At 67.7% G+C, this 96,312-nt stretch carries 94 protein-coding genes, 2 tRNA genes, 1 rRNA gene and 2 pseudogenes; 46 read left to right on the plus strand and 53 right to left on the minus strand.

The genetic code is table 11. The features are described 5' to 3' along the window. The 8 genes from ACOMG5_RS06285 to ACOMG5_RS06320 form a co-directional block, all read right to left on the minus strand. On the minus strand, positions 1-638 hold a 638-nt coding region (locus ACOMG5_RS06285), incomplete at its 3' end, for an ATPase (RefSeq protein WP_420342944.1). 1 nt (position 639) lies between these two features. Then, positions 640-885 (minus strand): F0F1 ATP synthase subunit C, encoded by a 246-nt coding sequence (locus ACOMG5_RS06290; protein WP_420342945.1) that lies wholly within the window; start codon positions 883-885, stop codon positions 640-642. Further along, entirely contained in the window at positions 882-1,571 is a 690-nt protein-coding gene (locus ACOMG5_RS06295; protein ID WP_420343034.1) for a F0F1 ATP synthase subunit A, read from the minus strand. Before ACOMG5_RS06295 ends, ACOMG5_RS06290 begins: the two co-directional genes overlap by 4 nt. Continuing rightward, positions 1,568-1,813 carry an ATP synthase subunit I gene (locus ACOMG5_RS06300; RefSeq protein ID WP_420342946.1) on the minus strand — a complete coding sequence of 82 codons (246 nt, stop codon included), beginning with the start codon at positions 1,811-1,813 and terminating at the stop codon, positions 1,568-1,570. The genes ACOMG5_RS06295 and ACOMG5_RS06300 overlap by 4 nt, the downstream gene beginning before the upstream one ends. Next, positions 1,813-2,085 (minus strand): AtpZ/AtpI family protein, encoded by a 273-nt coding sequence (locus ACOMG5_RS06305; protein ID WP_420342947.1) that lies wholly within the window; start codon positions 2,083-2,085, stop codon positions 1,813-1,815. Before ACOMG5_RS06305 ends, ACOMG5_RS06300 begins: the two co-directional genes overlap by 1 nt. Further along, positions 2,082-2,504, minus strand: coding sequence for a F0F1 ATP synthase subunit epsilon (locus ACOMG5_RS06310; protein ID WP_420342948.1), 423 nt, complete (start codon positions 2,502-2,504; stop codon positions 2,082-2,084). The genes ACOMG5_RS06305 and ACOMG5_RS06310 overlap by 4 nt, the downstream gene beginning before the upstream one ends. 8 nt (positions 2,505-2,512) lie before the next feature. Continuing rightward, positions 2,513-3,925, minus strand: a complete 1,413-nt coding sequence (gene atpD / locus ACOMG5_RS06315) for a F0F1 ATP synthase subunit beta (RefSeq protein ID WP_420342949.1) — start codon at positions 3,923-3,925, stop codon at positions 2,513-2,515. A gap of 95 nt (positions 3,926-4,020) precedes the next feature. After that, on the minus strand, positions 4,021-4,956 hold the full coding sequence (locus ACOMG5_RS06320; RefSeq protein ID WP_420342950.1) for a rhodanese-related sulfurtransferase: 936 nt from the start codon (positions 4,954-4,956) through the stop codon (positions 4,021-4,023). A gap of 96 nt (positions 4,957-5,052) precedes the next feature. Between ACOMG5_RS06320 and pncA the strand changes: the two genes are divergently transcribed. Together pncA and pncB are read left to right on the plus strand one after the other, a co-directional pair. Then, positions 5,053-5,658 (plus strand): bifunctional nicotinamidase/pyrazinamidase, encoded by a 606-nt coding sequence (gene pncA / locus ACOMG5_RS06325; RefSeq protein WP_420342951.1) that lies wholly within the window; start codon positions 5,053-5,055, stop codon positions 5,656-5,658. A 4-nt stretch (positions 5,659-5,662) separates the two neighbouring features. Continuing rightward, positions 5,663-6,970, plus strand: a complete 1,308-nt coding sequence (gene pncB, locus ACOMG5_RS06330) for a nicotinate phosphoribosyltransferase (RefSeq protein WP_420342952.1) — start codon at positions 5,663-5,665, stop codon at positions 6,968-6,970. Here pncB and ACOMG5_RS06335 read toward each other — a convergent pair. The 5 genes from ACOMG5_RS06335 to ACOMG5_RS06355 all read right to left on the minus strand — a co-directional run bounded on the left by ACOMG5_RS06335 (position 6,967) and on the right by ACOMG5_RS06355 (position 11,195). Next, a complete protein-coding gene (locus tag ACOMG5_RS06335) occupies positions 6,967-8,481 on the minus strand; it encodes an inorganic phosphate transporter (RefSeq protein WP_420342953.1) in 1,515 nt (504 codons plus the stop codon). The two genes, pncB and ACOMG5_RS06335, sit on opposite strands and share 4 nt — an antisense overlap. Before the next feature lie 73 nt (positions 8,482-8,554). Further along, entirely contained in the window at positions 8,555-8,764 is a 210-nt protein-coding gene (locus ACOMG5_RS06340; protein ID WP_420342954.1) for a Trm112 family protein, read from the minus strand. Next, positions 8,761-9,399 (minus strand): LON peptidase substrate-binding domain-containing protein, encoded by a 639-nt coding sequence (locus tag ACOMG5_RS06345; RefSeq protein ID WP_420343035.1) that lies wholly within the window; start codon positions 9,397-9,399, stop codon positions 8,761-8,763. The genes ACOMG5_RS06340 and ACOMG5_RS06345 overlap by 4 nt, the downstream gene beginning before the upstream one ends. A 26-nt stretch (positions 9,400-9,425) precedes the next feature. Then, complete coding sequence (gene trxA / locus ACOMG5_RS06350) at positions 9,426-10,325, minus strand: thioredoxin (RefSeq protein WP_420342955.1); 900 nt, start codon at positions 10,323-10,325, stop codon at positions 9,426-9,428. A gap of 81 nt (positions 10,326-10,406) precedes the next feature. Beyond that, on the minus strand, positions 10,407-11,195 hold the full coding sequence (locus tag ACOMG5_RS06355) for an exodeoxyribonuclease III (protein ID WP_420342956.1): 789 nt from the start codon (positions 11,193-11,195) through the stop codon (positions 10,407-10,409). Positions 11,196-11,343: 148 nt separating this feature from the next. On the opposite strand from ACOMG5_RS06355, the gene ACOMG5_RS06360 reads away from it, so the two are divergent. Next, on the plus strand, positions 11,344-11,910 hold the full coding sequence (locus tag ACOMG5_RS06360) for a hypothetical protein (protein ID WP_420342957.1): 567 nt from the start codon (positions 11,344-11,346) through the stop codon (positions 11,908-11,910). Positions 11,911-11,964: 54 nt separating this feature from the next. Here ACOMG5_RS06360 and ACOMG5_RS06365 read toward each other — a convergent pair whose 3' ends face one another. Then, on the minus strand, positions 11,965-13,401 hold the full coding sequence (locus ACOMG5_RS06365) for an aldehyde dehydrogenase family protein (protein ID WP_420342958.1): 1,437 nt from the start codon (positions 13,399-13,401) through the stop codon (positions 11,965-11,967). 189 nt (positions 13,402-13,590) lie between these two features. On the opposite strand from ACOMG5_RS06365, the gene ACOMG5_RS06370 reads away from it, so the two are divergent. Beyond that, entirely contained in the window at positions 13,591-14,247 is a 657-nt protein-coding gene (locus ACOMG5_RS06370) for a redoxin domain-containing protein (RefSeq protein WP_420342959.1), read from the plus strand. A 19-nt stretch (positions 14,248-14,266) separates the two neighbouring features. Here the strand turns inward: ACOMG5_RS06370 and ACOMG5_RS06375 are convergent, their stop codons facing one another. Both ACOMG5_RS06375 and ACOMG5_RS06380 read right to left on the minus strand, forming a co-directional pair. Further along, complete coding sequence (locus ACOMG5_RS06375) at positions 14,267-15,094, minus strand: glycosyltransferase family 2 protein (protein ID WP_420342960.1); 828 nt, start codon at positions 15,092-15,094, stop codon at positions 14,267-14,269. Then, positions 15,087-15,890, minus strand: a complete 804-nt coding sequence (locus tag ACOMG5_RS06380; RefSeq protein WP_420342961.1) for a hypothetical protein — start codon at positions 15,888-15,890, stop codon at positions 15,087-15,089. The genes ACOMG5_RS06375 and ACOMG5_RS06380 overlap by 8 nt, the downstream gene beginning before the upstream one ends. A 137-nt stretch (positions 15,891-16,027) precedes the next feature. Between ACOMG5_RS06380 and ACOMG5_RS06385 the strand changes: the two genes are divergently transcribed. Then, positions 16,028-16,924, plus strand: a complete 897-nt coding sequence (locus tag ACOMG5_RS06385) for a glycosyltransferase family 2 protein (RefSeq protein WP_420342962.1) — start codon at positions 16,028-16,030, stop codon at positions 16,922-16,924. Between the two features lie 53 nt (positions 16,925-16,977). Here ACOMG5_RS06385 and pnp read toward each other — a convergent pair whose 3' ends face one another. The 8 genes from pnp to rbfA all read right to left on the minus strand — a co-directional run bounded on the left by pnp (position 16,978) and on the right by rbfA (position 24,986). Further along, positions 16,978-19,122 (minus strand): polyribonucleotide nucleotidyltransferase, encoded by a 2,145-nt coding sequence (gene pnp, locus ACOMG5_RS06390; protein ID WP_420342963.1) that lies wholly within the window; start codon positions 19,120-19,122, stop codon positions 16,978-16,980. Between the two features lie 177 nt (positions 19,123-19,299). Further along, the gene (locus ACOMG5_RS06395; RefSeq protein WP_420342964.1) at positions 19,300-20,697 is read right to left on the minus strand and encodes a nucleobase:cation symporter-2 family protein; all 1,398 of its coding nucleotides are present in this window, start codon (positions 20,695-20,697) and stop codon (positions 19,300-19,302) included. Between the two features lie 216 nt (positions 20,698-20,913). Next, positions 20,914-21,183 carry a 30S ribosomal protein S15 gene (gene rpsO / locus ACOMG5_RS06400; RefSeq protein ID WP_420342965.1) on the minus strand — a complete coding sequence of 90 codons (270 nt, stop codon included), beginning with the start codon at positions 21,181-21,183 and terminating at the stop codon, positions 20,914-20,916. A 123-nt stretch (positions 21,184-21,306) separates the two neighbouring features. After that, positions 21,307-22,230: a calcium-binding protein gene (locus tag ACOMG5_RS06405; protein WP_420342966.1), complete on the minus strand. Its 924-nt coding sequence runs from the start codon at positions 22,228-22,230 to the stop codon at positions 21,307-21,309. A 137-nt stretch (positions 22,231-22,367) separates the two neighbouring features. Further along, positions 22,368-22,886: a DUF1643 domain-containing protein gene (locus tag ACOMG5_RS06410; protein ID WP_420342967.1), complete on the minus strand. Its 519-nt coding sequence runs from the start codon at positions 22,884-22,886 to the stop codon at positions 22,368-22,370. Next, positions 22,883-23,788, minus strand: coding sequence for a tRNA pseudouridine(55) synthase TruB (truB, locus tag ACOMG5_RS06415; RefSeq protein WP_420342968.1), 906 nt, complete (start codon positions 23,786-23,788; stop codon positions 22,883-22,885). The genes ACOMG5_RS06410 and truB overlap by 4 nt, the downstream gene beginning before the upstream one ends. Positions 23,789-23,839: 51 nt before the next feature. Next, positions 23,840-24,574 carry a phosphodiester glycosidase family protein gene (locus tag ACOMG5_RS06420; protein ID WP_420342969.1) on the minus strand — a complete coding sequence of 245 codons (735 nt, stop codon included), beginning with the start codon at positions 24,572-24,574 and terminating at the stop codon, positions 23,840-23,842. Next, the gene (gene rbfA, locus ACOMG5_RS06425; RefSeq protein ID WP_420342970.1) at positions 24,558-24,986 is read right to left on the minus strand and encodes a 30S ribosome-binding factor RbfA; all 429 of its coding nucleotides are present in this window, start codon (positions 24,984-24,986) and stop codon (positions 24,558-24,560) included. Before rbfA ends, ACOMG5_RS06420 begins: the two co-directional genes overlap by 17 nt. Before the next feature lie 94 nt (positions 24,987-25,080). Here rbfA and dapB point away from each other — a divergent pair, with 94 nt between their 5' ends. After that, positions 25,081-25,890, plus strand: a complete 810-nt coding sequence (gene dapB, locus ACOMG5_RS06430; protein ID WP_420342971.1) for a 4-hydroxy-tetrahydrodipicolinate reductase — start codon at positions 25,081-25,083, stop codon at positions 25,888-25,890. A 67-nt stretch (positions 25,891-25,957) separates the two neighbouring features. Here dapB and ACOMG5_RS06435 read toward each other — a convergent pair whose 3' ends face one another. After that, positions 25,958-26,137 (minus strand): DUF1674 domain-containing protein, encoded by a 180-nt coding sequence (locus ACOMG5_RS06435; RefSeq protein WP_420342972.1) that lies wholly within the window; start codon positions 26,135-26,137, stop codon positions 25,958-25,960. A gap of 72 nt (positions 26,138-26,209) precedes the next feature. Between ACOMG5_RS06435 and ACOMG5_RS06440 the strand changes: the two genes are divergently transcribed. The 12 genes from ACOMG5_RS06440 (at position 26,210) to ACOMG5_RS06495 (ending at position 41,494) form a co-directional block, all read left to right on the plus strand. Further along, the gene (locus ACOMG5_RS06440; protein WP_420342973.1) at positions 26,210-27,463 is read left to right on the plus strand and encodes an RsmB/NOP family class I SAM-dependent RNA methyltransferase; all 1,254 of its coding nucleotides are present in this window, start codon (positions 26,210-26,212) and stop codon (positions 27,461-27,463) included. Between the two features lie 37 nt (positions 27,464-27,500). Continuing rightward, on the plus strand, positions 27,501-29,264 hold the full coding sequence (locus ACOMG5_RS06445) for a heparinase II/III family protein (protein WP_420342974.1): 1,764 nt from the start codon (positions 27,501-27,503) through the stop codon (positions 29,262-29,264). A gap of 18 nt (positions 29,265-29,282) precedes the next feature. After that, positions 29,283-30,869 carry a bifunctional phosphoribosylaminoimidazolecarboxamide formyltransferase/IMP cyclohydrolase gene (purH, locus tag ACOMG5_RS06450; protein WP_420342975.1) on the plus strand — a complete coding sequence of 529 codons (1,587 nt, stop codon included), beginning with the start codon at positions 29,283-29,285 and terminating at the stop codon, positions 30,867-30,869. Positions 30,870-31,074: 205 nt separating this feature from the next. Continuing rightward, on the plus strand, positions 31,075-31,554 hold the full coding sequence (gene lspA, locus ACOMG5_RS06455; RefSeq protein WP_420342976.1) for a signal peptidase II: 480 nt from the start codon (positions 31,075-31,077) through the stop codon (positions 31,552-31,554). A 69-nt stretch (positions 31,555-31,623) separates the two neighbouring features. After that, positions 31,624-32,157, plus strand: a complete 534-nt coding sequence (locus ACOMG5_RS06460; protein WP_420342977.1) for a DUF3035 domain-containing protein — start codon at positions 31,624-31,626, stop codon at positions 32,155-32,157. Positions 32,158-32,247: 90 nt separating this feature from the next. Next, complete coding sequence (locus ACOMG5_RS06465) at positions 32,248-33,624, plus strand: M16 family metallopeptidase (RefSeq protein ID WP_420342978.1); 1,377 nt, start codon at positions 32,248-32,250, stop codon at positions 33,622-33,624. Next, complete coding sequence (locus ACOMG5_RS06470; protein ID WP_420342979.1) at positions 33,621-34,925, plus strand: M16 family metallopeptidase; 1,305 nt, start codon at positions 33,621-33,623, stop codon at positions 34,923-34,925. Before ACOMG5_RS06465 ends, ACOMG5_RS06470 begins: the two co-directional genes overlap by 4 nt. Positions 34,926-34,967: 42 nt before the next feature. After that, a complete protein-coding gene (gene mutL, locus ACOMG5_RS06475) occupies positions 34,968-36,812 on the plus strand; it encodes a DNA mismatch repair endonuclease MutL (protein WP_420342980.1) in 1,845 nt (614 codons plus the stop codon). Beyond that, the gene (locus tag ACOMG5_RS06480; RefSeq protein WP_420342981.1) at positions 36,812-37,948 is read left to right on the plus strand and encodes a DNA recombination protein RmuC; all 1,137 of its coding nucleotides are present in this window, start codon (positions 36,812-36,814) and stop codon (positions 37,946-37,948) included. The genes mutL and ACOMG5_RS06480 overlap by 1 nt, the downstream gene beginning before the upstream one ends. 61 nt (positions 37,949-38,009) lie before the next feature. Further along, positions 38,010-38,357: a DUF3775 domain-containing protein gene (locus ACOMG5_RS06485; protein ID WP_420342982.1), complete on the plus strand. Its 348-nt coding sequence runs from the start codon at positions 38,010-38,012 to the stop codon at positions 38,355-38,357. Between the two features lie 67 nt (positions 38,358-38,424). Continuing rightward, positions 38,425-40,077, plus strand: a complete 1,653-nt coding sequence (locus tag ACOMG5_RS06490) for a putative transporter (RefSeq protein WP_420342983.1) — start codon at positions 38,425-38,427, stop codon at positions 40,075-40,077. Positions 40,078-40,156: 79 nt separating this feature from the next. Beyond that, complete coding sequence (locus ACOMG5_RS06495; RefSeq protein WP_420342984.1) at positions 40,157-41,494, plus strand: esterase-like activity of phytase family protein; 1,338 nt, start codon at positions 40,157-40,159, stop codon at positions 41,492-41,494. 2 nt (positions 41,495-41,496) lie between these two features. Here ACOMG5_RS06495 and ACOMG5_RS06500 read toward each other — a convergent pair whose 3' ends face one another. The 6 genes from ACOMG5_RS06500 to tsaD all read right to left on the minus strand — a co-directional run bounded on the left by ACOMG5_RS06500 (position 41,497) and on the right by tsaD (position 47,023). After that, positions 41,497-43,254, minus strand: coding sequence for a glucan ABC transporter ATP-binding protein/ permease (locus ACOMG5_RS06500; RefSeq protein ID WP_420342985.1), 1,758 nt, complete (start codon positions 43,252-43,254; stop codon positions 41,497-41,499). 44 nt (positions 43,255-43,298) lie between these two features. After that, positions 43,299-43,979, minus strand: a complete 681-nt coding sequence (locus tag ACOMG5_RS06505; protein WP_420342986.1) for a CbiX/SirB N-terminal domain-containing protein — start codon at positions 43,977-43,979, stop codon at positions 43,299-43,301. A 324-nt stretch (positions 43,980-44,303) separates the two neighbouring features. Next, a complete protein-coding gene (locus ACOMG5_RS06510; protein WP_420342987.1) occupies positions 44,304-44,723 on the minus strand; it encodes an EVE domain-containing protein in 420 nt (139 codons plus the stop codon). Continuing rightward, positions 44,723-44,989 carry a YciI family protein gene (locus ACOMG5_RS06515; RefSeq protein WP_420342988.1) on the minus strand — a complete coding sequence of 89 codons (267 nt, stop codon included), beginning with the start codon at positions 44,987-44,989 and terminating at the stop codon, positions 44,723-44,725. The genes ACOMG5_RS06510 and ACOMG5_RS06515 overlap by 1 nt, the downstream gene beginning before the upstream one ends. A 1-nt stretch (position 44,990) precedes the next feature. Further along, positions 44,991-45,935 (minus strand): NAD(P)H-dependent glycerol-3-phosphate dehydrogenase, encoded by a 945-nt coding sequence (locus tag ACOMG5_RS06520; protein WP_420342989.1) that lies wholly within the window; start codon positions 45,933-45,935, stop codon positions 44,991-44,993. Further along, a complete protein-coding gene (gene tsaD, locus ACOMG5_RS06525; protein ID WP_420342990.1) occupies positions 45,932-47,023 on the minus strand; it encodes a tRNA (adenosine(37)-N6)-threonylcarbamoyltransferase complex transferase subunit TsaD in 1,092 nt (363 codons plus the stop codon). Before tsaD ends, ACOMG5_RS06520 begins: the two co-directional genes overlap by 4 nt. A gap of 72 nt (positions 47,024-47,095) precedes the next feature. Between tsaD and ACOMG5_RS06530 the strand changes: the two genes are divergently transcribed. The 6 genes and pseudogenes from ACOMG5_RS06530 (at position 47,096) to ACOMG5_RS06555 (ending at position 53,218) form a co-directional block, all read left to right on the plus strand. Continuing rightward, complete coding sequence (locus ACOMG5_RS06530) at positions 47,096-47,788, plus strand: uroporphyrinogen-III synthase (protein ID WP_420342991.1); 693 nt, start codon at positions 47,096-47,098, stop codon at positions 47,786-47,788. Positions 47,789-47,881: 93 nt separating this feature from the next. Continuing rightward, entirely contained in the window at positions 47,882-49,174 is a 1,293-nt protein-coding gene (locus tag ACOMG5_RS06535; protein ID WP_420342992.1) for a COG4223 family protein, read from the plus strand. Positions 49,175-49,184: 10 nt separating this feature from the next. After that, positions 49,185-50,630, plus strand: coding sequence for a heme biosynthesis protein HemY (locus tag ACOMG5_RS06540; RefSeq protein ID WP_420342993.1), 1,446 nt, complete (start codon positions 49,185-49,187; stop codon positions 50,628-50,630). A gap of 42 nt (positions 50,631-50,672) precedes the next feature. Then, positions 50,673-50,748, plus strand: a tRNA-Thr gene (locus tag ACOMG5_RS06545). A 372-nt stretch (positions 50,749-51,120) separates the two neighbouring features. After that, positions 51,121-51,912, plus strand: coding sequence for a hypothetical protein (locus tag ACOMG5_RS06550; RefSeq protein WP_420342994.1), 792 nt, complete (start codon positions 51,121-51,123; stop codon positions 51,910-51,912). Between the two features lie 167 nt (positions 51,913-52,079). Next, positions 52,080-53,218 (plus strand): annotated as a pseudogene (locus ACOMG5_RS06555) (transposase). Between the two features lie 240 nt (positions 53,219-53,458). Here ACOMG5_RS06555 and ACOMG5_RS06560 read toward each other — a convergent pair. Together ACOMG5_RS06560 and ACOMG5_RS06565 are read right to left on the minus strand one after the other, a co-directional pair. Then, positions 53,459-54,160 (minus strand): response regulator transcription factor, encoded by a 702-nt coding sequence (locus tag ACOMG5_RS06560; RefSeq protein ID WP_420342995.1) that lies wholly within the window; start codon positions 54,158-54,160, stop codon positions 53,459-53,461. Further along, positions 54,157-56,058, minus strand: a complete 1,902-nt coding sequence (locus ACOMG5_RS06565; RefSeq protein WP_420342996.1) for a PAS-domain containing protein — start codon at positions 56,056-56,058, stop codon at positions 54,157-54,159. Before ACOMG5_RS06565 ends, ACOMG5_RS06560 begins: the two co-directional genes overlap by 4 nt. A gap of 201 nt (positions 56,059-56,259) precedes the next feature. Between ACOMG5_RS06565 and ACOMG5_RS06570 the strand changes: the two genes are divergently transcribed. The 8 genes from ACOMG5_RS06570 (at position 56,260) to ACOMG5_RS06605 (ending at position 65,199) form a co-directional block, all read left to right on the plus strand. After that, positions 56,260-58,230: a long-chain fatty acid--CoA ligase gene (locus ACOMG5_RS06570; protein ID WP_420342997.1), complete on the plus strand. Its 1,971-nt coding sequence runs from the start codon at positions 56,260-56,262 to the stop codon at positions 58,228-58,230. Continuing rightward, positions 58,227-59,045: an ABC transporter ATP-binding protein gene (locus tag ACOMG5_RS06575; protein ID WP_420342998.1), complete on the plus strand. Its 819-nt coding sequence runs from the start codon at positions 58,227-58,229 to the stop codon at positions 59,043-59,045. Before ACOMG5_RS06570 ends, ACOMG5_RS06575 begins: the two co-directional genes overlap by 4 nt. A 56-nt stretch (positions 59,046-59,101) precedes the next feature. Further along, complete coding sequence (locus ACOMG5_RS06580) at positions 59,102-60,088, plus strand: branched-chain amino acid ABC transporter permease (RefSeq protein WP_420342999.1); 987 nt, start codon at positions 59,102-59,104, stop codon at positions 60,086-60,088. 1 nt (position 60,089) lies between these two features. Beyond that, positions 60,090-61,166, plus strand: coding sequence for a branched-chain amino acid ABC transporter permease (locus ACOMG5_RS06585; RefSeq protein WP_420343000.1), 1,077 nt, complete (start codon positions 60,090-60,092; stop codon positions 61,164-61,166). 73 nt (positions 61,167-61,239) lie between these two features. Continuing rightward, positions 61,240-62,520, plus strand: coding sequence for an ABC transporter substrate-binding protein (locus ACOMG5_RS06590; protein ID WP_420343001.1), 1,281 nt, complete (start codon positions 61,240-61,242; stop codon positions 62,518-62,520). Positions 62,521-62,569: 49 nt separating this feature from the next. After that, the gene (locus ACOMG5_RS06595) at positions 62,570-63,391 is read left to right on the plus strand and encodes an ABC transporter ATP-binding protein (RefSeq protein ID WP_420343002.1); all 822 of its coding nucleotides are present in this window, start codon (positions 62,570-62,572) and stop codon (positions 63,389-63,391) included. An 11-nt stretch (positions 63,392-63,402) separates the two neighbouring features. Then, entirely contained in the window at positions 63,403-64,620 is a 1,218-nt protein-coding gene (locus ACOMG5_RS06600) for a phenylacetate--CoA ligase family protein (RefSeq protein ID WP_420343003.1), read from the plus strand. 75 nt (positions 64,621-64,695) lie between these two features. After that, complete coding sequence (locus ACOMG5_RS06605) at positions 64,696-65,199, plus strand: DUF4405 domain-containing protein (RefSeq protein ID WP_420343004.1); 504 nt, start codon at positions 64,696-64,698, stop codon at positions 65,197-65,199. Positions 65,200-65,281: 82 nt separating this feature from the next. Here ACOMG5_RS06605 and ykgO read toward each other — a convergent pair whose 3' ends face one another. Together ykgO and ACOMG5_RS06615 are read right to left on the minus strand one after the other, a co-directional pair. Further along, a complete protein-coding gene (ykgO, locus tag ACOMG5_RS06610; RefSeq protein WP_013069105.1) occupies positions 65,282-65,407 on the minus strand; it encodes a type B 50S ribosomal protein L36 in 126 nt (41 codons plus the stop codon). A 68-nt stretch (positions 65,408-65,475) separates the two neighbouring features. Then, positions 65,476-65,550: transfer RNA gene (locus ACOMG5_RS06615), tRNA-Val, on the minus strand. Positions 65,551-65,699: 149 nt separating this feature from the next. Between ACOMG5_RS06615 and ACOMG5_RS06620 the strand changes: the two genes are divergently transcribed. After that, positions 65,700-66,566 carry an N-formylglutamate amidohydrolase gene (locus ACOMG5_RS06620; protein WP_420343005.1) on the plus strand — a complete coding sequence of 289 codons (867 nt, stop codon included), beginning with the start codon at positions 65,700-65,702 and terminating at the stop codon, positions 66,564-66,566. Here the strand turns inward: ACOMG5_RS06620 and ACOMG5_RS06625 are convergent, their stop codons facing one another. Together ACOMG5_RS06625 and ACOMG5_RS06630 are read right to left on the minus strand one after the other, a co-directional pair. Then, on the minus strand, positions 66,567-67,820 hold the full coding sequence (locus tag ACOMG5_RS06625) for a DNA polymerase IV (protein WP_420343006.1): 1,254 nt from the start codon (positions 67,818-67,820) through the stop codon (positions 66,567-66,569). A 24-nt stretch (positions 67,821-67,844) separates the two neighbouring features. Continuing rightward, positions 67,845-68,237 carry an acyl-CoA thioesterase gene (locus tag ACOMG5_RS06630; RefSeq protein WP_420343007.1) on the minus strand — a complete coding sequence of 131 codons (393 nt, stop codon included), beginning with the start codon at positions 68,235-68,237 and terminating at the stop codon, positions 67,845-67,847. Positions 68,238-68,392: 155 nt separating this feature from the next. Between ACOMG5_RS06630 and ACOMG5_RS06635 the strand changes: the two genes are divergently transcribed. Further along, positions 68,393-68,989: a DNA-3-methyladenine glycosylase I gene (locus ACOMG5_RS06635; protein WP_420343008.1), complete on the plus strand. Its 597-nt coding sequence runs from the start codon at positions 68,393-68,395 to the stop codon at positions 68,987-68,989. 31 nt (positions 68,990-69,020) lie between these two features. Here the strand turns inward: ACOMG5_RS06635 and clpB are convergent, their stop codons facing one another. Continuing rightward, a complete protein-coding gene (gene clpB, locus ACOMG5_RS06640) occupies positions 69,021-71,633 on the minus strand; it encodes an ATP-dependent chaperone ClpB (RefSeq protein ID WP_420343009.1) in 2,613 nt (870 codons plus the stop codon). 225 nt (positions 71,634-71,858) lie between these two features. Between clpB and pyrF the strand changes: the two are divergent. Further along, positions 71,859-72,562: pseudogene (gene pyrF, locus ACOMG5_RS06645) on the plus strand (orotidine-5'-phosphate decarboxylase). Between the two features lie 106 nt (positions 72,563-72,668). Here pyrF and ACOMG5_RS06650 read toward each other — a convergent pair. From ACOMG5_RS06650 to def (ACOMG5_RS06680), 7 genes are all read right to left on the minus strand, one after another. Beyond that, positions 72,669-72,935, minus strand: a complete 267-nt coding sequence (locus tag ACOMG5_RS06650; protein ID WP_420343010.1) for an NfeD family protein — start codon at positions 72,933-72,935, stop codon at positions 72,669-72,671. Continuing rightward, positions 72,935-73,816: an SPFH domain-containing protein gene (locus ACOMG5_RS06655; RefSeq protein WP_420343011.1), complete on the minus strand. Its 882-nt coding sequence runs from the start codon at positions 73,814-73,816 to the stop codon at positions 72,935-72,937. The genes ACOMG5_RS06650 and ACOMG5_RS06655 overlap by 1 nt, the downstream gene beginning before the upstream one ends. Positions 73,817-73,868: 52 nt before the next feature. After that, complete coding sequence (locus ACOMG5_RS06660) at positions 73,869-74,015, minus strand: hypothetical protein (RefSeq protein ID WP_420343012.1); 147 nt, start codon at positions 74,013-74,015, stop codon at positions 73,869-73,871. After that, positions 74,012-74,251, minus strand: coding sequence for a GlsB/YeaQ/YmgE family stress response membrane protein (locus tag ACOMG5_RS06665; RefSeq protein ID WP_420343013.1), 240 nt, complete (start codon positions 74,249-74,251; stop codon positions 74,012-74,014). The genes ACOMG5_RS06660 and ACOMG5_RS06665 overlap by 4 nt, the downstream gene beginning before the upstream one ends. A 61-nt stretch (positions 74,252-74,312) precedes the next feature. Next, the gene (gene fmt, locus ACOMG5_RS06670) at positions 74,313-75,206 is read right to left on the minus strand and encodes a methionyl-tRNA formyltransferase (RefSeq protein ID WP_420343014.1); all 894 of its coding nucleotides are present in this window, start codon (positions 75,204-75,206) and stop codon (positions 74,313-74,315) included. A 2-nt stretch (positions 75,207-75,208) separates the two neighbouring features. Continuing rightward, entirely contained in the window at positions 75,209-75,706 is a 498-nt protein-coding gene (gene def / locus ACOMG5_RS06675) for a peptide deformylase (protein ID WP_420343015.1), read from the minus strand. After that, positions 75,706-76,248: a peptide deformylase gene (gene def / locus ACOMG5_RS06680; RefSeq protein ID WP_420343016.1), complete on the minus strand. Its 543-nt coding sequence runs from the start codon at positions 76,246-76,248 to the stop codon at positions 75,706-75,708. The genes def (ACOMG5_RS06675) and def (ACOMG5_RS06680) overlap by 1 nt, the downstream gene beginning before the upstream one ends. A 173-nt stretch (positions 76,249-76,421) precedes the next feature. On the opposite strand from def (ACOMG5_RS06680), the gene ACOMG5_RS06685 reads away from it, so the two are divergent. The 5 genes from ACOMG5_RS06685 (at position 76,422) to bktB (ending at position 82,669) form a co-directional block, all read left to right on the plus strand. Beyond that, positions 76,422-77,597, plus strand: a complete 1,176-nt coding sequence (locus ACOMG5_RS06685) for a MalY/PatB family protein (protein ID WP_420343017.1) — start codon at positions 76,422-76,424, stop codon at positions 77,595-77,597. 183 nt (positions 77,598-77,780) lie between these two features. Then, positions 77,781-78,935 carry a phosphoserine transaminase gene (locus tag ACOMG5_RS06690; RefSeq protein ID WP_420343018.1) on the plus strand — a complete coding sequence of 385 codons (1,155 nt, stop codon included), beginning with the start codon at positions 77,781-77,783 and terminating at the stop codon, positions 78,933-78,935. 70 nt (positions 78,936-79,005) lie between these two features. Then, complete coding sequence (gene serA, locus ACOMG5_RS06695) at positions 79,006-80,601, plus strand: phosphoglycerate dehydrogenase (RefSeq protein ID WP_420343019.1); 1,596 nt, start codon at positions 79,006-79,008, stop codon at positions 80,599-80,601. A 69-nt stretch (positions 80,602-80,670) separates the two neighbouring features. Beyond that, entirely contained in the window at positions 80,671-81,405 is a 735-nt protein-coding gene (locus ACOMG5_RS06700) for a metallophosphoesterase (protein WP_420343020.1), read from the plus strand. Between the two features lie 88 nt (positions 81,406-81,493). Further along, a complete protein-coding gene (gene bktB / locus ACOMG5_RS06705) occupies positions 81,494-82,669 on the plus strand; it encodes a beta-ketothiolase BktB (protein WP_420343021.1) in 1,176 nt (391 codons plus the stop codon). A gap of 10 nt (positions 82,670-82,679) precedes the next feature. On the opposite strand, the gene ACOMG5_RS06710 is transcribed toward bktB, so the two are convergent. The 8 genes from ACOMG5_RS06710 to ACOMG5_RS06745 form a co-directional block, all read right to left on the minus strand. Then, positions 82,680-83,540: a TonB family protein gene (locus ACOMG5_RS06710; protein WP_420343022.1), complete on the minus strand. Its 861-nt coding sequence runs from the start codon at positions 83,538-83,540 to the stop codon at positions 82,680-82,682. Beyond that, positions 83,537-83,977, minus strand: coding sequence for a TonB system transport protein ExbD (gene exbD / locus ACOMG5_RS06715; protein ID WP_420343023.1), 441 nt, complete (start codon positions 83,975-83,977; stop codon positions 83,537-83,539). Before exbD ends, ACOMG5_RS06710 begins: the two co-directional genes overlap by 4 nt. A 6-nt stretch (positions 83,978-83,983) precedes the next feature. Then, positions 83,984-85,108, minus strand: coding sequence for a tonB-system energizer ExbB (exbB, locus tag ACOMG5_RS06720; protein WP_420343024.1), 1,125 nt, complete (start codon positions 85,106-85,108; stop codon positions 83,984-83,986). Between the two features lie 263 nt (positions 85,109-85,371). Further along, positions 85,372-86,463: an AI-2E family transporter gene (locus tag ACOMG5_RS06725; RefSeq protein ID WP_420343036.1), complete on the minus strand. Its 1,092-nt coding sequence runs from the start codon at positions 86,461-86,463 to the stop codon at positions 85,372-85,374. A 199-nt stretch (positions 86,464-86,662) separates the two neighbouring features. Continuing rightward, positions 86,663-86,884 carry a twin-arginine translocase TatA/TatE family subunit gene (locus ACOMG5_RS06730; protein ID WP_420343025.1) on the minus strand — a complete coding sequence of 74 codons (222 nt, stop codon included), beginning with the start codon at positions 86,882-86,884 and terminating at the stop codon, positions 86,663-86,665. A gap of 55 nt (positions 86,885-86,939) precedes the next feature. Continuing rightward, the gene (locus ACOMG5_RS06735) at positions 86,940-87,266 is read right to left on the minus strand and encodes a hypothetical protein (protein ID WP_420343026.1); all 327 of its coding nucleotides are present in this window, start codon (positions 87,264-87,266) and stop codon (positions 86,940-86,942) included. 76 nt (positions 87,267-87,342) lie between these two features. Beyond that, positions 87,343-88,596: an AGE family epimerase/isomerase gene (locus tag ACOMG5_RS06740; RefSeq protein WP_420343027.1), complete on the minus strand. Its 1,254-nt coding sequence runs from the start codon at positions 88,594-88,596 to the stop codon at positions 87,343-87,345. Further along, positions 88,593-89,588, minus strand: a complete 996-nt coding sequence (locus tag ACOMG5_RS06745) for a LacI family transcriptional regulator (RefSeq protein ID WP_420343028.1) — start codon at positions 89,586-89,588, stop codon at positions 88,593-88,595. Before ACOMG5_RS06745 ends, ACOMG5_RS06740 begins: the two co-directional genes overlap by 4 nt. A gap of 189 nt (positions 89,589-89,777) precedes the next feature. Between ACOMG5_RS06745 and ACOMG5_RS06750 the strand changes: the two genes are divergently transcribed. From ACOMG5_RS06750 to ACOMG5_RS06775, 6 genes are all read left to right on the plus strand, one after another. Then, the gene (locus ACOMG5_RS06750; RefSeq protein WP_420343029.1) at positions 89,778-91,025 is read left to right on the plus strand and encodes an ABC transporter substrate-binding protein; all 1,248 of its coding nucleotides are present in this window, start codon (positions 89,778-89,780) and stop codon (positions 91,023-91,025) included. Between the two features lie 66 nt (positions 91,026-91,091). After that, complete coding sequence (locus tag ACOMG5_RS06755; protein WP_420343030.1) at positions 91,092-91,964, plus strand: carbohydrate ABC transporter permease; 873 nt, start codon at positions 91,092-91,094, stop codon at positions 91,962-91,964. After that, entirely contained in the window at positions 91,961-92,833 is an 873-nt protein-coding gene (locus ACOMG5_RS06760) for a carbohydrate ABC transporter permease (RefSeq protein WP_420343031.1), read from the plus strand. Before ACOMG5_RS06755 ends, ACOMG5_RS06760 begins: the two co-directional genes overlap by 4 nt. Before the next feature lie 3 nt (positions 92,834-92,836). Then, the gene (locus ACOMG5_RS06765; protein ID WP_420343032.1) at positions 92,837-93,901 is read left to right on the plus strand and encodes an ABC transporter ATP-binding protein; all 1,065 of its coding nucleotides are present in this window, start codon (positions 92,837-92,839) and stop codon (positions 93,899-93,901) included. Between the two features lie 80 nt (positions 93,902-93,981). Then, a complete protein-coding gene (locus ACOMG5_RS06770; protein WP_420343033.1) occupies positions 93,982-95,295 on the plus strand; it encodes a DUF2793 domain-containing protein in 1,314 nt (437 codons plus the stop codon). 653 nt (positions 95,296-95,948) lie between these two features. Then, a 16S ribosomal RNA gene (locus tag ACOMG5_RS06775) occupies positions 95,949-96,312 on the plus strand; the annotation flags it as partial.

Here is a 96,312-nt window from a genome sequence, read left to right on the forward strand (position 1 = left end):
AGGTCGAGCCCGAGGATCAGCGCCGGATCCTCCTCCACCCCAGCCGCCGCGATCCCGAGCCGCCGCAGTGCCCCTGCCCGTTCCTCCGCCGCCAGCGGATGCGGCGCCGCCAGCCGCAGGTTCCCCCCCGCCAGCAGCACCCGGCGCCGGTCTTCGGGCAGGGCTGCCAGCGCCTGCGCCAGCCGCTCGGCATAGGCCGCGGCGGTGGGCGGATCGGGCAGCTCGGAGAGCGCCTTGCGCGCGATCGCCTGCGCCAGATCGCGGGCGCGCGCCAGCGTTTCCTCCGAAGCCGCGGCGACGGTATGGCGCGCCTGCGCTTCGGCCTGGCTGCGGGCGGCATCGGCGCGGGCCTGCGCCGCAGCTATGATCTGCTGCGCCTGAGCCTCCGCCTGCGCTTGTGCCTCGGCCAGAACGTCGTGCCGGGCGGCCTCGGTCGCTGCGCTGGCGGCGTCGGCCTGCTTGCGCGCGGCTTCCGCCTCCGCTTTTGCGGCTTCGGCCGCGCGCAGGGCGGCATCCGTGGCGGCCTGACGCTTCGCAATGATCTCCGCCACCGGCCGGAACAGGAGGCGCTGCAGCACCGCCAGCAGCACCAGCACATTCACCAGCTGGAACAGGAAGGTGGTCAGCGAGAAGCTCATCTCAGCCTACGAACGGGTTCGCGAAGAGCAGCAGCAGGGCGACAACGAGGCAGTAGATCGCGGTGGTTTCGATCATCGCGAGGCCGACGAACAGCGTGCGCGAAATCGTGCCCGCGGCTTCGGGCTGGCGCGCGATCGCCTCCAGCGCGGCGGCGACGGCGCGGCCCTCCCCGAGCGCCGGCCCGATCGCGCCGAAGGATACGGCGGTCGCGGCGCCGAGAATGCTGACGATTTCGACCCAGTTCATGCGTCTGTCTCCTTGTGGGCATCGCCCTCGCCTTCGACGGCGGAGCCGATGAAGACGAGCGCGAGAATGGCGAAAATATAGGCCTGCACGGCGCCGGTGAGCATGTCGAGCGCCATGATCGGGATCGGCACCAGAAGCCCTGCGAGGCCGAGCAGGATTGCGATGACGAAGCCGCCCGACATCACATTGCCGAACAGGCGCACCATCAGCGACAGGTGCCGGGTCAGCTGTTCGACGAGGTTCATCGGCAGCATCGCCCAGGTGGGCCGGGCGAAACCGGCCAGATAACCGCCGAGCCCGTTCACCCGGATGCCGAACCAGAGCGTGGCCGCAAACACGATGAGCGCCAGCGCCGCATCTGTTTCCAGCCGCGCGGTCGGCGCCTCCACGCCCGGGATCAGGCTGGACCAGTTCGCGCACAGGATGAACACGAGAAGCGTGCCGATCAGCGGCCGGAACCGGGCCGGATCGCCGCGCACCGTATCGGCGATCTGTGCGTCTATCGTGCTGACCAGAAGCTCCAGCACCGATTGCAGGCGCCCCGGCGTCAGGCTCAGCCTCCGCGTGGCCCACCAGGAGCCCAGCCCAAGCCCCGCGATGAGGCCCCATGTCACCACCACCGCCGCATCCACCGGCAGTGGCCCGATGTGAAACAGGATATGCGCGCCGAGCGGGTTCTCCATCAGGCGCCCCGCATCGCGATCTGGCGGCCGACCGCGATCCCGGCGCCGGCCCCGAGGAGCGGCGCAGCCCCGGCCTTGGCGCAGAGGAGCAGGAACGCGCCAAGCGCCGCGAACCGCCCGACCTGCCAGGCCACGGCGCGCAGATCGCCCGCCAGAAGCCGGTCCGACACCGTGCGCAGCGTGCGGAAATGCAGCCAGCCTGCGCCAGTACCCAGAACAAGTGCCGCCATGAACAGAACCGCCATCATTGCCCGTGCATCCATCGCCATCCGAACCAGAACCCCAACGCCGCGCCGAGCATGGTCAGCGCCGCGGCCGCCGTGATGCCGGAGCCGAGCCAGCGATCTACCGCATGGCCGAGCAGCACCCCCCCGAGCGTCGGCAGCACCACGATCCAGCCCAGCACCCCCACCTGCGCGAAGCGCCGCGCGAGCGAGGGCTCCGGGTCACGCTTGCCGGCGGCCTCGCGCGTGCGGGCCTCGCGTACGGCGCGGGCGAGGGGGTCTTCTTCCGTCATTCCAGCGCCTCCGCGATCCCGTCCAGCTCGCGGTGGCCGGGCTCCTGGCCCATGTGCCGCATCAGGTTGCGGATCACCGAGGCCTGCAGCCGCATCTGCTCGCTGCGGGTGGTGCGGGCGCTGTCGGCCTCGGCCTCGGCGCGGGCGCGGATCCCGTCCTCCAGCGCGGCGAGGTCGTCTCCGGGGGCGGCGGCGCGGGTGGCGATGCGCAGATGATCGCGCGAGAGCTGCAGCACCCCGCCATGCAGCGCCACGAACTGCCAGGGCCCCTCCGCCCGGCGCCAGCGCAGCACCGAGGGCCGCAGCACCGTGAGCAGATCGGCATGGCCGGGCAGGATGCCGAAGCCGCCGGTCTCGTCCTCCGCGCGCACCGAGGCCACACCCTCCTCATCCATCACCACGCAAAGCGGGGTTGTCACCGTGAGCCTCATGCGGCCTTCGCGCGGCGGGCATGCTCGCGCGCCCGCGCCTCCTCCAATGTGCCGATCATGTAGAGCGAGCTTTCGTCCCAGTCGTCGCATTCGCCATCGAGGATCGCCTGCACCCCTTTCACCGTATCGGCCACCGGGACCGAGCGCCCCTCCATCCCGGTATAGGCGGCGGCCACGAAGAACGGCTGGGTCAGGAACCGCTGCAGCCGCCGCGCGCGGCCGACCAGCAGCCGCTCCTCGCGCCCGAGCTCCTCCACGCCCAGAAGCGAGATCACGTCGCGCAGCTCCTGATAATGCTCGATCGCCTCGCGCAGCGCGCCCGCGGTGCGGGCATGATCCGCGCCCACCACGGCCGGATCCAGCAGCACCGATGTGGTCGCGATCGGGTCGATCGCGGGATAGATCCCTTCGGAGGCCAGCTGCCGCGAGAGCACCACCGTGCTGTCCACATGCGCCGAGATCGCGGCCACGGCCGGATCGGTGAAATCGTCGGCCGGTACATAAACGGCCTCGATCGCCGTCACCGCAGCCTGCCCGACGGAGGCGATGCGCTCCTGCAGCTCCGCCACCTCGGTCTCCAGCGTGGGCTGATAGCCCACCCGCGAGGGCATCCGCCCCAAGAGCCCCGAAACCTCCGAGCCCGCCTGCACGAAGCGGAACACGTTGTCCATCAGCAGCAGCACGTTCTTGCCCTGCGCATCGCGGAAATGCTCGGCCACGCTCAGCGCGGTGAGCGGCACCCGCCAGCGCGCGCCGGGGGGCTCGTTCATCTGGCCATAGACCAGCACGGTGCGCTCCAGCACGCCGCTGTCGCGCATTTCGTTGAGCATCTCGTGCCCCTCGCGGGAGCGCTCCCCCACCCCGGCGAAAACCGAAATCCCGTCATAGCCCGAGACCATCGCCCGGATCAGCTCCATCACCAGCACGGTCTTGCCCACGCCCGCGCCGCCGAACATGGCCGATTTGCCGCCCTGCGCCAGCGGCGCCAGCAGGTCGAGCACCTTGATCCCGGTGGAGAACACCTGCGTGCGGGCGGATTGGGTGGCCAGCGAGGGCGCGGGGCGGTGGATCGGGCTGCGGGTCACATCGGCGGGCAGCGGCGCGCCATTGTCGCCCATATGGCCCAGTACGTTCATCAGCCGCCCGAGCACCGCAGGCCCCACCGGCACCGCCAGCGGCCCGCCCGTGAGCCGCGCGCCTGCCCCGCGCCGCAGCCCCTGCGTGGATTGCAGCGCGATGGCGCGCACATGGCGGGCATCCAGATGCGCCTGCACCTCGGCCACCAGAACGCCCTGCGGCATGGCGATTTCGACCGTATCGTGGATCGCGGGCAGGGGCCCTTCGACGCGCAGGTCCAGAACCGGGCCGCGCACGGCGGTCACCTCGGCGGCCATCGGGGATGCAGGCATGTCGGTCAGGGCGAACTCCTGTCGGTTTTGGCCGATTCGCCCGAGTTTACGCCCGCATGCCGGGCCTGCCTATAGCCGATGCCGCAGATGCGACATCACGGCCCGGTATGCCCCTCGCCGGCCCAGGCATCCTGGCCCAGATGCCGCTCCCCGCGCTCGGCCGCGAGCCGGACCTGCTTCTCGCGTTCGCGAAAGCGCGCGCGGTCGGCCTCGGAGAACTGATCCACGCAATGCGGGCAGCAGACCCCGGCCTCGTATTGCGGGCTGAGCCGGTCTGTGGGCGAGAGCGGGCGGCGGCAGGCATGGCAGAGGGTATAATCGCCCTGCTCCAGCCCGTGGCGCAGGCTCACCCGCCCGTCAAAAACGAAGCAATCGCCCTGCCACAGGCTTTCGGCCGCGGGCACGTCCTCGAGGTATTTCAGGATGCCGCCCTTCAGGTGGAACACCTGCTCCACCCCCTGGGCCATCAGGTAATTGGTGGATTTCTCGCAGCGGATGCCGCCGGTGCAGAACATGGCGATGCGCTTGTTGTGGAAGCGCGCGGCATTCTCCTGCCACCACTGCGGGAAATCGCGGAAGGAGCGGGTCTTCGGGTCGATCGCGCCCTCGAAGGTGCCGATGGCAACTTCGTAATCGTTGCGGGTGTCGATCACCACCACATCCGGGGCGGAGATCAGCGCGTTCCATTCCGCGGGCTCCACATAGTGGCCCACGGCCGCGCGCGGGTCCACGTCGGGCGCGCCCATGGTGACGATCTCGGCCTTCAGCCGTACCTTCATCTTGCCGAAGGGCATCTCGGCGGCGGCGCTCTCCTTCCACACCAGACCGGCGCAGCCGGGCAGGGCGCGGATATGGGCCAGCACCGCGTCTATGCCTTCGCGCGGGCCGGCGATGGTGCCGTTGATGCCTTCGCGCGCGAGAAGCAGCGTGCCCTTCACCCCGCGTGCACAGGCCAGCCGCGCCAGCGGCGCCTTCAGCGCGGAAGGATCCTCGAACCGGGTGAAATGATAAAGCGCGGCAACGGTGAACATGGATTTCCCTTAATCCGCAGGGCCGGGCGGCCGCAAGCGCGATTGACCGCGAAGCCCATGCACCCTAGGCATTGTCACACAAATGGGAGGAGCGGAATGGCCGAGGCAACCGAAGCCCTGATCGTGATCGACATCCAGAACGATTTCTGCCCCGGCGGTGCGCTGGCGGTGGCCGGGGGCGATGCGATCATTCCCCGCGTGAATGCGCTGATGCAGGAGTTTCCGGTCACGGTGCTGACGCAGGACTGGCACCCGGAGGAGCATTCCTCCTTTGCCGCCATGCATGATGCGGCGCCCTTCAGCCAGATCCAGATGCCCTATGGGCCGCAGACGCTCTGGCCCATGCATTGCGTGCAGGGCACCGAGGGCGCGGAATTTCACCCCGCACTCTCGCTGGAACCGGCCGACATGATCCTGCGCAAGGGCTTCCGCGCCGGGGTAGACAGCTATTCCGCCTTCTTCGAGAATGACCACACGACCCCCACCGGGCTCGCGGGCTACCTGCGCGAGCGCGGCATCACCGATCTGGCCTTCGTCGGGCTGGCGCTGGATTTCTGCGTGGCCTGGTCGGCCATCGATGCGGCGAAGCTCGGGTTCACTGTGCGGGTGCTGGAAGGTGCGTGCCGCGCGATCGACCTCGAGGGCTCGCTCGCGGCGGCGCGGGCGGCGATGCGGGCCGCGGGCGTCGTGCTGGAGGAGTGAGGCCATGGTCGATATCGCCTCGCGCGTCTACAATCACAAATGGAAGATCGACCCGATCGTCCGCTCGCTGATCGACACCGATTTCTACAAGCTCTTGATGTGTCAGTCCGTGTTCCGCAACAAGGCGGCAACGCGGGTGGAATTCAGCCTGATCAACCGCTCCAAATCCATTCGCCTCGCCGAGCTGATCGACGAGGTGGAACTGCGCGAGCAGCTGGATTACGCGCGCAGCCTGCGCCTGACCCGGGGCGAGAGCACCTGGCTGCGCGGCAATACCTTCTATGGCAAGCGGCAGATGTTCCGCTCCGATTTCATGGAATGGTTCGAGGCGTTCCAGCTGCCGCCCTATCACCTGGAAAAGCGCGACGGCCAGTATGAGCTGACCTTCGAGGGCGCATGGCCCGAGGTGATGATGTGGGAGATCCCGGCGCTCGCGATCCTGATGGAGCTGCGCTCGCGCGCGGTGCTGAACCGGATGGGCCGGTTCGAGCTGCAGGTGCTTTATGCGCGGGCGATGACGCGGATCTGGGAGAAGATCGAGAATCTGCGCAAGCTGCCTGACCTGAAGATCGCCGATTTCGGCACGCGGCGGCGCCATGGCTTCCTGTGGCAGGACTGGTGCGTGCAGGCGATGATCGAGGGGCTGGGCGATGCCAAGGAGGGCGGCGCCTTCACCGGCACGTCGAACTGCCTGATCGCGCAGCGGCGCGACCTGGAGGCGGTGGGCACCAATGCGCATGAGCTGCCCATGGTCTATGCCGCGCTCGCCGATACCGAGGACGAGCTGCGCAAGGCACCCTACCGGGTGCTGGCGGACTGGCACGAGGAGCATGACGGCAACCTGCGGATCATCCTGCCCGATACCTATGGCACCAAGGGGTTCCTGGACCATGCGCCCGACTGGCTCGCCGGCTGGACCGGGATCCGGATCGATTCCGGCGACCCGGTGCAGAACGCCGAGATGGCCATCGCCTGGTGGAAGGCGCGCGGCGAGGACCCGGCGCAGAAGCTGATCATCTTCTCCGACGGGCTGGACGTGGCCGAGATCCGCGATCTGCATGCCCGCTTCCACGGCCGGGTGAAGGTCAGCTTCGGCTGGGGCACGCTGCTCACCAACGATTTCCGCCATCTGGTGCCGAACGATGCGCTGGCGCCGTTCAGCCTGGTGTGCAAGGCGGTATCGGCCGATGGCCGGCCGACGGTGAAGCTCTCGGACAACCCCGAGAAGGCCACCGGCCCGCAGGCCGAGATCGCCCGCTACCGCCGCGTGTTCGGCGTGGGCGCGCAGCAGGCGAAAGAGGTCATCGTCTAGCGCGCGATGGCGGTCATCGCGAGATAGAGCCCGGCAGAGAGCCCCGCCGAGACCGGCACGGTCACCACCCAGGCGGTACCGATGGTGGCCATATGGGCGCGGCGCACGAGATAGCGGCGCTTGCGCTCCTCCACCGGCACGGCCTTGCCCTTCTGCAGGCCCAGCATCCGCGCGCGCCGCTCGGCGTGCCATTCGCGGTAGAAGCCGACGCCGAAGATACCGCCCACCGCGATATGGGTGGAGCTGACCGGCAGCCCGAGCCAGGAGGCGGCAATGACCGTGATGGCCGCCGACAGCGCGACGCAGAAGGCGCGCATCGGGTTCAGCTTGGTGATTTCGGAGCCGACGAGGCGGATCAGCTTCGGGCCGAACAGCAGCAGGCCCACCGAAATCCCGAGCGCGCCCACCACCATCACCCAGAGCGGGATCGTCACCTCGCCGCTGATGACGCCGAGCCGCGCCACCTGCACGATGGCCGCAAGCGGGCCCACCGCATTCGCCACGTCATTGGCGCCATGCGCGAAGGACAGCAGCGCGGCCGAAGCCACCAGCGGAAAGGCGAAGAGCTTGCGCAGGGATTTCTTGCGGTTTTCCTGGCCCTGAGACTGCCGCCGCGCTACCGGCCGCCACAGCGCCCAGCCCAGCACGCCCGCAACGAGGCCGATGAGCGTAGCCGTGCCGAGCGAGACATCCACAAGCGCGTTCAGCCCCTTGTAGGCGAGATAGGCCGCGAAGGCGCCGGCCATGACCCCGATCAGCACCGGCACCCAGAACCGGCCTGCGGCGATCTTGTCGGGCACATAGAGGATCCGCGCCTTGATCAGCGCGAGGAAGGCGGCCGCGATCACCCCGCCGAGGACCGGCGAGAGCACCCAGCTCAGCGCGATGGTGCCGAGCGCACCCCAGTTCACCGCGCCAAAGCCTGCCGCGGCGACCCCGGCCCCGGCGACGCCGCCGACGATCGAATGGGTGGTGGAGACCGGCGCGCCGAACCATGTGGCCACGTTGAGCCACAGCGCCGAAGCCAGCAGCGCGGCCATCATCGCCCAGATGAAATGGCTCGGGTCGCTCACCGCATCGGGAGCGAGGATGCCGGTGGACACGGTCTTGACCACATCCGCCCCGGCGATAAGGGCCCCGGCGGTCTCAAATACAGCCGCGATCACCAGCGCCGCGCCGAGGCTCAGCGCCTTGCCGCCCACCGCGGGGCCCATGTTGTTGGCCACATCGTTGGCGCCGATATTGAGCGCCATATAGGCGCCGATCGCCGCCGCCGCGATGACGATCAGCATCCCCGGCTGCGCCTCGGTCAGCACCGCCGCCAGAACCCCCGCCAGAACGATGAACGCCAGCGCCAGCCCCGGCGCCATCAAGGGCCGGGCGGTGAAGCGCGTCGCTTCCTCCAGCAGGCCAATCCGATGCAGGTCCTTGTCGAGGGTTTTCCATTGATTGACCGGCGCCTGGCCGTGGGCGCGCGGGTCTTGCCTCGGGGTCTGTCCGGAAGACGTCATGAATATGTCACGCCATTTTTACATTTCCGGGCGGCCTATCCGCTTTGGGCCGCGGACTCAACGAAAAATGCAGTCAATCAAGGCTTCGGGCTTCATCCGCGATCAGGATCGGGATGCCGCCGCGGATCGGGTAGGCCAGGTGGGCCGCGCGTGAAATCAGTTCCTGGCGCTCTGCATCGTAGTGCAGGGCCGCATGGCTGAGCGGGCAGACGAGGGCCTCCAGCATGCGCGGGTCGAACAGGTGGCGCTCCTCTTCGGGCACGATGGGCGGCAGCGCGGTCATTGCTTCAGCTCTCCGATGCCGCCATGCAGGCGAAACTCCAGCAGAGTCACCAGCGTTTCGCGCCGGGTGGGCAGGCTCGGGGCCTCCAGCAGCGCCTGCTTGTCCTCTGCATCGAGCGGCAGGAGCATCGAGAGCGTGTTGATGAGCAGCTCATCCTCCGCGTCCTTCAGCGAGTCCCAGTCCGTATCGAGGCCCTGCGCCAGGAAGAACCGCGCCAGCAGCTCGAGGAAGGCCGCGCGGTCGAAGCCCGCATCCTCCTCGGCGCGGCCAATATCGCGCGGAAAATCGCTCCAGCGGATCTGGGCGCGCAGATAGGGGCAAAAGCCATCCACCTCGCGCAGAAGCCGGAACCGCGACACCCCCGACAGGGTGATCATGTAGCGCCCGTCCTCGGTCTCCGAAAACCCGGTCAGGCGGCCCGCGCAGCCGATGGTGCTGAGCGTTTCGGTCCCCTCGCGGGTGCGGCAGGGCTGGATCATGCCGATCAGCCGGGTGGGGGATTTCAGGCAATCCTCCACCATCTGCAGGTAGCGCGGCTCGAACACATGCAGCGGCAGCCGCCCGCGCGGCAGCAAAAGCGCCCCCGCGAGCGGAAACAGCGGGATCTGGTCGGGCAGGTCGCAGGCTTTCATCATGCGCATGATCTAGCCCGCCCCTTTCGTCAGGCAAATATCATCGACGAGAGCCGCCGGCGGCCCTTGATCCCGATCGGATCGTTGGGCTTCAGAGCCTCGAAGATGGTGAAAAGCTGGGTCTTGGCGGCGCCCTCGTTCCACTCGCGGTCGCGGCGGAACAGCTCCAGCAGCTGGTTCACGGCCTCTTCCACATCGCCGCCGGCATGGAGCGCGGTGGCATAATCGAAGCGGGCCTGATGATCGGCCGGGTCGGCCTCTACCTTCGCCTTCAGCCCGTCGAGCGGGCCGGCCTTGGCCGCCTGCCGCGCGAGCGCGAGCTGCGCGCGGGCGGCCTCCACCGGGGCGGCGGTGGCGATCTTCGCGGGCACGGCGCCGAGGAAGCCCTCGGCCTGGTCCAGGTTGTCGGCTGCGATATGCGCACGGATCAGGCCGGCATAGGCCTCGGCATTCTCGGGCTCTTCCTCCAGGATTGCGGCGAAGGTCTCGGCCGCATCCGCCGCAGCGCCCTCCGTCAGCATTTCCTCGGCCGCGGCGATCGCATCGGCGAGGCCGCCATCGCCCGCGAGCCCCGCGAGCTTCTGCACGAAGGCCTTGATTTCAGAGCCCGGCAGCGCGCCCTGGAAGGCATCGACCGGCTGGCCCTGCCAGAAGGCATAGACAGTCGGGATCGACTGGATCCGGAGCTGCGAGGCGATCATCTGGTTCTCGTCGACATTGACCTTCGCCATGACGACCTTGCCCTTGGCGGCATTGACCTCCGCCTCCAGCTGCGGCCCCAGCGTCTTGCACGGCCCGCACCACGGCGCCCAGAAATCGACGATGACCGGGACGGTCATCGACTTGTCCACCACCTCGGCCATGAAATTGGCCTCGGAGACGTCCTTCACATAATCGGCGGGCTTGGCTTGCAGATCGGCACCCAGCATCGTGGTCTCTCCCCGGAATTCTGTTGGTCCCTATATGCGCGCGATTGCCCCGCGCGCCAAGGGCCCGGCATCGAAACTCGTCTAGAGCTCGAAAGTGGCAAAGACCGGCGCATGGTCGGAGGGCTGCTCCCAGCCGCGCGCGGTGCGCAGCACGCGCGAGCCATGCGCGGCATTGGAAATATCGGGCGTGGCCCAGATATGGTCCAGCCGGCGGCCCTTGTCGGCCGCATCCCAGTCCGGCGAGCGGTAGGACCACCACGAATAAAGCTGCCCCTCGGGCACGTCCTTGCGGGTCACATCGACCCAGCCGCCCGCCTCCTGCGCCTGCGCCAGATGCTCCACCTCAATGGGCGTGTGGCTCACGATCTTCAGCAGCGCCTTGTGGTTCCACACGTCGTCTTCGCGGGGCGCGATGTTCAGGTCGCCCACCAGAATGGCCTTTTCCGGCCGGGCGCTGTGGAAATCGTCGCGCATATGGGTCAGGAAATCGAGCTTCTGGCCGAATTTGCCGTTCTGCTCCCGGTCCGGAATATCGCCGCCTGCAGGGACGTAGAAATTGTGGATGGTGACGCCGTTCTCCAGCCGCGCCGCGACATGGCGCGCATGCCCGAGCCCGGCGTAATCGCCGGCGCCCACTTCGGTGAGCGGCAGCTTCGACAGGATCGCCACGCCATTGTAGCCCTTCTGCCCGCGCGCGACCATCCAGCCATAGCCGAGCGCGCGGAACAGCTCCTGCGGGATCTTCTCCACCGGGCTCTTGCATTCCTGCAGGCACAGGATATCGGGGGCCTCCTCGCGCATCAGACGGGCGACCAGCCCCTCGCGCAGGCGGACCGAATTGATGTTCCAGGTGGCAAGGGTGAAGGGCATGGCTTTCTCCGTCAAAGGCGGCGCGATACTGAACCGCAGAAGGTCCAAGGGCAACCCGGAAGCCATCACCGTGTTGTGCCTGTAATTCGCCGCGGAAATACCCAGATTAGCTGTTCAGTGAGTCGCAATCGCGACCACGGGGGGAGTCATGAAAGCCTTTTCACCGTTTTACCTGCGCCGGGGGCTGGCCCTGCTGGCCCTGCCGGTGGTTCTTGCCGGATGTGATCCCTATGCGGACCCCGGCTATTACGACGATTGCGGCCCGCGGGGCTGCTATCGCGGAAGTGGAAGCGTGGTGTACCAGTCCGGCGGCTACTATCCGGACAGATATTACAGAGATCGCTATTACAGGGATCCGTATGACCGGCCCTACTACGGCTCTTCGCACCGGCCGCCGCCGTATTGGGGCCAGAACCGTCCGGACCGTCCCGACTGGCCCGATCGACCGGACAGGCCTGATTGGCCCGATCGTCCGGATCGGCCAGACAGGCCTGACCGCCCGGACAGGCCGGACAGGCCGGACAGGCCCGACCGCCCCACCCGGCCCGACCGCCCGGATACCGGCACGCCGCGGAGCGGGATGAGCGTGACCCCGCGGCAGGAGCGCCAGGGGGTGGGCATTCCGCAGCAACAGCAGCGCATACCCAGCCGGGATCAGAACGACGGCCAGAGCGGGACCCGCAACCCGGTCTGGCAGACGCCCGGACGGGACTGAAACGAAGGGCCGCCCCGAGGGGCGGCCCGATGTTTTTTGCGGCGCTTCGGCAGGTTATTCGAACCAGCCGCCGATGGATTTCACGTCGCAGAATTCCTCGATGCCCCAGCGGCCGCCCTCGCGCGCCCGGCCCGAAGAGGACACGCCGCCGAAGGGCGCGCCCGCGCCGCGGCTCTTGCCATTGGCCACGACCATGCCAGAGTGGAATTCGCGGATGACCCGGTTCGCCCGCGCCGGGTTCTGGGTCTGGACGTAGTTCGTCAGGCCGTAGGGGGTGTCGTTGGCAATGGCCAGCGCTTCTTCCTCGGTGTCGAACGGCATGATCGACAGCACAGGCCCGAAGATTTCCTCGGTCATGATGGTCATGTCGGGGGTGCAGTCGGCAAAGACGGTCGGGCGCACATAATAGCCCTTGTTCAGCCCCTCGGGCCGGCCGAGCCCGCCCGCGAGCAGCGTGGCGCCCTCCTTGATGCCGCTTTCGATCAGGCCCTGGATCTTCTCGAACTGGCTCTTGTTGATCACCGGCCCGATATGGTCGCCCGCCTCGCGCGGCGAGCCGACCCTGGTGCCCTCGGCGGTCGCCTTGGCGATTTCCAGCGCCTTTTCATAGAGCGGGCGCTCCACCAGCATCCGCGAGGGCGCGTTGCAGGACTGGCCGGAGTTTTCCATCATATGCACGACGCCGCGGCGCACCGCATCGTCATCGGCATCGGCAAAGACGAGGTTCGCGCCCTTGCCGCCCAGCTCCAGCACCACGCGCTTCAGCGTCTCGGCCGCGGCCTTGGAGATCGCCTTGCCCGCGCGGGTGGAGCCGGTGAAGGAGATCATCTCCACGTCCGGGTGGGTGGAGAGCTGCGTGCCCACGCCCGCGCCATCGCCGTTCACCAGGTTGAACACGCCCGCGGGCACGCCCGCCTGATGCACGAATTCCGCGAACAGGATCGAGGAGAGCGGCGCCTCTTCCGAGGGCTTCAGCACCATGGTGCAGCCCGCGAGCAGCGCCGGGATGACCTTCAGCGTGACCTGGTTCATCGGCCAGTTCCAGGGCGTGATCAGCCCCACGACGCCCACCGCCTCATAGGCGATCATCGCGCCCGGCGTGCCGTCTCCGAGCGGGTGCACCCAGTTGAATGTCTTTGCCGCGTCGATGAAGCATTTGATGTGGTAGGAGCCCGCGCCGGTCTGGGCCTTGCGCGCGAGGTCGATGGGCGCGCCCATCTCCAGGCTCATCGCCTGCGCCATTTCCTCGGCCCGGGCATTGTAGATCTCGTAGATCTTCTCGACATAGGCGAGGCGCTCGGCCGGCGATACCGCCTTCCAGCCGGGCAGGGCGGCCTTGGCCGCGGCCACGGCCGCTTCGGTATCCGCGCGCTCGCCGAGCGAGATCACCGCGCAGGGCTCTTCGGTCGAGGGGTCGATCACATGGTAATCCCGCCCTGCCTGCGGCGCGGTCCAGGCGCCGTCGATGTAAAAGTCGCGTTTCTCGATCATGGGGAACCTCCTGTTTGGCGCGGAGCGTGCCAGCCGTAGCGCCGCCGCGCAACCGGACAGGATAAAATTTCACCGAATGGCCATAAGACGACATGTTTCTCCCGAATTCGGGGGGGCGTCCCGAGGGGGGATGAAATTTCGTTCTGCGCGGCCTAGGTTTTGCCGGAATCGAACAGCTGGGAGAGCATCATGGCTCTGCGCATCAACGACACCGTCCCCGACTTCACCGCCGACTCGACCGCCGGCGAGATCCGCTTCCACGACTGGCTGGATGGCCATTACGCGGTCCTGTTCTCGCATCCGCGCGATTTCACCCCGGTCTGCACCACGGAATTCAGCGCGGTCGCGCAGCTCGCGCCGGAATGGACGAAGCGCAAGACCAAGGTTCTGGGCGTATCGGTGGACAGCGTCGAGGATCACCGCAAATGGAAGCAGGACATTCAGGCGCTGGGCGGCGCCCCGGCCGACTTCCCGATCATCGACGATACCGGGCTTGGCGTCTCGAAGGCCTTCGACATGCTGCCTGCGGATTACTACCTGCCGAGCGATGGCCGCACGCCCGCCCATTCCGCCACCGTGCGCACCGTCTATATCATCGGGCCGGACAAAAAGGTGCGGCTGACGATTTCCTATCCGATGTCGGTCGGGCGCAATTTCGCGGAAATCCTGCGTGCGCTGGATGCGGTGCAGGCGACCGACGGCGTGCCCTTCGCTACCCCCGCGAACTGGGAGCCCGGGCAGGATGTGATCCTCGCGCTTTCCGTCCCGACGGAAGAGGGCCGCGCCAAATATGGCGAGGTGGAGGTGAAGCTGCCCTATGTGCGCTTCGTGAAGCTGCCCGCCTGACAGGGGCCAGCTGGCCCCGCTATTTCGGCGGCGGCCCGTAATGGGCCGTCATCGCGGCGATGGCGCGGTCGTTGCCCGCGTTCTCGCCGTGGTTGGCCGCGCGCAGGCTCTGCTCCTGGCTGCCCGGCCATTCCACGATCCGCACCGGCGGCCCGACATGGCGCACGACCGACCCCCCCATCCGCGCCATCCAGTAGAGCCAGATATCATCCGCGCCGGGGCAGAGCCGGGTGAACAGATCGTCGCGCAACGCATCCGGATGCAGGCTGCCGGGAGGGTAGAGCACGCCGCCGACGCCGGTGCCGAAAATCTCGGGCCCCTCCAGCGGGCCTGTGATGTTCTTGTCCCAGCTGCTGTAGGGCGCGAGGCCATCGGCCGCCCATTTCACCCGGTGCGCCCGATGCGCGACCACCCGCCCCGGCCGCGCAGGCCCGACCAGATCGGCGAGCCAATCCGGGCCATAGTGCATGTCGTCATCCGCTGTGGCGATCCAGCCATCGGGGAAGGCGCGCAGCGCGGGGACGAATTTCGTATAGACCTTGATCGGCGCGGCCTCGGTGCGGATCTCCAGCCCTTCGGCGCGCAGATCCAGCACTTCGGGCGGCAGCCGGATCTCGTCGCCACGGGTCACGAACAGGATCACCCGGTCCGGCTTCAGGCTTTGGCGCAGGAGGCATTTCAGCGTCAGGTCCAGCGTCGCATAGCGCGCGGGATATGAGGTGAGAGAGACCACCAGCGGCCCCGGGAGCGCATGCGGCGGGCGCGGGGCCACGCGGCGGGTCTCGATCTCGCGCACCGCGCGGGCGAGGCGGTGGCGGCGCTTCAGCGCCCGGAACCATTCAGCCACGCTTGCCCTCCCAGATCTCGCGCAGCCAGCGCACATCGCCGATCCGGCGATACCATTTCTGGCCGCCGCCATGGAGCGCGACATCCATCTTGGGCGATCCGGCAAACACCACGATCTTCGCCCCCGCAGGCAGCGCGGGATCGTGCCGGAAGCTGCGCAGGCCCCGGGGCACGCAATCGTTCTTGAAGCTGACGCACCAGCCCCGCGGCCAGTAGTGCAGATGCCCGCGCGCGGCCAGCTGCGCAGACTGGAACTGCTGGCTGATCTCGAAGCGCGCGGTGGCGTCGGAGGGATCGGCGAGGAACGTATCCAGAATATAGCCATGCGCGCCGAGCTCGTAGCGAAACACCGAGCTGTTGCCCACCGAATGCAGGAAGGCATCGCGCTCCGGGTTCAGCCGGCGCAGCGGCTTCGGCCGGAACAGGTCATCGTCGCGGATGATGAAGAAATCGCCTGGCAGATCGAAAAACGGCCCCAAACTGTCAACGATCACCAGATCCAGGTCCAGAAACAGCGCGGTGCCCTCGAGCCCGAGATCGCGGCGGAACAGCGCGAGCTTGCGCCAGCGGCTGTCCTTGTGGCCGGGAGGCAGGCCCAGATCGGGCAGGGGCAGCGCCTCGATGCCGGGCTCGAGCCCGGCTGCGTCATCGGTGAAGCAGATGAAGCGGTGCGGCCGCGCCAGATGGCGCCGCACCCCGCGCGCGAGGTTGTTCACATAATCGGGGCCATAGAGCGTGCCCCATTTCATCGTCAGGATCAGGACCGGCCGATCCTGCCCGCTTGCGTCGGTCGTCATGCCTACTCCACCCGTGGCGTCCTCCCGGCGGGCGGACTTCGGCAATTCGCGCGAAGCGCCTTGCCGCGAACTGCCCGATGGATAATCCTGCAACTGGTCGCCGGGTGCAAGGCAGGCAGGCCATCGGAGGCAGGATCGTGACGCAGACGTCCCCCACCATCATCACGCTGAGCAGCATTCCGCCCCGGTTTCACCTGCTGGGCGCGACGCTGAACAGCCTGCTGGCGCAGCGCCTGCCCGCGCAGGAGGTGCTGCTTTATATCCCGCGCAGCTATCGCCGCTTCGCGGACTGGGACGGAACCCTGCCCGAAGTGCCGCCCGGGGTGACGATCTGGCGCTGCGCGGCGGATCTAGGACCCGCGACGAAAATCCTGCCCGCGACGCGCGATTTCGCCGGGGCGGACGTGGACCTGCTGTTTTGCGACGACGACAAGATCTATGACCCCGACTGGCACGCCCGGCTGAAGCGCGCCGCCGCCGCCCGGCCCGGCACCTGTATCGTCGAAGCCGGGGAGAACCTGCCCGATATCGCCGATGTCGCCCGCGCGCCGGACCGGCTGCCCCGCGCGCGCCGATGGGGGCGCAAGCCGCTGGCCTACCGGATCCGGCGGCTGCTGTCGCTGTTCACGGTGAAGGCGCCGATGTATGCGAATTCGGGCTTTGTCGATCTGCTCTCCGGCCATGGCGGGGTGCTGGTGCGGCCGGAATGGTTCGACGCCGCCGCCTTCGAGATCCCCGATATCCTGTGGACGGTGGATGACCCCTGGCTCTCGGGGCATCTGGAGAGGCGTGGCATCCCGATCTGGCTGGTGGCCGAGACGCGGCGGATGCCGGCCTCACCCGCGGGCATGGTGGCGGCGCTGCACGATCTGGTGGAGCTCGATCACGGCCGTGTAGCGGCCGATGTCGCCGCGGTGGACCATATGCGGCGCTGCTTCGGCATCTGGGCGCCGTCCGGGCCGGTTGCCGCGCCGACACCGCAGATGACTGAGAGCATGCGCGCCATCGCGCAGCGGGCCCTGCGGGGCGGCTGAATGCGAAAAGGCCCCGCCGAAGCGGGGCCTTCCTGAGCCTGCGCGCGGTCCGATCACTCGGTCGCGGCTTCTTCCTTCTTCTCGACGGCGATTTCCTCGCCGGTCTCCTGATCGACCATCTTCATGCCGAGGCGGACCTTGCCGCGATCGTCGAAGCCGAGCAGCTTGACCTTCACGTCCTGGCCTTCCTTCAGCACTTCGTTCGGATGGTTCAGGCGCTTGTTGGCGATCTGGGACACATGCACCAGGCCGTCGCGCTTGCCGAAGAAGTTCACGAAGGCGCCGAAATCGACCAGCTTCACCACGCGGCCGGTGTAGATCTGGCCCACTTCCGGCTCCGCCACGATCGACCAGATCATGTCGTAGGCCTTCTTGATCGCATTCGCGTCCGAGGAGGCGATCTTGATCACGCCGTCATCGTTGATGTCGACCTTGGCGCCCGAGGTTTCCACGATCTCGCGGATCACCTTGCCGCCCGAGCCGATCACTTCACGGATCTTGTCGGTCGGGATCGACATGGTCTCGATCTTGGGCGCGTATTCGCTGAAGCCCTGTGGCGCGGAGATGGCCTTGGCCATCTCGCCCAGGATGTGCATCCGGCCGTCCTTCGCCTGCGCGAGGGCCTGCTCCATGATTTCCGGCGTGATGCCGGCAACCTTGATGTCCATCTGCAGCGAGGTGATGCCGTTCGAGGTGCCCGCGACCTTGAAGTCCATGTCGCCGAGGTGGTCCTCGTCGCCCAGGATGTCGGTCAGGACCGCCCAGCGGCCGTCGTCCTCGAGGATCAGGCCCATGGCCACACCCGCGACCGGCGCCTTCAGCGGCACGCCCGCATCCATCATCGAGAGCGACGAGCCGCAGACGGTCGCCATCGAGGAGGAGCCGTTCGATTCGGTGATCTCCGACACAACGCGGATCGTGTAGGGGAAGTCGGTCGCGGCGGGCAGAACCGCCTGCAGCGCGCGCCAGGCCAGCTTGCCGTGGCCGATTTCGCGGCGCCCGGGCGAACCCACGCGGCCCACTTCGCCGACCGAATAGGGCGGGAAGTTGTAGTGCAGCAGGAAGTTCGAGCGGAAGTTGCCGTTCAGCGCGTCGATGATCTGTTCGTCATCGCCGGTGCCGAGCGTGGTCACCACCAGCGACTGGGTTTCGCCGCGGGTGAACAGCGAGGAGCCGTGGGTGCGCGGCAGAACGCCGGTCTCGGTGACGATCGGGCGCACGGTGCGGTTGTCGCGGCCGTCGATGCGGGCGCCACCGTTGATGATGTCGCCGCGCAGGATGCCCGATTCCAGCTTCTTGATCGCCGAGCCGAGGTTCTTGTCCGCGAGGTCCTGTTCCGACAGGCGCGACTTGATCAGATCGACCGCGGCGGAAATCGCGTTGGTGCGCTCCTGCTTGTCGCGCAGCGCGAAGGCGGCGCGCATTTCGGTCTCGCCCGCGGCCTTCACATTGTCATAAAGCGCGGAATAATCCGGCGCGGAGAAGTCGAAGGGCTCTTTCGCAGCATCTTCGGCCAGCGCGATGATCAGGTCGATGACCGGCTGCATCTGCTCGTGGCCGAACTTCACCGCGCCCAGCATTTCCGCTTCCGAGAGCTCATAGGCCTCGGATTCGACCATCATCACCGCGTCCTTGGTGCCGGCGATCACGAGGTCGAGGCGCTGCTCGGGGTTGTCGCGCAGCTTGGTCATCTCGTCCATGCGCGGGTTCAGCACATAGGCGCCGTTCTTGAAGCCGACGCGCGCTGCGCCGATCGGGCCCATGAACGGCACGCCCGAGATCGTCAGCGCGGCCGAGGCCGCGATCATCGCGACGATATCGGGATCGTTTTCAAGATCGCAGGACAGCACGGTGGCCATCACCAGCACTTCGTTCTTGAAGCCCGGGACGAACAGCGGACGGCAGGGGCGGTCGATCAGGCGGGAAACCAGCGTTTCCTTTTCCGACGGGCGCGCCTCGCGCTTGAAGAAGCCGCCCGGGATCTTGCCGGCGGCGTAGTATTTTTCCTGGTAATGCACGGTCAGCGGGAAGAAGTCCTGGCCTTCCTTCGCCGCCTTGGCAAAGGTCACGTTGGCCATGACGGAGGTTTCGCCCATGGTGGCGATCACCGAACCGTCGGCCTGGCGTGCAACCTTGCCGGTTTCCAGCGTCAGCGTCTCGCCGCCCCACTGGATCGATTTTTTCGTAACGTTGAACATTCAGCGTATCCTCATGGGGATCGTCACGGGCCCATCCCGTGTTCCCCGGTCTATCGCGGCCCCATTGCCGCTGCCCCCATCCTTTGCATGCGCCCGGGGGCCGGAGGGCGTCACATCGCAGATGGGCTGGCCCTTTACAGCAAAAAGCCCTGTTTGGAAAGCATGTGATGGTAGCGGTCAGGCGTGCTCCGCGCTGGAGGCGGCGCGCGCGGCCTCGGCTTCGGCCTCTTCGGCGCTCACCACCCCGTTGAAGAAGACATTGAGCGCGACCGAGACGATCGCCCCCAGCAGGATCCCCGATTCCAGCAGCGGGTGCAGGTCGTGCGGGAAGCTCTTGAAGAAGTTCGGCGCCACCAGCGGGATCATCCCGAAGCCGATCGAGATCGCCACCACGAACAGGTTGTTGGGCTTGGTCTTGAAATCCACCGCGCCGAGGATCCGCGCCCCCGTCGCCGCGACCATGCCAAACATCACCAGCCCGGCGCCGCCCAGCACCACCTGAGGCACGCTTTCCACCAGCGCCGACATTTTCGGCAGGAGCCCGAGCACCACCATGATCAGCCCGCCCGCGACCGTGACCCACCGCGAGCGCACCCCGGTCACGCCCACCAGGCCCACGTTCTGCGAGAAAGAGGTATAGGGGAAGGTGTTGAACAGCCCGCCGATCAGCGTGCCCACGCCATCGGCGCGCAGCCCGCGCGCAAGCGCCTTCTGATCGACCTTCTTCTCGGTGATCTCGCCGAGCGCGAGGAACATGCCGAGCGATTCGATCATCACCACGATCATCACGATGCACATGGTCAGGACCGGGATCAGATGGAAGCTCGGCACGCCGAAGTGGAACGGCAGCACCACGCCGACCCAAGGAGCCTCGCCCACCTTTTCGAAATGCATCACCCCCAGCACCGCAGCCAGGGCACAGCCCGCGACGATCCCGAGCAGCACCGCGACATTGCGCAAGAACCCCTTCGCCCACCGCAGGAGCGCCAGGATCACACACAGCACGAAGCCCGCAATCATCAGCCCCTGCGGCTGCGCATAATTCGGGTTCGGGAAGCTGCCGGGCACGCCGTCGACCACCCTCGTCAGCATCGGCAGGCCGCCGCCGGCCCAGTTGATGCCCACCCGCATCAGCGAAATCCCGATCACGAGGATGATCGTCCCCGTCACCACCGGCGGGAACAGCGGCAGCAGCCGCGAGATGAACGGCGCGATCAGGATGCCGAAGACCCCGGCCGCGATCACCGATCCGAAGATCCCAAGCAGCCCGACATCCCCGCTGTTGGCGATGGAGATCATCGGCCCGACCGAGGCGAAGGTGACCCCCATCATCACCGGCAGCCGGATGCCCACGCCCTTGAAGCCCCAGCATTGCACCAGCGTGGCAATGCCGCAGGCAAACAGATCCGCGCTGATCAGGAAGGCCACATCCTGCGGCGAGAGGTTCAGCGCCCGCCCCACGATCAGCGGCACCGCCACCGCGCCCGCATACATCACCAGCACATGCTGCAGCGCCAGCGGCACGATCTGGCGCAGCGGCAGCATCTGATCCACGGGGTGAACGGTCTCGGACATGGCATCCTCCTGGGCCGGGCGTTATCCCCGAAGCCTAGGACGGCCCTGCGCGGCGCGGAAACAATCGCCCCGCCGTGCCGCGCGGCAATTCCGGCGCGCTGCCGCAAATGCGCAAAATCCGGGCATTCCGCGCGGCCTGCGGCAGAAAACCCGGTGCCAGACAGCAAAACGCCCGCGTCTTGCGACACGGGCGCGGCCTTCCCGAAGGAAAACGGATCAGCGGCGCAGGCCGAGACGCTCGATCAGCGACTGGTAGCGGGCTTCGTCCTTCTTCTTCAGGTAGTCGAGCAGCTTGCGGCGCTGGGCCACGAGCATCAGAAGGCCACGACGGGAGTGGTTGTCCTTCTTGTGGATCTTGAAGTGCTCGGTCAGGTTGGCAATGCGCTTCGAGAGCAGCGCAACCTGCACTTCCGGCGAACCGGTGTCACCTTGCTTGGTGGCATAGTCCTTCAGGATCGCGTTCTTGTCTTCGACGGTGATCGACATCGGGATCTCCTTTGGTTGAGGGTCATGGCGCAAGCCGGGATGTCGTCCAGCAGGGCCCGTGGAGTATCCGCACAGGGGCGGATGGGCGCCCATACGCGAAAACCGCGCTAAAGGAAAGCCGAATCAGGCCTGCAGGAGCTGTGCGGGCGTCATCACCAGCACATCGGCCGCGCTCAGCCCGCCCGCATTCAGCACTTCGGCGAGGCGGGTGCCATTGGCGCTGATCCAGGCGGCGCCATCGGTCTCCGAGGGCTCTATGCTCAGATGCGGGCTCGCACCGTCATAGACCAGCACGAGATGGTCCTGCCCGGGCGCGTAATCGGCGATGGTCGCGGGGTGGGCCGGGTCGACCCAGCCGCCGATGGCGAAAGTATCGTGGCCCGCATTGCCCGAGAGCCAGTCGTCCGCGCCGCCGATCACGGTATCGTCGCCCGCGCCGGCGTTCAGGAAAGCGCGCCCGTCGGTATCGTGGCCATGGGCATCCGGCACGCGCCCATCCAGCAGGTCATCGCCCGCGCCGCCGGAGAGATCGTCCTGGCCCGTACCGCCGGAGAGGCTGTCGTTGCCCGCTGCGCCTTCGAGCGTATCATTTCCCGCGCCGCCCTCGAGCCGGTCATCGCCTGCACCGCCGATCAGATGGTCCTGCCCGGCGCCACCCAGGAGCGTATCGGCGCCTTCGCTCGCCGTGGACGAGATGCCGGGGTCGGCGCCCTCCGATCCATCCGTAACCACGGCCAGAACGTCATCGGGGCCGGTTTCATCGCTGATGATCGTATCGTCGCCGGGCTGGTTGCCGTCGGTCACCGTGGCGAGGCTGTCCTGCGGGCCGGTGTCGTCGCTGTGGAGGGTGTCATCGCCGGGCTGGCTGCCATCGCTGACTTCGGCGGGAATATCCGCCGCGGCGGCATCGTCCGGAAGCGGCTCTATCGGCGTGCCAGCCTGCGCCTCCTCCTCATCGGGGGCGTCGTCGTGAAGAGGTGTGGACGTGGCGGGCAACATCCCCACCGCAGCCCCTGCCGCCACCAGCAAACCGAGAAGACTACCCATTACAAACACGGCAGTACCTCTTCATCGACAGGCTCAGATTGCCACGGCCGAGCGGGATAAAAAAGCTTTGCCTGCATGGCGTTGGCCGATTTCTTTACGCCTGGTTAACCTCACGGAATTGCCGCGGGGCCGCCATGTCAGGGCCACAATTCGGGTTGTCGATCGTATCCAATATAGAGGGGATGTTTTGGATCCCCCGCCTTTGTAAGGCCAAGGTGAAACAATTCGCGGCCGGTGTTGCGCAGCAGCCGCTCTACCGCCGTGCCGCGCGCCAGATGGGCGCCATGCGCGCCCCAGGCGCAGACGATTCGCGCCCCGGGCCCGGCGGCCCATTCCACGCTCTCGAGGATGGCGCGGTCGTTCTCCGGGCCGACCGGATCGGGCTGGGCGCGCATCTCCTTCGGGTCGGTGGCGCGCCAGGCGAAGATATTGGTGACGCGGAAGGCGCCGAAGCCCAGCGTCCGCGCGCGGCGCTCGCAGCGCTCCACCGTCGGGTCGTTCTGCACCTCGGTCGCGGTCGAGGGATTGAGCATCACGAACAGCGCCCGCGGCCCCGCCGGATCCCAGACCCGGGTCAGCAGGTAGCGGTAGCGTTCGCAATCCGAATAGACCGCGACGGAGGGGGCATCGCCCTTGGTGTGGCTGCGGGTGATCATGTGTTGAAAACGCGGCTCGGGTGCAGCTCGCCGCCCATGTAGCGCCCGACGGCCACCGCGCGGCCCTCGAAGCTGGCCCAGGCCTCCTCGCCGAATTCCACGTCGCGGGCGATGACCATGCCCGGGTTGCCATGGCGCAGCCGCACCGCGCCTTCGGCGGTGGCGCTGAGCTCGGGCAGATCGGCCAGCCCGTATTCGAGGGGCAGCATCCGCGCATCGAGCTCCGGCGTATGGGCGAGCCGGTCCAGCTCCTCGAGGCTCAGCCCCGCGCTGGCCTCGAACGGCCCGGACCATTCGCGCCGCAGCCACTGCACATGGCCGAGGCAGCCGAGCGCCCGGCCCAGATCGCGGGCGATGGCGCGCACATAGCCGCCCTTGCCGCAGACCATCTCCAGCTCCACATGGTCCGGATCGGGGCGCGCGATCATGTCGAGCCGCTCGACCCAGAGCGGGCGGGCCTCCAGTTCCATCACCTCGCCGTCGCGGGCGATGTCATAGGCGCGCTCGCCATCGACCTTCACCGCCGAGAATTGCGGCGGCACCTGCTGGATATCGCCGCGGAAGGCGCCAAGCGCGGCCGCGATCTCCGCATCGCTCGGGCGCAGGGCGGAGGTCTCGATCACCGTGCCTTCGGCATCGTCGGTATTGGTGGCTGCGCCAAGGGTCACGACGAAGCGGTAGCACTTCAGCGCATCGGTGACATAGGGCACGGTTTTGGTGGCCTCGCCGAGCGCCACCGCCAGAACGCCGGTCGCCGCCGGATCGAGCGTGCCGGCATGGCCTGCCTTCTTCGCCCCCATCGCCCAGCGGACCTTGCCCACCACCGAGGTCGAGGTGACCCCCGCCGGTTTGTCGACGACGATCCAGCCCGAGATGTCGCGTCCCTTCTTGCTGCGGCCCATGCGCCCCTCCGTTTCAGAAGGCCCGCCTGCTAGCGCGATCCGCCAGCCCGGTCAATCATGCGCGACCAGGCCCACGATCGGCCCGACCGGAAAGCCGAAATCGTTGCGCCCCTGCCCGGGCACCGAGAGCCGGGAGATCGAGCCGTCGAAATAGAGCGCATCGCGCGCGCCCAGCCCATCGCGGAAGAAGCGCGCGAAGCGGTGGAAATTCACCGCCCGGTCGGAGATCACGAACCAGGCCGTCTGCCCGTCCGGCGAGACGCCGACGCCATTGCGGATATAGGTGCTGTCGCTGTCGGGCAGGAAGCGCGGGTGCAGCGCGCCGCCGATCACCAGCATTGGCCCCGATTGCGTGGCGAAGCGGCAGGCCGGGCGCTCGGCGGCGAAGGCGCGGGTCTCGATCACCCGCAGCCGGTCGGCCACGCAGAACACCCCGTTCGGCACCAGCCCGAAATTGCCGCCGCCCGCGCGGGTGGCAAGCGCGGTGCGCTCCGCCCCGTTTTCCACATAAAGCCCGGCCGGCTCGCGCGAGGGGTGATACATCCCCGCGTTCATCGCGAAGACCAGCCGCTCGCCCGGGGCCAGCGTGTCCTGCACCCGCCCCGGCGCGCCGATGAAGCGCCCGCTCCCATCCTGCAGCCACAGGCGGATGTCGTCGCCCGCGCTGGCGGTGCAGACGGTGAAGGGCAGGCCCTCGAAGTCCATCGTGCGGCAGGGGTCTTCGGCCAGAGCCGTGCGCGGCACCATCAGCGACAGCGCCGCGAAGAGGCTAGGCCAGATCTTCATCGTCGTCGCGGGCGATGTCGCGCTGGACCTTCTCATCGGAGAAGATCCGGCGGGTCTCGTCCAGCCGGTCGAAGGTCTCGTCCATGCGGAAGCGCAGCTCGGGGGCGAATTTCAGCGTCATCGCCTTGGCCACATGGTGGCGCAGCTCGCCCGAATGGCGGCGCAGCGCGGCCAGCATCGCCTCGGCGGTCTCGCCGCCCAGGGTGCCGCCCAGCGGCGCGACATAGACGGTCGCCACCTTCAGGTCGGGCGAGGTGCGCACTTCGCCCACGGTGATCGAGATCCGGTTCAGGTCCGGATCGTGGACATCGCCGCGGATCAGAACATCCGACAGCGTGCGCCGGATCAGTTCACCGACGCGCAGCTGACGTTGCGAAGGGCCATCGCCCGGGGAAAAACGGTTCTTTGCCATATCCCGCACATAGTGCGTTCGGGCCCGTCCCGCAACTCGGGCTTTGCGGGGGGCGCCCCCGCGGGCTACAAGCGGCCCAAAGAAGGAGCAAGACATGACCGATCTGCCGGGTATCGTGATCACGGGGGCGTCGGGCCGCATGGGCCGGATGCTGGCGCAAACCATCCTCGCCTCCGACGAGGCGAAACTGGTGGGCGCGCTGGAGCGCCCGGGCCACGACTGGATCGGCCGCGATCTCGGCGAAGTCACGGGCGGGGCGGCCAATGGCGTGATCGTGACCGACGATCCGCTGGAGGCCTTTGCCCGCGCCAAGGCGGTGATCGATTTCACCGCGCCCGCAGCCACGGTGCATTTCGCGAAACTCGCCGCGCAGGCGCGTGTGGTGCATGTGATCGGCACGACGGGGATGGAGGCGGCGGAGATCGCGGCGCTCGGTCCCTGTGCGCGCCATGCGGTCATCGTGCGGGCCGGGAACATGAGCCTCGGCGTCAACCTGCTCACCCGGCTGACCCGCAAGGTGGCCGAGGCGCTGGACGCGGACTGGGACATCGAGGTGGTGGAGGCCCATCACAACCGCAAGGTCGATGCGCCCTCGGGCACGGCGCTGATGCTTGGCCAGGCTGCGGCGGACGGGCGCGGCATCTCGCTGGAGGAAAACCGCGAATCGGGGCGGGACGGCATCACCGGCCCGCGCAAGCCGGGCGCCATCGGCTTCTCGGCGATCCGCGGCGGCGATATCGTCGGCGAGCATGACGTGATTTTTGCGGCGGCGGGCGAGCGGATCGTGCTGCGCCACATCGCCACGGATCGCGCCATCTTCGCGCGCGGCGCGCTGAAGGCCGCGCTGTGGGGCCTCGGGCAGAAGCCCGGCCAGTACGACATGATCGACGTTCTGGGGCTTTAGGCCCCGGAAACGGCCCGGCCGGGCAATTTCGGCCCCCGGAGGCCGCCCCGCTGGAATGCTGCGGGCCTCAGAAATCGACCGCGAGGCCCTTCTTCTCCCAGTCGCCGTAGCGCACGGGTTCGGGGCCATCGCGCCCGCCCAGCTCTTCGGGCAGGTTTAGCGGCGCTGCGTTCCGGCGCCGTTCCTCGGCTTCGGCCAGCGCGCGCTGGGCGGCGGGCGGCAGCTCCTTCTTCGGCTCTTCGCTCATATCGGCTTCCTTGTCTGGGACCGGCTTCTGATATACGCCGCGCGGCAATTCGCAACAAGGGAAGGGACCGGGATGAGCATCGACCTCGCCCGCCGCGCCGCCTGCGCGCTGATCCTCGGGGTGACCGACGATCGCCGCACGCTCGCCGAACAGGCGGAAGTGCTCGAAGGGCTTTCGCCCGGGGAACGCGCCCGCGCGCAGCGGCTGGCGCTGAGCGTGCTGCGCAATCTGGCGCGGGTGGATGCGATGCTGAAGCCGCATCTGCGCAAGGCCCCGCCCGCGGATCTGCGGGTGCTGCTGCGGCTGGCGGTGCTGGAGCTGTGCGAGGGCGCGCCGCCGCATGGGGTGGTCAATGCCGCCGTGGCGCTGTGCCGCTCCGGCGGGCGGCGCACGGATGGCTATGCCGGGCTGGTGAATGCGGTGCTGCGCAAGGTGGCGGAAGACACCGCGCGTTGGGCCACGTTGCCGGTGCCGGCGCTGCCCGGATGGCTGCGCGGGCGGATGATGTCGGCCTGGGGCAAGGTGGCGGTGCAGCGGATGGAGGCGGCGCATCTGGTAGGCGCGCCGATAGACCTGAGCGTGAAGGGCGATCCGGCGGTGCTGGCGGAGGAGCTCGGGGCTGAGCTTCTGCCGACGGGCTCTGTGCGCCTGCCGCAGGGCGCGCAGGTGACGGAGCTTCCGGGCTATGCCGAGGGCCGCTGGTGGGTGCAGGATGCGGCCGCGGCGCTGGCCGCGCGGGCGCTGGCTGCGCAGCCCGGCGAGCGGGTGCTGGACTTGTGCGCGGCGCCGGGCGGCAAGACGCTGCAGCTCGCGGCCGCGGGCGCGGATGTGACCGCGCTCGATATCTCCGAGGCGCGGCTCGGGCGGCTCTGGCAGAACCTGACGCGCTGCGGGCTGAGCGCACGGGTGGTGGCGGCCGATGCGCTCCTGTGGGCGCCCGATGCCCCCTTCGATGCGATCCTGCTCGATGCGCCCTGTTCGGCCACCGGCACGATCCGGCGTCACCCGGACCTGCCCTTCGTCAAGGATGCCGCAGGGATCAAGGAGCTGGTGGCGCTGCAGGCCGCGCTGCTGGATCGGGCGCTCGGCTGGCTCCGGCCCGGCGGGCGGCTGGTCTATGCGACCTGCTCGCTCCTGCCCGAGGAGGGCGAGCGCCAGATCGAGGCCGCGCAGGCCCGCCACGGGCTCAGGGTCGTGGTGCCGGAGCTGCCGGGCGTGGATCCGGCCTGGCGCGGGCCTGCCGGGCTGCGGCTGCGCCCGGACTACTGGCCGGAGCGGGGCGGAATGGACGGATTTTTCATAGGTTCTGTTTACCCTGATTCGTGATCCGCAGAATGCGGTGACAGCAGGAGGGGCAGGGCATATGATCGCGCTGAGGCAGAGAGACCCGGAAGCGATGGCAGGCGGCAAGGAAAGGGCGGGCCAGGAGATCAGGGGCCGGCTCACGCAGGCGCGGGCGCGCCCCGCGACCGGGTTCGTCAGCCATCCGGAGCCCCGCACCATCGGCTCCTTCGCGCGCGGGCGGCAGCTGATTGCCGGGAATTTCCAGTTCGCCGGCTATCTGATCGAGGGGCCGGGCCAGTCGATCTGGGATCTGCCGATGCCGGACCCGAGCTTCGAGCAGGCGCTGCACGGCTTTGCCTGGCTCGACGATCTCTCGGCGGTGGGCGATGCGGCGGCGCGCGGCCGGGCGCAGGACTGGACCTTCGACTGGATCTCCCGGTTCGGCGCGGGCAGCGGCCCGGGCTGGACGCCCGACCTTACCGGGCAGCGGCTGATGCGGCTGATCAACCATGCGCTGATGGTGATGAACGGGCGCGAGCGCGGCAAGGCCGATGCCTTCTTCCGCACGCTCGGGCAGCAGACGCTGTTCCTGTCGCGGCGCTGGCGCTCGGCCGGGCCGGGGCTGCCGCGGTTTCAGGCGCTGACGGGGCTGATCCACGCCGGGCTTTCGCTCACCGGGATGGCGGGGCATGCCGCGCCCGCGGCCGAGGCGCTGGCGCAGGAATGCGCGGAGCGGATCGATGCGCAGGGCGGGATAGAGAGCCGCAACCCCGAAGAATTGCTGGATATTTTCGCGCTGCTGATCTGGGCTTCGGATGTGCTCACGGCGGCGGGCCGCACGCCTGCGCCCGCGCATTTCCATGCCATCGCGCGGATCGCGCCCACGCTCCGGGCGCTGCGCCATGCGGATGGCGGGCTGGCGCGGTTTCATGGCGGTGGCCGCGGCGCGGAGGGCAAGCTCGATTCCGCGCTGGCCGCGTCGGGCTCGCGCAAGCCCGCCGGGGATGGGCTGGCGATGGGCTTCGCGCGGCTCCATGCCGGGCGCAGCACGCTGATCGTCGATGCGGCGGCGCCGCCGCTGGGCGAGGCCTCCGCCCATGCCCATGCCTCCACCCTGGCGCTGGAGCTCACCTCCGGGCGGCGCCCGCTGATCGTGAACTGCGGCTCGGGCGCGCAATTCGGGCCGGACTGGGCGCTGGCCGGGCGCGCGACGGCGAGCCATTCGACGCTCGCGCTGGAGGGCTATTCCTCCTCGCGCCTCGGGCCCACCTGTAAGCTCGGCGGCATCCCCCGCACGCGGCTCGACGAAACCCCGCGCGAGGTCTGGATGCGCGCGGAGACCGACCCGGCGCGCCATGCGCTCTTCGGCCACGACGGCTATGTGGTCACCCACGGGCTCACCCATGTGCGCGAGCTGGAGCTTTCGCCCGATGGCGGTGTGCTGCGCGGGGCGGATACGCTCGGCGCGATGTCCACCGCCGACCGGAAGCGGTTCGATGCGGTGTTCGTGCGCTCCGGGCTGAAAGGGGTGCCGTTCAAGCTGCATTTCCACCTGCATCCGGATGTGGATGCGACGCTCGATATGGGCGGCTGGGCGGTGTCGATGGCGCTCAAGACCGGGGAGATCTGGGTGTTCCGCTTCGACGGGCCGGTGGAGCTCGGGCTGCTGCCTTCGGTCTATCTGGACCGTACGCGCCTGCGCCCGCGGCCCACGAAACAGATCGTGCTTTCGGGTGCGCTGTTCGATCATGCGCTCCAAATCGACTGGACCTTTGAACGTGCTCAGGTTACGCCGACCGCGATCCGCGACAGCGGCACGACGCCGCTCGCCCTCGACATCTGAGCATAAGGACTGCCAGCCGTGACCAGACCTGTCCCCCTGACCCGCGCCCTGATTTCCGTTTCCGACAAGACCGGGCTGATCGATTTCGCCCGCGCCCTGTCCAGCCGCGGGGTGGAGCTGCTCTCCACCGGCGGGACGGCCAAGGCGCTGCGCGAGGCGGGGATGCATGTGGTGGATGTGGCCGAGGTGACCGGCTTCCCCGAGATGATGGACGGCCGGGTGAAGACGCTGCATCCGGTGGTGCATGGCGGGCTTCTGGCGCTGCGCGACAACGAGGAGCATGTGGCGGCAATGCAGGCCCATGACATCCAGCCGATCGACCTGCTGGTGGTGAACCTGTACCCGTTCGAGGCCACCGTCGCGAAGGGCGCCGCGTACGACGACTGCATCGAGAACATCGACATCGGCGGCCCGGCGATGATCCGCGCGGCCTCGAAGAACCATGCCTTCGTCACCGTGGTGGTGGATGTGGAGGATTATGCCGCCGTCCTGAAGGAGCTGGATGCCAACGACGGCGCCACCACCTATGCCTTCCGGCAGCGCCAGGCGCAGATCGCCTATGCCCGTACCGCCGCCTATGATGCCGCCGTCAGCACCTGGATGGCGCAGGCGATCGAGGAGGCCGCGCCGCGCCGCCGCGCCTTCGCGGGCACGCTCGCCCAGACCCTGCGCTATGGCGAGAACCCGCATCAGCAGGCGGCGTTCTACCGCGATGGCAGTGACCGCCCCGGCGTCGCCACCGCGAAGCAGTGGCAGGGCAAGGAGCTGAGCTACAACAACATCAACGATACCGATGCGGCCTTCGAGCTGGTCGCCGAATTCCCGGCAGACCAGCCCGCCTGCGCGATCATCAAGCACGCGAACCCCTGCGGCGTGGCCACTGGCGCCACCCTTGCGCAGGCCTATGCCCGCGCCTTCGACTGCGACCGCACCTCCGCCTTCGGCGGCATCATCGCGCTGAATCAGGTGCTGGATGAAGCCACCGCGCAGGAGATCACCGGCATTTTCACCGAAGTCGTCATCGCCCCGGATGCGACCGAAGGCGCCCGCGCCGTATTTGCCGCGAAGAAGAACCTGCGCCTGCTGACCACCGGCGCCCTGCCCGATGTGGCGGCGCCGATCACCTCCTTCCGCCAGGTCGCTGGCGGCTTCCTCGTGCAGGACAAGGACAACGGTCGCATCACGCCGCAGGACCTGAAGGTCGTCACCGCGCGCGCCCCCTCGGAGCAGGAGCTGAAAGACCTGCTCTTCGCCTGGAAAGTGGCGAAGCATGTGAAATCCAACGCGATCATCTATGTGAAGGATGGCGCCACCGTCGGCGTCGGCGCCGGGCAGATGAGCCGCGTCGATTCTACCCGCATCGCCGCCCGCAAGGCGCAGGATATGGCCGAGGTGCTGGGCCTCGATGCGCCGCTGACCAAGGGCTCGGTGGTGGCCTCGGATGCGTTCTTCCCCTTCGCCGATGGCCTGATCACCGCCGCCGAAGCCGGCGCGACCGCGATCATCCAGCCCGGCGGCTCGATGCGCGATCAGGAGGTCATCGACGCCGCGAATGAACGCGGCCTTGCCATGGTCTTCACCGGCATGCGCCACTTCCGGCACTGAGGGCCGCGGGGGGCCGGCCCGGCCCCCCCAGGGGCGCCCCCTGGCCCGCCACTTCCGGCACTGAGGGCCGCGGCGCGCGGCCTCGTCCGCCGCTGGCTCGCGCATGGCCGCGCGCCTTCCGCAAGGGCGTAGCCGGACCAACCTATCGCTAGGCCGCGCCCGCGGCCGTCTACCCGCCGCCCATGCGGCCCCGAAGGAGGCGAACATGCGTCTGATGGCCTGGATCGCGGCAGGGATCTTCCTGCTCGATCAGATCTCCAAATACATCGTCGTCCACCTGATGAACCTCGATCGGGTGCTGGAGATCGACGTCTTCTCACCCTGGCTCGATTTTCGCATGGCCTGGAACCAGGGCGTGAACTTCGGCCTGTTCTCGGGGGAGGACCAGCTCACCCGCTGGCTGCTCATCGTCCTGTCGCTGGTGATCACCGGCTGGGTCTGGCACTGGGTGCGCCGCAGCAAGGGCGACCGCCGGATGCAGGTCGCGGCCGGGCTGCTGATCGGCGGCGCGCTCGGCAATGTGATCGACCGCGTGCTCTATGGCGCGGTGGCGGATTTCCTGAACATGTCGCTGCCGTTCTGGCGCAACCCCTGGTCGTTCAACGTGGCCGATATCGCAATTTTTGCGGGGGCGCTCGGCCTCGTGCTGTTCAGCGGCGAGAAGAATGCGAAACGCCGCCGCTGAGCGCCCAAGGGGCGTGACGCCGCTGCGGCGATAGGCTAAGAGGGGGCTGAAACGGTGAGGGAGTGGCTCATGCGCGCGTCAATCGGAAAGCTCGGGATCGCGGTGGCGATTGCGGCGCTGGTGGCGGGCTGCGGGTCGGAAAAGCCGCAGCTCATGCAGCTGCGCAAGACCACGCCGGGCCCGGACGAATTCGCGATTCTGCCGACGAAGCCCTTGACCATGCCGGAAAATCTGGCGCTGCTGCCGGCGCCTACGCCGGGCGGCACCAATATCACCGACCCGAGCCCGCAAAGCGACGTGATCGCGGCACTCGGCGGGCGCCCGCAGGCCGGATCGGTGGCCTCGGATGGCGCCCTGCTCGCGCGGGCCTCGCGCTTCGGCACCGATGCCGCGATCCGCGGCCGGCTCGCCGCAGAGGATCTGGAATGGCGGCGCGCGAATGACGGGCGCCTGCTGGAGCGGTGGTTCGGGGTCTCGAGCTATCTCGCCGCCTACAAGCCGATGTCGCTCAACCAGATGGCCGAAACCGAGCGCTGGCGCGCCGTCGGCATGCGCACGCCCGCTGCGCCGCCCTCGGCCGAAGCGCAAAAGGCGATGCCCTGACGGCGCTTCAACTCCGCGTCACTGTGCCGATCGGCGGTTGCCTTGGCGGAATGTCGCCGTAAAGTCTGCGCCGACATCTACGAGGAGCCCATGTTGCGCGCATCCCTTGCCGCGGTTTTCGCGGTTTTCGCCATCGGCGCGGCCCATGCCGACCCCGTGAGCCATTTCACCCTGCCGAACGGCCTTGAGGCCGTGGTGATCGAGGATCACCGCGCCCCGGTCGTGGTGCAGATGGTCTGGTACCGCACCGGCTCTGCCGATGAGGTCCGGGGCAAATCCGGCATCGCCCATTTCCTCGAACATCTGATGTTCAAGGGGACCGACACCATGGCGGCGGGCGAACTCTCGAAGACGGTTTCGGCCAATGGCGGCTCCGACAATGCCTTCACCTCCTACGACTACACCGCCTATTACCAGCGCATCGCGGCCGACCGGCTGGAGCTGGTGATGAAGATGGAAGCCGACCGGATGCGGCATCTGAAGCTCTCGCCCGACGACTGGACCACCGAGCGCGACGTCATCCTGGAGGAGCGCGCGCAGCGCATCGACAGCGATCCGGGCGCGCTCTTCAACGAGCAGATGCGCGCGGCGCAGTTCCTCAACAGCCCCTATGGCACGCCGATCATCGGCTGGCGCCAGGAGATGGAGGGCCTGACCCGCGACGATGCGCTGGCCTGGTACCACCGCTATTATGCGCCCAATAACGCGGTGCTGGTGGTGGCGGGCGATGTAACCCCGGATCAGGTGCGCGCGCTGGCCGAGCAGTATTACGGGCCGCTCGCGCCCTCGCAGGACATTCCCCCGCGCGCTCGCCCGCAGGAGCCGCCGCAGCTTGCCGCGCGGCATCTGGATTTCAGCGATGACCGGGTGGCGCAGCCCTATCTCACCCGCACCTATCTGGCCCCCGAGCGCAACCCGGGCGATCAGAAGCAGGCAGCGGCGCTGACCGTGCTTTCGGCGATTCTGGGCGGCAATGCGCAGACATCGGTGCTCTCGCGCAAGCTCGTGTTCGACAAGGGCGACGCGATCTATGTCTCCACGGGCTATGATGGCATGTCGATCGACCGCACCACCTTCGGGATTTCGATGATGCCTGCGCCCGACGTATCCCTGCCCGATGCCGAAAAGGCGCTGGATGCGGCGCTGGCCGAATTCCTGAAGGAAGGCATCGATCCGGCGCAGTTCGAGCGCATCCGCGCCCAGATCCGCGCCGGACAGATCTATGAGAAGGACAACACCCAGGGCCTCGCGCAGCGCTATGGCGAGGCGCTGGCCTCGGGCTTTTCCATTGCCGATGTGCAGGCCTGGCCCGATGTGCTGATGTCGGTCAGCGAGGCCGATGTGATGGCGGCGGCGCAGGAGCTGCTCGTCCCCGCCCGTGCCGTCACCGGCTATGTGGAACGGGGCAAGGCCGGCGGCGAGCCCGCCCTGCCCGAAGCGCCGAATGCTCAGGAGGTCGCGCAATGATCCGCAATATCCTGCGTGCCGCTGCCGCGCTGATCGTGCTGGCGCTGCCGGCCCATGCCATCGACATCCGCGAGGTGACCTCGCCCGGCGGGATCCGCGCCTGGCTGGTGGAGGCGCATGACATCCCCTTCACCGCGCTGGAGATCCGCTTCCGCGGCGGCGCCTCGCTCGATGCGCCCGGAAAGCGCGGCGAGATCAATCTGATGACCGCCACGCTGGAGGAAGGCGCGGGCGATTATGACAGCCAGGGCTTTGCCGCCGCGCAGGAAGCGCTGGCCGCGAAATTCGGCTTCGACGTGGACGACGACACGCTGGCGGTCTCGGCGCGGATGCTCAGCGAGAACCGTGACAAGGCGGTCGATCTGCTGCGCAGCGCGCTGACCGATCCGCATTTCGATCAGGCCTCGGTGGACCGGGTGCGGGGGCAGGTGCTCTCGGTCATCGCCTCGAACGAGAAGGACCCGGGCGCGATCGCCGGGGCGGCGCTGCGCAAGATCGCCTGGCCCGACCACCCCTATGGCACCGCGCTCGACGGCACCGCCGAGAGCGTGAAGGCGCTCACCCGCGAGGATATGTTCGACGCCAAGGCCCGGGTGATGGCGCGCGACCGGATGGTGGTCTCCGCGGTGGGCGATATCACGCCCGAGGAGCTCGGCCCGCTGCTCGATCGTCTGCTGGGGGCGCTGCCCGAGAAGGGCGCCGAAATGCCGCCCGCCGTGGCGCCGAAGCTGAGCGGCGGGGTGACGGTGGTGCCCTTCGACACGCCGCAATCCATGGTCGCCTTCGCGCAGCCGGGCCTCGCGATGGACGATCCGGATTTCTTCGCAGCCTATGTGCTCAATCAGATCCTCGGCGCGGGCGGGTTTTCCTCGCGGCTGATGGATGAGGTGCGCGAGAAGCGCGGCCTGACCTATGGCATTTACACCTATCTGGTGCCGAAGGACCTCTCGGCCACCTGGCAGGGCGGCTTCGCCTCCGCCAACGACAAGGTGGCCGAGGCGGTGAAGATCACGCAGGAAGAATGGGAAAAGGCCGCGACCGGCGCCGTGACCGATCAGGAACTGGCGGATGCCAAGACCTACCTGACCGGCGCCTATCCGCTGCGCTTCGATGGCAATGCGAATATCGCCGATATTCTGGTGGGCATGCAGCTGAACGGCATGGGGGTGGATTACATCAACACCCGCAACGCCAAGGTGGAAGCGGTGACGAAGGACGACGTGGCGCGGGTGGCGAAGCGGCTGCTGGATCCGGCGGCGCTGCGCTTCGTGGTGGTCGGCAAGCCAGTGGGGCTGGAGTAGAATCTGTTCCGCTTGCGGGAGGGCTGTGCTACAGCTGGTAGCATGAATGCACAGCCCCCCAACATAGGCACTTCGCGCCCCGTGATCCGGCAGCTGGACGAGGCCGCGGCGAACCGCATCGCCGCGGGCGAAGTGGTGGAGCGCCCGGCCTCGGCGGTGAAGGAGCTGGTGGAGAACGCGCTGGATGCGGGCGCCACCCGGGTCGAGATCGCCTATACCGATGGCGGCAAGACCCAGATCCGCATCACCGACGATGGCTGCGGCATGACGGCAGAGGACCTGCCGCTGGCGCTCAGCCGCCATGCCACGTCGAAGATCGACGGCTCGGACCTGCTCAACATCCACACCTTCGGCTTCCGCGGCGAGGCGCTGCCCTCGCTGGGCGCGGTCGGGCGGCTCACGATTACGTCCCGCGCCGAAGGCTTCGAGGCCGCGGCGATCACCGTCTCGGGCGGGCAGCTGGGGGCGGTGCGCCCGGCCGCGCTGAACCGCGGCACGGTGGTGGAGCTGCGCGACCTGTTCTATGCCACGCCTGCGCGGCTGAAATTCATGCGCACGGACCGGGCCGAGGCGCAGGCCATCGCCGATGTGGTGAAGCGCCTCGCCATGGCGGAGCCCTATGTCAGCTTTCGGCTGAGCGATGGCACGCGCGAGATTTTCCGCGCGGATGCAGAGCAGGGCGAGCTGTTCGGGGCGCTGTCGGGGCGGCTCACGCGCGTGCTCGGGCGCGAGTTCACCGAAAATGCGGTGCGCATCGAGGCGGAGCGCGAGGGGATCCGGCTCACCGGCTATGCCGCGCTGCCGACCTATTCGCGCGGCGCGGCGGTGGAGCAGTTCCTGTTCGTCAATGGCCGCCCCGTGCGCGACAAGATGCTGATCGGGGCGCTGCGCGCGGCCTATATGGATTTCCTCAGCCGGGACCGGCATCCGGCGGCGGTGCTGTTCCTGAGCTGCGATCCGGAGCGGGTGGATGTGAATGTGCATCCCGCTAAGGCCGAGGTGCGCTTTCGCGAGGCGGGCGTGCCGCGCGGGCTGATCATCACCGCGATCCGCCATGCGCTGGCCGAAGCCGGGCACCGGGCCTCCTCCACCGTGGCGCAGGCGACGCTGGGCGCCTTCCGCCCGGAGCCGGAGGCGCCGCGGGTCTATCAGATGGACCGCCCCTCCATGGGCGCGATCCGCAGCGCCTGGGCCGCGCAGGCGCCGCTGATGGAGCCGATGTTCGACGAAGCCCCCCGCGGCTGGGAGGCGCCCGCGCCCATAGCCCCGAGCGCGCGCGCGGAGCCCGCGATGCCGGTGCCGCCTTCGGCACCGCTCGGCGCCGCGCGGGCGCAGGTGCACGAGAATTACATCATCGCCCAGACCGAGACCGGCATCGTCATCGTCGATCAGCATGCGGCGCATGAGCGGCTGGTCTATGAGCGGCTGAAGCGTCAGACCGAGGAGCGCGGCGTCGCGGCGCAGGCGCTGCTGATCCCGGAGGTCGTGGAACTGTCGGCGGGGGATGCGGGCCTGCTGCTGGAGCATGCCGAGGCGCTGGCGCGGCTCGGGCTCGCGATCGAGCCTTTCGGCGGCACCGCGGTGGCGGTGCGCGAAACCCCGGCGGTACTGGGCGAAATCAACGCGGGCGCCCTGCTGCGCGACGTGCTGGACGAGCTCGCCGATCTGGGCGACAGCCAGCTGGTGAAAGCGAAAATCGACGCGGTGCTGAGCCGGATGGCCTGCCATGGCTCGGTGCGCTCGGGGCGGCAGATGCGGGTCGAGGAGATGAACGCGCTCCTGCGCGAAATGGAGCTGACCCCGCATTCGGGCCAGTGCAACCACGGCCGCCCGACCTATGTGGAACTGAAACTCGCCGATATCGAGCGGCTCTTCGGACGGACATGATGACGCTGGACCTGAACGATCCTGTAATCCTGGGCGGGCTCGGCGTGGTGGCGCTGATCGTGCTGCTGCTGGTGCTGGTGCTGCGCGCGGCCGGGCGTTCGGCGCAGGCGACGGTGCCGCTCATGGCGCAGCTCGCGGCCCTCGGGCAGCGGGTGCAGTCGCTCTCGGACGGCCAGCAGCAGCTTTCGGGCGGGCTGCATCATGTGTCGGAGGCGCAGGCCGTCAGCCAGACCAAGATGATCGCGCTGATGGAGCAGCGCCTCGCGCAGGTGAACCAGCAGATGACGGAGAGCCTGCAGGGCTCCGCGGTGCGCACGGCGCGGTCTCTGGGCGATCTGCAGCAGCGGCTGCAGGTGATCGACAAGGCTCAGGCCAATATCGAGAAGCTTTCGGGGAATGTACTGGGCCTGCAGGACATCCTTTCCAACAAGCAGACCCGCGGCGCCTTCGGCGAGATCCAGCTGAACGATATCGTGCACAAGGCGCTGCCCGCAGACAGCTACACGATGCAGGCGACGCTCTCGAACGGGCGGCGGGCGGATTGCCTGATCCACCTCCCCAATCCGCCCGGGCCGATCGTGATCGACAGCAAGTTCCCGCTGGAGGCCTATGAGGCCCTGCGCCGCGCGGAGAACCAGAGCCAGCTGATCGAGGCGCAGCGGATGATGCGCATTGCCGTGCGCAGCCATATCAAGGCGATTTCGGAGAAATACCTGATCGAGGGCGAGACGGCGGACGGGGCGCTGATGTTCCTGCCCTCCGAGGCGGTCTATGCGGAGCTGCATGCGAATTTTCCCGAGCTGGTGCGGGAGGGCTTCGCGGCCAAGGTCTGGATCGTATCGCCCACCACCTGCATGGCCACGCTGAACACGATGCGCGCCGTGCTGAAGGATGCGCGGATGCGCGAGCAGGCCGGCGCGATCCGCAAGGAGCTGGCCGCGCTCTACCAGGACGTGGACCGGCTGGGCGCGCGGGTGGCCAATCTGGACCGCCATTTCGGCCAGGCGGCGAAGGATATCGAGGAGATCAAGATCTCCGCCGAGAAGGCCGGGAAGCGCGCGCACCGGCTGGATAATTTCGATTTCGAGGAAATCGCGCAGGATCCGGCGCCGAAGTTGGTGCAGGTCCGGACGTGACCCTTTGCCGCTTGCGCGGCCGCGCCGTTGGGGCGAGAATATGCGGGTTACGGAGGATATCATGCAGCTGCCGATCAGCCCCGGGAAGATCGCCCATATCATCATCCGCGCCCGCAAATACGATGCGGACATGCCCGATGCCGGGCAAGGGCGGGAGCTGCGCGCCTTCATCGCCGCGCTGAACGAGGAAGAGCAGGCGGCGCTGACTGCGGTGATGTGGATCGGGCGCGAGACTTTCGAGCCCGAAGAGTTCGGCGAGGCCTTCGCCACTGCCCGCGCCGAGGCCACCGCGCCCACCGAAGATTACCTGATGGGCATCCCGATGCTGTCGGATTACCTCGAGGATGGGCTGATCGCGCTCGGAATTTCACTCGAAGAGGCCGAAGAGGACGTGGATCGCCCGGTCTGACCCTGTTCGCGCTTGACGCATTGCTGCGCTGCGGCAAGGCTGGCTCAGGCGGTTCAGGGGGTAGGCCATGTCCGAGGTGGCGCTGGTCGTTCTGGCGGTGGCGGTGGCTGGCGGGTTCGGCCTGCTGATCGGCAATCTGCATTGGCGCGGCATTGGCCTCGGGATCGGCGGGGTGCTGTTTGCAGGCATTGCCGTCGGCCATGCGGCCGAGGCCACGGGCCTGCATCCGGATCCGGCGATGATGGAATTCATCCGCGAATTCGGCCTCATCCTGTTCGTGTTCTCCATCGGCATTCAGGTCGGGCCGGGGTTCTTCGCGGCCCTGCAGAGCACCGGGCTGCGGCTGAACCTGGCCGCGGGCGCGATCGTGGTGCTGGGCGTCGCGGTGACGGTGGCGCTGCATGCCGTGGCGGGCACGCCGCTGCCGGTGCTCCTTGGGCTGATGTCGGGGGCGGTGACGAATACGCCGGGCCTCGGCGCGGTCACGCAGGTGCTGAAGGACGCGGGGGCGGATCCGGCGGTGCTGGCGCTGCCGGGCCTTGGCTATGCGGTGGCCTATCCGTTCGGCATTCTGGGCACGCTGATCGCGATGCTGGCGCTGCGCGGGGCCCTGCGGATTTCGCTGCCCGCAGAGGCCGCGGCCTTCGATGCCGCCCGCCGGGCCGGGGCTGCGGCGCTGCCGGTGATGAATGTGGAGATCCGCAATCCGAATATCGCCGGGTTGCGCCTCGGCGCGGTGCCCGATCTGTTCGATGCGGGCGTGGTTGCCTCGCGGATGCGCAAGGCGGGCGGGCTGGTGGTGCCGGGGCGCGAGACGCTGGCCGAGATCGGCGATGTGCTGCATCTCGTCGGGCCCGCGGACCGGCTCCGCGCGATGCAGATCATTCTGGGCGCCGAGGTCGAGGCCGCGCTCACCACCCGCGGCACCGCGCTCACCTGGGGCCGCGTCATCGTCACCCGCAAGAAGCTGCTCGGGCGCAGGCTCGGCGCGCTCGCGCTGGCCGACAGCCATGGTGTCTCGATCTCGCGCATCGACCGCGCCGGGGTGGAGCTGCCCGCGCAGGCCGAAAGCGTGCTGCAATTCGGCGATGTGCTCACCGTCATCGGCCCGCCGGAGGGGCTCAAGGCGGTGCGCGCGATCCTGGGTGACGAGCGCCATGCGCTCGAGGAGGTGCAGTTCGCGGCGGTGCTGTTCGGCATCGCGCTCGGGGTGGCGCTCGGCTCGCTGCCGATCCTGCTGCCGGGCCTGCCCGCGCCGCTGAAGCTCGGGCTCGCGGGGGGGCCGCTGGTGGTGGCGCTGATCCTGGCGCGGATCGGGCATCTGGGGCCGCTGGTGTGGTATATGCCGCCGGTGGCGAACCAGGCGCTGCGCGAGCTCGGGATCGTGCTGTTCCTCTCGGTGGTGGGCATCAAGGCGGGCGGGCGCTTCATCGAAACGCTCGTGCATGGCGATGGGCTGGTCTGGATGGCGCAGGGCGTGCTGATCACGCTGATCCCGCTCCTGGTGGTGGGCTTTGCGGCGCGGCTGCTGTTCGGGTTCAATTACCTCACGCTTTGCGGGGTGATGGCCGGCTCGATGACCGATCCCCCGGCGCTCGCTTTCGCCAGCGGCATGAGCCCCTCGGCCGCGGCGGCCATCGGCTATGCGGCGGTCTATCCGCTGGTCATGTGCCTGCGGATCCTGGCCCCGCAGGTGATGCTTATCCTGTTGGCAAGCTGACAGAAATCCTGCACCAAACTGTAACCTGCACGTCATGCGCGCGCCGTACCACCCCTGCGAACCGAAGCAGGAGTACCCTATGCGCCTTTCCCTTGCCCTCACCCTTGGCTGCGCCTTTGCCGCGCCGGCCCTGGCCGAACAGACCTTCCCCGCGACGCTTGCCGGCCATGCGGTGCTGCCCGCGATGAGCATGCTCGCCCCGCCCGCCGATGCGCCGCGCGATGCCTGGGTCTCGGGCAAGTTCACCGGAAAGGCCCGCAACGAGGTGCCGATGAGCATCGAAGGCGATGTGGGCAAGGATTACGGCGCACACAAGACCGGCATTTCGCTGCCGTTCCTCGGCCAGCCGGTGCAGGGGATGTCGGGCTTCGCCATGACCCGCGCCGCCGATGGCAGCTGGTTCACCCTGACCGATAACGGCTTTGGCACCAAGGCGAACAGCCCCGATGCGATGCTGTTCTTCCACAAGATGAAACCCGATTTCACCACCGGCAAGGTCACCCGCGTGGCCACCGTGTTCCTGCGCGACCCGGATCACAAGGTGCCGTTCCGCATCGCCTATGAGGGCACCGAGAGCCGTTACCTGACCGGCGCCGATTTCGACCCGGAAAGCATCCAGTATCTGGAGGGCGAGATCTGGATCGGCGATGAATTCGGCCCCTGGCTGATCCGCGCGAGCGAGGATGGCCGGGTGCTCGCCGTCTATCCGACGAAGCTCGACGGCAAGCTCCTGACCGGCCCCGATACCGCGGGCACGGTGGTTCCGGCGCAGCCGGGCAAGGATTATCAGGTTCAGCGCTCGGGCGGCTACGAGGGCATGGGCCTGCAGCCCGGCACCGGCCTCCTCTGGGCGCTGCTGGAAAAGCCGCTGCTCACGGAGGGCGGCATGGAGCCCTTCTCGCGCATCCTCACCTTCGACACGAAGGCGGGCGACTGGACCGGCAAGAGCTACAAGTTCCGGCTCGCCGAGGGCGCAAAGGCGATCGGCGATTTCAATTTCATCGACGCCACCCGCGCCCTGATCATCGAGCGCGACAATGGCGAGGGCGATGCGGCGAAAGCCTGCGCGGAGGGCCAGGACAAGGCCGCCTGCTATCCGAACCCGGCGAAGGTGAAGAACATCGTGCTCGTCGATACGGCGCAGGTGGATGCCGAGGGCTTCATCAGGCGGATCGGCCATATCGACCTGATGAACATCGCCGATCCGGAGGGCAATGCGCTGTCCGGCCTGCATCCGGCGGAGGGCCCGTTCACCTTCCCGTTCTTCACCATCGAGGATGTGGCCCGGGTGGACGAGAGCCATATTCTGGTGGCGAACGACAACAACCTGCCCTTCTCCGGCGGGCGCGAGATCGGCCGCGCGGCGGATAACGAGTTCATCCTGCTCTCGGTGCCGGAGCTCCTCGGCGCGAAGTGAGCCTAATCGGCCCTGGGCGTGGTGATCGCGCCCTCGGCCACCATCTGCGCGAACAGCCCGCCCGCATGGGCGAGCTCCGCGAAGGTGCCGCGCTCCACGATCCGGCCCTGACGGAATACGAGGATCAGATCGGCACCCGCCACGGTAGAGAGCCGGTGCGCGATGATCAGCGTGGTGCGGCTGGCGCGTACCGTGTCGATCGCGCGCTTGATCCGCGCCTCGGTGACCGGGTCGAGGGCGGAAGTGGCCTCGTCCAGTACCAGGATCGGCGCGTTCTTCAGGATCGCGCGGGCGAGCGCGAGGCGCTGCCGCTCGCCGCCCGAAAGCGCCGCGCCCCGCTCGCCGATGACGAAATCATAGCCGCCGGGCTTGCGGCGGATGAAATCATCGGCCTCGGCGAGGCGCGCGGCCTCCTCCACCTCGGCCATGCTGGCGCCGGGCTTGCCGACGCGGATGTTCTCCGCGATCGAGCGGTTGAACAGCCCCGCCTCCTGAAACACGGTGGCGATATTGTCGCGCAGCGATTGCAGCGTGATGCCGGTGATCGGCTGCCCGTCGATGCGGATTTCGCCCATATCCGGGTCGCGCAGCCGCTGCAGCAGCGCAAGGCAGGTGGTCTTGCCCGCCCCCGTCGGGCCGACGAAGGCCACCGTCTGGCCGGGCTGGATCTCCACATCCACATCGAACACGCCCTGATCGCTGTCGGGGAAGCGGTAGCTGACGGCATCGAAGCGGATATGCCCGGCGGGGGGCGCGGCGAAGGGCGTGGCGCCCGGGGTCTCGGCCACTTCCGCGGTGGCATCCAGCAGGCCGAAATAGCTGCGCAGCACCGGCGTCTGGCGGAACAGATTGGTGACGAAGGAGGCGAGCTGGTCGAGCTGCCCCACCAGCAGCCCGGCGAAGGCGCCGAAAGAGACGATCTCGCCCACGGTGATCTCGCCCTGCTGCGCGAGCATGGCGCCCACGCCGAAGATCACCACCATGGTCAGGGTGGCGGCCGCGCGGGTCAGCACGGTGAGGAGGCCCCACCAGGTCAGCACCGGATATTGCGCGGCCAGAAGCGAGGAGGCCAGCGCCCGCATTTCGTTCATTTCCATGGCGAAGCGGCCGAAGCTCTGGACCACGGTGACATTGCCGAGCACATCGCCCACCCGGCTGAAGAGCGCGTTCGAGACCTGCTCCACCGCGCGCTGGCCGCGGTCGGTCTTGTGGACGACGAGGATATTGGCGGCGAGATAGGCCGCCCCGAGCGCGAGCAGCACCGAGGCCATCCGCGCATCCATGGAAAAGGCGGTGGGGATCATCAGCAGCACGCCCATGAGCGCGGTGAGCTGCTGGCGCAAGGCGCCGAGCCAGATCGCAAACAGCGCATCCGTGCCCGACAGGATCGCCCGCACCACCGCGCCGGTGCCCGCCCGGGCGTGATAGCTGATCGGCAGGGTGATCGCCTGCGAGAAGGCCCGCGCCAGCGCTGCCATCCGCGCGCGGTGCGCGAGCCGGTCCGAGGCGATGGCCAGAACCGCGCTGGAGCCGATGCCGATGAGCCCAAAGGCCGCCCACAACCCGATCAGCGCGAAGGCGCCCGCCCCTTCGGCCAGCCGGTCCACCATGCGCCCGAAGATCACCGGCTCGGCCAGCTGGACCACGGCCACGCCAGCCCCGGCCACCGCCAGCGCGATCGCAAGGACTTTCTCGCCTGCGAGGAGCCGCAGCGCGCGGCGATAGGCTTCCCAGGTTCCGGGTCCGGTCGGGTCGGGCATGGATCCTCCGTTTGGGAAAGTGCTGCGGCAGCGCGGCGCATCTGTCAATCGGGCAGATGCGCGCGCAGGCTTTTGGCGATCAGGGCGGCAACCCCGTCATGCTCGCCCACAGCGGGCAGCAGGCGCCCCGCGAAGCCCGCCTGCCGCAGGGCTTCGGGGATGTCGTGGTCCACATGCGAGGCGCGGAGCGCGAAGAACGGCAGGCACAGCCCGCCATGGCTGCGCGCAGCGGTATCGGCGATGAAGGGCGGCTCTTCGATGAAGGCGGGCAGCACCCGCCAGAACCGGGTGGCGCGGCGCAGATGGGCCGCCATGGCGAAGGTGGTGGCCTTGGCCTGGCCCGGGCTGCGCGAGCCATGCGCGGCGAGGATGAGATCGGCGCGCGCGGGATCGAGCCCGGCCTCCGCGGCGGCCTGCGTGACGATCCGCGTCACCAGCCCGGGCAGGGCGGGCTCCAGCCCGAAGGGCGGCAGGATCCGCGCCGCGCGGCCACCCAGCCTGCGCGGCAGCTCGCGCCGGGTGAACCAGCCCTCGGCCATGAAGAACGGATAGACGATGACCGGCCCATCCACAGCCGCCTCCAATGCGCCGGGCGCGGCCAAGGTGGCGGCGGAGACGGGCGCGCCGAGCTGCGCCGCCACAGCGCGCGCCAGCGCCCCGAGCGCCGCTTCGGGCGGGGCCGGATCCGAGGGTGAGCCATGGGCGACGATCAGGAAGCGGGTCATGGCCCCAAGCTAGCGCAGGAGCCGGGAAGAGCAATGGATCGGAATCGTTTCATATTTTCCGGATCTTTGCTTTGCGGCGAATCGATCTTCGGGGTAGAGATTGGGTGTCCGGCCAGGATGGCCAGAACCCGATAGAATTCATGGTTCCATGTGGTGCAGTGGGTGTGCACATGGGGGTGAAGGAGGGTCCTGGTAGGGGTGCCGGGGCCCTCCAACTATTTTGGCCACAGGGTTTTGCGCGGGGCAGGCGCCAGAGCAGCCCATATAGCCCAAGGCTGCGCGCCCCCGATGCCCTGCGCCGCGCGCGGCACAGGGCGCTGCCGCTCAGGGCGCGATCCCGGCCATGTCGCAGACAATCCGCCATTCCTCTTCGGTCACCGGCTGTACCGAGAGCCGCATCGAGGTCACCAGAGACATCTCCGCCAGCCGCGGCGCGGCCTTCACATCGGCCAGCGTCACCGGGCGCGCCACCGGGCGCAGGGCGCGGATGTCCACACAGTCCCAGCGGGGGTCCTCGGTGGTGGTGTCGTGGTGGGCCTCGGCGCAGACCTCGGCGATGCCGACGATCTCCTTGCCCTGGTTCGAATGGTAGAAGAAGCCCTGATCGCCCAGCTTCATCGCGCGCATGTTGTTGCGCGCGAGATAGTTGCGCACGCCGTCCCACTGTTCGCCCGCCGCGCCCTTCGCGACAAGGTCATCCCAGGAGAAGACGTCGGGCTCGGATTTGAACAGCCATTTCGCCATCAGCCCATCACCCGCTTCCATTCGGTGATGGTGACGCTCTCGAACAGGCCGGCCTTGGCATAGGGGTCGTTTGCGGCGAAATCTTCGGCCACCTCGCGGCTGCCTTCGACGATCACCAGCGAGCCGACCATGGCGCCTTCCTCCAGCATCGGCCCGGCGAGGAACACCACGCCGCTCGCCTTCGCATAGGCCAGGTGGGCGTCGCGGTTGTCGAGCCGGGTTTGCAGGGCGCCGGGCTTGTCGCGGCAGATCAGTGCGAAATACATGTCATTCCTCCTTGAGCGGGCGCGACAGCAGCGCCTGAGTGGCCTCGGCCACGGTGATGCGTTGGGCGCAGAGCGCGGTGACCATGGCCGCGACCGGCATTTCCAGGCCGAGCCCCTGCGCGAGCCGGACCGCGGCCGCGGCCGTGGCCACGCCCTCGACGGTGAGCGCAGGGTCGATGGCCACGCCCTGGCCGAGCGCGAGGCCATGGCGAAAGTTGCGCGACTGCGCCGAGGTGCAGGTGAGCACCAGATCGCCGAAGCCCGACAGGCCGGCGAGCGTTTCGGGCCGGGCGCCCATGCGGCAGGCGAGCCGGGTCATTTCGGCAAAGCCGCGCGTCATCAGCGCGGCGCGGGCCGAATCGCCCAAGCTGGCGCCGATCACCACCCCGGCGGCGATGGCGATCACGTTCTTCAGCGCGCCGCCGAGCTCCGCCCCGGTGGTATCCGTGGTGCGATAGAGCCGCAGCGTGGGCGTCGAGAGCTCCGCCTGCAGGGCCGCCCCCTCCTGCGCGCAGGCCAGTGTCAGCGCCGTGGGCAGGCCGCGGGCGATATCGGCGGCGAAGCTCGGCCCGGTCAGGATCGCGGGCAGCGCTTCGGGGCAGGCGCTCCGGATCAGCGCCACCGGCCCCTGTCCGGTCGCGAGGTCGATGCCCTTGGAGCAGGCCACCAGCCGCCGCCCGTTCAGAAGCGCACGGTGCTGCGCGAGGAAGGCGCCCATCTGCTGCATCGGCATTGCGAGCAGATAGGTATCGGCCTGCGGCAGCTCCGCCGTTAGCGCCACATTGCCGGGCAGGGCGGCGCCGGGCAGGCGGCGCGCGTTCTGGCGGCTGCGGCGCATTTCGGCCACATGCCCGGCATCGCGCGCCCAGAGGCTGACGGCGCCATTCTGCGCCAGCGTGATCGCCAGCGCCGTGCCGAAGGCCCCCGCGCCCAGAACCGCGATCATGCCTTGGCCCCCTTCTTGCCGGAGCCGAGCATCGCGGGCGCGGTATCGTCCAGCGGCCAGCGCGGCCGCGCGCCGAGGGCCATCCCGTCCACATGGCCGAGGGCGAATCGCTGGATCCCGGCGAAGGCGATCATCGCCGCATTATCGGTGCACAGCCGCAGCGGCGGCGCCACGAAGCGCGCCCCGGCGGCGCCCGCCACATCCTCGAGCCGCGCCCGGATCGCCCGGTTCGCGGCGACCCCGCCCGCCACCGCGATGGCGGGCTGCGCAGGCGTGAGCGCCATATATTCCCGCAATGCGCGGCGGGATTTTTCCGCCAGCACGTCGCAGACGGCGGCCTGAAACCCGGCGCACAGGTCCGCGCGGGCCTGCCGCGTGAGCCCGCCGCGCTCCGCCACGGCGGCATCGCGCGCGCGCAGCAGCGCGGTCTTCAGCCCGGAGAAAGACATGTCGCAGCCCGGCCGGTCCAGCAGCGGGCGCGGGAAGTGCACCGCATTCGGGTCCCCCGCCAGCGCCTCGCGCTCGACGGAGGGGCCGCCCGGCTGCGGCAGGCCGAGGAGTTTTGCGGTCTTGTCGAAGGCCTCGCCGGGGGCGTCGTCGATGGTGCCGCCGATACGACTGAAATCCTCGGGCCCGCGCACGATCAGGAACTGGCAGTGCCCGCCCGAAACGAGGAGCAGCAGGTAGGGGAAGGAAAGCCCGTCGGTCAGCTGCGGGGTGAGCGCATGGCCCGCCAGATGGTTCACCCCCACCAGCGGCAGCCCCGCCCCTGCGGCGATGCCCTTGGCGCACATCACCCCCGACATCACCCCGCCGATGAGCCCCGGCCCTGCGGTCACGGCGACACCATCGAGCGCGCGCAGGCCGATCCCGGCCTCGGCCAGCGCCTCCTCCACGCAGTGGTCCAGCTTTTCGGCATGGGCGCGGGCAGCGATCTCGGGCACTACCCCGCCAAAGGGGGCATGCAGCGCCGTCTGCCCGGCCACCACGGAGGACAGCACCTGCGCGACGCCCCCCTCCAGCCGCACGATGGCGGCTGCGGTATCGTCGCAGCTCGATTCGATGCCGAGGAAGGTCAGCGGTCTCATGGCGCTCCGGTTGCGCGGGTTTCCCTTCGCAGGTAACACCGGGGGCGTGTCCAGACAATCCCGCGAGCCGATATGCGCGACCGCCCGACGCTGCTGATCACCCGCCCGGAGGAGGGCGCCGCGCGCCTGGCCGCGGCGGCGCGGGCAAGGTTCGGCGCGGATTTTGCGCTGCTGATCGCGCCGCTGACCCGGATCGTGCCCACCGGCGCGGCGCTGCCCGAAGCGGATGTGCTGATCTTTACCTCGGAGCAGGCGGTGCGTTTCGCCGGGAATGGCCGGCCGGCCTATTGCGTGGGCGCGCGCACGGCGGTGGCCGCGCGGGCGGCAGGGTTTGTGGCGATCGAGGGGCCGGGAACGGCCGAGGGCCTCAGCGCGCTCATTCTCGCGCAGCATCCGGCCGGGCGGATCGTGCATGCGCGCGGGGCGGAGGCGGCGCTGCCGCTTGCGCAGGCCTTGGCCGCCGCCGGGCTGCCTGCGCAGGAGGCCATCATATACCGGCAGGAGAGCGCGGCGCTGAGCCCGGAGGCGGCGGCGCTGCTGCAGGGCGCGGGCCCGGTGCTGGTGCCGGTGTTTTCGGCGCGCGGGGCGGCGCGGTTTGCGGCGGCGGCGGATGCGCGGGCGCCGCTGTGGATCGCTGCGATTTCCGATGCCGCGGCGCAGCCTTGTGCCGCGCTGCGCCCCGCGCGGCTGGAGATTGCGGCGCGGCCGGATCTGGAGGGGGTTCTGGCGGCAATGTCGCGCTGTCTGGGCGATCTGCCGGGTTGAGCCGGGGCAGGCCGCTCACTAGACTGCCCCGAAACGGATGGCGCGCCCGTGGGAAGCGGATGCGGGAATGGAGGAGTGGCTGTGGCAAAACGAGTGACCCAGAAGACCGACGCGGCAGCGCCCGAGGCGGCCGAGGAGACCGTGCCCGCGGTTGTGCCCGATGCGCCTCCGGAGGCGGTGAGCGCCGAAGCTTCCCTCCCGGAGCCCGAGGCCACGCCGGAGCCGGAGGAAGTGCCCGCGCCCGTCGTTGAGGAGCTGACGCCCGAAGACGTGGCGCCCGAAGACCCGCGGCCCGTGGATCCTCCCCGTGCCGAGCCCATGCTTGCGGCACAGCCGCCCCTGCCGGAGCCCCAGCCCGGCCCGGGCGCCGGATCGCTGATTTTGGGAGGCGTGGTCGCGGCCGTGATCGGGGCCGGTGCCGCGCTTTATGCGGTGCCGCTGCTGCCGCCGCAGCTTGCGGGCTGGGTGCAGGCGCCGCAGCCCGATACTGCCGGGATCAATTCTGTGGTCTCCGCGCAGGGCGCGCGGATCGACACGCTTGCCGCCACGATCGAATCGCTGAAATCGGCCCCGCCGCAGGCGGCCGCGCCCTCGGGCCTGCAGGCCGCCATCGACGAGAGCGCCGCGAACCTGCGCAGCCTGCAGGAAGGCTTGCAGGCGCTCACCGACCGCGTCGTGGCGCTGGAGACCCGCCCTGTGGCCCAGGCCGCGGAGACGGAGACGGGGCCCGGGCCGGATCTGGCCGCCCTGCGCGCGGATCTGGAGGCCTTGCGCGGGCGGGTGGATGGCCTCGGCAATGGCCAGCAGATCCAGGAACAGATTGCCGCTGCCGCAGCCCAGATGAAGGGCGAGGTGGAGGCGGCGCAGGGTCAGGCCGCGCAGATCGGCGCCTCGGTCGAGGCGGCGGCGAAGCGCAGCCTTGCGCAGGCGGCGGTGGCGCGGGTGGGCGCGGCGGTTCAGGCTGGCGCGCCGCTCGCTCCGGCGCTGGCCGATGCGGAGGCCGCGGGGCTGAGCGTGCCCGCGGCGCTGCGCGCCGATGTGCCGAGCCTGCTGTCCTTGCAGACCTCCTTCCCGGAGGCGGCGCGCCCGGCGCTGAAGGCCGCGCGCAAGGCCGTCGCAGGGAGCGGTATCGGCGAGCGTCTGGGCGCCTTCCTGATCGCACAGACCGGCGCGCGCTCGCTGACCCCGCATGAGGGCACGGACCCGGATGCGGTGATGTCGCGCGCGCAGGCGGCGGTGGATGCGGGCGATCTCGCGCGCGCGCTGCAGGAGCTGGGCGGGTTGCCGGAGGCGGGCCAGGCGATGATGTCGGGCTGGATCACCGGCGCGCAGAAGCGCATCGCCGCAGCCGATGCGGTGGCCGAACTTGCGCAATCCGTAAAGTGAGGGGGCGGCGATGATCTGGTCCTTCGTCAAGGTTGCGCTGTTTCTGGCGCTGGTGGCGGTGCTGGCGCTGGTGGGCGCGCATCTGGCCGATAGTGCGCGCGGGCTGCGGCTCATTTTTGCGGGCACGGAATATACGCTGCGCCCGCTGCCTGCGGTGATTCTGGCGCTGCTGCTGGTGGGCGCGGTGTGGCTCGCGATCCGGCTTCTGGGCCTCGGGATGGCGTTCGTGCGCTTCCTGACCGGGGATGAAACCGCGATCAGCCGCTATTTCGACCGCAACCGCGAGCGCAAGGGCTATGAGGCGCTGGCGGAGGGGATGCTGGCGGTGGCCTCCGGCGAGGGCAAGCTCGCGCTTTCGAAGGCTGCGCGGGCGGAGCGGTTCCTGCACCGCCCGGAGCTGACCAACCTGCTCTCGGCGCAGGCGGCCGAGCTGGCCGGGGACCGCAGGAAGGCCGAAGAGGTGTATCGCAAGCTGCTGGGCGATGACCGCACCCGGTTCGTGGGGATCCGCGGCCTGATGCGGCAGAAGCTGGACGAGGGCGACACCGATACCGCGCTGAAGCTCGCCGAGAAGGCCTATGCGCTGAAGCCCGGCCATGTCGAGGTGCAGGACACGCTGATGCGGCTGCAGGCGGGCCAAGGCGACTGGAAGGGCGCGCGCGAGGTGCTGAAGGCCAAGCGTTGGCAGGGGCTGCTGCCGAAGGACGTGCACAAGCGCCGCGATGCGGTGATGGCGCTGCAGGAGGCCAAGGGCGTGTTCGAGGAAGGCGCCACGATCGAGGCCCGCGAGGCGGTGATCGCTGCGAACAAGGCCTCGCCGGATTTGATCCCGGCTGCGGTGCTGGCGACGCGGGCCTATATCGCGGAGGGCAAGCCCAAGCATGCGGCGCGGGTGGCGCTGAAGGCCTGGGAGGCGCAGCCGCATCCCGAGCTGGCGGCGGCCTATGCCGCGATTGTGCCCGATGAGGCGGCCGAGCCGCGGCTGAAGCGGTTCGAGAAGCTGCTCGCGCTGCGGCCCGACCACGAGGAGACGCACCTTCTGCGGACGGAGCTGAACATCGCCGCGGAGGATTTCCCGGCGGCGCGGCGTGCTTTGGGAGACCTGCCCGAACGCCATCCGACGGCGCGGGTGCTGACGCTGCTTGCCGCAATCGAACGTGGTGAGGGCGCCGATGATGCGGTGGTGCGCGGCTGGCTGGCGCGGGCGCTGACGGCGCCGCGCGGGCCGCAATGGTGCTGCGACAAGTGCCAGAACATTCAGGCGGAATGGGCACCGGTCTGCGACAATTGCGGCGGCTTCGACACGCTCAGCTGGCGCGAGCCGGTGCAGGGCACGGTGCCGCTGCCGAACGGGGCGGAGATGCTGCCGCTGATCGTCGGCGCGCCGCGCGCGGCCCCGGAGTGGAGCGCGCCCGCCCCGGACGCGGGCGCGGAAACCGCGAAGGGCGAAAAATAGGGCTACACATCGCGGCGCGGGCATGCTAACTGCCCGCGCAAGGCCGGTGTAGCTCAGCTGGTAGAGCACGTCATTCGTAATGATGGGGTCGGGGGTTCGAGTCCCTTCACCGGCACCAGTAACTTACTGGAATCCCAGCACAAAATGGCCGCCCTTCGGGGCGGCCTTTTGCTTTGGAAAGGTCATGGGACCTTGGCGGGGCGAGAACATAGACAGCGGGGTCCGTGGTCTCCATCTCCATTGATATCGGGCTCCTTACGGTATTCGGGCGCCGTAAGGAGGCCAGGCCGATGAGCAGCCTATACTGGCTGTCCGCGGCCCGAATGGAGCGCCTGAATGTGGCGGCTTACCGGCTTTGGCGGTGAACTTTTTGCCGGCACCGTTTCTTGGCACCAACGGTATCTCGGGCGACAGATGCGGGATTTGAGCAGGGTATTGAGAGCAAAGCTGCTGTGGCGGTGATATTCGTCCAGGCAAGCGGGAGGGATGCATGATGCGCAAAATTTTCGACGATATGGCTCGGATGTCTGTGCGTTATAACGACCTTTATATACTAGGGCGCAGCATCGAAGGCTATTTCTCCAAGTATTGTGAAGCCCTTGGCATCTTATCTGACCTGGATGGTTACCCACTGTTCGTCCGCGGCTCCGCGACGCTCATCAAATATCGGGGGCGGTACTTCATGGCCTGCACGAGGCATCAGGTGAAGGACATATCTGCGCGCGAAGATGTCTGCCTGATGTTGCCGCACGATGGGAAGTTAAACTGCATCACCTCTGGCGGCGCTATTTCGTACGACAAGAGCAAGAATGCGGGCGATCACCATGATGTTGTGCTCTTCGATTTCACCGATCCGGTTATGGACATGCCAGAGCTAGAGCACATGTTCCTCGATTTTCGGGGCCAGAACCCTGACGTACCGAGTGATCATGTCGTTGCTGTCGTCACCTATGGTTACCCCAGCGGGAAGACTAAACTCGACTATGATGACCGCAAGCTGCGAATGTTGAAGGAGAAAGTCGTCTGTCGGTATGCGGGGCAAGGCCACGATGATGCCCTTCACACAATTGCACCCATCGTTCCGATGAATTTCAAATCTGATGGAATGAGCGGGGGTCCGGCATCTACCATTATTCGAGAAGGTGAGGGTTTGACTATCCATCTGGTGGGCATCATTGCCCGCGCAGGCCGCGAACAGATGCGGATTATCAAGGCCGGTGCCCTGCAGATGATGATGGAGGAGCGGAGGCGCTTGAGGCCGCGGCCCGCAATTGATCTTTGATGGCTTTGTGCGCGCTGCGCGTAGAGATCGGCCATGTTCGGATGCAGCAGAGGAGGCGGCACGTCAGCATTGTCGAGTTTGTACGCGAGATCCGGCTTCCTCCTTACATTGCGCCGTCCACCTGATCCGGTTTGAGGCAGTCTCAGGCCGAACCGCAAGGACCAGAGATGCAGCGCGGCGGGTTCACCGAAGACCCGATCATCGGCATTTTGAAGGAGCATGAGGCCGGGGTTTTTGTTGCCGATCTTGCCGCAAGCACGGCGTCAGCGCCGCGACCGGCTACAAATGGAAAGCCAAATATGGCGGCAGGGACGTCAGCGCGGCGAAGCGGCTGAAGGGCCTCGAGGACGAGAACGCGCGCCTGAAGCGGATGCCATGCTCGACACTGCTGCGCTGAAAGATCCCCTCGCAAAAAAGCTAGCGCGCGGCGCGAAGCGGCAAACGATCGCGCATCTGGTGGAGGGCCACGGGATGAGCGCGCGGCGGGCGTGCCGTGTGATCGGCTGTTGCCGGGAGACCGTGCGCTATGGGGTTGTCCGTCAGGATGACCCTGTGCTGCGCGCGCGGCTGAAGGAACTGGCCAAAGTCCGACGCCGGTTCGGCTATCGTCGGCTGCATGTGGTTCTTCGGCGCGCGGGCCTTGATCCCGATCACAAGCACCTGTTTCGCATCTGCCGTGGAGAGCAGGAGCCGGGGTGGGCGCAGGCGCGCCCTGGGCACACGGCCCCCGATGGGGCTGCCGCTGATACCGAACCGGCGCTGGTCATTGGATTCTGTGGCGGACCAACCGACGGATGGCCGTCGGTTCCGGATCATGACTGTGGTCGATGGCTGCCCCCGGGAATGCCGCGCCCTGATCGCCGGCACCTCGTTGTCGGGGGGGCGCGTGAATTGGCAGCCTTGTTCGATGCCCGCGGCAAAAGTGGTCAGCGATAGCGGGACCGCGTTCCCCTCGAACGCGGTCCTGAAGTTCGTGGAGAATCGCAAGTTTGAGTGGCACGATATTGCCCCCGGAAGGCCGATCCGGAATGCCTTCATCGAGAGCTTCAGCGCTCGTCTGCGTGCCGAGCTGTTGAATGCGGCCCTGCTCCCGTCGCGGCACCATGCCCGCGTCACGCTGGCCGTCTGGCACACCGACGACAACACAAAACGCCCCCACGCCCGCCCAGGTTGGCAGACGCCGGCCGCCTTCACCCCGCAACGGGGCCTGACGCTGCGCAAACCACGAAGCTCCGCGACAGCCCCCGTGGCCCACCCCGCCCACATCGGCAAAGCTCACACGCGCAGGCTCGCGCACGCTGGATAAAAGTGGGCAACGTCACAGTCTGGCCTGCTGCGCGCGACAGGGGTGGGGGCCCCGAAGACCTGGTGCCGAGAGATGTATCACTGTGAACCGCTGCGTGCCCTCCGCATCAGCCGCGGGCGCGCCTTTGATCCTGCCCGCACAGGCATAACCCGGACGGATTGCTGACCGGCGGCTGCCTCTGCGATATCCGCTCTTCGGGCGCAACTGTCACGTGCCAGCGCCTCACGACTGTGCTGGCTGTCAGCTCCAGCTGACGTCGCCGAGAAAGATATAGCCTGCGCCATAGATCGTCTTGATCAGGCGCGGGTTCTTCGGATCCTCGCCAAGCTTCGTGCGCAGCCGCGAAATCCGCACATCCATGGCCCGGTCGAAGCTCTCGCCCGCCACCCCGCCAAGCGATTGTTGCATCTGCGCGCGGGTGATCAGCCGGTTCGGCGCCTCCAGGAACAGCCGCAGCACCTCGCCCTCGGCATGGCTGAACGGGCTTTCGCCGCCATTGGCATCGACGAGCACATAGCGGTCGAAATGCGCGCGCATGCCGGCGAAATGCGCGACCTGCTGGGCGGGTGCCTCGGCGCGGGGCTTGCGCAGCCGGGCGCGGATCCGCGCCACCACTTCGGCCGGGTCGAAGGGCTTGATGATGTAATCGTCGGCGCCGAGCTCCAGCCCCGTCACCCGGTCCTGCACCTGCGCGCGGCCGGAGATGATGATGATCGCCGCGCCCGATTCCAGCGCCAGCCGGTGCACCAGCGCCAGCCCGTCACGGTCCGGCAGGCCCAGATCCACCAGGCACACATCGGGCTGGCTGCGCTTCAGCCCCGCCTCGAATTCGGTCGCGCGGGCATAGGCTGTGGTGCGGAACCCGGCCTCCTGCAGCGCATCCGACAGCATCCGGCGGATCTCGGGCTCGTCATCGAGGATCGCGACATGGGGTTGGGTCATCGTCCGGCTCCGGCAATCAGGGCGGAGAGCTCCGCGGCGGTGAAGGGCTTGTGCAGCACCGGGCAGGGCGCCTGCGCGCGCATCGGGTCGCCCGGCGGCAGCGAGGTCATCAGCACGGATGGCATGCCCTCGGGCAGGCCGCGCAGGAGATCGAGCCCGGTCGCGCGGCCGAGCTGGATATCGGAGAGGACGAAGCCGATCGCGGGCCCCATGCCGGGCAGCGCGATGAGCGTGAGCGCCTCCTCGACCGAAGCCGCCTCGATCACGCTGTGGCCGAGGCTGCGCAGCATTTCGCGCACCTCGGCGCGGATATCGCCATTGTCCTCGACCAACAGCACCAGCAGCGGCTCCGCCCGCACCTGCGCGAGCCGGAGCGGCAGCCGCAGCGCCACGCGCGCGCCCTCGTCGGTGTTGCGCAGCCTGACCGAGCCGCCCGCGATCTTGGTCTGGTCGTAGACCATGGAGAGGCCGAGGCCGGAGCCCTCGCCGCCCTTGGTGGTGAAGAACGGGTCGAGCGCGCGCTCCAGCGCCTCCTCGGAGAACCCCGGCCCGCTGTCCGATACGGTGATCTGGACCCAGGTGTCGCGTACGGCATGGGCCTCGATCCGGATCGTGCCGCCGCCCGGGCCCATCGCGTCGCGCGCGTTCAGGAGCAGGTTCAGCAGGCTGTCCTGCAAGGGCCCCGGATCGAGCAGAACCGGCGCATCGAGCCCGCCGACGAAGGTCTCGAGCCGCACGTTCGGGCCCAGGGCCGGCAGCGCCATCGCGGCGATATCCTCGATCAGGGGCCGCATTTCCACCGCCTGCGGGCGCAGCTCGCGCTTGCCGGAAATGGCGGCGATCCGATCGAGGAGCGTGCCCCCGCGCCGCGCTGCGGCCAGCGTCGCGCGGACGGTGTCGATCACTTCGGGCGGCAGGTCCGCGCGCCGCTCGATCCGGCCCTGCAGGCCGAGAATCACGGTCAGCAAGTTGGCGAAATCATGCGCGAGGCCGGAGGTGAGCTGGGTTGCCAGTTCGCGCTTCGCCGTCTGGGTGATGGCGGCGCGGGCCTGCGATTCATGGGTGACATCGGTGGAGAGCACATAGACCCCGCCCTCGGGCGCGAGATCGGGGGTCAGCGCGATGCGTACCCGCCGCCCCGAAGGGGTATGGCTGATCTCGAACACCTGCGCCGCGCCGGCGAGCGCCTTTTCCAGATAGGGGCGGATCTTCTTGGCGGTGTCGTGCCCCAGGGCCTGGGCCATGGTGCGCCCGACCGGATCGGCCTGCGAGCCGGGCATCACCGCCGTCACCCGCCGGTTCGAAAACGTATAGACCAGATCGCGGCCGATATGGGCGATATGGGCGGGCATCATTTCCGTCACCTGCCGGGTGCGGGCCTCGATCGCGGTCAGCTCGCGCTTGGCTTCCTCCAGCGCGGAGATGGTGGCGGCGAGCGCGCGGTTCGCGGCGGCCAGCCGCTCCGCATGGGTCAGCAGCTGGCCCGAGAGCTCCTCCGAACGCGCCCGCAGCAGCGTCTCCTGCGTCTTGATCGCGGTGATGTCAGTATAGACGGTGACCCAGCCGCCCTGCGGCAGCGGCGCGCCTTCCACGGAAATGGTGCGGCCATTGGCGCGCAGGCGCTCCATGTAATGCGGCTCGAAGGCGCGCGCGGCCTCCACCCGGCTGCGCACCGCCTCCTCCAGATCGTCCACCGCGCCATATTCGCCGCGGGTAACCAGATAGCGGATCGTTTCCTCGAAGGAGGTGCCGGGCCGGATCAGCGCGTCGGGCAGATCGAACATCAGCTGGTATGGCCGGTTCGAGACCGCGAGCCGCAGCTCGCTGTCGAAGATCGACAGGGCCTGCCCGATCAGGTTCAGCCCCGCCTGTGTCAGCCGTTCGCGCTCGTCGTTCATCACATTCTCCCCAGCGAATGGGTAGCACCCCGCGCCCGGCGCGCAAAGCCTCGATCCCGCCATTCGCGGCCGGAAAGAATTCGTAAGATTCCGGAAAAACTCCGGCAAAACTCCGCCGTCAGCTTGCCCGGAGAGCAGCCAAGGGAAGAGGAGCCCGCGGCCGCGCAGGGGCGCCGGGCCATCCGGCACGAGGGAGGACACATGGCTGACGCATCGGCGGCAGAGCAATCTGCGCATTCGATTCCCGCGCTGCTGGCGCGGAACGTCGCGCGGCTCGGGAATGCGCCCGCGTACCGGGAAAAGGAATTCGGGATCTGGCAGAGCTGGACCTGGGCCCAGGCCAATGCCGAGATCCGGGCGCTGGCGCTCGGCTTTCTGAGCCTGGGCGTGGAGCGGGGCGACCATATCGCCATCATCGGGCGCAACCGCCCGGCACATTACTGGTCCATGGTGGCGGCGCAGATGTGCGGCGCAGTGCCGGTGCCGCTGTATCAGGACGCTGTGGCCGAGGAGATGGCCTATGTGCTGGACAATTGCGGCGCGAAATTCGTGGTCTGCGGCGATCAGGAGCAGGTCGACAAGATCGTCGAGGTCGAGGACCGGCTGCATGCGATCCAGCATGTGATCTATACCGACAAGCGCGGCATGCGGAAATACGACCACAGCCGCATGAACGCGATGGAAGACGTGATCGCCGAGGGCAAGGCCGGGCATTACCGCTATGAGGCGGACCTGGAGGCGCGGATCGGCGAGCTGACCTACGAGTCCACTTGTGTGATGCTTTATACCTCCGGCACCACCGGCAAGCCCAAGGGCGTGGTGCTTTCCAACCGCAACGTGATCGAGACGGCGAAGAACTCCTGCGCCTTCGACAAGCTCTCGCGGCGCGAGGAGATCGTGGCCTATCTGCCGATGGCCTGGGTGGGGGATTTCATCTTCTCCGTCGGGCAGGCCTATTGGGAAGGCTTCACGGTGAACTGCCCGGAAAGCGCCGCGACGATGATGACCGACCTGCGCGAGATCGGGCCGACCTATTTCTTCGCCCCGCCGCGCGTGTTCGAGGGCCAGCTCACGCAGGTGATGATCCGCATGGAGGATGCGGGCCGGTTCAAGAAATGGCTGTTCGACCATTACATGGCGGTGGCGCGCCGGGTGGGCCCGGCGATCCTCGACGGGAATTCCGTGGGCCTGATGGACCGGCTCCGCTACATGCTGGGCGATCTGTTCATCTATGGCCCGCTGAAGAACACGCTGGGCTACAGCCGGATCCGCGTGGGCTATACCGCGGGCGAAGCGATCGGGCCGGAGATCTTCGATTTCTACCGCGCGCTCGGGATCAACCTGAAGCAGCTCTATGGCCAGACCGAGGCCACGGTGTTCATCACCCAGCAGCCCGATGGCCAGGTGCGCTCGGATACGGTGGGCGTGCCCTCGCCGGGCGTAGAGGTGAAGATCGGTGATAACGGCGAGGTCTATTACCGCAGCCCGGGCACTTTCGTGGAATATTACAAGAACCCCGAGAGCACCGCCTCCACCAAGGATGCGGAGGGCTGGGTCGCCACGGGCGATGCGGGCTTCTTCGAGGAAGGCACCGGGCATCTGCGCATCATCGACCGGGCGAAAGATGTCGGCAAGCTCTCCGACGGGCGGCTGTTCGCGCCGAAATACGTTGAGAACAAGCTGAAGTTCTACCCGACGATCCTGGAGGCGGTGGTCTTCGGCAATGGCCGCGACCGCTGCACCGCCTTCATCAACATCGACCTGACCGCGGTGGGCAACTGGGCCGAGCGCAACAACATCGCCTATGCCTCCTACCAGGAGCTGGCCGGGCATCCGAAGGTCTATGAGATGATCCGCGGCCATATCGACGAGGTGAATGCCGCGATCGCGCAGGATCCGATGCTGTCGGGCTGCCAGATCCACCGCTTCCTGATCCTGCACAAGGAGCTCGACGCCGATGACGGCGAGATGACCCGGACCCGCAAGGTGCGCCGCAATATCGTCGCCGAGAAATACGCGGATCTGATCGACGCGCTCTATGCGGGCAAGGACAGCATCTACACCGAAACCGAGGTCACCTACGAGGATGGCCGCAAGGGCGCGATCAAGGCGACGCTGACGCTCGCGGATGCGGATGTCGTGCCAACGAGCTACCGGGAGGCGGCGGAATGAAGGACATTCAGGACGGCCTGGTCACCGCCGACGGGCGCCGGATCGGCTCCGTGGTGATGGAGCTGAAGAACATCACCCTGAAATTCGGTGGCGTGACCGCGATCAAGGACATTTCGTTCAACATCCGCGAAGGCGAGATCCGCGCGATCATCGGCCCGAACGGGGCGGGCAAGTCCTCGATGCTGAACGTGATCTCGGGCTTCTATGTGCCGACGGAGGGCGAAGTCTGGTATCGCGGCGAGCGCCGCCCGGCGATGCGGCCCTATCAGGTGGCGAGCCTCGGCATCGCCCGCACCTTCCAGAACATCGCGCTGTTCGACGGGATGTCAGTCCTGGACAACATCATGACCGGGCGGCTGACGCTGATGAAATCGGGGCTGTTCTCGCAGGCGCTGTGGTGGGGCCGGGCGCAGAAGGAAGAGGAAGAGCACCGCGAAAAGGTCGAGAAGATCATTGATTTTCTTGAAATCCAGAATATTCGGAAAACGCCGGTGGGGCGCCTGCCCTATGGCCTGAAAAAACGGGTGGAGCTCGCGCGTGCGCTGGCCGCCGAGCCCAAGATCCTGCTGCTGGACGAGCCGATGGCCGGCATGAACGTCGAGGAGAAGGAGGACATGTGCCGCTTCATCCTCGATGTGAACGACGAATTCGGCACCACCACCGTGCTGATCGAGCACGACATGGGCGTGGTGATGGACCTGTCGGACCGGGTGGTGGTGATGGATTACGGCCGCAAGATCGGTGATGGCCCGCCCGACGAGGTCCGCAGCAACCAGGACGTCATCGACGCCTATCTGGGGGTGGCCCATGGCTGACCGCTCCGTTTCTCTCAAAAGCCCGCGCTTCGGGCATCTGATCCCGGGAGGCACCGATGCCTGACCAACTGCTCTATGCGATGGAGGTCACCCTGAACGGCCTGATGGCCGGGGTGATGTATGCGCTCGTGGCCCTCGGCTTCGTGCTGATCTACAAGGCCTCGGGCATCTTCAACTATGCCCAGGGCGTGCTGGCGCTGTTTGCGGCGCTGACGCTGGTGGGCATCCAGCAGGGGCAGGTGCCCTTCGCCCATCTGATCAATGCCGTCACCGGCCTGCATGTGACCCATTTCGGCTGGACGGTGCCCTCGGTGATCGCCATCGTGCTCAGCGGCGCGGTGATGGTGGGCCTTGCGGTCATCATCGAGAAGCTGGTGCTGCACCATCTGGTGGGCCAGCCGCCGATCATCCTGTTCATGGCGACGATCGGGCTGGCTTATTTCCTCGAAGGCTTCGGCGACGTGATGTGGGGCGCCGATATCAAGACGCTCGACGTGGGTCTGCCGCAGGGCCTGAACGAAACCATCGAATCACTCACCAACGACCTGTTCGGCTATGGCTTCTTCATCGACAACCTCGATGTGGTGGCGGCCCTTGTCGCGGTGGCGCTGGTCGCGGCGCTGACGCTGTTCAGCCAGTACTCCAAGCAGGGCCGCGCGCTGCGCGCCGTGGCCGACGACCACCAGGCGGCGCTCTCGGTGGGCATCTCGCTGCGCTTCATCTGGGTGCTGGTCTGGTCGATCGCGGGCTTCGTGGCGCTGGTCGCGGGCATCATGTGGGGCTCCAAATCCGGTGTGCAGTTCTCGCTCAGCCTGATCGCGCTGAAGGCGCTGCCGGTGCTGATGCTGGGCGGCTTCACCTCGATCCCGGGCGCCATCGTCGGCGGGCTGATCATCGGCATGGGTGAGAAACTGTTCGAGTTTTTCGTGGGCCCGCTGATCGGCGGCGCGACGGAAAACTGGTTCGCCTATGTGCTGGCCCTGCTGTTCCTCGTCTTCCGTCCGCAGGGCCTGTTCGGCGAGCGGATCATCGAAAGGGTCTGACATGTTCTACCGTGAAGCAGGCGATTTCAAAACCACCTACCGGGCCGACAGCCAGACCTTCCCGATCAAGTTCGACCGGCTGCGCTTCTATGCCGTGCTCGCCGTGGCCTATGGGGTGGTGCCGTTCCTGATCAACGATTACTGGGCCAATGCCGTATTCGTGCCCTTCCTGATCTATGCGATCGCGGCGATCGGGCTCAATGTCCTCGTGGGCTATGCGGGCCAGGTCAGCCTCGGCACCGGCGGCTTCATGGCGGTAGGGGCCTATGCGGTCTACAAGCTGATGACCAGCTTCCCCGAAGTGCCATTCATGATCCATGTCGTCATCGCGGGGGCCATCACGGCGGTCGTGGGCGTGCTGTTCGGCCTGCCTTCGCTGCGCATCAAGGGCTTTTATCTGGCCGTGGCCACGCTCGCGGCGCAGTTCTTCCTGGTGTGGCTCTTCAACAAGGTGCCTTGGTTCTACAACTACTCCGCCTCCGGCCAGATCACCGCGCCCGACCGCACCATGTTCGGCGTCTTCGTCACCGGCGCGCAGACCACCGCCGCGGCCAAATACACCTTCTGCCTCGTGGTACTCACCGCGGTGGCGCTGATCGCGCGGAACCTGACGCGCGGCACGGTGGGCCGCAAGTGGATGGCCATCCGCGACATGGACATCGCGGCCGAAATCATCGGGGTGAACCCGCTGACCACCAAGATCACCGCCTTCGCCGTCTCGTCGTTCTTCATCGGCATCGCCGGGGCGCTGTTCTTCGCGGTCTATCTCGGCGCGGCCGAGGTGGGCGAGGCCTTCGGGATCAACAAGAGCTTCCTGATCCTGTTCATGGTCATCATCGGCGGGCTGGGCAGCATCTTCGGCTCCTTTGCGGGCGCGGCCTTCCTGGTGCTGCTGCCGGTGCTGCTGAAGAACCTGCTCGTGGGCACGCTGGGCTGGCCCACGGACCTTGCGGCTCATATCGAGCTGATGATCGTGGGGGCGCTCATCGTCGTGTTCCTGATCGCCGAGCCGCACGGGCTGAACCAGCTGTGGCGGGTGGCGAAGGAGAAGCTGCGGCTCTGGCCGTTCCCGCACTGACGCGACGCCCCCGTATCCGGGATGCGAGGAGGCACCCCACAACCTTAGGACAGTCTCTGGGAGGAGAACCCGAATGAAGAAGACCTTCACTGCGCTCGCCGTCGCGGCGCTCACGGCGACCCCGGCGCTGGCCGACCTCGTCGTGCCGAACCTGAGCTACCGCACCGGGCCGTTCGCCGCCGGGGGCATCCCCTATGCCGATGGCTTCAACGACTATTTCACCTTGCTGAACGAGCGCGACGGCGGCATCGGCGGCGAGAAGGTGCAGGTGCCGGAATGTGAGACCGCCTATAATACCGAAAAGGGCGTGGAGTGCTACGAGAGCACCAAGGGCAAGGGCGCGCTCGTGTACAACCCGCTCTCTACCGGCATCACCTATCAGCTGATCCCCAAGGTCACGGCCGACAAGATTCCGCTTTATACCCCGGGTTATGGCCGGACTTCGGCCGCGAATGGCAAGGTGTTCGAATGGGTGTTCAACTACCCGGCGAACTACTGGGACGGCGCCTCCGTCGCGGTGAAATACATGCTGGAGAAGGAGGGCGGCAGCCTCGAGGGCAAGAAGGTCGCGCTGCTGTATCACAACTCCGCCTATGGCAAGGAGCCGCTGCGCACGCTCGAGGAGCTGTCGAAGAAGCACGGGTTCAAGCTCGTCACCCTGCCGATCGACAGCCCCGGCCAGGAGCAGAAATCGCAATGGCTGCAGGTGCGCCGCGACAAGCCGGATTACGTCGTGTTCTGGGGCTGGGGGGTGATGAACTCGGTCGCGGTGCAGGAGGCGGCAAACATCAAGTTCCCGATGGACCATTTCATCGGCAACTGGTGGTCCGGCTCGGAGAATGACGTGAAATCCGCGGGCAAGGGCGCCAATGGCTACAAATCTCTGGCCTTCCACGGTGTCGGCACGGATTACCCGATCTATACCGACCTGAAGAAATACGTCTATGACGCGGGCAAGGCCTCGGGCGCGGGCGATCAGGTGGGCACCGTGGTCTATTCGCGCGGCATGTATGCGGCGGTGGTCATTGCCGAGGCGATCCGCAAGGCGCAGGAGCTGGCCGGCCATGCGGCCATCACCGCGCCCGAGCTGCGCAATGGCTTCGAGGCGCTGGAGATCACCGATGCGCGGATGGAAGAGCTGGGCCTGAAGGGCTTCGGCCAGGCCTTCGCCGCCAGCTGCGCCGATCACGGCGGGCCGGGCAGCGCGATGATCCAGCAATGGGACGCCACCGCCGGAAAATGGTCGCTGATCACCGATTTCATCGCGCCCGACAAGGACGTTCTGGATCCGCTGATCGCCGAGGATTCCGCGGCTTATGCCAAGGAAGCAGGCATCACCGAGCGCTGCAACTGACGTGACCTCCCCGGCCTTCGGGCCGGGGTTCCACCCCGGAGGACAACCGATGCTCGACGCAGGCAAGCCCGAGACACTGCTCGAAGTGAACAATATCGAGGTGATCTACAACCACGTCATCCTCGTGCTGAAGGGTGTGAGCCTTTCGGTGCCGAAGGGCGGTATCACCGCGCTTCTGGGCGGGAATGGCGCGGGCAAGACCACCACGCTGAAGGCAATATCGAACCTGCTGCATTCCGAGCGCGGCGAGGTGACCAAGGGCGCCATCGTCTATCGTGGCGACAAGGTGCAGGACATGTCGCCCGCGGATCTGGTGCGCAAGGGCGTGATCCAGGTGATGGAGGGGCGCCACTGCTTCGAGCACCTGACCGTGGAAGAGAACCTGATGACCGGCGCCTATACCCGCACCGACGGGCGCGCCGCCGTCACCCGCGATCTGGAGATGGTCTACAATTATTTCCCGCGGCTGAAGACCCGGCGCAAATCGCAGGCGGGCTATACCTCGGGGGGCGAGCAGCAGATGGTCGCGATGGGCCGGGCGCTGATGAGCCGGCCGGAGATGATCTTGCTGGATGAGCCCTCGATGGGCCTCGCGCCGCAGCTGGTGGAGCAGATCTTCGAGATCGTGAAGGCGGTGAACGAGGGCGAGGGCGTGACCTTCCTGCTGGCAGAGCAGAATACCAACGTCGCACTGCGCTATGCCCATTACGGCTATATCCTGGAATCGGGCCGGGTGGTGATGGACGGCCCCGCCGCCGCGCTGCGCGAGAACCCGGATGTGAAGGAATTCTACCTGGGCATGTCGGATGAAGGCCGCAAATCCTTCCGCGACGTGCGCAGCTACCGCCGCCGCAAGCGCTGGCTGGCCTGAGGAGAGAGCGAATGACCCATTACGACGCGCTGGAGACCCGGTCGGAGGACGAACGCGAGGCGGCGCTGGCGCGGGATCTGCCGCAGGCGATCGCGCAGGCGCTGCGGGCGCCGGGGCTGGCCGCGCATCTGGGCGGGGTCGAGGCGGCGGCGGTCACCGGGCGCGCGGCGCTGGCCCGGCTGCCCGTCCTGCGCAAATCGGACCTCGGCGCGGCGCAAAAGCGCGCGGCGCCCTTCGGCGGGCTGACGGTGAAGCCCGCCTCCGGCTTTGCCCATGTGTTTCAGTCCCCGGGCCCGATCTATGAGCCGGGCGATGTCGCGCGCGACTGGTGGCGGCTCGGCCGGTTCCTGTTTGCCTCGGGCGTGGGCGCGGGCGATATCGTGCACAACTGTTTCGGCTATCATCTGACCCCGGCGGGAATGATGTTCGAATCGGGGGCGCGGGCGGTGGGTGCGGCGGTCCTGCCCGCGGGCACTGGCCAGACCGAGCTGCAGGTGCGCGCGGCCGCCGATATCGGCACCACGGCCTATGCCGGCACGCCCGATTTCCTGAAGGTGATTCTCGACAAGGCCGATCAGATGGGGGTGGAGCTTGCCATTGCCAAGGCGGTGGTGAGCGGCGGCGCCCTGTTCCCGAGCCTGCGGCAGGAATACATGGACCGCGGCATCGCCTGCCGGCAGTGCTATGCCACTGCGGATGTCGGCCACATCGCCTATGAGAGCGCGGCGATGGAGGGCATGATCCTCGACGAGGGCGTGATCGTGGAGATCGTGCGCCCGGGCACCGGCGACCCGGTTCCCGATGGCGAGGTGGGCGAGGTGGTGATCACCACGCTGAACCCGGATTACCCGCTGGTGCGCTTCGCGACCGGGGACCTGAGCGCGATCATGCCCGGGGTTTCGCCCTGTGGGCGCACGAACCGGCGCATCCGCGGCTGGCTCGGCCGCGCCGACCAGACCACCAAGATCAAGGGCATGTTCGTGCGGCCCGAGCAGGTGGCGGCCTTCGTCTCGGCGCATCCGGAGGTGACGCGTGCGCGCGTGGTCGCGACCCGCGACGGGGAGATGGATGTGATGACCATCCGCATCGAGACCGAGGGCCATGACCCGGGCCGCTATGCGGGCGGCGTCGTCGAGGCGCTGAAGCTGAAGGGCACGATCGAGCTGGTGGCGCCCGGCAGCCTGCCCAACGACGGCAAGGTGATCGAGGATCTGCGCAAATACGATTGAGCGACGGATCCGGCGCCCGGATCCGTGTCATGTCCGACCCCGCGCCACTATCGGCGCCCAACGGACGTGCAAGATATGAAAGCGTTTCTCCTCCGCTACGCCACCCCCCTGATTACCGGGCTGTTTCTGGTCTCGTTGATCTCGGGGGTGGCGTTGTTTTTCCACATCGGCAGCGTCGCGTTCCACGGCATGCATGAATGGCTCAGCATGGTGCTGATTCTGCCTTTCGGGCTGCATCTGTGGAAGAACTGGCGGCCGATGACGGCCTATTTCCGCCGCCCGCCCATGGCTGCGGCGCTGGCGGTCTCGGTGCTTGCGGCGGTGCTGTTCGTGCTGCCCACGCTTGGCGGCTCTGCGGGGGCGGGCGGTCGGCCGCCGCAATTCGCGGTGGCGCAGAAGCTGCTGAATGCCTCGGTGCACGATGTCGCACCGGCGATGGGGATGCAGACCGATGCGCTGATCGCGCAGCTGCGGGCGGCGGGCATGCCGGTCGCCACCGAAACCCAGACGCTGGCACAGGTGGCCGAGGCCGCGGGCCTCGCGCCCACGGCGGCGCTCACGGCTCTGGCGGGGCAATAGCCCCCGCCGCTTCTGGCGGGTAAAAGGAAAAGGCCGTGCGGGTTTCCCTGCACGGCCTTTGAAATTTGCTGCCCGAAGCGGATCAGCCCTGACGGGCCTTGAAGCGCTTCTGCGTCTTGTTGATCACGTAGACGCGGCCCTTGCGGCGCACGATCTGGCAATCGCGATGACGCTGCTTGAGCGAGCGGAGCGAGTTGCGGACCTTCATCGGTCTTCCTCCTGGTCGCGGCGCGCGTGCGCCTTGAAACAGATATGCCCCCCGGAGGGAGCGGCGAATGGTGGGCGGTACTGGGATCGAACCAGTGACCCCTACGATGTCAACGTAGTGCTCTACCGCTGAGCTAACCGCCCTTGACCTTTGCGATTCTCTGTCCGGACATGCATCCGGGACCGGGAACCGCTTGGGTTTGGGGGTCTATAAAAGGACTCGGTTTCCCTTGCAAGAGGCTTTTGGCGGGAAATCAAATCGGTGTAGGCTGTCTGCTGAAGATGGAGTGTGGATGCCCATTGCCGAGGAAGACAAGCGGCCCTACAGGCTGATCCGTCCGGTAAGGATGACGACCGGCGTGGTGTTTTCCTCGCCGCATTCCGGGCGTGATTATCCGGCCCAGCTGATTGCGCGCTCGGTTCTGGACGCGCGCAGGCTGCGCTCCTCCGAAGATGCCTTCGTGGATGCTCTGCTGGCGCCGGCGCCCGAAGAGGGTGCGGCGCTGCTCGCGGCGCGGCTGCCGCGGGCCTGGGTCGATCTGAACCGGGCGGAGGACGAGCTCGATCCGGCGCTGATCGAGGGGCTGCCGCGCAGCCCGCGCGGCCCGCGGGTGATGGCGGGGCTCGGGGTGATTCCCCGCGTCGTCTCCGGCAACCGGCAGATCTATGCGGGCAAGATTTCGCGAACCGAAGCCGAGGCGCGGCTGGCCGAAGTGTGGCGGCCCTGGCACATGGCGCTCGCGGGGCTGCTGGGCGAGGCGCGGGCGGGGTTCGGCCGGGCGCTTCTGCTCGATGTGCATTCGATGCCCTCGGAGGCGACGGAGCAGATGGGCACGCGCCGGCCGGATATCGTGCTGGGCGATCGCTTCGGCGCTTCGGCGCGCTCGGAGGTGACGGCGGCGGTGGATGCGGTGTTCACCGGGCTCGGGCTGCGGGTGGCGCGCAACAATCCCTTCGCCGGGGCCTATATCACGCAGCGCTACGGCCGCCCGGCCGAGGGCATCGACGTGGTGCAGATCGAGATCAACCGCGCGCTGTATCTGGACGAGGAGCGCGTCGAGCCGGGCGCGGATTATGCGGATTTCGTGGCGCTGATGGCGCGCGCGGTGGCGGGGCTGGCGGAAATTGGCCGCGACGGGCGGCGGATGGCCGCGGAATGATCAGAGCCCGCGGCCACGGCTGATCGCTTCCTTGCCGAAGCGTGCGCGGATCCGGTCCATGGCGCGCTCGGCGCCGGCCCGGGCGCCCGCCTGCGGATCAAGCAGATCGCCCACCGGGTCGCGCCCGTCGGCCGCCGTCAGATCGGTATAGCCCGCCCCGATCAGCCGGAACGGCCCCTTTTCCGGCAGCGCCGCCAGCAGCCCCTGCGTCACCCGAAACAGCGTATCGGCCAGCTGCGAGGGCTCCTCCAGCCGCTGCTGCCGCGAGAGCGCCGAGAAATCCGCCCGGCGCAGCTTCAGCGTGGCGGTGCGGCCCTGCAGGCCCTTGGCTTTCATCCGGTCGGCGGCCTGTTCGCACAGCACCCACAGATGCCGCTCAAGGGCTGCGCGGTCGCTGATGTCGGTGTCGAAGGTGGTCTCCTTGGAGACCGATTTCAGCGGCGCATCGGGGGTGACGCGGCGGTGATCCTCGCCATGGGAGAGCTGCCACAGCCGCTCGCCCGAAGGCCCGAGCCGCTCCACCAGCCGCCGCAGCCCGGCGCGGCGCACATCGGCCAGCGTGCGCAGCCCGGCCCGGCCCAGCGTGGCCCGGGTGGCCTCGCCCACGCCCCACAGGATCGAGACCGGCTTGTCGCGCAGGAAATCTGCCGTCTCCGCCCGGCCGATCACCGAAAACCCGCGCGGCTTGTCCAGATCGGAGGCGATCTTGGCCAGGAACTTGTTGTGCGACAGGCCGATGGAGACGGTGACGCCGAGCTCCGCCTCGATCTCATGCGCCAGCCGCGCCATCTGCAGCGCGGGCGGCGCGTGGTGCAGCCGCTCGGTGCCGGTGAGATCGAGAAACGCTTCATCGAGCGAGAGCGGCTCGATCAGCGGCGTGAGCGCCGCCATCCGCTCCCGGATCGCGCGCGATACTTCGGCATAATGGGCGGTGCGCGGGCGGATCACCACCGCATCGGGGCAGAGCTTCAGCGCCTGGAACATCGGCATGGCCGAGCGCACGCCCGAGATCCGCGCGATATAGCAGCAGGTGGAGACCACCCCGCGCGTGCCGCCGCCCACGATCACCGGGCGGCTCGCAAGCTCCGGGTTGTCGCGCTTCTCCACCGAGGCATAGAAGCTGTCGCAATCCAGATGCGCGACGGAGAGCTGCATCAGTTCCGGATGCGCAACCATCCGCCCCCGGCCGCAGCGCGGGCAGCGCGCGGGGGCGGTGTCGAACAGGCTCAGGCAATCGCGGCACAGGGCGGGCATGGCCGCAGTTTATCGCGCCCGGGCTCAGGCGGGAAGATCGACCGGACGCGGACGGCCCTCGGCATCGACGGCGATCATGGTGAAGCGCGCCTCGGTCACCTTTTCGCGCAGCGCGGTATAGGCGCGCCGGGCCCAGACCTCGATCCGGATCACCATCGAGGTGCGGCCGATCTGATCCACCGCAGTATAGACGCACAGCGTATCGCCGACCTTGACCGGCTTCTTGAACACGATCTCGTTGGCGGCGATGGTCACGGTGCGGCCATTGCAGCGCTCATTGGCGCGGATCGCCGCGGCAAGGTCCATCTGCGACATCACCCAGCCGCCGAAAATATCGCCGGCAGCATTGGTATCGGCGGGCATCGCCAGGGTGCGCAGGGTCAGTTCCATGCCCTCGGGGGTGTGCAGGTCGCTCATCTGATGTTCCTTTCTGCCTCCCGGCCGCAGATTTGGCATGCGGGGCACCGGCCTACAAGGCGCGCGGCCGGGAAGCCGCCTTGCATCGGCGTTGACGCGGGGCGGCAGATGGTGAACATTGCGTGAACTTTTGTAGCCGCTGCATGGAGGAAGACATGGCCCTGTTCACCGGAGAGGATGGCCGCGCGCGCTGCGGCTGGTGCGCGGCGACGCCGGGCTATGTGCAGTATCACGACCATGAATGGGGCTTTCCCGTCACCGACGACATCCGCCTGTTCGAGAAGCTCTGCCTCGAGGGTTTCCAGTCCGGGCTGAGCTGGCGCACCATTCTGGAGAAGCGCGAGAATTTCCGCGCGGCCTTTGCGGGCTTCGATTTCCGGAAGGTGGCGGAGTTCGGGCCCGAGGACGTGGAGCGGCTCCTGCAGGACAAGGGCATCGTGCGCCACCGCGGCAAGATCGAGGCGACGATCAACAATGCCCGGCGCGCCTGCGAGATGGTCGCCGAGGAGGGCTCGCTCGCGGCTTTCCTGTGGCGCTATGAGGAGACGGAACCGGGCGGCGTGGTGCGCCCGACATCGCCGCTTTCGGAGGCGCTCTCGAAGGAGCTGCGCAAGCGCGGCTGGAAATTCGTGGGGCCGACGACGGTCTATGCCTTCATGCAGGCGATGGGGCTGGTGAACGACCATGCCGAGGGCTGCGCCGTCCGCGCGGAGGTTGCGGCGCGCCGGGCGGCGGCGGCCGTGCCGAAATAGCGAAAGGGGCGGGTTTCCCCGCCCCTGCGTATCATTGCAGCACCGCATCCTCGGGCCGGGCCTGCGCCGTGGGCGCCACGCGCCCGCCGACGATGAGCCCCTCCGGCCCGGCCGAAACCGCGACCGTGGCGCCATCCAGTACCTCGCCCGAGAGGATCAGCTCCGCCAGCGGGTCCTGCAGCGTGCGCTGGATCACCCGCTTCAGCGGCCGCGCGCCATAGACCGGATCGTAGCCTTCATCGGCGAGCCACATCAGCGCCGCCGGATCCAGCTCCAGCGCGATCTTGCGCGCCGCGAGGCGTTTCTCCAGCCGGCGCAGCTGGATCTCGACGATGCCGTCCATGTTCTTGCGCGTCAGCCGGTCGAAGATCACCATCTCGTCGAGGCGGTTCAGGAATTCGGGGCGGAAATGCGCCCGCACCGCCTGCATCACCTCGGCCTTGGCCACCGCGCTGTCGTTGCCCTCGGGCAGCTGGCTCAGCGCCTGGCTGCCGAGGTTCGAGGTCAGGATGATCAGCGTCTGCTTGAAGTCCACGGTGCGGCCCTGGCCATCGGTCAGCTGGCCGTCATCGAGCACCTGCAACAGCACGTTGAACACATCGGGATGCGCCTTCTCCACCTCGTCGAACAGCACGACCTGATAAGGCCTGCGCCGCACGGCCTCGGTCAAAACCCCGCCCTCATCATAGCCGACATAGCCGGGCGGGGCGCCGATCAGCCGGGCCACGGAGTGTTTCTCCATGAATTCCGACATGTCGATGCGCACCATCGCGGTATCGTCGTCGAACAGGTATTCGGCCACGGCCTTGGTCAACTCGGTCTTGCCGACGCCGGTCGGGCCAAGGAACAGGAAGCTGCCCAGCGGCCGGTTCTCGTCGTTCAGGCCCGCGCGCGCGCGGCGCACGGCATTGGCCACCGCGGTGATCGCCGCATCCTGGCCGATGACCCGCTTGTGCAGCTCCTCTTCCATCTTCAGCAGCTTCTCGCGCTCGCCCTCCAGCATCTTGGAGGTGGGAATGCCGGTCCAGCGCTCCACCACTTCGGCGATCTGCTCGGGGCGCACCGCTTCCGAGACCATCGCGCCCTCGGACTGGTCTGCCTCGGCCAGATGCTTCTCCAGCTCCGGGATCCGGCCGTATTGCAGCTCGCCCGCCTTGGCGAAATTGCCCTCGCGCTTGGCCTGATCGAGCTCGGCGCGGGCCTTCTCCAGATCCGCCTTCAGGTCGCGGGTGGATTCGAGCTTGTCGCGCTCGGCCTGCCATTTCGCCGTCATCGTGGCGGAGCGCTCCTGCAGCTCCGACAGCTCACGCTCCAGCGTTTCCAGCCGGTCGCGGGAGGCGGCATCGTCCTCCTTGCGCAGCGCCTCGGCCTCGATCTGCTTTTGCAGGATCTCGCGATCCAGCGCATCGAGCTCCTCGGGCTTGCTGTCCACTTCCATGCGCAGGCGGCTCGCGGCCTCGTCCACGAGGTCGATCGCCTTGTCGGGCAGGAATCGGTCGGTGATGTAGCGGTGGCTGAGCGTCGCCGCGGCCACGAGAGCGCTGTCGGAAATCTTTACCCCGTGATGGAGCTCGTATTTCTCCTTGATGCCGCGCAGGATGGAGATCGTGTCCTCCACCGTGGGCTCGTTCACGAACACCGGCTGGAACCGGCGGGCCAGGGCCGCATCCTTCTCCACATATTTGCGGTATTCATCGAGCGTGGTTGCGCCCACGCAGTGCAGCTCGCCCCGCGCCAGCGCCGGCTTGATCAGGTTCGCGGCATCCATCGCGCCATCGGTCTTGCCCGCGCCCACCAGGGTGTGGATCTCGTCGATGAACAGGATGATCTCGCCGGTCGCGGCCTCGATCTCCTTCAGGATCGCCTTCAGCCGCTCCTCGAATTCGCCGCGGTATTTCGCGCCTGCGATCAGCGAACCCATATCCAGCGCCATCAGCTTCTTGTTGCGCAGGCTTTCGGGCACGTCGCCGTTCACGATGCGCAGCGCGAGGCCCTCCGCGATCGCGGTCTTGCCCACGCCCGGCTCGCCGATCAGGATCGGGTTGTTTTTCGTGCGCCGGCTCAGCACCTGCATCGCGCGGCGGATTTCCTCGTCGCGCCCGATGATCGGGTCGATCTTGCCCTGTTCGGCAGCCTCGGTCAGGTCGCGGGCATATTTCTTCAGCGCGTCATAGCCTTCTTCGGCCGAGGCACTGTCGGCGGTGCGGCCTTTGCGCAGGTCGTTGATCGCGGCGTTCAGCTTCTGCGCCGTCACCGCGCCCGCATCGAGCGCATCTTTTGCCCGGGTATTGACCATGGCCAGCGCCATCAGGATCCGTTCCACCGGAACGAAGCTGTCGCCCGCCTTCTGGGCGATCTTCTCGGCCTCGTCCAGCACGCGCACCAGCGATTGCTCGACATAGACCTGCCCATCGCCGCCCGAAACCTTCGGCAGCTTCGAGACTGTCAGATCGACCGCCTCCTGCACCCGCTGCGGCTCGCCGCCCGCGCGGCGGATCAGGTTCGAGGACAGGCCCTGATCGTCATCCATCAATGCTTTCAGCAGATGTTCGGGAACGACGCGCTGATGGCCTTCGCGCATCGCGATGGTCTGGGCGGCCTGAATGAAGCCGCGCGACCGCTCCGTGAACTTTTCCATGTTCATGCGGAAATCTCCTTTTCTGAAGCCCCCGGGGGAAATAGGCGCCCGCATCGGCGGCGCGCCCGGAACCGGGTCTTGAGCCAGAATTGGTCCCCCCGGCGCGAGGCTTCAAGGGGGCGCCCGGCCCGCTGCGGAAAAAATATGCGCCGCGCGCGGAGGGTCGGCTTTTCCTTGACCGGGCCGGGCAACGGGGGCAAAAGACGGCCGTTTATCAACCCGGAGCCCGCCATGACCCTGCCTGCAGACCACCGCCTGATCGTAGCCCTCGATGTGCCGAATGCGCTGGCGGGGCTGGAGCTTGCCCGGCAGCTCGGGGACAGCGTCTCCTTCTACAAGATCGGGCTCGGCATGCTCACGGGCGGCGGGCTCGCGCTCGCGCATGAGCTGAAGGCCGATATGGGCAAGAAGATCTTCCTCGACATGAAGTTCTTCGACATCGGCGCCACGGTGGAGGCCGCGGTGCGCGGCATCGCGCGCTACGATCTGGATTTCCTGACCGTGCATGGCGACCCCTATGTGGTGCAGGCGGCAAAGGCTGGCGCGGCGGGATCGGGGCTGAAGATCCTCGCGGTGACGATCCTGACCTCGCTCGACCGGGCCGGTCTCGATGGCGCGCTGCTGCGGGCGGGGGATGTGAAGGATCTGGTGGTGGAGCGCGCGGCGCGGGCATTCGAGGCGGGGGCGGATGGCGTCATCGCGAGCCCGCGCGAGGCCGCCGCCATCCGCGCGCTGCCGCAGGCGGCGGGGCGGCTGATCGTGACGCCCGGGTGCGGCCCGCAGGCGCGGAGCTTGGCGATCAGAAGCGGGTGGAGACCCCGGCCGCGGCGCTGCGCGCGGGGGCGGATCATCTGGTCGTCGGGCGCCCGATCTGGAAGGCCGCGGATCCGGCAGCGGCGGCGCAGGCGATCCTGAGCGAGATCCGCGGGATCTGAGCTGCGCCAGCACCGCCGCGCAAATCTGAGCGCGCGCTGCGGCCTCTGCGGCCGCAGGCGGGTGGAGTGGCTTTCCGTGCGATGCGGGCAGCCGCCGCGCCCGGGGTCAGTTGTCGTTGATGTCGCGGTGCCAGACCTTGCGCTGGCCGCGCCGCACGCCCGCGATCCGGCGCAGCGCCAGCCAGGCCAGCACCGAAAGCGCCGCCAGCGCGCAGAGCATCGCGGGAAGGCTCGTGAGCAGCCCGGCCCAGATCAGCGCGCCGGTGGCCACCGCGCCCACCGCAAAGCCCAGCAGGTAGAACCCGGGCAGCAGCATTTCGGCCAGCGCGAGGCCCAGGCCCAGCACCATCCAGAGCCAGGGTTCGCGCCACATCAGGCCTTCCCCCGGAACTGCGCAAAGGCGTCCTTGAAGGCATCGAGGGCGGCTGCGGGCAGCAGCACCACCTGTTTGCCCGGCCCCTTGCCCACCTCGGTGAGCGCCTCCACCTGCTTCAGCGCGACCTGGTATTGCACCGCTTCCAGCCCGTTCTTCGCGATCGCCGTGGCGATGACCTCGGTCGCATAGGCCTCGGCCTCGGCGGTGATGCGCTTGGCCTTCGCCTGCTGCTCGGCGGCATAGAGATCGGCGTCGGCCGCGAGCTCCACCGCGCGGCGGCGGCCCTCGGCCTCGGTCACCTGTGCGCGCCGGGCGCGCTCCGCATTCAGCTGCTGCAGCATCGCCGCGCGGGTGGCCTCGTCGAGGTTCACATCGAGAATCTCCACCCGGGTCACCTCGATGCCCCAGTCATCGACCATATCGGCGAGGTTGCCCTGAATGGTGCCGATCAGGCTGGCGCGATTGGATTGCACCGCATCGAGCTCCATCCGGCCGATTTCGGCGCGCACGATGCCGGCCACGGTGGTGGCGATGGCGCCGTCCACATCGCGGATGCGGTACACCGTCTTCTCCGGCTCGATGATCCGATAGAAGACCGAGGTCTCCACCTGCACCAGCACGTTGTCGGCGGTGATCGCGTCCTGCCGGGTGGCGGGCAACATCCGCTCCAGCACGGAGATCCGGTGCGCGACGCGGTCCAGGAGCGGCACGATGAAGTTGATGCCCGGCCCCAGCACCGCATGCAGCCGCCCGAAACGCTCGACCACATGCTTTTCGGATTGCGGCACGATCCGCACGCCCAGGAAGACCGCGACGATCAGCAGCGCGGCGATGGCGATCAGGACGGCATTTTCGCCGATCAGGGTTTCGAAGTTCATGGTGCCTCCCGGGGTTCGCGCGATGATAGGCGGGCGGGGGGCCGCAGGGCAATCACTTCGCGGGCAGGAGCTTCACCGCCACCAGCACCGCCACGGCCACCACCGCCCAGCCCCCGGGGCGGGTAAAGAGCCACAGCGCCAGAGCCATGGCCCAGAGCGCGAGCCGCGAGCCCATACCGCCCAGAAGCGCCCAGATCATCGGCGCGGCCCATACATGCGCCACAGCCAGATCAGCACCATCGCGCCGAGCACGGCACCGACGAAGCCCGCGGCCCAGCCGGTCAGCACGATCAGGAAGCGCAGCACCAGCCCGCTGATCAGGGCGCCGATCACGCCGATGGCGATGGTGGTGGGGATATCGGTGTTCAGCCGCATCAGCCGCGTGGCGATGAAGCCCGCGGCGGCGCCGACGACGATCAGGGCGAGAATGGGCATGGCCGGCCTCCGTAGGGGTACAGGGTGCGATATGGGGCCCAAGGGCGCGCGGCGGAAGGGCTCAGAGCTGGGCGGGCAGGGTCAGGCCACGCAGCACTTCGGCGGCGGGCATCGGGCGCTTGCCCTCGCGCTGCGCCTCGAGGATCTGCACCGCGCCGGTGCCGCAGGCGATGGTAAAGCCGCCCAGCACCTGGCCGGGGGCGCCGGTGCCGGAGGTGAGCTCTGCGCGCAAAAGCTTCACCCGTTCGCCCGCGACCGATGTCCAGGCGCCGGGGAAGGGCGAGAGGCCATTGATCCGGCGCAGGACCTCCAGCGCCGGGCGCGCCCAGTCGATCTCCGCCTCGGCCTTGTCGATCTTGCTGGCATAGGTGACACCCGCCTCCGGCTGCGGCACCGGCGGCAGGCCCGACAGATGCGCGAGCGCCTCGACGATCATCCGTGCGCCCATCTCGCTCAACCGGTCGTGCAGGGCGCCGGTGGTCTCGGTGGCGCCGATCGGCGTGGCGGCGCGCAGCAGCACCGGCCCGGTATCGAGCCCCGCTTCCATCTGCATGATGCAGATGCCGGTCTCTGCATCGCCCGCCATGATTGCCCGGTGGATGGGCGCGGCCCCGCGCCAGCGCGGCAGCAGCGAGGCATGAATGTTCAGGCAGCCAAGGCGCGGCGCATCGAGCACCGCCTGCGGCAGGATCAGCCCATAGGCCACCACCACCGCCACATCGGCCTGCAGCGCCGCGAATTCGGCGCGCGCCTCATCAGAGCGGAAATTGAGCGGCGTGCGCACCGGCAGGCCCAGCTCCGCCGCGCGGGCATGGACGGGGGAGGGCCGCTCCTTCTTGCCGCGGCCCGCGGGGCGGGGCGGCTGCGAATAGACGGCCACCACCTCATGGGATGCGGCCAGAGCCTCCAGCACCGGGACGGAAAACTCGGGCGTACCCATGAAAACGATGCGCATCTCTACCTCTGCAGCTTCTTTGCCTTCTGCACCAGCATCTTGCGGCGCAGCGGCGAGAGATGATCGAGGTAGGTCCGGCCGTTCAGATGGTCGATCTGATGCTGCACGGAGGTGGCCCAAAGGCCGACGAAATCGCGGTCCTCGATCTCGCCCTGGTCATTGAGGAAGCGCACCGTCACCGCGCGGGGGCGCTCGATGATCGCGGAAATGCCCGGGATATTGGGCGAGGCCTCGTCGTGGCTGCGCATCTGCACCGAGGCGTGCAGGATCTCCGGATTGGCCATCCGCACCGCCTGGCCGCGCTTGTCGGAGGCATCCACCACCGCGAGGCGCAGCATGATCCCGATCTGCGGCGCGGCCAGGCCTACGCCCGGCATCGCATCCATGGTCTCGATCATGTCGTCCCAGATCATCCGCACGGTTTCGGTGATGGCCGGAACCGGCTCCGCCGGGCTGTGCAGGCGGCGATCGTCATAGGGGATGTAGGGGCGCACGGCCATCAGGCGATGCCCTGTTCCCGGGCCGCCCGCGCGCGTTCGCGCTTCAGCTTTTCCATCTTGCGGGTGATCATCTGCCGCTTCAGCGGCCCGAGATAGTCGATGAACAACTTGCCATCGAGGTGGTCGTTCTCGTGCTGGGCGCAGGTGGCCCAGAGGCCGTCGAACTGCTCCTCATGGAGCTGCCCGTCGAGCCCGAGCCAGCGCATCCGCACCTCCGCGGGGCGGGTCACCTCGGCATATTGCTCCGGGATCGAGAGGCAGCCTTCCTCGTAGACATTGGTCTCCTCGGAGGTCCAGGTGATCTCGGGGTTGATCAGCACCATCGGCTGCGGCGCGGCGGATTTGTCTTTCACGCAATCCATCACGAAAACCCGCTTCAGCACGCCCACCTGCGGTGCGGCGAGCCCCACTCCCGGCGCATCATACATGGTGGCCAGCATGTCGTCGGCCAGTTTGCGGGTCTCGTCGTCGACCGTGTCCACGGGGGCACAGAGCTTCTTGAGCCTCGGGTCGGGATGGATGATGATGGGGCGAATGGTCATGGTCGAGATTTAGGCGATGACTGCCTGCGGTGCAATGGCGGCGTGCTTTGATGCGTTCGTTCTTGCTTTTGTTTTAAATCAGGTAATTTGTTCCATATTGTACGCCTTCATTGGGATCCCTTCCCGGTGTATGCGTCTCGTGTGGAACAGGATGCCCGAAGGAGCTGTGTGCGATGAGCCTTTCCCCCGATTTCGACGAAATCATAGACCGGGTCGGCACCCATTCGTCCAAATGGGACGAGATGGAGCGGATCTATGGCGTCAGCCCGCGGGACGGCATTCCGATGTGGGTCGCGGATATGGATTTCCGCCCGCCCACCTGCGTGCAGGCGGCGCTGGAGGCGATGGTGGCGCGCGGGGTCTATGGCTACTGGGGCGACAGCGCCGCGTATCTGGAGGCGGTGCGCTGGTGGATGGCGCAGCGGCACGGCTGGCAGGTTGAGATCGACTGGATCCTCACCACGCATGGGCTGGTGAACGGCACCGGGATCTGTGTGGATGCCTTCACCCGGCCGGGCGACGGGGTGGTGCTGATGACGCCGGTCTATCATGCCTTCGCACGGGTGATCCGGGCGGCCGGGCGCCGGGTGGTGGAATGCCCGCTGAAGCTCGTGGATGGCCGCTACGAGATGGATTTCGAGACCTGGGACGAGATCGTGGACAGCTCCGCCCGGATGCTGATCCTGTGCTCGCCGCACAACCCCGGCGGCCGGGTCTGGACGGAGGACGAGCTCAAGCGCGTGGCCGATTTCGCGCGGCGCCACGATCTGCTGCTGGTCTCCGACGAGATCCACCACGATCTGGTGATGCCAGGGCACCGGCACCTGCCGATGGCGACGGTGACCGACCTGCCGGTGGTGACGATGACGGCCACGACCAAAACCTTCAACATCGCGGGCGGCCATACCGGCAATGTGATCATCGGCGATCCGGCGCTGCGCGCGGCGTTCATGGGGCGGATGGCGGCGCTCGGGCTTTCGCCCAACAGCTTCGGGCTGACCATGGCCAGCGCCGCCTACAGCCCCGAGGGCGCGGCCTGGGTGGATGCGCTCACCGCCTATCTGGACGGGAACCGGCGGCTCTTCGAGGCGGGGGTGAGTGCGATCCCGGGGCTGCGGGCGATGCCGTTGGAGGCGACCTATCTGGCCTGGGTGGATTTCCGCGGCACCGGGATGGAGCAGGCGGAATTCACCGCGCGGGTGGAGCGGGAGGCGAAAATCGCGGCGAATCACGGCCCGACCTTCGGCGCGGGCGGCGAGGGCTGGCTGCGCTTCAACCTGGCGACGCCGCGGGCGCGAATCGAAGAGGCGGTCGTGCGCCTGACCCGCGCCTTCGGCGACCTGCAATAAGATCCGGGGGCGGCGCTGCGCCGCCCCCGATTCCCCGCCCGGAGCAGGCCAAGCAGCCTTGGTGCGACGAAAGTTCGATCTTTTGCGACATCTTTTTTCTTGCAGTGCGCGCGGCACAGGCGTAATTGCGGCAGCGGGACACCTCTTCCCAACAAGAGGCGTTTATCTGAAAGGATACCAGTCATGGCGACCCCCGCACCGGCTACGCGTCCGGCCAATCCGCGTTTTTCTTCGGGCCCCTGCGCGAAGATCCCCGGCTTCACCCTCGACATGCTCGCAGATGCGCCGCTCGGCCGTTCGCACCGCGCTGCCGTTGGCAAGGCGAAGCTGAAAGAGGCAATCGACCTCACCCGTGAAATTCTGGGCGTTCCGGCGGATTACCGCATCGGCATCGTCCCCGCCTCGGATACCGGCGCCGTCGAAATGGCGCTCTGGTCGCTCCTTGGCGCCCGCAAGGTCACCATGTGTGCCTGGGAATCCTTCGGCTCCGGCTGGGTCACCGATGTGGTGAAGCAGCTCAAGATCGACGCCGAGGTCAAGGAAGCCGCCTATGGCGACATCGTCGATTTCAAGACGGTCGATTTCAACACCGACGTCGTCTTTACCTGGAACGGCACCACGTCGGGTGTGCGCGTCGCCAACGGCGACGACATCCCGGCGGACCGCGACGGCCTGACCATCTGCGACGCGACCAGCGCCGCCTTCGCGATGGATCTGCCCTGGGACAAGCTCGACGTCACCACCTTCTCCTGGCAGAAGGTGCTGGGCGGCGAGGGCGGCCATGGCGTGCTGATCCTGTCGCCCCGCGCTGTCGAGCGGCTGGAAACCTACAAGCCCGCATGGCCGCTGCCGAAGATCTTCCGCATGACCAAGGCGGGCAAGCTGATCGAGGGCATCTTCGTCGGCGAGACCATCAACACCCCGTCGATGCTCTGCGTCGAGGATTACCTCGTCGCCCTGAAATGGGCGCAGACGATCGGCGGGCTGAAGGGCCTGATCGCGCGGGCCGAAGGCAACGCCAAGGTGGTGAAGGATTTCGTGGATGCGAAGCCCTGGATCGCCAATCTGGCCAACACGCCGGCCAATGCATCGTGCACTTCGGTCTGCCTGAAGTTTACCGATGCGCGGATCAAGGACGGCGCGGCCTTTGCCAAGGCGATCGCGAAGCGGCTTGAGAAGGAAGGCGTGGCGCTTGATGCCGGTGCCTATCGCGATGCCCCGGCCGGTCTGCGGATCTGGTGCGGTTCCACCATCGAGAAGGCCGATGTCGCGGCGCTGATGCCCTGGATCGAATATGCCTTCGAGGCCGAGATTGCGGCGCAGGCCGAACTCGCCTGATCTGTGAAAGCGCGGCGGGCCCCCGGCGGGCCTGCCCTTTTCCCCGATACCCCCATTCAGGAGCCCCATCATGGCCCCCAAGGTTCTCATTTCCGACGAACTCTCCGACGCCGCCGTCCAGATCTTCCGTGATCGCGGGATCGAGGTCGATTTCCAGCCGAAGCTCGGCAAGGACAAGGACAAGCTGGCCGAGATCATCGGCAACTACGACGGCCTCGCGATCCGTTCGGCCACCAAGGTGACCGAGAAACTGCTGGAGCAGGCGACCAACCTCAAGGTCGTCGGCCGCGCCGGGATCGGCGTTGACAATGTCGACAAGGAAGCGGCCTCGAAGCGCGGCGTGATCGTGATGAACACGCCCTTCGGCAACATGATCACCACCGCCGAACATGCGATCGCGATGATGTTCGCGGTGGCGCGGCAGATCCCCGAAGCCTCGGCCTCCACCCATGCCGGCAAATGGGAGAAATCCAAGTTCATGGGCGTCGAGCTGACGGCCAAGGTGCTGGGCGTGATCGGCGCGGGCAATATCGGCGGCATCGTCTGCGACCGGGCCAAGGGCCTGAAGATGAAGGTCATCGCCTATGATCCCTTCATGTCGCAGGAAAAGGCCGACAAGATGGGCGTGGAGAAGGTGGAACTCGACGAGCTGCTGAAGCGCGCCGATTTCATCACCCTGCACGTGCCGCTCACCGACCAGACCCGCAACATCCTGAGCCGCGAGAACCTGGAAAAGACCAAGCCCGGCGTGCGGATCATCAACTGTGCCCGCGGCGGCCTGGTGGATGAGGTGGCGCTGGCCGACCTGCTGAAATCCGGCCATGTGGCGGGCGCGGCGCTCGACGTGTTCTCGGTGGAACCGGCGACGGAGAACGTGCTGTTCAACCTGCCGAACGTGGTTTGCACCCCGCACCTCGGCGCCTCGACCAGCGAAGCGCAGGAGAATGTGGCGCTGCAGGTGGCCGAGCAGATGTCGAACTACCTGCTCGACGGGGCGGTGGAAAACGCGCTGAACATGCCCTCGATGACCGCCGAAGAGGCGAAGGTCATGGGCCCCTGGGTGAAGCTCGCGGAATATCTCGGCGCTTTCGTCGGCCAGATGACCGACGAGCCGATCATCGCGATCAACGTCACCTATGACGGCACCGTCTCGAAGATGAACCTGAAGGCGCTGGATTGCGCGGTGATCGCCGGCATCCTGAAGCGGGTGAACCCGGATGTGAACATGGTCTCGGCCCCGGTCATTGCCAAGGAACGCGGGATCCAGATCTCCACCACGACGCAGGACAAGACGGGCGTGTTCGACGGCTATATCAAGGTCACCGTCGTCACCGATCTGCGCGAACGCGCCGTGGCGGGCACCTGCTTCTCGGATGGCAAGCCGCGCTTCATCCAGATCAAGGGCATCAACATCGACGCCGAAGTCGGCCCGCACATGCTGTATACGACCAACAAGGACGTGCCCGGCATCATCGGCAAGCTCGGCACCCTGCTTGGCGAGAACAGCGTGAACCTCGCGAACTTCACCCTTGGCCGGGCGGCTGCGGGCGGCGAGGCGATTGCCATCGCCTATCTCGATGAGCCGCTGCCTGTCGCGGTTGTGAACGCGCTCGAGGCCACTGGCCTGTTCCAGCAGGTGAAACCGCTGGAATTCGCCGTCGCCTGAGGTACACAGGCGGGTGTTATTCCCGGGCCTCCTGCCGCGGCGGGGGGCCCTTTGCTTTGGGAGATCTGCATGCGCGCCTATGCGGTTGGCGACATTCACGGCCATATCGACCTTCTGAAAACGGCACAGGCCCTGGTGGCCGAGGACAGGGCGCGGGAAGGCGATGCCACGGCGCCCTTGGTGCATGTGGGCGATCTGGTGGACCGGGGCCCGAATTCGCGTGCGGTCGTGGAGCATCTGATGGCGGGGCAGCAGCGGGGCGAGCCCTGGGTGGTGCTGAAGGGCAACCACGACCGCATGTTCTCGATGTTCCTCGACGATCCCTATGCACATGATCCGATGCTGACGCGCGAACTGGAATGGCTGCATCCCCGGCTCGGGGGCGCGATGACGCTCGCCTCTTATGGCGTGCGCAATGCCGAGGAGCGCCTGCGCGAGGAGGTTCATGCCGAGGCGCTTGCGGCCGTGCCGGAGGCCGCGCGCCGCTGGATCGCGGCACTGCCCACGCATTTCCTGCATGGTGAGGCACTGTTCGTCCATGCCGGGATCCGGCCCGGGATCGACCTGCGCCATCAGGTCGAGGACGACCTGACCTGGATCCGCAAGGGCTTCCTCGAGGACGAGCGCGACCATGGCGTTCTGGTGGTGCATGGCCATACCGCCATCGACAAGGTGACCCATTACGGCAACCGGCTGAACATGGATTCGAGCGCGGCCTATGGCGGCCCGGTCTCTGCCGCGGTGATCGAGGGGCGCGACGCCTGGCTGCTGACCCCCGCGGGCCGGGTGCCGCTGCGGCCGTAACGTCCCGTCACTTGCCCGAGCGGCAACTCGCGCCCCGATCCGCGGTTTGCTAGGCTTGCCCCCGCAATTCCGGAGCAAGGGGGGAACCATGACCGGCATCGTCATCCTGTCGGGCGCGCGCACGGCAATCGGGACTTTCGGGGGCAGCCTTGCGGGCTTCCGGCCGATCGAGCTTGCCACGTTCGCCGCCCGTGCCGCCATCGCGCGCGCGGGGCTCCCGGCCGAAAGAATCGGGCAGGTCGTCTTTGGTCATGTGCTGAACACCGAGCCGCGCGACATGTATCTGAGCCGGGTCGCGGCGGTGGAGGCGGGGGTGCCGGTGGGGACGCCGGCGATGAACGTGAACCGGCTTTGCGGCTCGGGCGCACAGGCGATCGTCTCGGCCACGCAGGCGCTGATGCTGGGCGACGCGGATTTTGCGCTCGCAGGCGGGGCCGAATGCATGAGCCGCGCGCCCTATATCCTGCCGCAGGCGCGATTCGGCCAGAAGATGGGCGATGCTTCGGCCATAGACATGATGACGGGCGCGCTGACCTGCCCGTTCGGTACTGGGCACATGGGGGTGACGGCGGAGAATGTCGCCCGCGAGAACGCCATCAGCCGCGAGGATCAGGACGCATTCGCGCTGGAAAGCCAGGCCCGGGCCGCGGCGGCGATTGCGGCGGGCGCGTTCCGCGACGAGATCGTGCCGGTGGAGATCGTGACGCGGAAGGGCGCTGTGATGTTCGACACCGATGAGCATCCGCGCGCGACCTCTGCCGAGGCGCTGGCCGGGCTGAAGCCGGTGTTTCAGAAGGGCGGGTCGGTCACGGCGGGCAATGCTTCGGGCATCAACGACGGGGCGGCGGCGCTGGTTCTGGCGCGGGCGGAGGCGGCGGAGGCCGCAGGCCTGGTGCCGCGGGCACGGATCCTGGGCTATGCGGTGGCCGGGGTGCGGCCGGAGGTGATGGGGATCGGCCCGATCCCCGCCGTGCAGGCGCTTTGCGCCCGAATCGGCAAGGCACCGGGCGATTTCGACGTGATCGAATCGAACGAGGCCTTTGCCGCGCAGGCGCTTGCCGTGTCGCGCGGGCTGGGTCTGGATCCGGCGAAGGTGAACCCGAATGGCGGCGCGATCGCGCTTGGCCACCCGATCGGGGCCACCGGCGCGGTTCTCACGGTGAAGGCGCTCTATCATCTGGAACGGACCGGCGGGCGGCTCGGGCTGATCACGATGTGCATCGGCGGCGGCCAAGGCATCGCCATCGCCATCGAGCGGGCCTGAAACGGCCCCCTCAGCGGAAGCTGCGGGGGTCGAAGGCGACCGGGATCACGAAGCTGCGCCGCGACATGCCGGGCGGCGGCGGGGGCACCGGCGAGGCGCGGCGCACGGTCGCGACGGCATTGTCGTCGAGCTCGGGCATGCCTGAGCTTTGCGCCAGCGCGACCGAGAGCACATTGCCCGAATCGTCGATGCTGAAGCGCACCTTCACCACGCCCGCATTGCGGTCCGGCGTCGCGCGCACCTTGCTGCGGTAGCGCTGCAGATGGGCCTGCAGGCGCGAGACCCAGCGGGGATCCGTGGCCGCGCCGCTCGCGCCTTCGCGCGCCTGCGAGGCGTTGCGATCAGATTTCTGCACCTCGGCTGCGGCCCGGTTCTGTGCGACGGAGGGCGGCGGCTCGCGCCGTTTCCTGTGCTCGCGCTTCTCGTCTTTCGGCGGCTCGGGCCGTTCGGCTTTCTCCGGCCGCGGGCGCGGCTCCGGGCGGACCTTGGTTAGGGCGACGGCGGCTTCTGTCACCGGCTCCTCGTATTCCTGCACCGGCTCTGGCTCCGGCAGGGGCTCGGGGAGCGGCGGGGGTGTGTCCTCGGTAAGCTCCTCTGGTATTGGCTCCGGCTCCGGTTCGGAGGCCTTCACCTCGGCGGCGTCCCGAAGATTGTCGGCGATATTGGTCTGATCGGTGTTCACGGCCTCGGGCATCGGCGCGAGCTCCAGCATCAGCGCGGGAGCCGCCGCGGCATCCTGCGCCTGCGGTACCGGGCGCAGCAGATAGGCCGCCCCGGCCCCATGCGCGCCGATCACGGCGAGGGTGGCGAGCGTCCATGTCGCCACGCCGCCGAAGCGCAGGCTCCGCGCTTCATCGAGCCAGGGGTTCATTGCGCGGTCGCCCCCGGCGCGACCTCGAGGCCGACCAGCGCGACCTTCAGGTATCCGGACGCGCGCAGCAGGTTCAGCGTGTCGGTCAGGCTGCCGTAATCCACGCTCTTGTCGGCGCGCAGGAAGATCCGGGTCTCGCGGTCTCCCTCGGTCACGGCATTGAGGGCCGCGCCGAGGCCATCGGCCGCGACGATGGTTTCGCCCACGGCCAAGGTATGGTCCGCCTTCAGTGTGAGCCAGAGCGGCTTGTCGGGGCGCTCGGCGGGCGTCGCGGTGGAGCCCGGCAGGTCCACGTTCATGTCCACCGTCGCGAGCGGCGCCGCCACCATGAAGATGATGAGCAGCACAAGCATCACATCGATGAACGGGGTGACGTTGATCTCGCTGTTTTCCTCGGTATCGAGACCGTCAGAGCCCTGTCTGATTCCACCCGCCATGGCCGGTCACTCCGCAGCCGCCGGGCGGACCGCGGCGAGCACGGCGCCGCGGCCATGCGGGATCTGGCGGTAATCGAGATCGCGGCTGACGAGGATTTCCACTCCGGTTGCGGCATCGCCGAGCAGGTGCTTGTAGCGCGCGGTCTGGCGGGCGAAGTGGTTGTAGATGATCACCGCGGGGATCGCGGCGACGAGGCCGATGGCCGTGGCCAGCAGGGCTTCGGCGATCCCGGGGGCGACGACGGCCAGATTGGTCGTCTGGGATTTCGAGATGCCGATGAAGGCGTTCATGATGCCCCAGACCGTGCCGAACAGGCCGACGAAGGGCGAAGTGGAGCCGATGGTGGCCAGGATGCCGGTGCCGATGGCGATCTTGCGCCCGGCGCGGGCCTCGATCCGGGTGACGGCCGCGCTCACCCGCTCCTTGAGGCCATCGCCCCCGGCATGATCTAGGACCGCTTCGGAGAGCGACATCTCGCTTTGGGCGGTGGCGACCATGGCCGCGGCGGGGCCGCGGCGGCCGTCGAGGGTGCTTGCGGCATCGTCCAGGCTGCGAGCGCTCCGGATCGTGCGCAGCATCGCACGGGCATTGCGCATGGCGCCGGTCATCTCGATCGTCTTGGCGAGGAAGATCGTCCAGGTGACGATGGAGGCGAAGGCGAGGCCGAGCATCACGGCCTTCACCACGGTATCCGCAGCGAGGAACATGCCCCAGGGCGAGAGATCATGCGGCAGGGCCGGGTCGCGGTGCCGCGGCGTCATCATATGGGCGATCGCGCCTGCGGGATCCTCCATCAGCGAGGGGGCCGGAGCGGGGGCCTCCGCCACCGGGGCTTCGGGGAGCGCGCCTGCAGCGGCGGGCAGTTCCGGGCCTGCAGCGGGGGCTTCCGCGGCTCCGCCATCAACGCTTCCGATCGCGGGGGCATTCGGTGCAGCCGCTTCCGGCGCGGGGGCTTCCGGCGCGGGCGCCGTTTCGGCGGGTGTGGTACTGAGCGATTGGGGCGCGGCTGCGGGCGGCAGCTCCTGAGCCCAGAGCGGCGCGGCAAGCAACACCTGACCTGCCAGAACGGCAGGCGCGAGGCGCTGCCAGGTCGATTGCGAGCGGTTCGGTTTCTGTGCGCACAGGGTCATCGGTCTGGCATCTTCCCGTTGTTCGGTGCGGCCGAGAACTCGGTGCCGCACATGGCGCCTGACATGCGGGGCTGAACCGGCCAAAGGGTGGGGTCGCCTGCAGACATGCGCGTCATCGACATCAAACGGCTCGTATTCCATCCGGGGAGGGAAACTGGCTGATGGACTGCTTATCGCGAAGTCATGGGCGTGGCGCAAGGCTTCAGCAGGAGGCTGAGGCAAATTTCTGACAATATATGTCGGATTTCTCTGCGGCGGGGGCCTCAGGGGGTGCCTGAAGCCGATTCGGGCTGCTGCGGTGCTTCGGTGACGATTTCCCGCTGCCATTCGCGCCAGATCGTCACGAGAAGCGCCATCAGCACCGGCCCGACGAACAGCCCGACGATTCCGAGCGTTTTGACCCCACCAACCAGGCCAAACAGGGTGGGCAGGAACGGCAGCTTCACCGGCCCGCCGACCAGCACGGGGCGAATGGTTTTGTCGACGGTGAACAGCTCGACCGTGCCCCAGACGAACAGGGCGATCCCGGCGACGGTCTGGCCATTGGCCATCAGATAGACCGAGACCAGCGTGAACGAGAGCGGCGCGCCGCCCGGAATGAGCGCCATGAAGCCGGTGATGACCCCGAGCGTGACCGGCGAGGGTGCCCCGGCGAGCCAGTAGGCGATGCCCAGCACCACGCCTTCGCCGATGGCGATCAGGGTCATGCCGGTCACGGTGGCGGAGATCGTGGCGGGGACCACGCGCGACAGCCGCTCCCAGCGGGTGGGCAGGATGCGCAGGCCGACCCGGTCGATCTGCGCGGCGATCTTTTCGCCGTCGCGGTAGAGCACGAACAGGGTGATCAGCATGAACAGCAGCGTCAGCGCCAGATGGAAGGCCAGCGCCCCGGCGGTGAGCAGGCCGCGGTAGATCGCGCCGATGTTGGAGCCGCTGACCAGCTGCACCAGCTCGCCGATGGCGCCGGGGCGGCCGACGAATTCGACCCATTGCTGATCGATCCAGGGGCCGATGCGGGGCAGGCGGAGCATCCAGTCCGGCGTGGGCGCGCCGACGGCATTGACCTCGAAGGCCCAGCCGGTCCAGCTCTGCAGCTCGCCAAAAGCATAGACGAGCGCCATGGTGATCGGGACCACAAGGAAACATACGATCAGCAGGACCATCAGGATCGCGGCACCGGTGCGGCCGGAGCGCTCCACCGCCCAGTTGCGGATGGGCCAGCTGGCGAGGCAGATCACCCCTGCCGCCAGAACCGGCACCAGGAAGCCATAGAAGAAATAGATCGACGCGGCGATGATGGCGAGCAGCAGCCAGCGCGCCGCCGAGACATCGGAGATCAGCGGGCGACGGAACATCGCGCGGTGGGGCACGCGCGACAGGATATCCGGGTCGAGCTTCCTGCGCGGTTTGCCGCCGGGGGGATCCGTGTTGGTGACCATCGTGCTGTTCCAATCTGCGGTCGAGACCGCCCCCGGGGGTGGTCCCGGGGTGTTCAAAGAACCTGTGTCACGCTGGCCCTGGTGTCAACCAGCCCCCGGGCGACCTGGCCTTGCGTCAGGCCTTGTTTTCGTCGGCGGGTGCCGCGGCGGTGGCCTGGGCGACGGGGGATGCGATCGCGGGCGTTTCGGATTCTTCGTCTTTCAGGCCGCGTTTGAAGGCGGTCATACCCTTGCCGACTTCGCCCATCAGGCCTGCGACCTTGCCCTTGCCGAAGAGCACGAGGACCACGACGGCGATCAGAAGCAGATGCGGAAGCGCCAATCCATTGCTGAGCATGTTCTTTCTCCTTGAACCATGAGGTGCCGCGCGGACGGCGCGGCGCGTGTCGGGATCAGAGGATGCGGGGCGGCGCGCGCGATTCGGCCCAGGAATGGGTGCGGATGATCCGGTCCGGGCCTGCGGCGAGGTCGATCGTGGCCGGGAAATTCCGGACGAGCGGCATCACAAGCCGAGCGGGGACGGGCAGGATCGCGGGCGGCAGGTCGTCCGGAGTGGTGGCTTTGGAAAGAAACAGACGGTCCTCGCCGCCGATCAAGGCGATGCGCTCGGCATGCGCCCAGAAGCCGGCTGCGCCGCGCTCGGGCACGAAGCTGCTCAGCAGGGCCAGAAGGCCCAGCAGGACAACCGATACACAAAGGCCCTTCGTTGCGCGCGACATGACGGGAACGTGACAGCCCGCGCCCGCGCTGGCAAGAAAAATGGTCGTGAACGGCGCAGCTGCGGCAAAGGGGCGCTCACCCCTGCAAGGCAGCAATTTCGCGCGCCAGGGTGGGCAGCTCCGTGGTGGCGCCGGACAGGCCGGGCAACAGCGGGAACAGGCAGGCCTGGATGGCGTGATAGATATCGGGCTTGCCGGTGAACTGACGCGCATCCGGACGGTTGTCGGTGCCGACCTCCGGGAACCAGCCGCCACGCCGGCGGTCGATGAACAGGTCTTCGGCGCAGCGCCAGAGGCGCAGGTAATCCTCCTGCAGCGCCTCATCCGGCTGCCGCTTCAGCTGGGCGGCGGCGGCGCCGATCGCCTCTGTCACCGGCCACCAGTAGCGCGCGCGCCGCAGCGGGCGGCCGTGGGTATCCACCGTGTAGAGGATGCCGCCATGCGTGCTGTCCCAGCCATCCGAGAGGGCGCGGGCATAGAGCTTCTCGGACCAGCGTAGCAGCGCGGGATCGCGGCGCCCGTCCATGTCCCAGGCCTGAAGCAGCAAGCGGGAGAGCTCCAGCGAATGGCCCGGCGTTGTGCCCGCCGGGCGGAACATGGGGTTGCCCTCGTAGGCGGGGTCGACGTGCCAATCGCGGTTGTAATGCTCGGGCAGGCGCCACTCATGCCGCGGGGCCACATGGCCCGCGAAGAAATCCAGAATCATGCGGGCGCGGGCGGCGAAGCTGCGATCGCCGGTGGCTTCGCTGGCGGCAAGCAGCGCCTCCACCGAATGCATATTGGCATTCATCCCGCGGTAGGCGGAGAATTCGGCCCAGTCGCGGGTGTATTCCTCACGCATGCGGGCCTGGTCGTGATCCCAGAAATGGACGTTGATGATCTCCCACACATCCTCGATCAGGCGGTCCGCATCCGGATGGCCCGCGGCCTTTGCGCTCGCGCCCGCGAGGAGAACGAAGGCATGGCCATAGGCGAGCTTGCTGGCGTCGGTGGTGGCGCCGCCCGGCGCGAAGGCCCAGACATAGCCGCCGTGGGCCCCGTCGCGGTGATGGCGCCAGAGGCTGGCCATGCCGTGGTCGATCATGTCGTCGGCGCCCTTCACCCCGGCCAGATGGCCGAGCGCGAAGGCGTGAACCATGCGGGTGGTGGCGTGCAGCTCGCGGGGCGCGCCGGGAATCGGGGCGCCGTCGAAATCCTGCGCGTGGAAGCCTCCGGCCACGTCGAGGCTGCGCGCGAAGAAGCGGAACTGCCGCAAGGCATCGCGGAGCAGGTAGCTGCGGTGATCCTCGGTGCCCCACCAGGGGCCATGACGGGGCACGCTGTCGGTCATTGCGGATCTCCGGTGAAGGGCGCGGCGGGCTGCAGATGGGTCAGGGCTTCGGCCGGCTCTCCGGCGATGGCGCGCAGCAGCAGGCCCGCCATGAGGCGGCCGGCTTCGGCCAGGTCTTCGTGGATGGTGTCGAAGCGGGGGCGCAGGAACTGGGCGACCTGCGATGTGGTCTTCATGACAACGCGGGCGGGGCGGCCCGAATCGATGCAGGCGGCATTGACCGCCAGCGCCGAGACCTCCCCGGCGCAGATGAAGCCATCGGGCGCGGAGGGATCGCGCAAAAGTGCCCGGATATGGGCGTAGATCTGCTCGGCGGGGGAATCGAGTGTGACGGTGTCAAGGATCTGCCCGCTCAGCCCGGCCTCTTCGCAGCCGCGCAGGAAGCCCAGGCGCAGATGGTGCGCGAAGGTGAATTCCGGCGGTGCGGCGATCAGCGCGGGGCTTCGGGCGCCTGCGGCAGCCAGCCGCGCGGTGGCGGCGCGGGCGAAGGCGCGGTTGTCGTAATCGACCCAGGGGTGCGGGGTCGCGAGCTCGGTGCGGCCATGCGAGACGAAGGGAAACCCGCGCTCCAGCATCAGCCGGATTCGCAGGTCGTCCGGCCGGGTCCGGGAGATCAGAACGCCGTCGGCGAGGCGGTTGCGGATGATTTTCTCGACCGTCTCCGCCTCGGGCGCATCGGCAAAATTCGGCATGACCACAAGGTGATAGGGGCTGCCGCGCAGGGCCTCGGAAATACCGCGGATCATCGAGGAACCGTAGCCGAGGATTTCCTCATGCGGGTTCAGCACCAGGGCGATGACATTCGTACGCCCGGTGCGCAGGCGCTGCGCGGCGCGGTCCGGGGAATAGCCGATCTCGCGGGCGATCTGCTGTACCCGGGCGCGGGTGTCGGGCGCGATCTGGGGGGCATCGGCCAGGGCGCGCGAAACCGTGGTCACGGCCAGGCCTGCGATCTGTGCGACGGTACGCAATGTGGGCTTGCCCTGAACCATGTGCAGACTGCCATTATATCGTTTGCAAAAAACGGGAGATGCCCCGGAGATGCGATTACATACAGATTAACAATTGAAATTCAATATGGTGACTGTGCAGCTGCGGCGAATGAATCAGTTGACATAACTGGAAATGAAAACGTTATAAATAGGGCGCCGGGGGGAGGATCCGGCTTGGGAGGATAAGAGATGCGACATGTCTTTCTGGCCGGAACGGCCTGTCTGGCCTTGTGCGCGGGCGCGGCCCGGGCTGAGGAAAGCGTCGAGGTATTGCATTGGTGGACGGCGGGAGGCGAGGCGGCGGCGCTCAATGTTCTGAAGGAGGATCTGGCCGCCAAGGGGGTTGCCTGGAAGGACATGCCGGTCGCGGGGGGATCGGGCGTGCAGGCGATGACGGCGCTGCGGGCGCGGGTCACGGCGGGCGATCCGCCGACGGCGGTGCAGATGCTGGGGTTCGATATTCGCGAATGGTCGGAGATGGGGGTGCTGAGCAACCTCGATACGCTGGCGGGGCCCGCGGGCTGGGACAAGGTGGTGCCGCAGGCGATTCAGGCATTCTCCAAATATGACGGGCATTGGATTGCGGCGCCGGTGAACGTGCATTCCACGAACTGGCTCTGGATCAACAAGGCGGCGCTGGACAAGGCGGGCGGCAAGGCCCCGGCCGATATGGATGCATTCTTTGCGATGCTGGACAATTTCAAGGCGCAGGGAATTGTGCCGCTCGCGCATGGCGGGCAGCCCTGGCAGGACGGCACGCTGTGGGAGGCGGTGGTGCTGTCGCGCGGGGGGATGGATTTCTACAAGAAGGCGGTACTGGAGGCCGATCCGGACGCGCTGAGCGGTGAGACCATGCGGCAGGTGTTCGACGACATGACCCGGCTGCGTGGCTATTTCGACAACAGCTTCTCCGGGCGCGACTGGAACCTGTCCTCGGCGATGGTGATCGAGGGCAAGGCCGGTGCGCAGGAAATGGGCGACTGGGCCAAGGGCGAATTCCTGCGGGCAGGCAACGTGCCGGACAAGGATTTCGTCTGTATCCGTTTCCCGGGCACGCAGGGCAATGTGCTGTTCAACTCTGACCAGTTCGTGATGTTCGAGCAGAAGGATGCGGGCTTGAAGGATGCCCAGCTCAAGATGGCGGCGGCGGTGATGGATCCGGCGTTCCAGATTGCCTTCAACAAGGTGAAGGGCTCGGTTCCGGCGCGCACCGACGTGCCGGATACCGACTTCGACGCCTGTGGCAAGAAGGGCATGAGGGATCTGGCCGAGGCCGCGGCGAATGGCACGCTGGCCGGCTCGCTGGCGCATGGCCATGGCCAGCCGTCCTCGGTGAAGGAAGCGATCTTTGATGTGGTGACGCAGCAGCTGAACGGCCAGATCTCGACCGACGAGGCGCTGAAGCGCCTGCCGCAGGCGGTGAAGGCGGCGATGTGAGCCTGTGGCGCGGGCCGGGAGTGGCCCGCGCCATCCGGGAGGCACCCGAAGCGAGGGGGAGGGTCCATGGTCACGCGCATGCAGGGCTGGTTGCCGCGGCTGGTACTGGCGCCGAGTTTCGCCCTGATCCTGATGTTCGTTTATGGCTTCATCGTCTGGACGGCGGTTCTGTCGCTGTCGAAGTCGCGGCTGCTGCCGGTCTATCAATGGGCGGGGTTTGACGCCTATGAGCGGCTGTTCAGCCAGCCGAACTGGTGGATGGCGCTGAAGAACCTGGCGGTCTTCGGCTCGATCTATATCGTGGTCTGTATCGTGATCGGGCTCGCGCTGGCGATCCTGCTCGATCAGAAAATCCGCATCGAGGGCGTGCTGCGGCCGATTTACCTCTATCCGATGGCGCTCTCCTTCGTGGTGACGGGAACGGCGTGGAAGTGGTTCCTGAACCCGGGCATGGGGTTTCAGAACACGGTGCGGGGCTGGGGCTGGGAGGGCTTCACCTTCGACTGGCTGGTCCGGCCGGAGATGGCGATCTATACGGTGGCCATCGCCGGGATCTGGCAGGCCTCGGGCTTCGTGATGGCGATGTTCCTGGCGGGCCTGCGCGGCATTGATGGCGAAATGCTGAAGGCCGCAACCGTGGACGGGGCCTCGACTCCGACCATCTACCGCCGCATCGTGATTCCGCTGCTGCGCCCGGCGTTCCTCTCGGCGGTGATCGTACTCGCCCATATGGCGATCAAGAGCTACGACCTCGTGATCGCGCTCACGGGTGGCGGGCCGGGGAACGCCACCGAGCTGCCCTCGACCTTCATGTATTCCTACACCTTCACCCGCAGCCAGATGGCGGTGGGCTCTGCCTCGGCGATGATCATGCTGATGGGGATAGCGGCGATCATGGTGCCTTACCTCTATTCCGAGCTGCGGGAGGAGCGGCGATGAGCGAAATCATGGCCGTGCGTCCGGCGCGGCTGAACCGGGTGGTGATCTATGGGCTGCTGCTGCTGTTCGCCGGGTTCTATCTGACGCCGCTCTATGTGATGCTGACCACCTCGTTCAAGACGCTGGACGAGATCCGCGGCGGCGACATCCTGGCCCTGCCGGCCCAGCCCACCGCGGCGGCCTGGCTGCGGGCCTGGGCGGAGGCCTGTATTGGCGTGACCTGTGCGGGCATAAAGGACTACTTCTGGAATTCGATCCGGATGGTGGTGCCGGCGGTGCTGATCTCCACCGCGCTCGGGGCGCTGAACGGCTATGTACTGACGAAATGGGTGTTCCCGGGGCACAGGGTCGTCTTCGGGCTGATGCTGTTTGCCTGCTTCATACCGTTTCAGTCGGTGTTGATTCCGATGGCGCGGATGTTGGGGCTGCTCGGGCTTTCGAATTCGACGGCGGGGCTCGTGCTGACCCATGTGATCTATGGGCTCGGCTTCACCACGCTGTTCTTCCGCAATTACTATGAAACCTTCCCGAACGAGCTGATCCAATCCGCGCAGATGGACGGGGCCGGGTTCTTCACCATCTTCTGGCGGATCCTGCTGCCGTCTTCGGCACCGATCATCGTGGTGACGGTCATCTATCAGTTCACCAATATCTGGAACGACTTCCTGTTCGGGGTGTCGTTCACCTCGGGGGCGGCGGCGCCGATGACCGTGGCGCTGAACAACCTGGTTGCCTCCTCCACGGGGGTGAAGGAATACAATGTGGACATGGCGGCGGCGGTCATCGCGGCGCTGCCGACGCTGCTCGTCTATGTGCTGGCCGGGCGGTATTTCATGCGCGGGCTGATGGCCGGCGCGGTCAAGGGATAGAGCATGGCCTTCATCGAGATCGAGCGTCTGGAGCGGACCATTGGCGGGCTGCAGATCCTGAAGGGGGTCGACATCCGGCTGGAGAAGGGCGGGTTTCTGGTGCTGGTGGGGCCGTCGGGCTGCGGCAAGTCGACCTTGCTGAACGCGATTGCCGGGCTGCAGCCGCCGACCGCGGGCGACATCCGGATCGATGGCCAGAGTGTCCTCGGGCTGCATCCCTCGAAACGCGACATAGCCATGGTGTTTCAGAGTTACGCGCTCTATCCGAACATGACCGTGGCGGGGAATATCGCCTTTCCGCTGGAGATGGCCGGCGTCCCCGCGGCCCAGAGAGCGGTGGATGTGGCCGCGGTGGCGAAGACGCTGCAGATCGAGCATCTGCTCGACCGGCGGCCGGGGCAGCTTTCGGGCGGGCAGCGGCAGCGGGTGGCGATGGCGCGGGCGCTGGTGCGCAAGCCGCGGCTGTTCCTGTTCGACGAGCCGCTTTCCAATCTCGATGCGAAACTGCGGGTGGAGGTGCGGGCAGAGATCCGGCGCCTGCATCAGGCGACAGGCGCGACGATCATCTATGTGACCCATGACCAGATCGAGGCGATGACGCTCGCGACGCAGATCGTGGTGCTGAAGGACGGGGTCGTGCAGCAGGCGGGCGCTCCGGCCGAGATTTATAATGCGCCTGCGAACATGTTCGTGGCGGATTTCATGGGGGCGCCGGCGATGAACATGCTGCCGGGGACGGTCGGGCTCGACGGGCAGACGCTGCAGCTGGAGGGGGCGGAGGTCGCGCTGCCGCTGGCCGTGACGCTGGAGCCGGGGCGCGCGGTGACGCTTGGCCTGCGGCCGGAGGCGGTTTCGGCGGAGCGGGCGCCCGAGGGCGTGGCGCTGGAGCTCCCGGTGGAGATGGTGGAGCCGACGGGGTCGGACGTGTTCCTGGGGCTGCGGCTTGGGGCGCGGCTGATCACCGCGCGGCTGCCGGCCACCGCGGAGGTGGGGGCGCGGCAGGCGGTCTGGCTGGATCTGTCGCGGGCGGTGCTGTTTGACAGCAGATCCGGGGCGCGTATCGGCTGAGCGGAGCAGCGTACGCTGCCCTTTCGCGTCATTAACCCTCATCTCCTAGTTTGGCGGCAACTGGCTGGAGAGGGTTACCGATGTCCGATACGTCCCCCATTTTGTCGCTTCCCTATATTCTGCCGTCGCAGGCGCAGAAACATGTGACCCATAACGAGGCGCTGGATCTGCTGGATGTGGTGGTTCAGGCGGCGGTGTTGAGCCGCGGGCTGACCAGCCCACCGAGCACGCTGACGGTGGGAGACCGACATCTGGTCGGAACGGGCGCCACCGGGGCCTGGGCGGGCGAGGGCAACAGCATAGCGGTCTGGGGGGGCGATGCGCAGGGTTGGCGCTTCGTCTCCCCGAAGATGGGCTGGCGCGTGTATGTGCAGGAGAGCGGGGTGGAGGTGGTCTGGACCGGCTCGGCCTGGCAGAGCCTGGGTTCGGGCGGGGACACGTCTTCGGTAGAGATGCTGGGCATCGCCACCACCGCCGACAGTACGAACCGGCTGGCCGTCTCTGCGCCCGCGACATTGCTGACCCATGCCGGGGCCGGGCACCAGCTGAAGATCAACAAGGCCACCCAGGCCGCGACGGGGAGCCTGCTGTTTCAGACGAACTGGTCCGGCCGGGCGGAAATGGGGCTCGCGGGGAGCGACAATTTCGAGATCAAGGTGAGCGCCGACGGCAGCACGTTCCAAAGCGCGCTGCGCGCGGCGGCCACGACCGGTACGGTGACCTTTGACAATGGTGCGGTGATCAACGGTGCCGTGACCGGGACGGGCGTGCAGGCGTCGACGTCGGATGCGACGGCGGGCCGGCTGCTGCGGGTGGGGGCGTTCGGGATCGGTGGTGTAGCGCCGCTGGTGGCCAATATCGGCCTTACCGACAGCACGATTGCCCCCGGGCTCTATGCTTATGATGTGGCGCTCGGAAGCTCGGGCGGGCCCACGGGTGCACAGGCGGGGATCCTGCTGCACCAGCGCCGCGGCGCCGGGCAGGAGGTCCAGCTGCTGGTGGTTGAGGCCTCTACGGCTTCGGCGGCGCCGGTGGGGGCGATCTTCAGCCGGGCGCGGACGGGGGGCGCCTGGGGCGGCTGGATCAGCGGTGCGGCGATCGAGACGGTGTCGACTACGCAGGGACGCTATGAGCGGAGCCAGAACGGCAACCAGACCTGCTGGCAAAAGGTGACGACGCTGACGACCGGCGAAGCGGCAGTGACCTTCCCGGCGGCTTTTGCCTCGACCACGGACCTGATCACCACGCTCGGGGTCAACAGCTCCGCCACGACCGCGATCATTCCGCGGATCACCGGGCGCACGGCGACAGGGCTGAGCGTCTCTGCCTTCAATACCTCCAACGCGCGGGTGGCGGCCGAAATCGAGATCGTGACCATCGGTCGGTGGTATTGAAGGCGCTGCCGCCGAAACGGGCGGCAGGCCGGGCGTGTGGGGCGGGAATCGAGGGAATCGATTCCCGCCCCAGGGGGTTTACACCCGGTGTGTCGTCGGTTGTGTGGCCAATTACGGGATTAGCCCGGGCTCCGGCTTGCGGGCTCACGGTTTGCACGCTGCCGCCTTTGGTGGCGTTGGGCATCATTGCCCTTAATTTATTGGGCGTAGGCCGATCTGTCATAAAAAATCCAAGAATTTTGCGATGACCCTCTTGCGTATCCCCGGCGTGATCCGTAAATAGCCCCTCACCGACGCGGCGCAGACGGAAACGAAGCGGGGCGGCGGGACGGGAAGCGGCGGCGACGCGGTGGACCGGTGGTTAAAATGGATGACGGGTTGGCTGGCTGCGCCAAAGGATGGTAGCAGTTGGTTGATTTTGTTGTCTTTGCTCTTTGACATTGATGGATATCTGAAGAGATATGCGGGCGGTTTGGTTGCATTTGCGACGCGAACCGGAGCATATCGGGTCACTAGGCTTCGGCCGATGATGTGATTGTCAGCTTCACTGTTTGGCGGTCTTCGCGATTGCGAGGAACGACAAGCAGATGTGACTGCCCTTAGGGGCAGCAGATATGTGCAAGGTTCGACGTCAAGAACCCCTTCGGGGGTTTCAACTTGAGAGTTTGATCCTGGCTCAGAACGAACGCTGGCGGCAGGCCTAACACATGCAAGTCGAGCGAGATCTTCGGATCTAGCGGCGGACGGGTGAGTAACGCGTGGGAACGTACCTTTTGCTACGGAATAGCCTCGGGAAACTGGGAGTAATACCGTATGTGCCCTTCGGGGGAAAGATTTATCGGCAAAAGATCGGCCCGCGTTGGATTAGGTAGTTGGTGAGGTAACGGCTCACCAAGCCGACGATCCATAGCTGGTTTGAGAGGATGATCAGCCACACTGGGACTGAGACACGGCCCAGACTCCTACGGGAGGCAGCAGTGGGGAATCTTAGACAATGGGGGAAACCCTGATCTAGCC

Origin of the sequence: Paenirhodobacter sp. (assembly GCF_041916475.1) — a bacterium.
Lineage (GTDB): Bacteria > Pseudomonadota > Alphaproteobacteria > Rhodobacterales > Rhodobacteraceae > Rhodobacter.

Coding starts and splice junctions, on each gene's coding strand:
- mutL (WP_420342980.1), top strand. CDS start 34,968: ATGAATGCACAGCCCCCCAACATAGGCACTTCGCGCCCCGTGATCCGG.
- ACOMG5_RS06290 (WP_420342945.1), bottom strand. CDS start 885: ATGAACTGGGTCGAAATCGTCAGCATTCTCGGCGCCGCGACCGCCGTA.
- lspA (WP_420342976.1), top strand. CDS start 31,075: ATGCGTCTGATGGCCTGGATCGCGGCAGGGATCTTCCTGCTCGATCAG.
- ACOMG5_RS06550 (WP_420342994.1), top strand. CDS start 51,121: ATGATGCGCAAAATTTTCGACGATATGGCTCGGATGTCTGTGCGTTAT.
- clpB (WP_420343009.1), bottom strand. CDS start 71,633: ATGAACATGGAAAAGTTCACGGAGCGGTCGCGCGGCTTCATTCAGGCC.
- pncA (WP_420342951.1), top strand. CDS start 5,053: ATGGCCGAGGCAACCGAAGCCCTGATCGTGATCGACATCCAGAACGAT.
- ACOMG5_RS06355 (WP_420342956.1), bottom strand. CDS start 11,195: ATGCCCTTCACCCTTGCCACCTGGAACATCAATTCGGTCCGCCTGCGC.
- ACOMG5_RS06730 (WP_420343025.1), bottom strand. CDS start 86,884: ATGCTCAGCAATGGATTGGCGCTTCCGCATCTGCTTCTGATCGCCGTC.
- tsaD (WP_420342990.1), bottom strand. CDS start 47,023: ATGAGACCGCTGACCTTCCTCGGCATCGAATCGAGCTGCGACGATACC.
- ACOMG5_RS06660 (WP_420343012.1), bottom strand. CDS start 74,015: ATGATCTGGGCGCTTCTGGGCGGTATGGGCTCGCGGCTCGCGCTCTGG.
- atpD (WP_420342949.1), bottom strand. CDS start 3,925: ATGCCTGCATCCCCGATGGCCGCCGAGGTGACCGCCGTGCGCGGCCCG.
- serA (WP_420343019.1), top strand. CDS start 79,006: ATGGCCCCCAAGGTTCTCATTTCCGACGAACTCTCCGACGCCGCCGTC.
- def (WP_420343016.1), bottom strand. CDS start 76,248: ATGACCATTCGCCCCATCATCATCCATCCCGACCCGAGGCTCAAGAAG.
- ACOMG5_RS06755 (WP_420343030.1), top strand. CDS start 91,092: ATGGTCACGCGCATGCAGGGCTGGTTGCCGCGGCTGGTACTGGCGCCG.
- ACOMG5_RS06740 (WP_420343027.1), bottom strand. CDS start 88,596: ATGACCGACAGCGTGCCCCGTCATGGCCCCTGGTGGGGCACCGAGGAT.
- ACOMG5_RS06490 (WP_420342983.1), top strand. CDS start 38,425: ATGTCCGAGGTGGCGCTGGTCGTTCTGGCGGTGGCGGTGGCTGGCGGG.
- ACOMG5_RS06735 (WP_420343026.1), bottom strand. CDS start 87,266: ATGTCGCGCGCAACGAAGGGCCTTTGTGTATCGGTTGTCCTGCTGGGC.
- rbfA (WP_420342970.1), bottom strand. CDS start 24,986: ATGGCAAAGAACCGTTTTTCCCCGGGCGATGGCCCTTCGCAACGTCAG.
- ACOMG5_RS06420 (WP_420342969.1), bottom strand. CDS start 24,574: ATGAAGATCTGGCCTAGCCTCTTCGCGGCGCTGTCGCTGATGGTGCCG.
- ACOMG5_RS06380 (WP_420342961.1), bottom strand. CDS start 15,890: ATGACGACCGACGCAAGCGGGCAGGATCGGCCGGTCCTGATCCTGACG.
- ACOMG5_RS06575 (WP_420342998.1), top strand. CDS start 58,227: ATGAAGGACATTCAGGACGGCCTGGTCACCGCCGACGGGCGCCGGATC.
- pncB (WP_420342952.1), top strand. CDS start 5,663: ATGGTCGATATCGCCTCGCGCGTCTACAATCACAAATGGAAGATCGAC.
- ACOMG5_RS06540 (WP_420342993.1), top strand. CDS start 49,185: ATGATCTGGTCCTTCGTCAAGGTTGCGCTGTTTCTGGCGCTGGTGGCG.
- ACOMG5_RS06700 (WP_420343020.1), top strand. CDS start 80,671: ATGCGCGCCTATGCGGTTGGCGACATTCACGGCCATATCGACCTTCTG.
- ACOMG5_RS06625 (WP_420343006.1), bottom strand. CDS start 67,820: ATGCCCGCCCTGTGCCGCGATTGCCTGAGCCTGTTCGACACCGCCCCC.
- ACOMG5_RS06630 (WP_420343007.1), bottom strand. CDS start 68,237: ATGAGCGACCTGCACACCCCCGAGGGCATGGAACTGACCCTGCGCACC.
- ACOMG5_RS06690 (WP_420343018.1), top strand. CDS start 77,781: ATGGCGACCCCCGCACCGGCTACGCGTCCGGCCAATCCGCGTTTTTCT.
- ACOMG5_RS06685 (WP_420343017.1), top strand. CDS start 76,422: ATGAGCCTTTCCCCCGATTTCGACGAAATCATAGACCGGGTCGGCACC.
- ACOMG5_RS06770 (WP_420343033.1), top strand. CDS start 93,982: ATGTCCGATACGTCCCCCATTTTGTCGCTTCCCTATATTCTGCCGTCG.
- ACOMG5_RS06465 (WP_420342978.1), top strand. CDS start 32,248: ATGTTGCGCGCATCCCTTGCCGCGGTTTTCGCGGTTTTCGCCATCGGC.
- ACOMG5_RS06760 (WP_420343031.1), top strand. CDS start 91,961: ATGAGCGAAATCATGGCCGTGCGTCCGGCGCGGCTGAACCGGGTGGTG.
- ACOMG5_RS06460 (WP_420342977.1), top strand. CDS start 31,624: ATGCGCGCGTCAATCGGAAAGCTCGGGATCGCGGTGGCGATTGCGGCG.
- ACOMG5_RS06340 (WP_420342954.1), bottom strand. CDS start 8,764: ATGACCGCGCTGCCGCCCATCGTGCCCGAAGAGGAGCGCCACCTGTTC.
- ACOMG5_RS06305 (WP_420342947.1), bottom strand. CDS start 2,085: ATGACGGAAGAAGACCCCCTCGCCCGCGCCGTACGCGAGGCCCGCACG.
- ACOMG5_RS06410 (WP_420342967.1), bottom strand. CDS start 22,886: ATGATCACCCGCAGCCACACCAAGGGCGATGCCCCCTCCGTCGCGGTC.
- ACOMG5_RS06665 (WP_420343013.1), bottom strand. CDS start 74,251: ATGCCCATTCTCGCCCTGATCGTCGTCGGCGCCGCCGCGGGCTTCATC.
- rpsO (WP_420342965.1), bottom strand. CDS start 21,183: ATGTCGATCACCGTCGAAGACAAGAACGCGATCCTGAAGGACTATGCC.
- pnp (WP_420342963.1), bottom strand. CDS start 19,122: ATGTTCAACGTTACGAAAAAATCGATCCAGTGGGGCGGCGAGACGCTG.
- ACOMG5_RS06595 (WP_420343002.1), top strand. CDS start 62,570: ATGCTCGACGCAGGCAAGCCCGAGACACTGCTCGAAGTGAACAATATC.
- ACOMG5_RS06635 (WP_420343008.1), top strand. CDS start 68,393: ATGGCCCTGTTCACCGGAGAGGATGGCCGCGCGCGCTGCGGCTGGTGC.
- ACOMG5_RS06520 (WP_420342989.1), bottom strand. CDS start 45,935: ATGATCGCGGTTCTGGGCGCGGGGGCCTTCGGCACGGCGCTGGCGATC.
- ACOMG5_RS06300 (WP_420342946.1), bottom strand. CDS start 1,813: ATGGCGGTTCTGTTCATGGCGGCACTTGTTCTGGGTACTGGCGCAGGC.
- ACOMG5_RS06655 (WP_420343011.1), bottom strand. CDS start 73,816: ATGAACTTCGAAACCCTGATCGGCGAAAATGCCGTCCTGATCGCCATC.
- ACOMG5_RS06585 (WP_420343000.1), top strand. CDS start 60,090: ATGTTCTACCGTGAAGCAGGCGATTTCAAAACCACCTACCGGGCCGAC.
- ACOMG5_RS06530 (WP_420342991.1), top strand. CDS start 47,096: ATGCGCGACCGCCCGACGCTGCTGATCACCCGCCCGGAGGAGGGCGCC.
- ACOMG5_RS06765 (WP_420343032.1), top strand. CDS start 92,837: ATGGCCTTCATCGAGATCGAGCGTCTGGAGCGGACCATTGGCGGGCTG.
- ACOMG5_RS06335 (WP_420342953.1), bottom strand. CDS start 8,481: ATGACGTCTTCCGGACAGACCCCGAGGCAAGACCCGCGCGCCCACGGC.
- ACOMG5_RS06405 (WP_420342966.1), bottom strand. CDS start 22,230: ATGGGTAGTCTTCTCGGTTTGCTGGTGGCGGCAGGGGCTGCGGTGGGG.
- dapB (WP_420342971.1), top strand. CDS start 25,081: ATGACCGATCTGCCGGGTATCGTGATCACGGGGGCGTCGGGCCGCATG.
- ykgO (WP_013069105.1), bottom strand. CDS start 65,407: ATGAAGGTCCGCAACTCGCTCCGCTCGCTCAAGCAGCGTCATCGCGAT.
- ACOMG5_RS06565 (WP_420342996.1), bottom strand. CDS start 56,058: ATGAACGACGAGCGCGAACGGCTGACACAGGCGGGGCTGAACCTGATC.
- ACOMG5_RS06560 (WP_420342995.1), bottom strand. CDS start 54,160: ATGACCCAACCCCATGTCGCGATCCTCGATGACGAGCCCGAGATCCGC.
- ACOMG5_RS06710 (WP_420343022.1), bottom strand. CDS start 83,540: ATGAACCCCTGGCTCGATGAAGCGCGGAGCCTGCGCTTCGGCGGCGTG.
- ACOMG5_RS06510 (WP_420342987.1), bottom strand. CDS start 44,723: ATGGCGAAATGGCTGTTCAAATCCGAGCCCGACGTCTTCTCCTGGGAT.
- ACOMG5_RS06620 (WP_420343005.1), top strand. CDS start 65,700: ATGCCCATTGCCGAGGAAGACAAGCGGCCCTACAGGCTGATCCGTCCG.
- ACOMG5_RS06470 (WP_420342979.1), top strand. CDS start 33,621: ATGATCCGCAATATCCTGCGTGCCGCTGCCGCGCTGATCGTGCTGGCG.
- truB (WP_420342968.1), bottom strand. CDS start 23,788: ATGGGCCGCAGCAAGAAGGGACGCGACATCTCGGGCTGGATCGTCGTC.
- ACOMG5_RS06365 (WP_420342958.1), bottom strand. CDS start 13,401: ATGATCGAGAAACGCGACTTTTACATCGACGGCGCCTGGACCGCGCCG.
- ACOMG5_RS06445 (WP_420342974.1), top strand. CDS start 27,501: ATGATCGCGCTGAGGCAGAGAGACCCGGAAGCGATGGCAGGCGGCAAG.
- ACOMG5_RS06500 (WP_420342985.1), bottom strand. CDS start 43,254: ATGCCCGACCCGACCGGACCCGGAACCTGGGAAGCCTATCGCCGCGCG.
- ACOMG5_RS06650 (WP_420343010.1), bottom strand. CDS start 72,935: ATGTGGCGCGAACCCTGGCTCTGGATGGTGCTGGGCCTGGGCCTCGCG.
- ACOMG5_RS06590 (WP_420343001.1), top strand. CDS start 61,240: ATGAAGAAGACCTTCACTGCGCTCGCCGTCGCGGCGCTCACGGCGACC.
- ACOMG5_RS06570 (WP_420342997.1), top strand. CDS start 56,260: ATGGCTGACGCATCGGCGGCAGAGCAATCTGCGCATTCGATTCCCGCG.
- trxA (WP_420342955.1), bottom strand. CDS start 10,325: ATGCTGGGTGCCGATCTGCAAGCCAAGCCCGCCGATTATGTGAAGGAC.
- ACOMG5_RS06515 (WP_420342988.1), bottom strand. CDS start 44,989: ATGTATTTCGCACTGATCTGCCGCGACAAGCCCGGCGCCCTGCAAACC.
- ACOMG5_RS06480 (WP_420342981.1), top strand. CDS start 36,812: ATGACGCTGGACCTGAACGATCCTGTAATCCTGGGCGGGCTCGGCGTG.
- ACOMG5_RS06505 (WP_420342986.1), bottom strand. CDS start 43,979: ATGACCCGCTTCCTGATCGTCGCCCATGGCTCACCCTCGGATCCGGCC.
- ACOMG5_RS06345 (WP_420343035.1), bottom strand. CDS start 9,399: ATGATGAAAGCCTGCGACCTGCCCGACCAGATCCCGCTGTTTCCGCTC.
- ACOMG5_RS06750 (WP_420343029.1), top strand. CDS start 89,778: ATGCGACATGTCTTTCTGGCCGGAACGGCCTGTCTGGCCTTGTGCGCG.
- exbB (WP_420343024.1), bottom strand. CDS start 85,108: ATGACCCTGTGCGCACAGAAACCGAACCGCTCGCAATCGACCTGGCAG.
- ACOMG5_RS06320 (WP_420342950.1), bottom strand. CDS start 4,956: ATGTTCACCGTTGCCGCGCTTTATCATTTCACCCGGTTCGAGGATCCT.
- ACOMG5_RS06725 (WP_420343036.1), bottom strand. CDS start 86,463: ATGTTCCGTCGCCCGCTGATCTCCGATGTCTCGGCGGCGCGCTGGCTG.
- ACOMG5_RS06580 (WP_420342999.1), top strand. CDS start 59,102: ATGCCTGACCAACTGCTCTATGCGATGGAGGTCACCCTGAACGGCCTG.
- bktB (WP_420343021.1), top strand. CDS start 81,494: ATGACCGGCATCGTCATCCTGTCGGGCGCGCGCACGGCAATCGGGACT.
- def (WP_420343015.1), bottom strand. CDS start 75,706: ATGGCCGTGCGCCCCTACATCCCCTATGACGATCGCCGCCTGCACAGC.
- ACOMG5_RS06605 (WP_420343004.1), top strand. CDS start 64,696: ATGAAAGCGTTTCTCCTCCGCTACGCCACCCCCCTGATTACCGGGCTG.
- ACOMG5_RS06745 (WP_420343028.1), bottom strand. CDS start 89,588: ATGGTTCAGGGCAAGCCCACATTGCGTACCGTCGCACAGATCGCAGGC.
- ACOMG5_RS06395 (WP_420342964.1), bottom strand. CDS start 20,697: ATGTCCGAGACCGTTCACCCCGTGGATCAGATGCTGCCGCTGCGCCAG.
- ACOMG5_RS06600 (WP_420343003.1), top strand. CDS start 63,403: ATGACCCATTACGACGCGCTGGAGACCCGGTCGGAGGACGAACGCGAG.
- ACOMG5_RS06495 (WP_420342984.1), top strand. CDS start 40,157: ATGCGCCTTTCCCTTGCCCTCACCCTTGGCTGCGCCTTTGCCGCGCCG.
- ACOMG5_RS06360 (WP_420342957.1), top strand. CDS start 11,344: ATGAAAGCCTTTTCACCGTTTTACCTGCGCCGGGGGCTGGCCCTGCTG.
- fmt (WP_420343014.1), bottom strand. CDS start 75,206: ATGCGCATCGTTTTCATGGGTACGCCCGAGTTTTCCGTCCCGGTGCTG.
- ACOMG5_RS06370 (WP_420342959.1), top strand. CDS start 13,591: ATGGCTCTGCGCATCAACGACACCGTCCCCGACTTCACCGCCGACTCG.
- exbD (WP_420343023.1), bottom strand. CDS start 83,977: ATGGCGGGTGGAATCAGACAGGGCTCTGACGGTCTCGATACCGAGGAA.
- ACOMG5_RS06435 (WP_420342972.1), bottom strand. CDS start 26,137: ATGAGCGAAGAGCCGAAGAAGGAGCTGCCGCCCGCCGCCCAGCGCGCG.
- ACOMG5_RS06440 (WP_420342973.1), top strand. CDS start 26,210: ATGAGCATCGACCTCGCCCGCCGCGCCGCCTGCGCGCTGATCCTCGGG.
- ACOMG5_RS06485 (WP_420342982.1), top strand. CDS start 38,010: ATGCAGCTGCCGATCAGCCCCGGGAAGATCGCCCATATCATCATCCGC.